Source organism: Gottfriedia acidiceleris (genome assembly GCF_036421055.1).
In the GTDB taxonomy this organism is placed as follows: domain Bacteria; phylum Bacillota; class Bacilli; order Bacillales; family Bacillaceae_G; genus Gottfriedia; species Gottfriedia acidiceleris_C.
In genome coordinates, this window is the sequence record NZ_JAZGQS010000006.1 from 57,672 (window position 1) to 173,014 (window position 115,343).

Here is a 115,343-nt window from a genome sequence, read left to right on the forward strand (position 1 = left end):
GTTAAATCCTTCTATTAAAAATATGTTGATTAAAAGAAGTTTACTAATCGACAATCAATTGCAATTCAATGAGCTTTTAACAGAACAACAAGATTTATTATTTACTCAACAATCTTTTATTTGTTCAAATAAAGTTTACGTAACTTCTGATATCGTAATAAAAGTGAGAGATTTAACAAACAGTGATGTTATTAAACAAACTAGTACTTTAGAATTTTTTGATAACCTTCTCGTTACTCAAACTGAATTAATAAACTATTATAATCTAAAAGATATCACCTCTCATTACTCGCATGTTGAGAAAAAATTATGGGATTATTATTTAACGTCTTTACTGACAAAGGCATATTACTTCCCTTCTGAACAATACAATGATCTTCTAAAGATTTCATCGGATTTTGCTAGAAACTTATCTGAAAATCTAATGGAAAATAATACTTCTAAAATTAGTAAAGTATTTTATACTATTTTTCTTAATCAAAATCTAGAAGAATTTCATTTATTGATGACTCTATTATCAGACCGTACCTTACAAAAAGGAGCAGTGATGATCGAGGGGAAATATTATCATTATTTTGCAAAGTATTTTCCGAAATATAAAGAATACCTAGAAATTAAGGAATTTAATTTACATCAAAAAATTGAAATCCTTTCGTTACGAGGTGACCGCCTGCAAGTTGGTGGCTTCGCATTTATTGAGGAAATTAATAATGTAGATTCTATTAAAGAATTACAGTTTAAAAATAAATCCAATGGGCAACTAATTTCAGTTACACTCGAAACGCTTGAGCGTTCTGATTTGTCTTATCTTTTCTCAAAAAATAGTATCAATTATAACGATGGTGGCTATAAAACAACCACATTTGAGCTAAGTAAAATATTACCTGATGGCGATTATGAAGTGTTTATTTCAGTAAAAGTTGGAGATATTTCACTAAAAAAACCGCTTCATATTTTCTATTTTTCAACGAAGGCAAATTCAAAACCAGCAACAACTAAAACACATAGTATCGTACCTTATTTTCCAAAGAAAAATTTACACATTCGAATCAAAAAAACAGGCTTACTTGGAAAATTAAAAACAAAGGTCCAAAAATCATTCCGTGATATCGTTTATGAATTTGGATTACTTGTACTAAGAAGAGAATGGAAGTCATTCCTTATTTTTTTCCTTTACCGTTTAACCCAAAGATACTATCGAAATAAGCATATTTGGTTAATCGGAGAACGAAAAGATACGGCACAAGATAATTCATACCATTTATTCAAGTACATTCAGCAAAATAAAATCAGAGATAACTGTTATTACTTGATTGATAAAAAGGCAAAGGATTACGAATATATCAAGGAATTCGGAAACATTGTACAATATGGAAGTTTAAAACACACGCTTTACTTATTAACTTGTGATAAAACAATTAATGCCTATTCAGAGCGTGCCAACATGTACACGCACGAGTACTTACAAGTTTTAAAATGTCATCCTGAGTGGCAGCAAAATCAAAAAATTCTTATTCAACACGGCGTTATTGGAGTTAGTCGTGTAAATCATGTACTGAATAAAAATCGAATGGGCTATTCATTATTTATCGTTTCATCTGATTTTGAAAAGGATCATATTGTTAATGAATTCGGTTATGCTGAAAATGAAGTCGCCGTGACTGGATTGGCTAGATGGGATGCCCTTGAAAATACAGGAAATGGCAAAACCATTTTAATCATGCCAACATGGAGAAACTGGAATAAAAGTACTCAGCAATTAATGAACTCTGAATATTTTAACCGTTATTTATCTTTACTAAGTAATCCCGAGTTACACCAAATTTTAGAAAAAAATGATTTAAATATCATTTTCTATCCGCATTACCAGACTCAAATTTATATGAAGGAAGTTCCAGATTTCCATGAAAGAATAAAAGTAATCCGTCAAGGTGAAGAAACGGTTCAATCGCTATTAAAAAGATCAGATTTATTAATCACTGATTATTCGACAGTTTCATTTGATTTTTCATATATGGAAAAACCAGTTATTTTCTATCAGTTTGACTATAAGCGATTTTATTATGAACATTACAACCAAGGACCAATTACACAAGACTTACTTTTTGGAGAAGTTGTAACGGAAGAAGAACAAGTTCTAAACGGAATAAAAAAATTCGCAAATAAAGATAAACAATTCCTAGAAAATACAGTCGAAAATCCATTTGTCATTAAAACACCTAAACAACATGCTAAACTGAACTACGAAGCAATCGCAAACCGTTAAAGAAATCTCGTCCTTAAAGTTTAAAAAAGCTAATGATTAAAGTAGTTAATAAAACTACTTAATCACTAGCTTTTTATTTTTTAGGAAGATAAAAGCTCGGATCAAATCCGCTTCTCTCCATCATTAAGTCATCTAAACTTTTAAATTGATACCCTCGTTTATGTAGGCCTGTAATAATCGCATCCATCGCTTCTGCATTATCCTTCGATACAGTATGCATTAATATAACTGCCCCAGGATGAATCATTTTCATCACATTATCATAAGCATATTTCCACCCTCTTTGTTGATCAACCTTCCAATCAACATATGCCAATGACCAGAAAATATTTTCATATCCCTGTTGATTAACTAGTTTCAATGTACGTTCGCTAAACACACCTCTTGCAGGTCTGAAATATTTCATTTCAGATTTACCAGTCAATTCCTGGTATGCCATTTTAACTTGTTCCAATTCCTCAATAATCTTTTGATCACCAATCGTCGTCATATCAGGATGACTCCATGAATGGTTTCCGACTATATGCCCCTCATTAACCATTCGTTTCACTAATTCTGGATTTTCCTTAATGTAATGCCCGGTTATAAAAAAAGTCCCATGAACACCATGCTTCTTTAAAACATCCAAAAACTTTGGTGTAAAGCCATTTTCATACCCATTGTCAAAAGTTAAATAGACATCTTTTTTTGTAGTATCCCCTAAATAAACTGACCCCGTATTTGATAATAATTTATTCAGTTGCTCACCTGCATCAGGTGGAGTCTCATTTTTCGCAGGAACAATCCCCCAGCCATGTGGCGCATTACTATAAGCAAATGTCGTACTAGGAAATACTAAGAAGAAAGTAAGAATATATACAATAATTTTTTTCAATTCATTCACCTCACTTTAAAAATAGTATCTGTAAATAAATTAGAAATATGAAAAGAATTGGTGTACTTTTGATCTAAAACTAAATTTTTCTAACAAGGATTTTTGATCAAAAGAAAGTGTGGATTCGTTATTTGATTTGATTTGAACTTTTTTGACCTTAGGAACATTAATTTACCCAAAATTAGGCTATTTTCTTCATAATTTAACTACTTATTTGCACGCTTGGAGGGGGTTATTTGCAGTTTTCATTTATTTAATTGCAGATATGCTTTTTTAAGATATAATTTTTTAATTGCAGTTTTCGTATTTTTATTTGAAGCTCTGTTCTATTTGCAGAGATACCTACTTTCAATATGCACCTCTCATTCCTCTACATTTTCTTTACCCGCCCAGCAAAAAAAAGCAATGCCAAAAAAATGACATTGCCCTCTAAACCCAATTATTAAAATACCTTCTCAGCCATTGTAGCTAATTTCTCAAGTGAACTCTTATCTACATCTTTATGCAATGAATTACCGTGAGAATCCATTGTTACGACTGCTTTGAAGTCTTCAACTTGTAAGTGCCACATCGCTTCAGGAATACCAAACTCTAAGTAGTTTACGTCTTTTACTTCTTTAATACATTGTGAGTAGTATTGTGCTGCTCCACCAATTGCATTTAAATAAACGCCGCCATGTTCTTCTAGCGCTTTTAATGTTTTTGCACCCATTCCACCTTTACCGATTACAGCGCGAATGCCGAATTTTTTCATGATATCGCCTTGGTATGGCTCCTCACGAATACTTGTTGTTGGACCAGCTGCTTTAATGTGATATTTGCCTTCTTCATCTTTTAATACTACAGGTCCACAGTGGTAAATAATTTGTCCATTTAAATCAACTGGACAATCGTGATCTTTTAAATGATGATGGATTGCGTCGCGTCCAGTGTACATCATGCCACTGATTGAAACTACGTCTCCAACTTTTAAATCACGGATTTGTTCTTCTGTAATTGGAGCTACTAATTTCACTTCGCGTGGTGCTTCAGTCGTTTCATCTGTTTCATTTGTAAAGCTAATTTCTTCGCCATCGCGGTATAGCCATTCTGAAATATCTCCAGTTTCAGGATTGATTTTCATTCCTAAACGGCGGAATGCCCAGCAGTTATAAGCTACTGATACGAAGAAACTCGCAGGTAGACGGTTCATTACACCGATTTTACAGCCAAGTAGAGTTGTTTCTCCACCGAAGCCCATTGTTCCTACACCAAGCTTATTAGCATTTTCCATAATGTAATCTTCCATTGCTTTAAGCTCTGGAATTGAATTTTCATCATCAGATAAACGGAATAATTGATCTTTCGCAAGCTCATAACCGCTAGTGCGGTCGCCACCAATCCCAACTCCGATGAAGCCTGCGCTACAGCCTTGTCCTTGTGCTTGGTATACACTGTGTAAAATACATTTACGAATACCGTCTAAATCACGACCTGCTTTTCCAAGTCCTTCAAGTTCGCATGGTAAGCTGTATTGAATGTTTTTATTTTCACATCCGCCACCTTTTAAGATTAGGCGAATATCGATATAGTCACTCTCATGTTGCTCAAATTTAACAACAGGAGTACCTGGTCCTAAGTTATTTCCGCTGTTTTTACCAAATAAAGAATCTACAGAGTTCGAACGAAGCTTACCATCTTTTGTAGCTTGTTCAATTGCAGCATAAATTGCTTCTTTTATTACAAGTTGGTTTACCCCAACTGGCGTTTTCACTTTAAAAGTTGGCATACCAGTATCTTGGCAAATAGGTGAAACATCGCCTTCAGCCATCATAATATTGTTTGTAATCGTTTCCAATGCGATGGCACTTCTTGTACCTGCAGTTTCACTTGCTTTAGCTTGTCTGATTGCTTTACGTACGTCTTTTGGTAGATTTGTTGATGTTTCTACAATTAATTGATAAATACTTTCTTGTATGTGTTGCATTCATGCTCCCCCTTAAAACCCTTTATAAAAAATACTGAATGTTCCCCTTTTCATTATAATACAATTTTTAATAAACGGAATAAAAAAAGCCATACAGAATTAGTTTCTGATTTGGGCAAATTTTTTGCTAGTTCTATTAATCACATTTAAACAATGTACACATTCTGTTCACAACAAAAAAAAGCCCATTACAATGGACTCAATCAGGGCGATTAACTTCACGACATTTACTTTCTAAGTCATCTAAAACTGATAATAATTGATCTAGCTCTTCTAAGCTCACTTCTTCAGCTTCTAATGATTCAATTGTTTCCATTACTGAATTAAAACGTTCTTTAATATAGGATAATTGTTCTGTGTTTGACATGGAATGATCGTCCTTTCTAATACAATTTCTAATCATATTATACCCTTATTCTCTTATCTATCGTAAACTTTCGACATTTTTTTAGATTTTATGAAGTTATTCCTATACAAGGTTTCACTTTCTTTCTTATAATAGTTGAGGAAAATTAAATTAGTCTAATACTTATGGGTACAGTTCCTGTGCCTAAAGGAGTCATCACATGAAAAAATTATTACAACAAATAACACCTACTTATGATCCGTGGGAAGCATATTTAGATGTTGAAGAGTATGGTAAGAACATGCTTACAAATGTAGAGTTTACAACTACAACGATTTGTAATATGCGCTGTGAGCATTGTGCTGTCGGATATACTTTACAACCTAAGGATCCAAATCCACTACCAATTGAACTAGTTTTAAAACGCTTAGAGGAGATTGAAAAGCTTCGTTGTATTAGTATTACTGGCGGAGAACCGATGCTTTCAAATAAAATGTTGAACGATTATGTTGTGCCTTTATTGAAATATGCACATGAACGTGGCGTACGTACTCAAATTAATTCAAATCTAACATTAGATTTTGAAAGATACGAAAAAATAATTCCTTATTTAGATGTGCTACATATCTCTCATAACTGGGGAACTGTTGATGAATTTGTAGAAGCAGGGTTTGCGATGATGGAACGTAAGCCGACATATGCGCAGCGTGCTAAATTATTCGAAAACATGATTGAAAACAGCCGACGCCTTGCTGATGCTGGCGTTATGGTATCTGCTGAAACAATGTTAAACAAACGTACTCTTCCATACTTAGAAAAAATCCATCGTCAAATTATAGAAGAAATGAAGTGTCAGAGGCACGAAGTTCACCCGATGTATGCCAGCGATTTCGCTAGTACATTAGAAGTCCTAACAAAATCAGAGCTTCGTGAAGCAATTTCAACTTTACTTGATATACGCGATGAAAATATTTGGATGCTATTCGGTACTCTACCATTTTATCCATGTAGCGATGATCAAAACGATTTAGACATCATTCAAAGATTATATAATAGTAAAAATGTAACATTACGAAATGACCCTGATGGTCGTTCTCGCTTAAATGTAAATGTATTTGATGGAAGCATCATCGTTACTGACTTTGGTGATGTCCCTCATCTAGGAAATATTCAAACACATACATTACAAGAAGCGTATGATACTTGGACATTATCAAAAACTGCAAATGAACTAAGCTGTCATTGTCCAGCAGTTAAATGCTTAGGACCTAATATTCTTGTCAAAAACAGCTATTATCCTGAAACTGATTTTTCAAATAGAAGTACTAAGATTCTAAAGGGAAATTAAATTTTAAAAAAACATGTCATATTTGTGGCATGTTTTTTTGTGTACTTATTAACTGACTTTATGTCCAATCGCTTAAAACACAAAAAACCACAAGGAAAATGTCTACCTTGTGGATCTCTCTATTATCTTGGGTGTGGCGATGTGAAATAACCAAAGGAAACATAATCTTGAACAGGAATCCATGCACCTACACCTTGTGATACTACATTTTTAACTTGTAGCGTTCTTTTATTACCTTTTAAGATTAAATACACTTCTCCAAATGTAACTTTTCCTTTTTCATTAACTGCAGGAGCATAAGCATATAAATAGCCAAGTTGCTTTGGTGGAACATTATATACTCTTTCATTTTTAGTTCCAGCTCCAACAACTGTTTGGAATGCTAATGGGAGAGTTGTTTTTTCTGATGCATCATGCATCATTAAATTAATTACGTCATCCGCATTTCTTACTTTAGCAGTTAAACCACCTTTCACAATCTGTTGTGAATTCTGGTAGTATTTTATTCGTCTGTACGCTTTTTCTCCTCTATTATCTAGAAAGTTTGTATTTATTTTTTTATATTGCCAATTAATTGTCGTCTCATTTGATTCATAATTTAAAGGCCAAACTCCTAAGAAAATTTTCGCATTATACCCTATTGCAAATGGTGCTTTGCTGACATAGGATTCATTAAACATACGAATGAGATTTGGATTCTCAATTTTTACATTTGATGAATTTAATAACTGCTTTGCTAATCCTCCTGGTTGAAGTTCTGGAAGGTCTTGAGTTGGATTAGGGTAAGTATTCTCTTTTGTCACATTTGCAGCCGAACGTGGAACTTTAATATCTGAATTAGCTGCAAAAGTTGTTTGTCCATTATTTAAAGAAATAATTAAAATAGCTATAGTAACAAGAACGAATGGCTTAAACCATTTAGACATATTCATGCCCCTTTCACAAATAAGGAAATTATTACTCTTAGCATGAACATTTTATGCAAATATATGTATTCCTTAAAATGAAAAATTTTGCTATGAACTAAAGCTTACTATAAAGTTTCTCAATTGGACCTCTTAACTTCTGCAAAATAGGTCCAATACTAAATGTAATTAAGACGGTTCCGATTCCAATTGGACCTTTTAAAAGAAACGCTAATACTAAAGCAAATACTTCACCAATCGTTTTTGCCACGCCTAGACTTACTCCAAACCGCTTATTTAACGAGATCATTAAATCATCTATTGGACTTAGCGGAAACTTAGATTGCAAATAAATCGCAATACCGATTGTCATACTTAAAATGGCTAGTACTAATTGAATATATCTAGTAACCATATTTAAATCAAATAAATGCTCAGACTCTACGGTTAACCAAAAATCAAGAAATCGTCCAATTAAAATAAACGTAATCGCAGCAAGCCAGTCCGGTCTTTTCTTTTGTAAAAAAGCATTTACAAACAACAGTATTGATGAATTAATAATAATCCAATTTCCAACAGATAAGCCAAAGGTTTTCGACTCACCAACGGCTAATGCATCCCATGCACTAGCTCCCAGTCCAGCTTTAATCGCTAAACTAATTCCTAAAGTTAAAAATAGTAATCCAATTAAATAAAATAGAATTCTTCTTATTATTTTCAAGTATTACCACCTTCAATTTTTGTTTTATAGTAAGTAGAAACCGATTCCCATAATAAAATAAGCAGCTAATAAGGTTAACCCTTCAAACCAGTTTGTATCTCCGTCATTCATGATCGCAATTGTTAAAAATACGGAAGTGATCATCGAAATTAATTCTGGCATTGAAAATATTAATGGCATTCTTTCCCCGATAAACAATGAACAAATAACTAGCACCGGCGCTACGAACATGGCAATTTGTAATGATGAACCAACAGCAATTTCTACGGAAACCCCTACTTTATTTTTATATGCCATTACAATTGCAGATGCATGTTCAGCAGCGTTACCAACGATTGCAACAACGATTATACCGATAAATAATTCAGTCCATCCGAACTTGTCTCCCACTGTCGTAAACGTGTGAACTAGCTTCTCTGATACATATCCAACCGCTATAGTAGCTAACGCTAATATAATCATGGCTTTCCCTGTTCTCCACTCAGCTTCTTCATGCTCTTCTACAATCTCTTGATTTTTAGCTACATAAACTCCACGATGTGTAACTAATTTGAAATATAGAGCTGCTAAGTATAAAACCATTAAGACAATTGAAACGCCTACACTAAGTGTCATCTTATCATTTGTAGTCATTTTAACTGAAAAAATTTCAGGAATGACAAAGGCTAGTACTACCGCAAAAATCAACAATCCTGAATTATGTCTTGCATCGTAAACATTAAAGCTTTGACGTTTATATTTTAATCCACCAATAAAAAAGGATAGTCCACCTACAAGTAGTAAATTTCCTATTACAGAACCTGTTAATGAAGCTAACACTACTTCCGATAAGCCATTTTGTAATGCAAAAATCGCGATAATTAACTCTACAGCATTCCCGAATGTCGCATTTAAAAGTCCCCCAATTCTCGGGCCTGCTGCAATCGCTAAACTTTCAGTAGCTCTTCCCATAATGCCAGCTAATGCAATAATCGTTAAACAGTAAATGATAAATAATAAAATCTCGCTCCAATGCATTAAGCTCCCAATTACCGATAATGGTACACCGATAAATGTAACAATAAAAAATAAACGATGAGCCATAAGAACCTCCTAAATAAATATCCTTATAAGTATCATATGCAAAAGACTTAAAAAAATAGGTTTAAATGTAAAACAATTAACAAACACTTAAAGTGTTACTAACAAAATCATCGTTCATTTGGATAAAAGGTTCGTTGTTGATTAGATTGCTCGAAGGAGTATGACCTCGAAAACTAGAAATACTTAGTTTGGAGATTCGGTTGGTAGAAAATTTTTCTACCTTCCCTTCTTCTGAACTAGGAAGGAGTTAATTAAAATGATTCAACAAAATATTATGAACGTGCTGAAAGCCAAACAATTAGGTCTATTTACAACCATTCGTGAAGACTTTCCGCATAGTTGTTATATGATATTTTTCTTTAAAGGCTTAACACCTTATATCGCTACAAATAAGAATTCACAAAAGGTAGAGGATATAAAAAAGAATCCAAACGTACATATACTACTTGGTCATGAAGGTGATCGATTGGATGATAACTTTGTTGAGATGTTTGCAAGAGCTGAAGTAATTGAAAATGCTGGTCCTGAAGAGAAAGTATGGACGGAGGAATTGTCTAGATGGCTTGAAGGTCCCGAAGATCCTAACTATGTTTTGATTCAAATGACTCCAGTTAAAATCGGATATGTAGAGAAGGCAGGTACTGAGCCTACTTTTATAAAGCTTTGAAAAACGAAATCTTATCTAATTGAATTTAGATAAGATTTTTATTTTGTTGAACAACAATATTCAGTTTTTCGTAAAAGAGTATAATGATGTTGATTATTGACCAATTTAAATTTCAGAGTGTTGAGATTTCAAACAAAAAAATCCATTCGTTTATACTCGAATGGATTTTTGAACTTTTGCTTTAAGCTTTTTACTGATTAGTAAATATAAACATGCTCCTATTAGTGCTCCGATTGAATCGATTATTACGTCTTGTACTAATGGAGTTCGGTTTGCAGTGAAGGATTGGTGAAATTCATCTGAAGCTGCATAAAGGATTGAAAATATTATGCCGATTAAAAAGGCTTTGTTGACATAAAGCTTTGCTAATCTTGTAGCAAAAAAGGCAAGTAGAAGATAGATTGAAAAATGGGATAGTTTACGAATAAAGAATTCTGTAAATCCTGCTACTCCTAGCTCTTTTATACTTACTTCATGTCCAGCGTAGTTAAAGTGGACAAATGTAAAGTGCTTCATTAGATCATATAAAAATTTAAAATGACTTATTTCTGGTCTTATATCTTGTTTTTCATACGGTGTTGCTGATGAATAAAAGATAATGCCAGCTATAAGGATAACAGGTATCCAATAACCAATAAAAATTCTAAATTTACTTTTGGATTCCATAAGATTCCTTTCCAACACAACTTTTGTATAGATAAAACTCTATTAAAATAGACACTATTATGAAAAAAAGATTTCATAAAGTGCCTATTTTCATTATTGGTTTACATGCATATTCTTTTCACGGTCTGCTGCACGTTCTGCAGGTGTTAATTTATTATATTCATTTAGGAAATTTTGATAGTTATCGCATACTTCATTAATTTCACCATACTCAACTAATTTTCCATAATGAATCCATAAGCCTTTTGTACAGAAGCTTCGAACCTGACCTAATGAGTGACTAATAAAGAAGATTGTTTTGCCTTGTTCTTTAAAATCATTCATTTTATCTAAACAACGTTTTGTAAAGGTAGGGTCACCAACAGATAATGCTTCATCGATAACCATGATGTCTGGGTCGATATTTACAGAGATAGCAAATCCTAGTCTAGATCTCATACCACTTGAATACGATTTAACTGGTTGATTAATAAATTTTCCAATTTCGGCAAATTCAATAATATCAGGAGTGATTTTTTCAATTTCCTTAATTGTAAGACCCATCATCAAACCTTTTAATCGAATATTTTCTAAACCAGTTAATCGGTTATCTAATCCAGCTTGAATGGCAATTAGTGAAGCAACTCCGTTTACTTCAACTTCGCCATCATTTGGCATTGTTACACCAGCAATTAAATTAGACATTGTACTTTTACCTGAACCATTTAAACCAATGATCCCTACAATTTCACCTTGTTCAATTTCGAATGAAATATTTTTTAAGGCATGAAAATATTCTCCGCCTCTTCCACCAAAGAATAAATCCTTCAGCTTGTCAGTCGGTTTATTATAAATTTTAAATTTCTTTGTAACATTTTTAAAGACAACTTTTTTTGTCATTCAGTTCACCTTCTATAGGAAATCAACAAACTGCTTCCTGAATTTAACATGAAAAATCGAGCCGATAATGAAAAAGGCTAGCAATACACACCAAAAGTAAATAGTTATTTTAGAAAAAATCAAATTAGAATGTCCATATAATAAAGCGCCACGATATCCTTCTATAATATAGTACAGTGGATTTAACTTCATTAATTTAGTTAAAATATTTGCACCCTTAGGAGGCTCCCATAAAATAGGTGATAAATATAAAAGCATTCTAGTTAATGATTGAATTAATAAATGAACATCTCTAACCATTGTTGATAAAGTAGATGTAAGTAATGCAAGTGCGATATTAAATAGTAAGCCCACAATCATAAAATAAATTAGTGCAAAAATATTCATATGTTCGATTCCACGATTTATAATTACACCGATTATTAAGACTACCATCATAAATAAATGCGTATTGAACCTAGATAAAACCACATAAGATGGAATTATACTTAAAGGGAAATTCATTTTCGATACGGTTCCGATTCGGTTAAAAATCGAACTTGAACCTTGCATGATTGCTGCACTAATAAAGAACCACGGAATTAAACCACAAAGCATCCAAATAAGAAACGGAATACCATTAACTGGAGTTCCATGTCTTATTCCTGACCCGAAGGTTACCCAGTAAACTGCAATTTGAAAAAGTGGGTTTAAAAATACCCAAATTACGCCAAGTTGGCTATCTGCAAATTCTTTACGTGTCTCATAAGATGATAGACGAAAAATTAATGATAAGTTTTTAGCATGTTCTTGTAAAACTGTTTTTATACTACTCATAAATCAACCACATTCTTTTTTATTTCTTTATATAAATTTCCATAATTAACAAATTTCATATCAGAATCACTTGAAGTTGGTACACAATTACGTGTATCAAATAGTACGGCTTGCTTCATTTGTTTAGCCAGTTTATTGTAATCCATTGATTTAAATTCATTGTGATCTGTTAATACAAGAATTAAGCTTGCATCTTCCACAGCTTCCTCAGCAGATAAAACATTAATTTTATCAGAAGTTACATGTGGATCATGAATTGTGACATTTAGTCCCTCTTCGTTCAATAACTCAATAATTTCCATCGCAGGACTTTCTCTCATATCATCTACATTACCTTTGTATGTCACACCAAATGCAGCAATCTTAGGATTATCTACACCTGAAACTAGTTCTTTTACTGAATCAACAACATATTTAGGCATCGATACATTTGTATCACGAGATAATTTGATCATACCAGCTAATTCAGGAGTTTTGGCTACAATAAAGTATGGGTCGACAGCAAGACAGTGACCGCCAACACCTGGACCTGGTGAATGAATGTTTACTCGTGGATGTTTGTTTGCCATTTGAATAACATCTAATACGTTAATTTCTAATGAGTTACAAATTTTTGTTAGTTCATTTGCCAACGCAATATTTACATCTCGGAATGTATTTTCCATTAGTTTAGACATTTCAGCAGTTTTTGCATCTGTTTGAATAATTTCGCCTTCTACAAATGTACGATACACTTTTGCTCCAGCTTCACTACATGCAGGTGTAATCCCGCCAACAATACGATTATTATGAATTAATTCGTGTAAAATTTGGCCTGGTAATACACGTTCTGGACAGTGAACAAGATAAATATCTTCTCCTACAGTAAATCCAGCTTGTTCTACTACTGGTTTTACAAAGTCATCCATACTTCTAGGTGCGATTGTTGATTCAACGATTAAAACATTCCCTTTCTTTAAGAAAGGAATTACTTTATGAACCGCGTCTAATACATAAGATAAATCACAAGATTTATTCTCATCATCATTATTAGGAGTTGGTACCGCAACAATAAAAGCGTCAGCCTCTTCAGGTGTTAAAGATGCTCTGAAAAATCCTTTTTCTACAACTTCTTTAACCATTTCGCCTAATCCAGGCTCTTCTATATGAATTTCTCCAGAATTTAATTTATCTACAACGCTTTTTTGTACGTCTACACCTACAACACTTGCGCCATATTTCGCAAACATCGCAGAAGTTGGTAATCCTATATACCCTAGTCCAATTGTGCAAATTTTCATTTTACTATAACCTCTTTCAGAAATTTTACTAATTTCTACTCTTTTGCTTTACTAATAGTTTACTGATATTTAGATTAGAGTAAACGTCTTATTAGTAAACTTTTTGGATAATTGGATAAAACATAATTCTCTATATCTTACCTTTTCTATTAAGGAAACTAATAAATTAGAAAAAGCACCAATCATCATTTTAAATTAGTAGAAATTATATTTCAATAAATATCTATTTATCTTATTAATTTATCTTACAATTAATTTTCACGATTCGAGTTTATTTTACATTAAATTAACTAAGATTTAACAAATTTGTATCGTAAAGAGAATAGTGAAAGAAGGTATACTACTTTTCTTAGCTTACTATTTGTCATTTTAGGGTTTGATTTTAAGGATAAATAAATTTTTAAAGCTCGTTTATCTTTTAATCGTAATGTCTCTGCAACGAACTTTGGTATAACGCTAAGCTCATCTTTAATCGATTCATTTCGAATTGTTTTCATAAATTCATTTCCAACAGATGCAAGATTCATCTTCTCATCTTCTGGTAGTTTATTAGCCTTTAGATTAATTGAGTTAAGAAAGAATTTAAGTTGTCTTCTTTCAATATGGATTAATTCTTTTGTAAAACCATTTTCTTCATAATAAGTTCGTAGCTCTTTTTGAAGCACGACTAATTGTTTAAAAAATTGGATTGTTCCAGATTTAATTAAACTATTTTCTGGATCTTCAATTCGATAACCGATTACATCTACATCACATACAACTGTGCAGTTAGATTTCAACAATGATTTCTCCGTAAAAAATAAATCTTCCCCGACTCGAAGTTCTTCATGAAATCGAATTCCCTCGCGCTCTAGTAACTCTTTTTTGAATAATTTATTACTTGCTGATGGTGTAAGATGTAGCTCTGGATTTTCAAGAATCTGTCTATTTTCAGGCAAACCTTCTTTGTAGATTTCTTTCATATAATGTAAACGCCAAGTTTTTTCGCCGTTAAAGCATAAAATATTACCAACTGCCGTATCAGCGTTATATTTTTTTGCTAAAAAATATAATTGGGCATATGCATCAGGGTAAGCAATATCATCACCGTCTAAAAATGCAATATATTCCCCACTTGCATGAGATATACCTGTATTTCTTGCAGCACTTGGCCCCTTATTTTCCTGTTTAATAAATTTTGCATTTTGATATTTTTTAGTGAATTCTTCTGCTAAAACGCTACTTTTATCAGTCGATCCATCATCGACAACAATTAGTTCAATATCTTCTAATGACTGATCCATGACAGATTGTAAACTTTCCTCAATAAATTTTTCTTTGTTATAGTTAATGACTACAACACTTAACTTATAAACGGTCATTTAGCTTACCTCTCTATGCATAGAAAGGTAAAAAGAAATATGGCCTAATCCCTAGTTCTTTTTACCTTCTCTACTAAAATATTCACATAATCAAACTTTTTTAGCTTACCATTGTTGCCTTTTCACCGTATAGAACTTTTTCGTATATTCCGATGAAAATTTTCTTCTCATTATTCCAATTGTATTTATGTCTTGCTTTTAAACAATTTTTGCTCATTTCGTCTCGAACTTCAGGGTTGTCTAATAAATAGTTCACACCATCAGCTATTGAATCAATATCGTGGGAGTCTACACATACACCAGTATATTCACCTTCAACTACCTTCTGAATTTCCGGAAAGCTACAAGCAACAACTGGTACGCCGCTCATCATGTACTCAAATAATTTATTCGAAGACGCCGAATAATGATTAAAATTAATATTATTTAACACTTGGAACCCTAAATAAGCATTTCTTGTATAATTTAGTAATTCATCTACTGGGACTTTATCAATAAATTTCACTCGATTTTGTAGTTGTAGCTCTTCTACTAAGTTTAAAAGTGTTGGCTTGATCTTTCCATCACCAATAAAAACAACAATCCCTCTTTTATATAAAGGTGCAGCTTTTACAATTAATTCTAATCCACGCCCCTTTTGTATACCACCTTGATAAAGAAGTATCGGTTCATCTTCACTAATTCCTAGTTTTTCATGAAGATTGATCGCATTACTTTCTTCCGGCTTAGATACAAATGGATAATTGTGAATTACTTCAGGATAGTCAATATCATATAAATCTTGAGTATATTTTGCCCTAGTATTATTTTCGTGAATCATTACATCAATATATTTAATTAAAAACTTCTCAATTTTACCGAAAATCGGATTCTCATAACCAGATCGACTAGATTGAACTTCATGTGAATCATAAATTAATTTACTTTTTTTGAATACTTTTGCACAAATGATTCCTTGAGGTAAAGTATTTAAATCATTCGCATGATAAATATCATAATCCCTTTTAAGCCCATGATAGATCATTTGTAAAATATTATAGCCTCTAGTTAATAGGACTTTCATATAACGATTACCAAATAGAACGATAACAGCAGCAATTATAATCGTTGCAACTGCATTTAAAAATAAACCAAGTAAAATCAATAAAATAGCAACTAGTTTCATTAATAAACTACTTTTTACTAAATGAAAGATCTTTGCACAATAATGAACAAGATGGTAGATTCCAAATGGTAAACGATTGTTTACTCGTATAACATTAAATCCTTCTTCCATCCGTTCTCTTTTCGGTAATTCTTTTGAATCATCATGTAAAGCAATTAAATCAACATCATATCCGACTTCTGCTAAGGCAGAACATTCACGCAGTACGCGTGCATCATTCGTAAAATGATTAAATACAAACGCACAAACCTTTTTATTCATGGATTTCCTCCATCACTTTTAATAACACATTAATATTCGTTTTCCAACGTAGATTTTTGTATGCATATTGATAGCCATTTTCTCCATAATTTTTTCGGAGATTTGGATCATTTGCAAGTTTATAAATATTTTCAACCAATTCTTCGGGCGTATCTTCTTTTAAGATGATTCCACAGTTTGCTTCATGAATAATCTCACTTGCATATCCTGCTACATCTCCAATGATTGGTTTCTTAACACACATATAGTCAATTATTTTCCCTGGTAAGACGGTTTTAAACACTTCTTGATTTACTAAACTTACATAAGCAATATCAGCACTTGCAACAAGTTTTAAAGTTTCGTTTCGGGATTTTGCAGTATGTAATGTTACATTTGTTAATCCATTCGCATCAATATAATTCTTAACTTCATTTGTATTTTTTCCATAGCCAATAATTGAAAAATTAATTGTTTTATTTTCCTTTAATAAGGCGGCAGTTTTCATAAACTTATGCAAATCCTGTGCTAAGCCTAAATTTCCAGTATAAATAACCGTTATATTTTCTTTTTCTAATTGGGTCTCTTTATATGCTAATTCACTTTCTGTTAATGAATTAGGTAGGAATGTAATTTTATCCTTGCTTACATTTTTATTTGTCATATATTGAATAAAACTTCGGCTATTAACGATTATTTTCGTTGCTTTTTTATATAAAATGTCTTCTACTTTATATGCCGTTTTTAAGATGATAGGATTAGAGAAAACTTGTACGCCAGTTAATGACTCTGGCCATAAATCTCTTATGTCTACTATTAGTGGAGCTTTTAGCTTCCATTTAGCAATTAAACCTGCCACACCTACAAATATTGGTGGAGATGTTACAAAAATATAATCAAATTCAGCCTTTTGTTTAAAAATAGTACCGATAAATCGAACCATAACTTCCAGATATAAATATAATCTCTTTAAAATACTACCAGAGTGTTTTTTTATGGAAGGATCAATTCGAATGATATCCTTTTCGTCGATTAGTGGCTCATTCCAAAATTGTTTATCTTCATATAATTCACGACTAGGATATCTAGGTTCTAATGTTAGGACCTTTACATCGAAACCCTTTTCCTTTAACTCTATATAAATATTTTTCATACGGTTTGCTGCACTACCTATTTCTGGATAAAAGTGTTGCGAAATAAGTAAAATCTTCTTTTTATGTAAACCCAAGAATGTCTTACCTCCTGAATAGAATTAATCATCAATTCTAACTTGACAAAATATACGATATTTTACCATAAACCAGCCTTTTTTACCATTTTTCTAATAGTCAATCATTTTATTTGAAGCTACTTGTACTATAACATCGAATAATATAGTATAATGTCGACTAATTATTTTTTATTTGATATTATAATACTTATGTAAATTCAACAATTGACGTAATGTAATTTTTTTGTATACTTTGGGTATTTTATTAAAATATCCTTACTTGACATATTAATTCCAAAATTAAAAAGCAGGTGAAATGAATGATTTATGCAGAAATATTAGCGGGTGGAAAAGGTACTCGCATGGGAAATGTTAGTATGCCAAAACAATTTCTTGCACTGAATAACCGTCCAATTATTATCCATACAATAGAAAAATTCATCTTAAATGACGACTTTAAAAAGATTTTAGTTGTAACTCCAAAAGAATGGATTCAACATACAAAAGATATTATCAAAAAATATATTGGTACAAATGACCGTATAGCTGTTGTTGAAGGTGGTAGCGACCGTAATGAATCAATTATGAGTGGTATTCGCTATCTACAACAAAACTTTGAAATTACTGATGAAGATATTATCGTAACGCATGATGCGGTTAGACCGTTCTTAACTCATCGAATTATAGAAGAAAATATTGATGCTGCTTTAAAATACGGAGCTGTTGATACTGTTATTGAGGCTGTTGATACAATCATTCAATCTACTAATCACGATACGATTACAGATATCCCAGTAAGAAATACAATGTATCAAGGACAAACTCCTCAGAGTTTTAATATTAATCTACTTACAAAACACTATTCTGAATTAGATTCAGAACAAAAAGCAATCTTAACTGATGCTTGTAAAATTTGTCTTCTTAAAGGTGTAGACGTAAAGCTAGTTAAAGGTGAAGTTTTTAATATGAAAATTACGACTCCGTATGACTTAAAAGTAGCAAATGCACTTTTAAAGGATCAGGTGACGACAAAATGATTAATCAAATCTATCGTTTAGTTTCAACAAAACAAATCGAGATCACTTATAAAGAACAATCGCTAGAAGGTGACTATATCGTTGTACGTCCAACACATTTATCAATCTGTGCTGCTGATCAACGATACTATACTGGTACTCGTGGCAAAGAAGCGATGGCAAAAAAATTACCAATGGCACTGATTCATGAAGGTGTCGGAAAAGTTGTTTATGATCCAAAAGGTGAGTTCAAAACAGGCTCTCATGTCGTGATGATTCCAAATACACCTACTCAGGTTGATGATGTAATAGCTGAAAATTATTTAAAAACGAGTAAGTTTCGTTCAAGTGGCTATGATGGTTTCATGCAAGATTATGTATTCCTTGAAAGAGACCGTGTAGTAGAATTATCAAAAGACATTAACTTACAGGTTGCTGCGTTCTCTGAATTAATCAGTGTAAGTATGCATGCAGTTGTCCGATTTGAAGAACGTGCACATCAACGTCGTGATGTTTTAGGCGTATGGGGTGATGGGAACTTAGGATTTATAACTGCTCTGATTCTTAAAAAGCGTTATCCAGAAAGTAAGGTATATGTATTTGGTAAAAACCATTCAAAATTAAGCTACTTCTCATTTGCAGATGAAACGTATCAAATTGATGAAGTTCCTGAAGATGTAACAGTCGACCATGCTTTTGAATGTGTTGGTGGTATTGGTAGTCAATACGCTGTAGAACAAATTATAAATCACATTCAACCTGAAGGCTCGATTCCATTGCTTGGCGTATCTGAATATCCTGTTGAAATTAATACGCGAATGATCCTTGAAAGAGGAATTACTTTAATAGGTAGCAGTCGAAGCGGACGCTCTGACTTCGTTGAAACTGTTAACTTCCTTCATGAAAATCCTGAAGTAGTCGAATACTTAGAGACTCTAATTGGAGATGTAAATGAAATTCGTAGTATTGATGATATTCATAATGCATTCGAACGTGATTTAACAACTAACTGGGGAAAATCAGTTATGGAATGGAAAATATAATATAAATTAGAGGGGATACTGCTCTCCTCTTTTTTATGTTAATCATATAACTCATACACTATTTTAATAATGAGGAGAAATTACCTAAAATGAATTTTGAAGTAGTAAGACCATCTAAAATAGATCAACCTAAGGTTAGTATCATTATTCCTGTATATAATGTAGAAAATTATATTAAAGAGACAATTGAATCACTTGCCAAACAAACATTAAGCCCAATTGAAATTATATTAGTTGATGATGGTTCAACTGATAATACGCCAAACATTATTAATGAACTATTAAGCTTATATCCAAATATACTTTATGCAATTCAGAAAAACGCTGGTCCTGGTGTTGCAAGAAATAATGGTTTGACTTTGGCTAAAGGTGAATACATTAGTTTTGTCGATTCAGATGATTTATTACCTGAGGATGCATTAGAAACAATGTATCAAGCAGCAAAAACGGAGGATGCTGAAGTCGTTACAGGAGCTTCTCTAAGCTTTAATAGTACTCGTTCTTGGTATATTGCTAGCCATGTTAACAATGGTGTATATACTCCAGGTACGAAATCGCTTGTTGCAAATAAAGGATTATTATATTCATTAGGTCCTTGTAACAAAATGTTTAAAGCAACTCTAATTAAAGACATGTCATTCCCAACTGATATTAGAGTAACGGAAGACCACCCATTTATCATTGAAGCTTATTTAAAAGCAAATAAAATTTTTACAGTTGATAAAGTAATCTATCATTACCGTAATCGCGAAGAAGAATCAAATCTTTCTCTTTCACAAGTAGTACGTGTTGATTCTGTTAAGGTTTTACGAGATATCTTAAAGAGTTTAAGTTATTCAAATGAATTATGGAATAATTTAATACCGAATGAACTAGAGCGTTTAGATGTGATGGGTGTTTATTACCATCGTATTGTTACAGCTGATCTATGGCCTGCTATTATGAGCGCGGTTCGTTCGAAAGATGCTTCTATTCAAGAAGAAGCATTTCAATTAATTTATGAATGGCTTAAGACAATTGACTTTAAATTATATAATAAGGTTCCTGCATTAACTAGAATCACATCATACGAGTTAGTTCCTCATTATGGTTTATTATCGCAAAAAGCAAAGGAACTGCATTTAAACTGGTTAAAAGAATGGGAAAAACTTAGTAACCCAGGTACAATGCATACATTGAAAAACTCGAATAGAAAATTTGATACACAATTGTGTTTAAAAGCATTACAAAAAAATTCGATCAAGCCAATTCAGAGTCATATTAGCAAACGAGATCGCAGAAAACGTATTAATAAACTTAAGAGCCGTTTTAAGAGTGCATTTGCACGTCGAGTAGTTTTTAAGTTTGCTAGTTTACTACCTGCAGAGAATACAATCGTTTTTGCATCAAATAAATCGAAAGGTCTTGATGATTCATATCCTTTCATTTACGAACAAATTAGAACGAAACGTCCACAATATAAAGTAGTTGATGACTTCTTTAAGAAACGTGAATTCGCTGATTTATGTAAAACATACTACCAATTTGGCCGTGCAAAATATATTATTCTTAACGACTATCACCGCCAAATTTATAAAATGAATTTTAGAAAAGAAACAGAAGTTATTCAAATGTGGCATGCTTGTGGTGCATTTAAAAAGTTTGGACATAGTGCAGTTGGTTTTGCAGACAGTAATCCAAAACAATTTGAAACAAATGCTCATAAATCTTATACAAAAGTCGTTGTTTCAACGAATGAAGTTGTACCTCATTACGCTGAGGCATTTGATATTGATCCAAAAAATGTTTTACCGTTAGGACTACCTAGAACTGACCTTTTCTTCGACGATCAAACAAAGGAATATGTTCGCAGAAAATTCCTAAATAGATTTTCAAAATTAAAAGATAAAAAAATTATTACTTATGCTCCTACATTCCGTGGGAACCCAAGAGATCGAAAAACGTTTCATTTGGAACTTGATTTAGCTGCAATGCAAGAAAAATTAGGGGAAGATTATGTACTTGTCCTAAAATTACATCCGGCAGTTACGAATAATGTTAAAATCCCGGAATCTGCTCTTGATTTTGTATTGAATTTAGGTAATGAGAATATTAATGAAGTATTATTAATGACAGATATTTTAATAAGCGACTATTCTTCTTTATTATTTGAATATACATTACTTGAAAGACCTGTTATTTTCTTTGCATATGATTATGAGAATTACATGAAAGAAAGAAGTTTCTTCTATGATTATCATGATTTTGTACCAGGTCCAATTACTTCAACTACAAATGAGATTATCGACTTAATCCAAAAAGATCAGTTTGATTTAAATAAAGTGAAAGAATTCAACCAACGTTTCAATGAAATAGCTGATGGGAAAGCTTCAGAAAGATTCGTAGAAACGCTAATTAAATAATTTGTTTAAGGCAAGTAAGCATTTAAATCCGACGATTTATCTGTTTACTTGCCTTTTCTTTGGCTAGCCTATGCATATATCCTTTAAGAAGGAATAATTTCCAATATTTTTGACAAAATTACTGTTAACTACTTAATAAACTTTTATTTAATCGTTTGAAATGAGGAAAAATTGATGAGTTTTGAATTAATAATCAACCCTGATTTAAAGGACGTTAAAGTTAGTTTAATCATCCCTGTATACAATGTAGAGGAATATATTGAAGTAACCTGTTCATCCTTGGTTAATCAATCACTTAAAAATATAGAAATTATCTTTATAGACGATGGTTCAAGTGATCAAAGTGTTGAATTAATAAAACAATATGCAAAAGACTATCCTAATATTGTATTAGGTATTCAAGATAATAGTGGACCTGGTATCGCTAGAAATAACGGAAAGAAGATTGCTAGAGGTGAATATATTGGCTTTGTCGATTCGGATGATTTATTACCACACGATGCAATCGAAGCAATGTACCAAGCAGCTCTTGATGAAAATGCAGATGTTGTTACAGGGCAATCGTTAAGCTTTAATAGTACTCAAAAATGGTTTATTGGCAGCCATGTTAGTAATGGAGTTAATATCCCTGGAGAAAAGTCATTAATCTCCACCCCTGGTCTACTCTATTCTCTTGGACCATGTAATAAACTGTTTAAAGCTACCCACGTCAAAAATATCAATTTTCCTAAAAATATTAAAGTAACAGAGGACCACCCTTTTATAATAGAAGCATACTTAAAGGCCAATCGCATTTTCACCGTTAATAAAGTTATTTATTACTATCGTTCTAGAGAAGATGAAGACAATATTTCTTTATCTCAAATCGTCAGAGTTAATTCTGTTAAGGTCTTAAATGATATTTTAAAGAGTCTTTCAATTTCCGATCCTCTTTGGGATCAATACATTGTTAACAAATTTGAGCGCATTCAGTTAAAAGCGCATTACTACCAAAGAATCGTAATGGCAGACATATGGCCTGCAGTTAACAGTGCGATTCGAAGTATGGAGACGGAAACCCAAGTTGAGAGTCTAAAACTATTTTTGGAATTTGTTAATAAAATTGATATTCATCTTTATAACAAAATCCCAGCTATCCCTCGGATTCTATCCTATGAAATCGTTAATCGCTATCACTTTATGAGTCCAGAAGCAAAACGAGTTCATTTAGACTTACTAAAAGTTTGGGAAGCACGATTAAATCCAGAAATGGCTCATCAATTAATAACTTCTAAGTTTAAACTAGAGGTTAATTCTTGTTTAGAAGCTGTCAGAAAAAATAGCTTGTCTCCTATTAATAGCTTAGTCAGAATGAAAGCGAATAAAAAAAGGAAAAACAAATTTTCAAGCCGGTTAAAAAGTGCCTTCGCTAGACGTGTCGTCTTAAATTTTGCAAAAATGCTCCCAATGAAAGATGAGATTATATTTGCTTCAAATAAATCAACTGGACTTCAAGACTCTTATTATTTTATATACGAAGAACTGATTAAAACGAAACCAGCGTACAAAATTATTGGCCATTTTATTAGAAAGCGTAATTTCTCTGAGTTATGTAAAATGTATTATGATTTTGGACGCGCTAAATATGTCATACTGAATGATTATCACAGACCACTTTATAATGTAAATTTACGAAAGGATACGAAAGTCATTCAAGTTTGGCATGCATGTGGAGCCTTCAAAAAGTTTGGACTTAGCGCGGTAGGCTATAAAGATAGTAATAGTAAGGATTTTGAAATAAAAGCACATACATCTTATTCCAATGTTATTGTTTCTTGCGATGAGATTGTTCCTTTTTATGCAGAGGCATTTAACGTTCCTGAATCGAAGGTTTTAGCTTTAGGTTTACCTAGAACCGACTTTTTTTATAATGACGAGATGTTAGAGTCAGTAAAAAATAAATATTTTAATAAGTATCCGATGTTGAAAGGCAAAAAAATTATTACTTATGCTCCTACATTTAGAGGAAGCCCTAAAGAGCGAAAGAATTTTAATTTACAATTAGATCTAATCCAAATGGCTAATAAACTCAAAGATGAGTATGTACTAGTCCTTAAACTACATCCAGCTGTGAAAAAAGGGATTGTCATTCCACAAGAAGCAAAAGATTTTGTCATTGATTTAGGCAATCATGACATGAATGAAGTACTTTACCTGACAGATATCCTAATTAGCGATTACTCATCACTTGTATTTGAGTATGCAATTTTGGAACGACCAATGATTTTTTATGCATATGACCTTGAAGAATACTTAGATGAACGAAGCTTTTTTTATGATTATGATGAGTTTGTTCCAGGACCGATTGTCAGAACAACAGATGAAATCATTAACATTATTAAAGAAGGTGACTATGACCTTCAAAAAGTAGCAGAGTTTAATCACCGATTTAACAAATATCAAGACGGTCAATCAGCTAAAAGATTAATTCAAACTTTAATTAAATAATGAAAGCTCTAGCGTACTTGTTATTTTATTTTACATGGTCTAGTTTGTATTACTATGGTAAAATTAATATCATAATTTTAGTTACTATATAATGAAATCTATGATTGCTAGTCCATTATTTAAGGAGAAGTTTTATGAAAAAGATCTTAATTACAGGCGGTACTGGTTTTATTGGTTCAAATCTTGTAAAAATGTATATAGACAAAGGTTACCAAGTTGTAGTTGTAGATGATCTTTCAAGTGGAAAAATGGCTACTCTTCCACCAAATGTTACTTTTTACGAAGAAAGTATTTGTAATGCTAAATTAATCGATATTGTACTAAAAGAAAAACCAGATATAATCAATCATCACGCTGCACAAATTGATGTGCAATTTTCAATCCAACATCCTTTAGAAGACGCAAAAATTAATATTTTAGGTACACTCAATTTATTAGAGGCTGTACGTAAACTAAAAGAAGAAAAAGAAGTAACGCTTGTCTATGCTTCTTCAGCAGCTGTTTATGGTAATCCGGTCTATTTAGGAGTGGATGAGAACCATCAAAAACACCCTATTTCTTTCTATGGCATTTCAAAATTAACACCTGAATATTACATAAACGTATACCATCAATTATATGATATCCCTTATACTATTTTAAGATATGCCAATGTATATGGTATTGGCCAAGATCCAAAAGGTGAAGGTGGAGTGATTAGTATTCTGATGGATAAAATCATATCAAATTCTACTTTTACAGTTTTCGGAGACGGCGAGCAAACTAGAGATTATATTTACGTAGAAGATGTTGCTTCAGCAAACTTCCATGCAGGAGAAAAACCAGCAAATGATGTATGTAATGTTGGTACAAACATAAAAACTTCTTTAAATACATTATTAGAGGTTACTGAACAAATTCTTAACCGAAAAATTGAAGTTCAATACCAAGATGAACGTAGTGGCGATATTCGAGATAGCTATTTAACAAATGAAAAAATCCATTCATTATTAAATTGGCAACCAGCCTACACTTTGTATGAAGGTCTTGAAAAAACATTGAACTATTACATTCAACAAGCTAACAAGGATGTTGAATGATTAGATCATATAAACCAGTTCGAAAACAAAAACGACTAAACTTTGTCTTACTGTAAATTACAGGCTAACAAAAGGTTTAGTCGTTTTGATTTGTCATGATTAAAGTTGAACTTCTACTGAAAGAATCTTTTTTAAATAGTGAATTAAATCTTCTCTTATTTCTTCATTTTTTAATGCAAATTCAATGTTTGTTTTTATAAATCCTAGTTTTTCACCTACATCATATCTTGTTCCTTCAAAATCATAAGCGAATACACGTTGAATTCGATTTAATTTTTGAATTGCATCAGTTAATTGGACTTCTCCGCCAGCACCAATATTCTGTTCATCTAAGAACATAAAAATTTCTGGTGTTAGTACATATCTACCCAAAATGGCTAAATTTGAATCAATTGTTCCAGGAGCTGGTTTTTCAACAAAATTCTTTACTTCATATCTCCTACCAGTTTGTAATAATGGGTCAACTATACCGTATCGGTGAGTCTCTTCACTGGCTACAGGTTGAACACCAATGACCGATGAATACGTTGTATTGTATTGATCAATTAATTGTTTTAATGCTGGAATTTCTCCATCAACAATATCATCACCAAGTAAAACCGCAAATGGTTCATCTCCAATAAAATTACGTGCACACCAAACTGCGTGACCTAATCCTCTTGGCTCCTTTTGACGTATATAATGAATCTCTATATTTGAAGGGACTTTTACTTCTTCTAAAAGAGCGTACTTTTCTTTCTCAAGTAAAGTTTGTTCTAACTCATATGCTCGATCAAAATGGTCTTCAATCGCACGCTTTCCTTTACCGGTCACAATGATAATATTTTCTATACCTGATTCAATTGCTTCTTCAACGATGTATTGAATAGTTGGCTTATCTACGATCGGTAACATTTCTTTCGGCATTGCTTTTGTAGCAGGTAAAAATCGCGTACCAAGGCCCGCAGCTGGAATAATCGCTTTTCTTACTTTCTTCATATTAATCACTCCTAGAGTTTAATCATTAGAACCCTTTATTAGAATGGCTAAACCATTATACTAGAATTGAAAGACTACAAATCTATTTTACTTTAAAAACGAATAAATGCCTATTGATCTAGGTGCCTAATGAATAAAGTACATTATGGAAGTTTTTGACTCTATTTTCCTATTTAATTGTTTTTTTAATATTCTTCCCTATTATAAAAAAGGATGGCATAAAGAATTTTTTCTTAATGACTTCCTTTTTCAATTGTACCAACTGTAAGATACGTATTTATTGATTTTCACCTTGACCAGGATGTTCGAAATTTGTTAAAGTCGGTGTTACATAAATTGAATTAACATTGTTTATTATGACTACATCATCTATTTTATACTTTTTAATATAGTCAATGATCGGCATTTTATTGTAATATCTCAAGTCAAGGACCCTAGTTTCTTTATAATGGTTAACAAAAAATTGTATACTTGCATTTGCATAAGAATCTTTTATAATCAATAGTTTTCGATTCTTAACTTTATCGTTATAAATCGCCGTTTCAGGATGATCCCCACCCATGTAAGTAACATATCGATTTGTATAGAGACTAGCATTTTTCAATGGTTCTTCTGCATATAAACCTCTATTACATATCGCATTGTAACAGACATTTAAATCTTGTTTTCCCTTACTATTTACTACAGTTATTGTATCTGTTTTCGTTACATTTGCTCTCGTCGTTTTACGAGCATCCGAACCGTAAAAAGGTAAGCCTTCTTCTTTCCAAATGAAATCATCCGCGTTTAATGCTTTTCCAACTTCATTTGAATTCATATAAATTGTATTAATAATTGTTTGATATGAATAAAATGCAGCCTTTGCCTTCCAATGATGATCAGTAAAAGGATATAGATTGGGTTCATTTTTATGTTTATTCATTGTAATTCTTAAATCTAAAGGATGTGCAATTGGATCAATATAACTAAAAAGATAATCTGACGCTTCATTCCCATAACTAGGAAAGTATGAAGGGAATTGGTCTTCAAATGTCACTGATTTATTTGGTGCTAGACTAAAATAAGTGGTCACTCCAAGTTTTGATGCTTGTAGTGCAAATTTATTAATTCTGTTTGCAATGACTTTTGCACTTTCTTTTGTTTGTTTAGGCACAGTAGATAATAATAAACCATTATCGGCAACATATACATCTTTTACAACATTTTGCCCTAATAAATCCTTATTGATTGTTGCATTCGCTTCAATTAACTTCAATCTACCAGGAAATTGATCATTAAAATAAAGCTCAAATTCTTTTGAATATTCTCCTGAAGTTAACTTTTTTAAACTCATTTTTGGCATTTGAGCAAGTTCTCTATTTTCAATCGTAGAATACTTCAAATCACCTTTAAGCCAAACATAAATAGCGCCCGCAAAAATGATAAATAGGAAACTTATAACTAAGAAATTATTAACCTGAAATCGATTACTTTGCATTTTAAACCTCCAACTTACTAGAAACGGAAATAGATAAATGGATTGAATGTGTTAGAAACAACACAAATTATTGAAATACCAAAAACTAATAAATAATAACCTGTTAACCCAATATTACGACCGAAAATTCTTACAGCAAAGCTCGATTCTGACTGAATCAAGATTTTATCTGCGAAAATTTTCATTAAAGGAGTTGCACCAATAATAGCTAGTCCTATTAGAACACCGTATTCAACAAAATAATATGCTGCACTTGAATCCCAAACAACTGTATGGTTTAAACCGAACATTGTTTTCATATAATCAAACGCATAACTAAATGTTTCTGAACGAAAAAACACCCATCCAATTACGACTAGGAATGTAGCGTAAATATGCTGAATTGCATTAGGCAACTTTCGTAAAATATCACCTAGGAACGCTTTTTCAAGCATGATTAGTATACCGTAATAAATACCCCATGCGATAAATGTCCAACTTGCTCCATGCCAAAAACCTGTTGCAAACCATACAATAAAAAGATTAATATACGTTCGTAAAGGAGAAATACGATTTCCGCCTAACGGGATATAGAGATAGTCCCTGAACCAAGTCCCTAAAGAAATGTGCCATCTTCTCCAAAACTCGGTTACTGATTTTGAAATATACGGATAATTGAAATTTTCTAGAAAATCAAATCCGAACATTTTTCCTAAACCAATTGCCATATCGGAATATCCGGAAAAGTCAAAGTAAATTTGTAAAGAATAAGCAATAATACCAATCCAAGCTAAACCAATGGACATGTCATGTGGATTTTGTGCAAAAATTTGATCTGCGACCCACCCGCAATTATTAGCCAAAAACATTTTCTTACCTAATCCAATAATAAATCGTTTCGTTCCATAAGCAAATTTCTCTAATGTTTCTTTACGATCTGTAATTTGATGCGAAACAGTTTGATAACGAACAATCGGACCTGCAATTAACTGTGGAAATAATGTTTTATATGTAGCCATGTTCAATGGATTTCTTTGTAATGCACCATCTTTACGATAAACATCAACTACATAACTAATTCCTTGGAAAGTAAAAAATGAAATTCCCAACGGTAAAGGTATTGGAGGAATCGTAATATTTGTGTTAAATAATAAATTTATATTATCAACAAAGAAGTTGGAGTATTTGAAGAAACATAATAACCCCAAATTGGCCACAAGCATCGCGCCCATAATCCACTTTATTTTCGTTCTCTTATTTCGATTTGCATCAACAATTAACGCAAATACATAATTGATAATAATTGAAAGGAACATAACCAATACAAACCTTGGCTCTCCCCATGCATAAAAAACTAAACTAGATACTAACAACCAAGCGTTTCGGAAAATACGCGGTAGTACAAAATAAACTAGTAACACGATAGGTAGAAATACAAACAAAAATACAGTTGAACTGAAAAGCATAATCTAGTCCTTTCTATTGATGAATTTATCACTAACAAACTTAAATTTTATCAAGAGACATAATAATCATATATTTAACTTTAGAGATTTAATTTAAATTTATTCAAACTGTAACAAAATAAAAAAATTTATAATAATAGTAATACTAATCCTAATAAAAAAATCCTATTAATAGTATCTATCTTTTTAGGATAGGTACTTAATTAAAAGGGTTTAATTTTAAATGAAAATATTAATTAAAATCGTTAAAAATCGAAAAAGACTACCTTTGAATAGTTTTCAAGGATAGTCTTTCCTTATACATGATTATTTTTTCTTATTTTTAAAATGTTTAATAATCACTTCAACAATTCTTCTAGAAGCTTCACCATCTCCATATGGGTTAGATGCTTTAGACATTTTTGCATGTGCCTCTTCATCAGATAACAGCTCATCTGCTAAAGAGAAGATCACTTCTTCATCAGTTCCAGCAAGCTTTAATGTACCAGCGTCAATTCCTTCAGGGCGTTCTGTCGTATCACGTAAAACAAGTACTGGTACGCCTAAAGAAGGTGCCTCTTCTTGTACCCCACCAGAATCAGTTAGGATTAAATGTGATCTTGCAGCAAAGTTATGGAAATCTATCACATCTAGTGGTTCGATTAAATGAATTCGCGTATCATTTCCTAGTACTTCATTTGCAATTTCGCGAACAACAGGATTCATATGAACAGGATACACAACTTGAATATCATGATGCTTTTCAACTAATCGCTTAATCGCTTTAAACATATTTCTCATTGGTTCTCCTAAATTTTCACGACGATGTGCAGTCATTAGGACTAATCTATCATTACCAATCTTGTCAAGAACAGGATGAGCATACTCTTCTTTTACGGTTGTTTTAAGTGCATCAATCGCAGTATTACCCGTAATAAAAATTGTTTCTTCCTTTTTATTTTCAGCTAATAGATTTTGTGCTGATTTCGTCGTAGGAGAAAAATGTAGATCCGCCATGACACCAGTTAATTGACGGTTCATTTCTTCTGGGTATGGTGAATACTTGTCCCAAGTACGTAAACCAGCTTCAACATGCCCAATTGCAATTTGATTATAAAAAGCTGCAAGACTAGCAATAAAAGTTGTTGTCGTATCACCATGAACTAATACAATGTCCGGCTTAACTTCTTGCATAATCTTATTTAAACCTTCCAAACCTCGAGTCGTTACATCAATTAAAGTTTGGCGATCCTTCATTATATTTAAATCATAATCAGGTGTGATTTCAAAAATTTCGAGAACTTGATCTAGCATTTGACGATGCTGAGCTGTAACCGTCACAATTGATTCTATTTGATCTGGATGTTTAGCTAGCTCAAGCACGAGTGGCGCCATCTTAATCGCTTCTGGTCTTGTTCCAAAAATTGTCATTACTTTAACAGTCAAAATTCTTTCCCCTTTCAAAACAAATCGGCTTATTGAAATATGTATCTATCTATTGTATCTTAACTAAGGAAATAAAGACATTTTTTACCCAAAAAAATACCGCTAATTCCTCTATTTTGATAACTAATTGTAGGAACTAATCGGCTTAATTCCTAATAAGTTCTTTAACTAGTAATTATTCGATTCTATACACTTAGTGTCCCACATTTTGAAATCATTCATACTCGATGTAAATAATAATAGAAGAAAAAAACACAGTTCCTTCTACTAAAAGAATTCACTGTGCTCTTTCGAAATACTTAATGAACTAATTTTACTTGTAACTCATCAATTAGACTCAAAATCTCTGAACACATTTTATCCATACAGTAATTTTCCTTCACAAATTCAACTAGTTCTTTCCTTGATCCTTTTCTACTATCTACAATGTACTGCGCTGCTTCATCGAGTGTTTCGAAAATATACTCATCAGGGAATATCGTTCGAGCCCCTTCACGATTTAAAACAATCGGCACAGCGCAAGAAGCCATCCCTTCAACAGGTGCTAAGTGAAAACTTTCATAATCACTTACTGATAAGACATAACCAATCGACTCGAGCCATTCCGCTGAATCTCCCCACTCTTCAAACTGAACTTGATTACGATAGTGGGATTTCTCAATTTTTCGAAATAAACTTGCATAATAATCCTGCTCTTGTTGATTATTCCAAACCCACGAAAACTCTTTCGGATGCTTTCCTTTTATCGAAAGAGTATATCGGTTATCTTTTTCGTATAACTTTTCAAATATCTCAAGCGCCCGATCTAATCGTTTTAACTTCGGCACATAACCAAGTAACCCAATTCGAAATTCTGCATCATACTGCTTAGGCAAATGGAATCGATCGACATCAACACCATTTTGAATGACAATCATCTTTTCTCTAGGAATTCTTGCAACACGATAGAACTCCTCAAATATATAAGAAGAAATCGCAATAATCTTATCAATTTTCGTAAAATCAAATTTTTCAGGGAAGGGCGTATTCATTTCAAAACGATGCATTCTAACGATTAATACTTGATGATCTTTTTTATGCTCCTGATACCAAATTACATTTCCAAGTCCCCACTCGCAAAAAAGAACATCCGCCCAATTAACGATTTCTAAGCTTTTGCCAACTTGATGAATTGTATGGCCTTCCCATAAATCTATTTTTATTTCAATGTCACTTCTAGCTTCAAACCTCTTAATCGCTTCGTTAATAAATTTTAAATCATGCCCTATAATCGCCAATTTCATAAATACAGCTCCTTATACTAAAATACTCTCAATTTTGTCTTGGCTAATGGCTTGTACACAGGCATCTCGATAAAAATTAAACTCATCAATTTCAAAAAATTGAACACCAGCTTTTGAGAAATGGCCAATTGTTGATTTGTTGTCTAAAAGACTGATAAATTCACTTGGACGAATAAATCTTGTCGCCTTTTTACAAATCAATGCTTCGTCAATATGGCAACCATTTACGTAGTTATAACTATTTCCATTGCCTTTTGAAATAATCGTATCATTCGTATACTTAGTTGCTAACATCAAGTCTCTTACATAATTCTCTCCATAATAATGATCTAGATTAATTGGAGCAATATAATACGAATCAACAAGATCATTCAAACTAAAATAATGATGGCAGTAATCAATAAGGTAAGTTTTTATATCCCCGTGATTGTTTTGATTAAAAATGTTTAGATAGCCATCAAACAAGTCGAGTAAGATCACTAGTTTTTTTCGTTTGATTCCTTGTCTACTGTAAATTTCCATTAACTTTTCATAGTCAGAATTACTTCGAACAATCCCTACTAATGTAGCAGTCTCTTCATTCATTTCATATGGTAGATTAATAATATTTAATAAATCTTCCACTCGATTCGTATAAGTGTGTTCCTCTAATACTTTACGTAATGTGAGTAAACGATTTTTCTTATAAAAAGTCTCATCTGAGTAATAATTAGAAAGTCGTTCCTTCATGAGTTTTTCATTGTCGGTAGCAGTTACAATGTCTCCAAACATTCTGTGAATCCCTTCTGAATGGGAACTAATGATTGGCGTATTACTTGCCAGCAATTCAAATACTCTCCGGGCAAACATTGTCGGAGATTTCGTAATACTATTTACGTTTAGTGCTACTTTATATCCTTTATACGCAATATCGATTTCATTTTGTTTTAAGTTTCCAACAATAAATGGCTTATACTCATCAGGAAACTGATTAGGACTTGTTGGATTATGATAGTTTCGGTCATAAATATCTAGTCCATATTCCTTCGAAGCATTGACTAGTTTCTCCATCGCATTCGTACGTTCAGGAAACTTTTTACCGTAATAAGCCCCAGCGAAAACGACCTTTTCTTTACGTGGAAGATATTCAATTGGATTATGGATTTTCGGTTGGGCAGCAAATGGTAAGCAATAAACATTTTCACAACCTTCTGCTACATAGTTCTGTACTGATTCAAAATCAGTCGTGAACACATAGTCAAAATGCTTAGCTGTATCAATAAAAGCTTGGTAATGGAACGGATCTTCCTTATTCCAAAAAACGGTCGGAATATAGTGTTCTTTACACCAATAAACTAATTTTAATAGTTTCGTATGATTTCTGTGATTTTTCGTACCGATTTTATCCTTCCAAGCTCCTTCGTTTCCAAGCCATGCAGACTCACAAAAGAAAAAATCAATTCGATGCTTTTGGAACTCATCTAACCAATTCTCTGGCGTGACTTTTACAAGTTGAAATTCATAATCGAAGCATCGCGTTGTAAATTCGTCTGCAATAAACCCAACTCGAAAGTCCTTAATTTCTTTCTTTTGTTTCATTAGGTGAATCTTTTCGCTTTCAGTCTTTTTATATGAACCCATTAATTTAGCATGGAATAGATGAAGCGTGGCAGCACCTGTCATGTAAATCGAAAAAGAAACCGATTGAATTTCTTTTTGACTAAATTCAGATAGATCAATTACTTCGTCTATTTGAAAACTTAATGTACTTGAGTTGTTCTCGTGATCTACTAGTCGCAATTCACAAACAACCTCACTTTTACCGCTGACAAAGCCCGTGACCCCAAATCTAGTAAATAATTTACGTCTACCTTCATTAAAAAGTAAATCCTTTAATTTTGTTTCATCTATATAATCAATGACAGCAGTCTGCCTTACTAGTTTATTATTAAATAGAACTTCCTTTTCCTTCTGGAATTTTTGAACGCCCTTATTAATTCTAAAATCATCCGCAGAAAAAGAAATTAACTCATGGTTTCTAAAATAGAAGGGTTCATCCACATTCATTAATTTTTGCAACATCATTTTTGTATCAAACTTTTCATTACGTAATCGAGTAATTTGTTTTTCTATTGATTCTTTTAACATGAATGTCCCCTCATTTTCTTTTTAAATACTTCAACAACTTCCAATACTTCCTCGCCAATTTTCCAAACTTTGAGTTCCTGAACGTTTCATAATTTAATTGCAGCTTTTGATATTCCTCCTGCAATTTTTCATATTCATACGAACCAAACGACTGCTTTACTTCGTTTACAAGAACATAATCATCAAGTCCCATCATAAACTCCTCATGCTCTACGATTAAATCCAACTGACGAAATAATTGCTCTTCCATTCTTTTTTCCAATTCCATTACCTTATCAGAAAGGAACTGGTTATGTTTCATTAATAATTCATTTTGTCGTTCAAGATTCGCATCAAAATCCTCATTCGAAACCTCTATTAAATTTGGTTTAAAATTTACAGTTGTTGAATCAACATGACTACTATTCAATAATTCACTATTCTTCATTTCAAACCTCCAGATCAGGATAAACACACTATTCTATAAAGACGACGTGTTTATTAAAAAAAGAAAATATTATGATTAATTTAAGATTAACGATTATTTGTGAATCTTAATGAGTGTCCATGTTAAAAGTATGTAAAAAAAATATAATGATATGTTTTTCAAAATTAATACTGCATCATACTATTCAAAATATAAAAACTCCCCAACTGAAACGTTCTTTTCCAATGAAAAGACAGTGCAACAACTGGGGTGTAGTTTCTTGTACTATATGATCTATCGAGAAATAATCATAACTTCTTAATAATATTCACTTAGTTAATCATTAAAAAACGGTTGTCTTGTTTAATAATTATAATCATTGTGTTAATGTTAATATCTGTTAGCGTTTCGTAAATTTTCTTACGAATTTAAAAAAATATTTTAATTTAAATGGGATGGGCTGCTTTATGCTTAAAAAAATTGAATACTTAAATGATGGAATTAGACTTTACATAGAAGATGCAAACGGGGAGTTAAATGAAGCCTCTTCGTTAGTCGTAAAACAGAGGCCAAATAAATATTTTAAAGTACGTAATGAATTATTGCGAAGCTTAATAAAAAAGATTGATAACCAATATATAGTAGATATTAACTTTACTGATTTGAGTAGTGTCACATTATATCCAATCGAGATTTTTGATCTATATTATACTAAAGATGCTGAAATATTACCCTTAGAAGTTAATCATACTCCTGAAATTCCAACTAATTATATGAACACAAAACTACTAAAAATTTATTACGTAAAGACATATTTAACAAATGATAATCGTATTGCACTCTACTTAACGCAAGATAAATTACATTTTAATCTAGTTAAAACTGATTGTTACGAAGATTTTGTTCAACTCTCTGTTTTTAATCAAAAACAATTCAATCAAATCAAAAACGAATTAGTTATTAATAATCATTCATTTCGTGCGCATATTGAAAACAATAATGCCATTTTGTATTCAACCTTTAATGTATTTGAATTATTGAATAGCTATCCTGAATCGACTGACTTAGAACTATATGCGCAACTTTCATTAAACAAAAATATTAAAGTTTTAATTAACTTATTAACTGAGGATGAATATAATCATCAAACTAAAAACTTTTCTCTTTCATTAAATAAGAACACTATTTCAATTAAAAGAAATGAAAAGAAATTAAAAGTCGCTGCATTTGGATCTTGTGTTACACGAGATAATTTTAATAGTAAATTTAACTTAAATTATAAGAACCATTTTGAGTTAATTCGCTATCAAAACCAATCGTCAATCATTAGTTTAATGAGTAATCCGATTCCATATAATAGAGAGAAAATTGATAACTTAAATGAATATGAGCAAAATGATGTTTTGGATGACTTAGAAAAGAAGTTTTTAAATGATTTAATCAGTAAGCAACCTGAAGTTCTCATTCTTGATTTCTTTGGAGATGTTTATTTTGGCTGTTTGAAGACGGATAGTTCATATATCACTAATAATCATTGGAAGATTACTAATACATCATTTTATAAAGAATTAAACAGAATCACTACATTTAATTTGAATACTAATCTTAGCGAATACTTTACACTTTGGAAGCAATCGATCGATAAATTTTTACAAATTATTAATAGAGAACTTCCGAATTGTAAAATCATACTTCATAAAGCTAGATTTACTGGAATGTACTACGATAACGAACAAAACATTAAGAAAATTAATTCTAAAACTGATATCGAACTATTAAATGCCTTTTGGGATCAATTGGATGACTACGTGATTTCAAATTACAAGGTTTCAACAATAAATGTAAAACAAAACAATATTTCTATTGCAGATCATGCTTGGGGTATTTTCCATTTGCACTTTGAACCAAATTATTATAAGAATTTTCTAGCTGAATTAATAAAATTAACGCAATAAAAAAAGAGGGTGATTTATTGAAAAAACCTTGTCAATTAATTATCAATTTTTCGTAAAAGGAGTAGAGTGATGTTGATTTCCATTACACGATGCTCGCTTTCCATGGGGCGAGACCTAAGCCTCCTCGGCAAGCCTGCGGGGTCTTAGCCTTCCCGCTAATCCCATAGGAGTCGATCATCCCTCCATTCCAATCAACTTATTCATCAAAAAATGTTTGCGGTAAACCCTAATCAAATAGCCTTTACTTAGCGTAATCTAACTCTTTAAATTAATCAGATTGTAGATCAATTAATTTCGAAAATATTATAAACTAAATCGAATTTGTTTTATAAATAAGTCAAAATATAAACTTCCAAAAATCATTTCTAGTGTTATTGAATTAATGAATTGCTCTAACATATTAACATTTAAAAACATTAAAGATGCATTCAAAAAATTATATATCATTATTAAATGTTCCATTAAAGTCTTTTTTCCCTATTGACCATTTTATATTTCAACACTTTGAAAAAGAGGGTGTTTTATTTCACCCTCTTTTTGATTTATTCAGCGTTCCTATTAATTTTGAAATTGTGATAAGATGTTTCAATTGCTTCAAATATTCTCTTTGAGTTATTTCTGTCTTTATATTTAAATATTCTTCTTGAATTTTGTTGGTATAGTTGATCTGCTGTAAAAGCTCTATTTGTAATATTAATGATTTCTTCAAGTAATTTTTCTTCATTTTTAACAATAATTCCAAGATCGCTATATTTAATTTGTTCAGTAGGTGCATGATGATTTTTATGTGGATCAAATTGATAGAATACTACTGGTTTATTCATATAAAAGAAATCACTAGAAACTGATGAGTAATCAGTTAATAATAACTTCGATTCTTTTAGTAAATCTGAAACTTTGGCATCTTTTTTTAATAAGAATTCAATGTTTGGATGTTCTACAATAAAGTTTCCTAAGAAGCGCTGCATCTGATGATGAATATAAAACTTAACCTGTATATTTTCCTTACTAATAAAATCTTGAAACTTTTTATTTGATATCAAATTTTTATACGTCTTAAAGTATTCCGAATTAGAGAATTGTTTTTTATTTATTTTAAATAAATGACGTCTCCACGTTGGCATAATTAATATTTGTCTTTTCGTAATCGCATCATGTAAATTATCAAATCTAGCTAACCCTGTTACTTCAACTTCATCGTTTGAATAGTTTAGTGTTTCCATAATAATTTCTTTTTCAAATTCAGAACTAGCTATAATTAAATTTTGTTGATACTTTTTCTTTGATAAATACGGAGAAATATTATGAATAATAACGCCATGCTGGATACATACTTGAAACTTGTTCTTTAATTGCTTTCTAAATCTTGAGGTGAAATCTTTTGAAGGATTTGGAAAACCACTTTCACTAAATGTCCAAGCACTAACATATACATCCGCTAATAGTGTATAAATTTTATGTTTAAAGGAAGAGTGATGAATAACATTTCCTAATTTAGCTACTTTATCATAATGCGGAGAATTTTTCTCGATTATATAATAGATTTTTCTGTTTGGATGTTGCTCTCTGCAGTACTTAAAAAAGAAATATCCATTATCTTCAGCTTGATCAGGTCTTTCACATACTAACCAAACTTCTTTATTTAAATATAGAAGTTTATAAAAAGAAACAATTAGCAGTAATAAATACTTAAAAATAAGTCCTTTTACTTTGCGTATTGCTGGTTTTACTAAACGTAATGGTTTGGTCAATTTCCATGTTAAGTCTTCACTAGGATCGACTGGATGTTTCTTTAAATAATTGCTATATTTGTTTGCCGTATGATATTGGTATCTCTTACTCCTGAACAACTTCATATAACTAATGGCCTCAGAATATTTTTTCATGTTTAAGATTGCAAAAAATCCTTTATAGCCATCTAGTTTTAAATTCTTTAAAGTTTCCGGTAAATTTACTTCTTTTGTTAATAACTGTAATAGTTCTAATAATTGCAGCTGAGGCTCTTCATCTAATTCATCGACAAATACTTTTTTATCTACTAAATACATTAGTTGGATAATGAACATACCATACGCAAATTTTTGAAGTTCTTTATCTGAATCTTCTCTCACTTTCACAAACAAATAGTTTATTTCTTGGACTTGATTATGGACATACTTGTCATTAACCTCAGTATTTTTAATCGATAATCCATCGTTCGTTCCAATATTTTTATTGGTAAAATATTGCTTTAATTGAAAATACTTTAATTCAAAATAATTAAACTCTTGAATCTTATTTTTTACAAGATAGTCTTTTAAGGTAACAGTCTTCAGTAAATTCATACTCATTAGATCCGAATAGGCAAAATCAATTATATTTACCGGATTCACTTCTAATTTTTTGGTATTTTTAGCAGTAAAAATGCAATCATATTTACCTGAATCCGCTATTCTTAATAATCCTTCTAATAAATGCTTATTTATATTCGTTTTACGATCATAAATGAAGACATATTTGCCGTTTATGTCATTTTGTTTCAATTTTGTATTTATTACACTTAAGTCATCAAACTGATGAGTTAATATTTTCTCAGTTTCTTCATTTAGAACTTCATTTTCTGTATTAAAAAGGATTAATTCAATTTGATTTTGATTAATACTTTGATCCTTAACTGAATTAATACAGTTAATAGCTTGATTTATCTCCTCTTTTATAAATGGAATTATGATGCTAAATTGCAACTTTCGACACCCTCTTCACAAGTCTGATAACTTTTCTTAATGGACTTGTCACTTTCCAAAAATTACTATTTCTTATTTTTAATGACTTTTTATAATCTTTCTCTAGTTCTTTGCTTACTTTAAACCACCATCTTCTAGAAATTAATAAATGATTATAATCTAAAGCTTCCTCGATATGACCAGAGCTAATTAAACTAATAATTGGTTCCTCTACTTCCATATATTCCTTAGTTATTTCTGAATCATATCCTACCGCTACATCTTTAATTAAATTAAAAAGATAATCTTTTTGGTCCTTTGTTAAATTCTTAAAGTCCGCATCTCCAATTTTCCAAAAAATAGATCTAAACACATTTATTTGAAAATATTTAAACTCTTTTTGTGTAAGTAAAGGCTTAATAATTAAAGCTGATTTTACATCGTTTTCTACAGTACTAATAATATCTCTTTGTGTTAGAGATAAATTTTTCTCATCATTTCTTGCTCGATATAAATAAATTACTTCAGGAATATAACTGAACTTTTTGGCTTTGGAGAATAATTGAATGTCATAATATTTGTCTTCACCATTTTTCATACCTTCAATAAAATTAATTTTATTTTCTAATAAAAACTCAGTTTTAACTAATTTTAAAATAATTGCTGTTTTAACTTGATAGAAAAATGGAACATTATCAATATTTACGTCGATATATATCTTTTGTAATTGGTATTGTTTAAATGTAATGTGTTCATGCCTACGTTTAGTTTTATCATCAAAACTTTGCATCTTACCCATTACAAAATCAGACTCACTATTTTCGATTACGTTAATTAATTTTTCATATGCATCTGCTGGTACAATGTCATCCGGATCTAAAAAGATTGTATACTTACCTGTGGCACTTTCGATTCCAACATTCCTTGGTTTACCTGGAGCACCAGAATTCTCTTTGAAATGAATTGCTTTAAAATTTTCATATTTTGCAGCATATTCATCAATAATGATAGGGGTACGATCTGTAGAGCAATCGTTTACCATAATTACTTCTAAATTTTCATAACCAATCGTTTGGTTTAATAATGAATTTAAACATTCATCTATATAATTTTCGACATTATAAATAGGTAAAATTACCGAGATTAATGGTTGATTCATCCCTTATCCTCCTTAAATTAAAATTAAATACCTCTTAAAATATTTTATATTTTCTTATCTGATTTTAATGATATATCTAGTAATCTACGACATTATGTTCTTCTGAAAAAACATAATTTTCTAATAAATATATTAAACATAAAAAAAATGTAAATTTCGATTAAAAAAAACTTACAATTTTGTAATGAAATTGTCATTTATTGATATAAAATGTATTATAACATAAAAAAATGTTACTTATAAATGGTAAATAATATTATAGTTAGAAAATGATTAAAAGAATCTAATTCAGGGATATTCACTATAACATTAGAAATAAATTGGAATTTACTAGATTATTAGTCCTAGTTAAAATCACTCATAAAAGATAGTTAGAAAGAAGCCAAAATTACTACTGAAATAAAAAGAGACGTTTCCATATGAAAAGAAAACGTCTACATTTCTCTTATTATTTTAACGAGTATATTTCTAATTACTTACCGTATTGTTTTTCAAAATATTGCTTATACTCACCAGAAACAATCGTTTCCCACCAGTCCTTATTCTCTACATACCATTGAATTGTTTGGACAATTCCTGTATCAAAATTATAAGTTGGTTTCCAGCCTAGCCTTTCTAGTTTGCTTGGATCAATCGCATACCGTTTATCATGACCTAAGCGATCTTGTACAAATTGAATTAAGTCTTCAGATTTTCCAAGTGTTGCTATGATTGTTTTAACAACCTCTAAATTTGTCCGCTCGTTATGGCCACCTACATTGTAAACTTCCCCATTTACTCCTTTATGCAAAACTAAATCAATTGCTGAGCAATGATCTAGAACATGTAACCAGTCACGAATATTTTCACCTGTACCATAAACCGGAACTTTTTGGTTATTTAGCACTCGTGAAATCGTTAATGGAATTAACTTCTCTGGAAAGTGATATGGTCCGTAATTATTTGAACAACGTGTGATATTCATTGGAAATCCGTACGTTTCGTGATAGGCACGAACTAATAAGTCAGATGATGCTTTACTTGCGGAGTACGGGCTATTCGGTTGTAGAGGTGTATCTTCTGTAAAAAAGGTTGTAGGGTCAAAATCTAAATCACCATACACTTCATCCGTGGATACATGTACAAATTTCTTAACGTTTATCGCTTTTGAAGCATCTAGTAATACTTGAGTTCCTAAAACATTTGTTGTCACGAATATACCCGGGTCTGTTATTGAGCGATCAACATGACTTTCTGCTGCGAAGTGGATAACATAATCGAACTTTTCTTTTTTAAATAATGTCATGATTTCTTCACGGTTTGAAATATCAATTTTGATAAAATGATAGTTTTTATTTTGTTCAATGTTTTTATGCTTTGTTAGGTCACCTGCATAGGTTAAAGCATCTAGATTATATATTAAATAGGTAGGGTATTTATTGATCATGTATTGAACAAAGTTTCCACCGATAAATCCGGCACCGCCTGTTACAGCTACTTTCATGTTTTACTGTACCTCGTCTCTTTTATTTAATTGAACTAAATATCTAGCTAATGCGTCTTGCCATGAAGGTAAGGATTGAAAGCCATTTTCGACTAGCTTTTGTTTTGATAGTCTCGAATTTTTCGGTCTAGCCGCTCTAGTAGGGTAATCTTCGGATGCAATTGATTTTACTAAAGTTTTACTTTCGGTTTGTTTGACTATTTCTTTTGCAAAATCAGCCCAACTAGTAAATCCTTCATTTGTTGCGTGATAGATTCCATATTTATCATTTTTAATTAAATCGACTATTAATCTAGCCAAATCAACTGTATACGTTGGAGAACCGATTTGATCTCCGACGATATTTAATTCATCTCTAGTTTCCGATAATTTTAACATTGTTTTAATGAAATTATTCCCATTAACACCAAATACCCACGAAATTCGAATGATAAAATAGTTTTCGATTAATGATTGAACAACTTTTTCGCCTTCATATTTTGTTAATCCATAATAACCAATTGGATCCGGTTGGTCATCTTCTTTATAAGGACTTTCACCTTTCCCATTAAATACATAGTCTGTACTAATATAAATGAACTTTGAATGATGTTTTTTCGCAGCTTCAACTAAATTTCTAGTTCCTTCTACATTCACATTCCAGCAATTTTCTTTATCATCCTCAGCTTTGTCTACCGCTGTATAGGCAGCGCAGTGAACAATTACATCTGGCATATATGAATCGATAATAGAAGAAACAGATTCTTTTTTTGTAATATCCAGTTCTTTCCGACCGACTCCTTTTACAACTAAACCATGTTGTTCGCATGCCCAAACGACATCATAGCCTAACTGCCCACCGTAACCAGTTACTAAAACCTTCATATCTATTACTCCTTATAGAAAAAATTATTTTCAGCATCCTTTAATAATGGTGCGATTTTATCCTTTACAGATAATAATGGAGAAAGATTAATTGGCCACTCAACCTGAATATCCGGGTCATTCCAAACAATGCCTCGATCACATTCAGGTGAATAGAGTTCATCAACTTTATATTGGACTTCAACATCATCTGTTAAAGTCATAAAACCGTGAGCAAATCCTTTTGGAATCAATAATTGTTTTTTATTTTCGGCACTTAACTCGATACCGATCCATTTTCTGTATGTTGGACTCCCTTTTCGAATATCGACAGCCACATCAAAAATAGAACCCCTAGTACAACGAACTAATTTTGTTTGCGCTTTTGGAGACAACTGATAATGTAACCCACGCAATGTTCCCTTCAAAGCAGAAAATGATTGATTATCTTGAACAAAATTTAAATCCATTCCATAATCCTTCATGATCGAGTCATTATATGTTTCCATAAACCAACCTCGGTGATCACCAAAAACAGTCGGTTCAATCACTACAATTCCTTTTATAAAAGTTTCTGTAATTTTCATTGATAATGACCCCTTAAGCTAATATTTGATCTCACCATTTGCAACTTTTCGTAAATAGTTGCCATAACTTGTTTTACTAAGTGATTCGCTTAAACGTACTAACTGTTCTTTATCGATCCATCCATTAATGTAAGCGACCTCTTCTGGGGCAGATATTTTAATGCCTTGATGCTCTTCAATTGTTTTGACAAAATTTGTTGCCGATACTAAGCTTTCATGCGTTCCAGTATCTAACCACGTATAACCACGTCCTAGTAACTCAACTTCTAATTCACCTAAATTTAAATAAGCTTCATTGACAGAAGTAATCTCCAACTCTCCACGAGTGGATGGTTTTACATTTTTAGCTATTTCAATGACACGATTATCGTAAAAATACAATCCTGTTACTGCATAATTTGATTTCGGAGCAACTGGCTTTTCCTCAATGCTCAAAACTTTCCCGGACTCATCAAACTCTACAACACCAAACCGCTCGGGATCCTGTACATGATAACCGAACACTGTTGCCCCTTTTTCCTTCATCGCTGCTTTTTTCAACATACTACGTAACCCGCTACCATAATAAATATTGTCACCTAATATCATCGCAACAGAGTCATTTCCAATAAACTCTTCACCAATAGTAAACGCCTGAGCCAACCCATCTGGACTAGGTTGTACTTTATATTCCAACGAAACTCCAAATTGAGCCCCATCACCTAATAAAGCCTCAAAACGAGGCAGATCCCCTGGAGTCGATATAATTAAAATCTCTCTAATACCAGCTAGCATTAAAGTTGATAACGGATAATAAATCATTGGTTTATCGTATACAGGTAATAGTTGTTTACTAGTCACCATCGTTAATGGATAAAGTCTAGTACCGCTACCACCTGCAAGTATAATCCCTTTTATCGCAAAGACCTCCTAAACATTTAGGAATATATATATTATTATGATGGTGGATAAGGGGTTGTGTAGGTTAAATTCTTAGGAAATTGTGATGAAATGGTGAATTCAGTTGAAATCTTCGTGGAGGGAAAATAGGTTCTTAGAAGTAAAAAGACATAAAAAAAGAACCACCGTTAAAAAGATAACTTTTAACGGTGGTTCTTGATTTAAATGTTATTTTGTTTCTGAAGGTAATTCTAAGTGCTGACGAAGATCATTCGATATTTTATCTTTTTCTTCTTTCGGAACGATAAAATAATAAATTTTATTAATCATCTTGCCCCCACCTTTAACTTGGGTTTTACTAATATTTTGCGCAGCCTGACGGTAATCCTTTTGAATCGAAACCATGTCACCTAAAGTAATATTCGTCACAACATTCTTTTGGATTGCTTGTAAAATCGATTGGTAGTTTGTTAAAGAAGAAATTGAAGCTCCCTTTTTAATAACCGCTTCAAGAATTTCTCTTTGTCGAAGTTCACGACCAAAGTCACCACGAGGGTCTAACTTACGCATACGAGAGAACTTTAAGGCATCATCACCATTTAAATGAATTGGTCCTTTTGTAAAATGTACACCACCATAAGTAAAGTCTAGGTCATTATTTACATCAACTCCACCAACTGCTTCAACAATATCCTTAAAGCCTTCCATATTCACTTCAAGATAATAATCAATTGGAATATTCAAGAAGTTTTCAACTGTATCAACAGACATTTGAATTCCTCCAAATGCATAGGCATGATTAATTTTATCTTCTTTACCTTTTCCAACAATTTCAGTTCTTGTATCACGTGGTATACTAACCATTTTTGTTGTATTTGTATTCGGATTAACCGTCAATACAATCATCGAATCCGAACGACCTTTATCACCGGGACGATGATCCACCCCTAATAATAAAATAGAGAAAGGTTCTTTCTTTTCAACATTTACTTCTTCTTTTCGTTTATCTGTTTTCTTGATGTCTTTATAAATTGCGTCTGTTGTTTTATTTACATTGTGGTAGATTGAATAGGCATAACCGCCTATTCCTAAACCGATGACAACTAGTGCACTTAGTACGATGATAAGTACTTTTTTTGTTGTGGACATTTTTTTAGTCGAGCTTTTTTCTGAACTGGACAAGATTTTTCTCCTTTAATTACGAACTTATTTTCCGATAAAGAATAGTCAGAATTACTTACCTTTCTATCTTACTTGATTCGATCGGTATTTGCATAATTTTTATTTAAAATTTTTTGAAAAATAAAAAAACAAAACCTCCAAAAGAGGGTCATGTTAACGTTTACCGAAAAAATTAAGAAAGGACGAACTAAAAAAGTTCGCCCCTACACTAAAGGTAATTTTAACTTACCTTAAACTTTTGACATGAAATTGATTTGGAAAGGCACGTATCAACATAGCCTAACCAACATTATCTGTTAATTTCCTTCAACACTTTCTTAATTTCATCTTGAGTCAACTGTTTCCATGGTGCTGCATCATCATTAGCAAGAGGTTTTTCAGGATTTTCATCTTTGTTCCACCATTTTGCCTCATACGGGATGCCATTAAACATTACCCGATCACCACCATTATAGACTTGTCCTTCTTCCCATTGCTGATAGGTTCCTTTCGGCAAGCTAACTTTTGGCAATGGTTTTTCTCCAGGCAATACCGGACCAACAAGTTCCCAAGGAATTGTATTTTCATCCAAGATAGGTGCATCAGGAGCATCTCCTTTTGTCCACCATTTAGCTCTATATACATTGTGTCTCCAGACAACACGAGTACCTTTTAAATAGGTTGTCGATTCATCCCATATCTCATATGGGGAAGTTTTCGGATCATCCGGTTTATTCAAATCTACGTTCGTTACATCTGATTTGGTTGTCCGTTTTGCATCACCAGAAACACTACCATTCATATCCTGTTTCAAAATCGTTGCAAACTCTTGATTGTTTTGTCTAACACCACTATAAAAGTTAGAAACACTTTGAATTCCAACACTATTCTCACTTGACTTCCTGTCACGGTTTGCTGACCACATAGACAATCGTCCTAAACCATTATCTACGGCAAATTTATTCAGCTTAGCTGCATCTTCTAAACTAAAAACTTCACCTTGGATATCATTTTGGCCAATCATTGGTGTTGCGCCGAGTTTTCTCCATAATGCTTTATCACTCAAGTTAACCCCTTGTTTTTGATAAATAATCCTTAGTTGGCGATGGGTTTTTTTCAAGGCATTAATCGAATTGTCTGCCATAGAAAGTGATGGATTACGACTTTCCCCATAATTCATGGTCATAACATTTACGCCAGCTAAATCTACTCCAGCTTTCAATAAAGCTGTTACAGCATCCGTACCATCCTCAGTCAAACCTTGTGGGGTTACTGGTAATGTTACCCAAATCGCTAAGTCTTTTTTATCCTTTTTTCGTTCTTGCTGCAATTTTGCTAAAGCTTCCCCACGAAGTTTAGCGGCTTGCTTATTTGTCAATCCTTCTTGCTCTAAATCCACATCAATCGTATTCAGATCATAACGCTTTACAACTTTAGCATATGCATTTTTCATTTTCCCAACATCTGTTGTTGTAATTCCTAATTCCGAATTGGATAAGCCACCAAATGAAACAATGACTTCCCCACCTTTTTGTCGTAGGCGAGCAATTCTTCGGTCCATATCTAAATCCTCAGATGCCTGATCCAACGAATAGGCGCTTCCCCAACTAGGAACAGCACTATTTTTATTCTCAGCTGTTATGAAACCAAGCACAACATTACCATCGACTTTTTCAAATTCATATTGAGGTGTCAGTGTAGCATCGACATAAGCGGCAAACCAAGGGCTCGATTTTACTGCTGTTTTTTCTGTTTTTTTTGTTTTTTCTATTTTACTAACTACGACTATATTATCTCGATAAAAATAACTAGCACCTACAGCTACCACAACTAAACCTACCAACATTAAACGCGGTATAGACAATTTCTTTTTATTTTGCATAATCTTTTTTCATCCTATTTTTTTATTGCTGAAATTAAGTTTATCTTCAACTTCAGTTGTCTCTGTATTTTCCATTTTGCCAAGTGAAATACTTAATGGGACTTCTGTTCGCCCTTTATCATCACCATAGTATAAAACCGATTGCCAATTGATTTCTGATTGATTTTGTTCAGCTTTTTTTGTTTGCTTCGGTTTTACTTCTACGAATATCCATTCTTTAAAGTTATGAACTAAATCGACAAGCATATTGACAGGTCCGATAAATGATAATGCAGCCCACCCACAAGTAAAGGCGTTAAAAAAGGAAAATAAAGCATTCGGCCAATTACCAAGCATGAAAGAGCGCCAGCAAATAAAAGCAGAATAAGCAATAATGATGATTGGCGCTAAGATATAAAGTGTTGGCGTGCCAGTCCGGTCATTAACCTTAGGTGTTCGTGCAAAAGGAATTTTTTCACTTGTTAATAACTGTTGGATTGACTTTAGTACTCCGGCCAAATTAACAGCCAACAAAATTAGATTGAGACCATAAATTCGGAAGATGTCCATTCGTTTATAACGATTATATTTTAAATCACTCGCCATTGCAGTAAAGTAAGGGATAGCTGCACCAACAATAAAAATACTCAATAAACGATCGTCAAATGGATAGGCTAATAGGAAGATTAATCCAAAACTAGCCCAAGCAATAGATGCCATGTAATTCACTCGCAACAAGATTTCCATTAACTTAATTGGATTACCTTCTTGACGGCGTTGGCGAATAGTAGCAAATAGTTTCGACATAATGATTAATCCACCATTAGCCCAACGACGACGTTGAATAACTAAAGAACCGAAATCTGGTGGAGTTGCTGAGTAACTCAAGCGCTCCGGATAATTTGCCAAGGTCCAACCATTTTTTTCTAAATCAATACTAGACTCCGTATCCTCAATTACTGTACGGTCTTGAATAAAACGGCGAATTTTAAATCCATTTACATATTCTGTTTCAGCAATTTCCTCGATCGCACGTTTTCGAATAACCGCGTTCGCCCCTACCCAAAAAGTCGCACCATAATACGTTGTTCCTTGGTGTAAAGTGTGTTGAATATCTGTTGTAGCCCCAGCAATTCGTTCGATTCGAGTTGGACATCCACGGAAAGAAGAATAAGGAGTTTGTGTTACAGCCACATTTTCATTTCCTTCTTGATTCAATAGATAGACTAGACGTAAACAATACTCTCTTAGCAGAATAGAATCGGCATCGAGCGTTAGTAAAAATTCAGTATCTGGAATAACTAAATCTGCTTCTGCCTCGGAAGATACTTTCTGCAATACTTTACCAGCTGGTGTTTGGCGAATCTTGTAGCTCCCTCCCATTAAATCAATATAAGAGTTAAGATTCATCGCTTTATTAGCTTCATCAGATAAAGAAACATACTGTTTTCGTTGGAAATACCCTACTTTTCCGGTAAAAATCCATACTAATCGAGAATAAAATTGATAGATCCGTTCATAGCTCATGTAATAATTTTCTTTTGTAGATTTCTCTAATGCTACTGCTGTTACTTCTAATTCCTCAGCTAAAGCTCTTAAAACATGATTATTAAAGAAATCATCTACATGAGTCTCCGAAGGTTCTTCATCAGCAAATTTATTAATCCATTTTGCAGCATATTTATATTGCTTTATTAAATCATTTATAGTAGAAGAAGTGATTTCCCCTGTATTGTTATATGTATTTTCAAAATCGTCACGAGCTTTTGCTAGTTTTGTATAAGGGCCTTCTAAAAGCTCTGTAATTTCTTTTGCAAGATTCATAGTTGCTTGCAATTTTTCCCTTTTTTGCGGATCAGTTGGATTCGGCTTATCATCAATCAAAAGTTGTACATTGATTTCCGGATATTCTTGTAAAACAGCTGATAGTAATGTTTTTCGAATAACGTCAATCTCTTCATCATACGATGGAACCAAAACAGTAATTCCTGGTTGGTTCTCAGAAAAATAAGCAGATAAGGTTTCCCGTGGGACCCGAGTATGCTCTTTAAATCGAATCAATGCCCCTTGTCTAGAGTAAAGATACATTAATGCGGAAAAACATAGTGTCGTAACAATTAAAATATATAATGCCGCTTCAACGACTGCTTTAAAAGTACCATTTCCATTATGCAGTTGATCAAAAATTGTAGACGCTACATAAAGCAGCCAAAATCCAATCGTAAACAAAATATAGATTCGATTCAATGTCAATTTTGCAGTGGAAGGTTTTTCATGCACTCTTGGTAATGGTTCCAAATTGCTTTCAGTGTTAAATTGTCTTTTCATTTCGTTCATTCCCCTTGTTGTCAACTCCCTAAAAAATACATTGTTTCAACTATTTATAGGTGGGTAGATTAAATTGTCACGTCAACAATCTCCCATCCTTTCTATCTATCTCAAAACTATCAATCTTTAAATCTAAAAATTATCTTGTTGTGAGTTTCCATTTACTCGTCACAATTTTATTTAATATCTACTGTTAACTTATCATGTAAATATTTCAATAAATCTTCTCTTATTTCTTCATTCTTTAATGCAAAATCAATTGTTGTTTTGATAAACCCTAATTTCTCACCTACATCATGACGCTTTCCTTCAAAATCATATGCAAAGACACGTTGAATTGAATTTAATTTTTGAATAGCATCTGTTAATTGAATTTCGCCACCTGCACCGATATTTTGTTCTTCTAAGTACATAAAAATCTCAGGTGTAAATACGTAACGACCCATGATTGCTAAATTAGAAGGAGCAGTACCAGGTGCTGGTTTTTCAACAAAGTTTTTTACTTCGTATCTTCTACCCTCTTGCATAATCGGTTCAACAATGCCATATCGATGTGTTTCTTCTTCTGGTACTGTTTGTACACCAATTACAGATGAATAGGTATTGTCATATTGGTCCATTAGCTGCTTTAATCCTGGTGTTTTTGCTTCTACAATGTCATCACCAAGTAATACTGCAAATGGTTCGTTGCCGATAAAATTACGAGCACACCATACAGCATGACCTAATCCTTTAGGCTCTTTTTGTCTTATGTAATGAATGTCGATATTAGATGGCGCTTTAACCTGTTCTAATAACGCATATTTTTCTTTTTCTAATAAATTTTGTTCTAGCTCATATGAATAATCAAAATGATCTTCAATTGCGCGTTTTCCTTTACCTGTTACGATAATGATGTCTTCAATTCCTGATTCAATTGCTTCTTCAACAATGTACTGAATTGTTGGTTTGTCTACAATTGGAAGCATTTCTTTTGGCATTGCTTTTGTAGCAGGTAGAAAACGTGTTCCTAACCCTGCAGCTGGAATAATTGCCTTTCTTACTTTTTTCATTTCAAAAGTCCCCACTTTGTTTTCAGTCTTTATAACATCTAGGTAAAAAAAATATTATTTCTTTTTTCTAATAACTTTTTATTTTTTGAAAAATAATTTAGGGATTCTATCTATACGATTAACGAGTAACCTTTTCTACTAAGTTTCTCTGTTAAATCTTTCCTTTATTATTTTATCGAAATAACATTATTTATTTACCAAAATTAATTATAACAATTTATTGACATATCGGTAAGTATTTTTTAATATTTATTTATTTTGACGTTTACACAAAATAAAAGGTATATCTAAACTATAACTTTTGTATACGTTTACACATTATTAAACCTATTCATATTACAATCATTAAGTAAATTCGTAAAAATAGTTATTATATTAATATAATAACTATTTTTTTACACTTTAAGATTAACAAAAATTGTAATATTAGATATTATACTAAAATAATTCACACTTCACTTTCTAAATAATGATTCATCAAACAGTTTAAATATTTTTTACTCTTTTTATGAAAAATAGCTAGCACATTTTAGTTTTTCTGTTATATAATAATTAATAAATAAATATACTGTATTAAAACAGTTTGGAGACAAATTAATTGACCAACTAAATTAAAGGAGTGTTGTTAATGATGAGTAGAGAAGAACGTAAAAACATGGTTCAGTTTTTGGAATTAACAAAAGGATTTTCAACTGAGGACTTAGTTTTCATGACAGATGCTGATTTAGAGCACCTTTACGACACAGCTTATACGTATATGTTACATCACGCTGAGTAAGATCTTACAACTTTGGTTTAGTGCACTTATAAAATTAAAAGCTAGGTGAACCCTATTTTTGGATTCACCTAGCTTTTCCATTTACAAACGTTTCGTTGGTAAATCGTATTTCTAATTACTTACAATTCCTCATTTTTCTGTTTTTACAAAAGACGCCAAAAGCCCTACTTCTGCGACTATATTCCTCAATTTAAGACAAGAACATTTTAAATGAGTATTTCCTATGCATCTTTTTGTTATATCGAAATTTTAATATTGCCAATATATGGTAAATAAACAGATTATCCATTTTTGTTGTTTAAGTCATAAAAACGTTTAAAATTTGTTCTTTTTTTCCTTATTTATTTGTCTATTTTGGTTTGTTATTTTTATTTAATTTTAGTAAAAATAATTTATCTCTTGCTTAAGTGAAATCAACTTCTTAAATAAAAACAATAAAATTTTGACCTCTCCCTAAAAAAAAAAAGCTAAATGGCATCCTTAAAAAGAATCCATCTAGCTTTTTAATTACACTCACGATCAATAAGCAAGCGTTTCAAAGCGATAACCTTTCCCCTTAATCGTTTTAATATATTTAGGATAATTCGGAAGTTCCTCAATTTTATGTCGTAAACTATGAATATAAATATCAATTAATCTTCTATTTTTATAAGCAGAAATGACATCCATTAATTCTTCTCTTGTTACAATAAAACCAGCTTTTTTGATTAAAAAAAGTAAAATTGCGTATTCTCTTCCATTTAAATCGATCCTCGTTTTGTTTTTATATACCTCTTCTCGATTTAAATAGAAGGAAATTTCTCCAAAATTTAAAACTTTTTCTCGGCCTTCTTCAATTTTTTCGCTGCCTGCCCTCCTCATAACTGCTTTTATTCTTGCGGACAAGTCTCTAGGATGAATTGGATATTTAACATATTGATCCGCTCCCGCTTCAATACAAATCGCTGCTTCGTATGAATCGTAAGTTTCAACTAATAAGATGATTGGTATTTCAGATATCCTTCTTATTCTCATAATTAAAGGAATAAATTCGTCCAAAACTTGGCTTTTCATTAATACTATGCAACCTTTTAAGAATCCTAGATGCGTTTCTTCATTAAACTCTCCATATCGATATGTGCTGATTTTAATTAATCCGAATTGTTTACTTTGTTGAAGCACATGTTCAATCTCGTTTTGATCTTGGATGATGACAATTTGCTCCACCGTATATCTCTCCCATTTTTTACTGTTTATACGGTCATTTTAATTGGTTATTAACAAAAAAGGGGGACTTTCACTATACCTTTACAAATTCTTTACGTAGCGTTAAAAGCAAGTTAATCTTTCTGGGATATTGTAAGAAATGTAGCAAAAACAACGAGGGGGGAACAGTAGATGCATCTGAAAAAAGTACTTTTAATAGTCGTCGTAATCACAATTATGTTATCTTTAGCTGCTTGTGGAATGGCCTATCATCCTAAATCAAGTACAGCAGCTGAAAAACAATTAACTGGTACTGTACTAATTGACGGTTCATCTACCGTTTTCCCGATTATGCAATCCATAACGAAACAATATCGATCTGCACAACCTGAAGTAACGATTTCATTAGGTAATAGTGGGACAAATGATGGTTTTAAAAAATTCACAAATGGTATAACCGATATTAACGACGCATCTCGTCCAATATCAAATGAAGAAAAGACAATCGCTAAACAAAATAACGTCGATTATATTCAATTAAAATTAGCCTACGACGGTCTATCAGTCGTCGTAAATAAAGACAATGATTTTGTTAATCAATTAACAGTTGAACAATTAAAAAAGTTGTGGTCCGTAAAAAGCAAAATAAAAACTTGGAACGAACTAAACTCGGCTTGGCCAAAGGAAGAAATTAAATTTTTCAGCCCAGGTACTGAGTCAGCAACTTACGAATACTTTAATAAAACAATCTTGAATCAAGCTGGCGAACGGAAAGATGTTCAAACTTCAGAAGATGATAAAAATCTTGCAGCTGATGTTGCTAGTGAAAAAAGTGCAATTGGCTATTTTGGTCATGCTTACTATGAAGAAAATAAAGATCATTTAAAAATCGTACCAATCGTTAATCCAAAAACAGGTAAAGCAGTTTTACCAACGAAAGAGACAATCAAAAATGGGACTTATCCACTTTCACGTGAACTCTACACATATGTAAATATAAACTCACTGAAACATCCTGTTGTTTTGGACTATTTAAAATTCGCTAATGAAAATGCTCCAATTTTAGCTGAGCAAGTTGGCTATATACCGTTAGAAGATGATCAATACGAAATCAATATTAATAAAATTGAAGAAGCTAAACACAAATAACCTAACTCACCCCCCAATTTAAATATAAAAGCTACGATTCGTGTTTGAATCGTAGCTTTTTGTTTAATGTTAAAGATTAATAATCGTTTTTTTATTTACGATTCGATCTTTCAACTCTTCACAAAGTTCAATCACTCTTTGCGTTTTCTCTTCATATTTCATATTCAATACATGGTAAAGCGTAATATCACGACATTTTAAAAATGAAGGAATTCGGCTATACCATTCTTCATCTAATTTATATTCGGTTTCATAACCTTTTCGAAAGATTTCTAACTGTCTTTTTGCGAAATTAGATTTTTCTTCGAATGATGCCTTACTACCCCAAGCAGTATAGTACAGGACAATTGCGATATCTGAAATGAAATAATTATATTGCAGATCATCGAAATCAAAAGCCGTTATTTCACCTTTATCATTTACGAAGAAATTGTGGAGATGCAAGTCGCTATGGATTAAACCGTATGAATCTTTTTTTCTTTCATAGCCTTGGATATCTTCTATTAATTCCTTTGTAAAAATACCAAGCTCTTCATCAGCTAACATTTCATTTAAATAAGCTTCTTCATCCCAATGTTCACGATGATTTGTAACAGGGTAATCAACTGTTAACGCATGAAGCTTTCCGATTGTTTTTCCCCATGTGTACATTAGATCATCATTCCAAACAGTTGGGTTTGTCCGATCAACTAATTGACCATCTGCCCATTCAAACATTGATGCGTAAAAACTTGTACCATCACTTGCATGTTGGACTTCTACTAAATTACCGTTTAAAGAAGGTAACGAACCTGCTGCATTCGCACCATTTTCTCTAACATATTTTAAAAACTGAAGCTCGGCCTCAATTTCTTCCTTTGAGCGATGTGATGAATGGGTTAATCGTAAAATGCGATCCGTTCCATCTGCTAACTTACCTTTAAATAGATAGTTTTCGAACTCTCCGACTGGTTTTTCGTCTACTGTTATACCAAATTGTGATGCTGCATTGTTTAAAATCTCTTTCGTAAAAACTCTTTCAACTGCCTGTTCCATTTTTTTTAATCCCCCGAAACGTAAGAATAAATATCTAATTACTTATTCCTCGGTTTCCAATGATTTCCTGCAACTTTTTTACTAAAAAATTACTAACCATTCATATTTCGGTATTCATTTGGCGTCATGCCAACGATTTTCTTAAATACTTTTCGGAAGTATTTGTCATCTTGATAGCCGATTTTCCCAGCAATTTCGTAAATTTTTAAATTTGGAAACTTCAATAATTCCTTCGCTTTTTCGATTCGAATTGAAACAATATAATCTGAAATATTCACACCGTAAATTTGTTTAAACTTACGGGAGATATATTCACGGCTTAAGTAAAATTTCTCTGAAAACTCTTGGAGTGAAATTTCTTCGGCATAGTTCAGTTGAATATAATTTGCAATTGCTTCAATGCTATTTAGTTCTTGGTTCGTTTGATTTTTTTCTTGAATAATCGACTGTACTCTTTCCCTTTGAGTCGCTACATAATCACCAATTTCAAAATGTCCTCTCGCATTCCAGAATAATTCTAGATTCACTTCCTGTATGGTTTGAAGTGATAGTTTATTAATCCAGTGATTAAGAAAGATTAGAAACTCCTGATGCAATGAAAGTAACTGTGCATAAGGAAGATAATTCTTCTGTGCAATTCGTTTACTAAAAAGTTGAATGACTTCATCGTAAATATAAATATCTTGTTTCTCAACCATTTGTTCAAATAAGTTGATGATTTCAACTAGATTAATCGGATTATACTCTTTTATATCTTCATACGAATAAACTGGTACATCTCGCTTTTCTAAAATATTGACATGCTGTAGCACATTTACAACTTCTTCATACCCAAATTGAATTGATTCACTTGTTAGCTTTCTACTAATTGCAAAATGAAACGGGAAAGGTACAACTGTAGATAAAATTTTAGCGATATGCTGGATACTGTCAGTTACTTGCTCGCCCCAATATAGTAAACAAATCTCTTTAGTTCCTTGTAAATTACGAAACGCAATTCCACCATTTTTATCTTGAAGAACTTCATTCACAATATTCAATAAGGCAAAAAAGCATAAATCCTCTGGCCAAATATCTTTGAAGGTCTCTAGATTTCGTAATTTTAGTAAAGAAACATGTAAAGTTTGCCCTTCTTCATATCCTAATTGGTTTAACATGTTCTGATTAAATTCTTTACCGTAAATTGCATTTGTTAATTGTTTATCCCTGTAAACTGGTAATACTTCCTGCAGCAATCGGAAATCGTTTAATGCATCAATTCGCTCTTTTTCTTTTTCATTCCAATCTGATACTACTTTTACTAAAGTTTCATTCAATATATCCGGATCAATTGGTTTTAATAAATAATCAGACGCACCGAACTGAATGGCTTCTCTCATATAATGATAGTCATCATATCCCGTTACAACGATTACTTTACAATTAATATTTTCTGAATGGAGCCACTTTAATAACCCTCTACCATCTAGCTCTGGCATCATTAAATCAGTAAAGATGATTGTCGGTCTTTCCTTTCTTATGATGTCTTGAGCGATCGCTCCATTTTCTGCTTCTAATATTTCAGTAACACCAATTGCATCCCAATCTGCAAGAAGTTTTACACCTTCTCGTACATGCTTTTCGTCATCTATTAGTAGAACCTTCATGATTAACTTCTCCTCTTGTCATTTCAATCGGTAAGATTATCGTTACAACAAAGTTTTCATGCTTCACACTTTCTATTTTTACTTCTGCTTTTTTACCATAATAGAATTGAATGCGATCAGAAATATTTTTTAAACCGATACTCTCGTTCGTATTTAATCCACCTTCTGATAGCGATGAATTGATGATCTCTAATTCCTCTTCTGTTGCACCTTCACCATTATCAGCAATGACTATTTTTAAGCGATGATCTTGTTGTCTATGAATCGAAATATTTAATTCACCAAGCTTTTGTTGCTTTTCAAAGCCATGTTTAAAGAAATTTTCGACGATTGGCTGTAAAATCATTTTTGGCATTTTTACTTTGTTTAACCCTTCATCCACTTCCAGGTTATAAACGAATTTGCCGTCATAGCGTTCGTTTTGGAGCGATAAATAATCTTTTATATGGTTTAATTCATCTTTAAGCGTTACAAAATCTTCATTATTCTTCATGCTATATCTCATGATTTTTGAAAGTGACATAATTAATCGATAGACTTTAATTCCGTCATTTTTTAATGAAAGAGTTCCAATTGACTGCAAGGCATTATATAAAAAATGCGGATTTATTTGAGACTGAAGTACTTTTAATTGATTTGTTTTATTCTCTATTTGAAGCTTGTACTCCTTTATATATAAATCGTTTAACGTATCGACCATTGAAGTAAAATGTTTACCTAGTTGCCCAAACTCATCATTTCCTAACGTATCAAAGGAAACAGCAAGTTCTCCCTGCTCAATTCGCTGCATATCTCGAATTAAGATTCGTATTGGTCGTGTAAATCTAAAGGATACGATAATGGTTAAAATGATGACTAATAAGACTGAAATCGCTCCTAATGTAACTGTAATTTTTAACAATTGATTTGAATTATGATAGAGATTTTTATAAGGAATGCTTTTAATGACCGTCCATTGTTGATGATTACTTTTTATCTTGTCATACACATAAACCCCACTAAAGTCCTTGCCCTTCCAATCAAAACTTGCTTCACCCGACCGATCTGAGGATATTTTTTTATACCATTTTGTTTCTAGCTTTTTACCAATCAGTCCTTTTTCAGAAGAATACAAAACAACATTCCCATCACCAACAACGAAAAGATGTTCCTCCCCTTTTTTATAAATACGATCGAAAATCTCTTTAATTCTACTTAATTCAATATCAATCGATAAGAAACCTAACCATTGGTCTGAAGTAACATTATTTAAAAAATAATGAAATGATACAACCTGTTTAACTGGCTCAATTCGAAAATCAGATAAATTATTATAGTTTTGAATCGGGTGAGTCGGTTGAATATAATACGAATCCCTCGAAAAACTTAAATTTCGATAGGTGGGAATTTGGTTGAAATTATACAATTTCCCTCGACTACTCACCTTTGCATTGTAGACGGTGTAATCATCCTTACCCTTCGTTAAATACAAATGCAACTGCTCGATCTCTCTTCTAGAAAAATAAAGTCCTAATAAACTACGTTGAATTTCAGCAGAATTTTGTTCGATGTATGCAGTAGCGCCATTTTCTAAAACGGACAAAAACGGTCTATTACTATAAATGGACAATGGAATACCATAAATCTCATTATAATAATTCAATAAATCATTCCCACTACGCTTCAATAAATCATGGTTTGTATTTACAAATTCCTTTGTTACAGTGTTCTTTGTATAAAAATAATTCGCGATAATCGATAATCCAAATGGAATAATCGTGGCGATTAATAATAAGATAATGAGCTTACTTCTAATACTATTTTTCATGATAACATCCTTTGCGGAAACGTTTGCACTTTCTATTATCTAGTTTATCAAAGTTATGGAACGAATAACACCCTTATAAGGATAAAACAATACGTAAAAAAAGATTAGATTGTCCATAAAGCAGCCGTCAAAAATAGTTTCTTTTACTAATAAAAAAACCCACAAGGAAATTATTCCTTGTGGGTTGCCTTAATCTATAGGGTATATCAGGGAAGCCTAAAATTAAAAACTTATTTTTTTAATTTCATCCAAGTATCTTCAAGAGATTTTAACATTTCGTCAGCAGATTTTTGCTTTCCAACGTAAGCTTGCATTGATGCACCAAACTCATTTGTAGCACCATCTGGGTATTTGAACCAGTTCCAAGATAATGTTTTACCTTCAGCAGAGTATTTTTGTAAGTCGTCTGCGATTGGTCCTAAGTTTTTACCTTGAATTGTTTTTAAAGCAGGGATGAACTTGAATTTATCAACAATATATTTTTTACCTGTATCAGAAGTAACCATCCACGCTAGGAATTTTTTAGCTTCTTCTTTGTTTTTAGAGTTTTTGTTAACTACCCAGTTATTTGGTACTCCCATTGGTAATTTGTCCATTGCTGCTTTGTCATCGTTGATTGGAATTGGTAACACGCCTAAGTTCATGTTTGGAGTAATTCCATCAACCATACCTTGAATCCAGTTACCTTGTTGGATCATAGCAGTTTTACCTTGAGCAAAGTTTGTAACTTGAGTGTTGTAATCAGTTGTTAAAGGATTTTTATTTCCGTATTTGATTGTTAGATCAAATAGTTTCATAAATTGTTTGAATTTCTCGTTGTCTTGAATTTTCACTTTACCAGAAGAAACGTCAGCCATGAATTGGTCTGGATCTTGTTGTTGAGCGAAAGGAATATTTAATAAGTGAATTCCTAGAATCCACCACTCACCGTATCCAACTGAGAATGGAGTGATTCCTGCTTTTTGAAGCTTTTCAGCTGCAGCAGTTAATTCGCTTAACGTTTTAGGTGGTTCAGTAATACCAGCTTTTGCGAATAAATCTTTATTGTAAATAAAGCCATAACCTTCAGTATTCATTGGCATACCGTAAAGTTTGCCGTTAATTGTCATTGGTTTTTCAGTTCCTGGATATAAATCTTTTACCCAAGATTGATCAGAAAGATCTTCTAATTTATCTTTCCAAGTTACTGCTTCTTGGAATCCACCGTTGTTAAAGATATCAGGCTCGTTACCTGAAGCAAATTGAGCTTTTAATGCCGCACCATAGTCAGCACCGCCACCAACAGTTTGAATTTTAACTGTTACGTTTGGATTTTCCTTATGGTAATCCTTCGCCATTTGTTCTAAATCTTTCGCAATCTCAGCTTTAAACTGGAATACGTTTAGTGTTACTTTTTTATCCTTTGAATCATTTGAACCTTTGTCTGAAGATCCCCCAGAACAAGCAGAGAATAACATCACTGAAGTTGTTAATGCTGCTGCTACCTTTAGCATCTTTTTCATCCTAAAAACCCCCGTCTCAATATTCTATATTTTGAATACGCTTTCATTATACATTTAAAAATAACCAATTATAGATAGCCTATATTGACATGATGGGTGGAATATATTGATAGCTTCCACCCAATCACATTATTTAATTGAACCGCTCGTAATCCCTTTAATAATATGTTTCTGTGCTGCAAAGTAGAAAAGTAATAGTGGCGTTATACCTAAAACAAGTCCAGATAACGCTAAGTTCCACTGTTTTGTATATGCTCCAAAGAAGTAGAATGTAGCAAGTGGAATCGTTCTTAACTCCATATCTCTTAATACAAGTGATGGTAATAAGAAGTCATTCCAAATCCATAACGTATTTAAGATAACAATTGTAACCGTAATTGGTTTTAATAGTGGAAAAACAACTTTCCAGAAAACCATCGTCGGTGAACAGCCATCAATAATTGCTGCTTCCTCTAACTCAATTGGAATTGTTTTAATAAATCCATGATATAGGAAGATTGATAATGCTGACCCGAAACCTAAATACATTATGACTAATCCCCAATGGCTATTCATTAAATGAAGTGTACTTCCAACTTTCACTAATGGGATCATAATTGATTGGAACGGGATAACCATTGTTGCTACAAAGATAAAGAAAATGATATTTGAAATTTTACTTTTTGAACGAACTAGTTTATAAGCAGCCATCGAACAGAAAAAGACGATGACAACATTACTAGCAATTGTCACGATTAACGAGTTCATTAACGCTTTCCAGAAATTCATGACTTCTATTGCTTGTTGATAGTTTGTAAAATCTAAGCTTTTTGGAAGCGAAGATGTATTTTGTAAAATATCCGCAAATGATTTAAATGAGTTTCCTAACACATAATAAAAAGGAACCAAGAAGATGAGAGCAAGTACAATTGCCGCAATTTCTAATATAAAAGTAAAGCCAGTATATCGTTCTTTTAGCATTATGCCTCAACCTCCTTCTTCTTCGTAATGTAAACTTGAATAACTGAAATTAACGCAACGACTACGAAGAATACTATCGCTTTTGCTTCACCTAATCCATAACGGTTATTAACAAAAGCTTCAGTATAAATATTTAAAGCTAACATCTCAGTAGACTTAAATGGTCCACCATTTGTTAATGAAAGGTTTGTATCAAACACTTTAAATGACCATGAAATTGTTAAGAATAAACAAACTGTTACAGCTGGTGCTACCATTGGAATAACGATTTTACGTAATACTTGGAATTTATTTGCACCATCAATTTGAGCTGCTTCAATTAATTCCTGTGGCACACCTTGCAGAGCCGCTACATAAATAACCATTATATAACCTGCACCTTGCCAAACTGCTACGATGACAATTGCCCAGAATGCACCTTTTTCTTCACCTAAAAGTGCTCTTTGTAAAAAGTCTGAATGCAATAATTGTCCAATTGAAATTAAACCTTTATTAAAGATGAACTGCCAAATGAAACCTAATAGTAATCCACCGATTAAATTTGGAAGGAAAAAGACAGTTCTTAAAATATTTCTAGTTTTCAAGCTTTGCGTTACGATTAAAGCTAATCCAAAACCGATCACGTTAGTTAGGATTACAGCGAAAAATGTATATTTACCTGTTAAAATAAACGAATGGATAAAATCCTTATCCTTCGTAAAAATGTATTTATAATTTTCAAGTCCAACCCACTTAGCAGAATCAGCTACACCATCCCACTGAGTAAATGAATAGAAAAAGCCGATTAAAAATGGCGTTAACACGATCGCTGCAAAAACAATAGTTGCTGGTCCTACAAACGTAAGATAATTTAAAAAATCTCTTAATTTTTTAGATGACTTCTTTGTCTTGGCATCTGTTATATTTGTATCAATCACTTTTTTCGTTTCAATCATCTGTAACACCTCCACTATCATCATAAAATACCTCCGGGGTTGTGAAAACGTATTCATTTGAACAGTAGGGTGGAATATATTGACTAGATTAATTTAGATAATGATTTTTGATGGCTTTATTTTATTGATTAAATTCAAAATGGTTGCTTTGATTTTTACGAAACTAGCTATTTTTTATAAAAGGATCTGTTTACTTAAAATGTTGATCTTTGCGTACTAAAAAAGACTGTTTTCACCAAAACAGTCTCTTTAATGCTTATTCGACTAAAATATTGCTTTAAATAGACATCATTTTTTACTAACAAGATTTGGAAAAACATCTCTGAAATACTTGCCAATTTTCTCAACCTCAGACGTTATTCGATTGATACCAATTTCAGATAAATACCAATTTTCTTTTGTTATTCCATACCTATCAATAACTGGAGATACAATAATCTCAGTTTCTTTTGGAAACTCGGATTGATAACTTAAAAGCGCACGACGTGAGTGACCTGCTTTACAGACAATTATAACTGTATTAGGCTGTATTCCATTATCCTGTAAAACCTCAAATGAAAAACGTGCATTTTCCAAAGTATGTTGCGCTTTATCTTCTTTTAATATGGCATTTGTTGGTATTCCATTTTTAATACCAATTTTACTTAAATACTCCCATTCAGTTGTCCCTATTCTATCTTTATATCCTCCAGAAGGTAGTATATATGGAGCAAATCCTTGTTTATACAATGAACTCGCTTTTTCCATTAGATGAGGATGATCAGAACCTGGAACAAGAATCACATCTGCTTTTTTAGTCTCGTTTTCTACAAAAATAAAGTCTGTAAAACAATCAAAAGGATTATTCATTTGATTTTTACCATCCTTCTATACATTCTCTTAACAATATCATAAACATTTATAATTCAAATAAAAACGAGCGTAAAAAACAAAAAGATCTACTAAAAAATAGATCTCAGACTGCCCACCAAACGCTCGCTTTCTTCGTTACTTCGCCTGTTGAGCGGTGCTCATTACCGTCTAGGGTAACTCCGCTCCTCACCAGGCTGTTCAGAAAACGAGCCCTTAAAAAAACAGTCTGAATTTATTTGACAATCGACACCTCTATCAATACTTTCAAGAACCTTTATTCTGTTACAACTTGAGAAATCCATTGAGCAGTTAGCTCAGGGGATTCAACAGGAAACTGATGACCGTACTGAATATGTGTAATGTCCAAGTCTTCAAACTGCTTTGGGACATGATGATCTTTGTCCAAAGCTCCCCATAGTACCTTAATTTTCCTCTTATCCCATGTCTCGGGATTTAGTTGAAAGGATTTTGATAAAGTTAGGCTAGACATGATGGTAGCGTTAGTTTTGCGTATGCGGGGGGATTTTAAATCACGAGCCACAGAATGAGCGTAATTACTCAATAACTGACTGGATGTTGTGAAGCTACTGGCTTGAAGTAGCTCTTTTTCCAAACGGACGGGCTCCATATATTTTAGAACGAAACTTGTAAAACGTCGAAATCTAAATTTAAGTTGGATAGGATGCAGTACTGGCTGCAATAAAATAAGTTGTTTGATCAGTGAGGGCAGTCGCTCCATCACATGAGCTGCAATCAATCCTCCAAATGAATGTCCCACTAATATAACGGGTCTGTTCAACTCAGCGATCATAGTAGAAACGCTCTCTACATAGCCTTCTAGCACAGAAGGATTATGGTGATAAGGGGTACGCCCAAATCCAGGTAAATCTACGAACCAAGTATTTAAACTGCTTAAAAACTGAGAGAGAGGCAAAAGGGCATCCGCATTGCTGAACGTCCCATGAAGAAAAATAATCGGCGTTTCATTCCTATCTTTCTCTAGCGAAACTAAGTTAGCCCTTCTTCGTTGACTAAAATCTTTCTGCTCATTTTGATTCAGGTTTAAATGATTTAATCGATAATCCAAATCGCTAATGATAAATGGCAGCGTGGATGGCACTACGAATGAATTTCTTCCGTTCCTTCGTTCTATTTCTAATTTACTGTAAACAGGAAATTCCGACTTAACAAGAAAACTCATAGATTCTTTAGGAATACCAAGCATTTTACCGGCACCCATTTTAAGCACAGTTTTCAATAACGGAAGTGGTATAGTTCCTAACGGCTGTGTTACCTGCAATTCGTATGCCATGAGTTTGATGAAAGTTCGGATCGACGGACTCTCTTGCTTAGAATCTAAAAGATAGTAGGTATTGCTTGATACCCTTTCTGTATTAACAAGTTTTGAAATAAACGAAGCCACATGATCAATATGGACCATTGGCAACCAATAATCGTCGCCACCTGGCACAAGCGGAATAAGATTTCGCCTTACAGCATCGACTAAGATACTAAGGCCTCCAATCTGTTCTGTTTTCCCTGAGAAGGAGTCTCCGACGATTACACTAGGATTAACAGTAGATAAGGGAATGCTCATGTTATGAAGAGTTTTTCGTATATAAGAATCGGCTAAAAACTTCATTTTTTCATAAGGAGGTTGATTGTCCAGTAAATGATCTAGATCCAACAATGCATTTTGTTCATCATAGGGACTCATAAATCCTACGACATGGATAAAATGCTTTAATTCTTTTGCAGCGTGGATATCCTGTGCTAGCCGAGCAAGGGATTTTGCAGGATAGAGGAAAGACTGCTCAGCTTCACTGAGGTTCATCTCAATATTCATTGGACCACCTGCATGAATAATCAGATCAGTTGCAAGTAATTGCTTATAGCTGGCATCACTTAAACCTAGTCGAGGCTGTGTTAGATCACCGATAACGGGAACAATGTTGTTCTGTTGATCGGGTGCCAGATGATTGATGATAGTAAGAAGACGATTTTTTTGGCGTACAAGTACATAAATCTTGTGCTGAGAAGCTAACTTAGCAATTAGATGACGTCCAATATAACCAGTTCCGCCTGTCATAAAGATATTCATAATATAAACACTCCTTCATTATTTTTTAGTACTAACCAGTACTAAAATAACTAAAAATATTACTTTAGCATGAAAGCTAAAGTAGGAAATAAATTTTTTATCATATCTTGGTTATTAGAAGCTTGAGCCAAGAAGAGAGCACCCTCAATTGAGGAGACAATCAACGTAGCTGTTTGTTTAACGGGCAACTCTGCCTTTAGTTCTTGCCGTGCAATCCCTTGGGCTAAAATCAGTTCAACACCATGTAGCTGTTTTTCAAAAAAACTCTTGATTCTATCTCTAATTTCAACGGCGTCAATAGGCGTCTGGGTATACAGAGTCAGGAAAGGACAACCGCCAAGGTAGTTATTTTGTTCAATATTATCGCTTAAAATGTGGAGAACCGCTTCTAATTTATCCTGAACGGTGAGCTCACTTTGAGACACAATATAATTAATTCGCTCCTCGTAATGTTCTATCAACAGATTAACAATAGAGAGCAATAACTCCTCCTTGCTCTTAAAATAATAATAAATGTTCGTTTTCGAAACTTTACTATGTGCGACTATGTCGTCCATGCTTGTTGCCAGAAAACCTTTAGTAAGAAACAATGTAAAAGCGGATTGTAGAGCAATATCTTTATTGCTAAGAGTATTTTTCTTCATATTAGTACTATACAGTACTACAAATAGAGAGTCAAGGGAATGATTGATAAAACGATTACACGTATGTTGAAATACGTATAATCATTACCTTTTTATAATTTCTTTCGCCTATTAACAAAATAAGCAGTACAAATACACTATTCTCCTAATTAAAACCATAAAAAAAAACAAGCTATTTTATGCTTGTCCTTCCTTAAATACTTCTATACGTTTATTAAATTGCAGCAGTCTATATTAATTTATTCTTTAACTTATCTAATCTACACAATTCAATAGTAACCTATTCTTTTTTGTTTACCATCACTTGTGGTACGACTCACCCAAAAAAGTCGTAATTACGATTTTCCGCACCGGGCTCTTCAGAAATTGCTTCACAGTTTTGCGTACATCTTCAATTCCGAGAATGAAATTAAAAATCAAAAATAAAGGAAATATCTTTTTGACAGTCGAATATTTGCTTAGAACCATAATTAACTATTTCGATGAGGAGGATTTTTGTGCGTCCACGACCATTATTTATTGAAAATCCAGAGCATTACAAGTATGTTAGTCTTGTGCCAGATGGAGATATTATAGAGATACTTAGTAAGCAAAGAACTAATACCATTACTCTATTAAGCAGCGTATCAGAGGAGTCAGCAAGAAAGGCGTACGCACCAGGGAAATGGACTTTAAAAGAAGTGATTGGGCATATGACCGACTCGGAACGTGTGATGTCGTATCGAATGCTTGCCATTGCACGAAATGAAAGTGCACCACTCCCAGCAATGGATCAAGATCAATACGTTTCTGCGGCAAACTTCAACAAATTATCCTGGAATCAGCTACTAGCTGGTTTTGACACGGTACGCTCCAACACGTTAAGCCTTATTTCAACCATTGATGATGCAGCGTGGGATCGAAATGGAACTGTGATGAACAGGCCAGTTTCATTAGGTACCATTGCATATGGCATTGCCGGGCACGAGTTACACCATATGAAAGTGATTAGTGATAAATACTTATAAGTCTTTATCAATTAATGAAAAAACCTAATTTCTCATAGATGAAGAAGCAGCAAAAAAAAGAATCTTCTTGGAAGGTCCTTTTTTTATTGCCGATAAGCGTATTTATGTAGACTCGATTTGTATGGATTATTCATCATAGTAAACAGATTATCTTAGTCCTATAAATACGATAACTTACGATCACTTTTTCTGACTTCTTCTGATATTTCAGCACAAGAAAAATATGAAACTACTCTTGTTGATGAATTAAAAGACACAAAACCTAACGAATACGATGAATTTATAGAAGAATATACATCCGGGCACGATAGTAAAATAGTAGATAAGTTAGAAGCTAAGGGAATTCAAGATAATGATAATTTGAATGTACTAATAAATAATAAAGAATTTGAATCTAAATATAAAATTGATAATAATACTTCTCTAGAATTTAATAGTAATGGTATAATTTTAGATACTTTAGAAGAAAGTCCTGAAAAAGAAGTTACTGATCCAATTGATGAGGAAGAAACTACAGCTTTCACTAAAGTTAAAAACATAGTGGTAAATACTTTATTTGGTGAAAATGTATCTGCTGCATCATCAACGAAAACAAAATCAGCTTCTAATTCACGCATTGCTTTTAGTACATATGGTACTAAACTTTTTGAAGCTAAAATAGGAGCAGACTTTACTTATGATGGCACAAAAGTTACTGCACAAAGAACTGTAAATTATATAAAAAGATATTTCGATGGTGGATTGTGGTCAGTTTATGATAAAGAGTCAGCTGTTCAAAAACCTAGCGATAGCAAACGTTTTGCATACCAATCAGGTACAGCAAGTTGGGGATTATCAGTTTATGGTGTTGGAATAGTAATACAGGAACGATATATTAGAGTTAATGTTGCTTGTGATGAGGATGGTAATATAACAAAATCGTCAATTCTTGAATAGGAGAATACATAAAATGTTAGGAATGATTGTAGTTTTACCTGTTACAATTTTAGTGTTAGCTGGAATTATTTACGGCGTAATCAAATTAATTAAAATAACTCGCTCATAATTAATTAATACAGGATAAAGAATAATTAATGAGCCACCAAAAAGATAAAATTTGGAAAAGAGAGCAATCGTATTCGGATTGCTTTTTTTTAGGATAAAAGGACAAAGTTTCGATATCTGTCAACGGTAACGGTTTCAATGCCAGCTGTGGGAGTTATACTCTAAAATAATAGATGTAGTTTATTTTACTTGGTTAATAAATTCTGTAAAAGATCCATCAAAAGGAGATTAACGATATATAAAAAAAGAATTTAATGAACAATCATAAAAAGCTTTGGTTCAAAGTAACCAAAGCTTTTTCATTACTATCAATAACGGTTTTATGTTAACTAGCTTTATATGAGATATTTATAGTTTTTAATTCGGCATTTTAGATGAACAAACATAAAATTATAAGAATAATATACCAATAGGACAAGTTAAGAAAAGGGAGACCTATAAAAATAAAAGAGGTCAAAGAATTACAACAAGAAATCGGACAAATAAAGAAACGTTTAGCAGTAGCAGAAAGCGCAATTCAGAGAGTTGAACAAAAAATAGAATAAATAGAAAATAATACAATTTGGACTATCCATTTAATTCTTGGAGCCATCATTCTTAGTGCTCTTAAATTATTATTAAATCCTTATCTAGTTGATTTCTTCAAATAAATTTTTATTACTGAAAAAGGAACTTCTAAATTGAAGCTCCTTTTTTTAATTACCGATAAGCGTATTTATGTAGACTCGATTTCAACTATTCTGCCAGTTAATTCAACAACATAAGGTGCATATTAATAGCTTGTGTTGTATGTAATTGTCATAAACTTTAACAACCTCAATGATGTATTTATCTTTTAATTATTTTTTCGATTACTTTCATAGGGGTAGTTAACCTATTTTTTACGGGTTTATTTGTAGAAGAATAAACTCTATATCCAACTATTAAAATCATAATTTCATTATCTATTACTCCCTATTTTATTTGTATGAGAAAATTTTTACTAAACACTCTCATCATCTATTTCTATAACGCTATCTAATATACCTGTTTACTTATTCAACTACCCTGCCATTTTGTTAATTAAAAAAAGCGATCTTCTATTGAAAAATCGCGCCCGTTAGCCATCCATGAATCCCAAAACCAACGATTCACAACTGTGAATGGGAATTTAATTGCTACTCCCATAGTAGTTGAAGAACTATAGCTTCTTCTGCATAGAAACAACTTGAATATTTATACCATTCGGTTTATGTACTACTTCCTCATCATAGATGCTATATCCTATCGAACTATAAAGTTGTATATTTTTAGGCACAGTCATTCGTACCTTACAAAGAATAGTAGGAATTTCTTTTTTATGTGCATATTCTTCTAATGATGCCAATAAATTCTTTGCAATTCCTTGACCTTGTTTTTCTGGAATAACTGAAAGTCTATAAAAATAAAGTCCTTCATTTTTCAATTGAAAACGGACCATTCCCACTGGTGCATTATCAACAAAAGCAATTAAGCTTTTTCACCTTCTATTAAAGCAGATGATACTGATTGAACCGTCTCCTCTAAGGCACTTGATGGTGGAACTTCATCTTTATATTCCATAAATGCCTTTAACATTAAATCGTGAATTATTGATGCGTCCGATACTTGTGCGAATTTAATCTCCATATTCAATCACCCCCCTTGTAAATAATTATACAATCAACTAAATATTTATTCAATTTTGTTACATAACTGAATATCCTTCTTCTTGCAGTAAACTGCCATTTTGTCCAATAAAAAAAGACCGCGAAGCAGTCGATCGTTGTACAACCAATGCATGTTTTAGTTGCATAAGGAATTTTAATTATTTAAAAATAAATTCAGATATAAAATTAGGAAATTCTTCATGTTCCTCATTGTATTCAAAAAGGCATTCTTTCAATATTTTTGATTCTTCCAGTAAATTCATTTCTAATTCTGACCATCCAAGAAATATTATTTTTTTAGGTAATGGTGCAACAAAACCTGTAATCGCATCCCAAAACGCATCCCAATTCTCACCATAAAAATCTGGAAATCTTAATTTTTCTTTTAATAGTAGATGTAAATCCTTGTTAGTTTTAACATAACTTACATCAATAGTTAATATTTCATTTGGCAATTTTAACACCTCTATAATCATTACTACATTGATATTAACATTTATTTCCTTATTGAACTATATTGCCATTTAGCTCAATAAAAAAAATACACTATTAAGCCGATTGTCTTGTTCAACTAAATCTCTCGTTAGTTGGATAAAAAATCTATATTAACCTATAAATTATTAATTCCATAAGCAGTAAGGATCCCTGACTCTATTGCCCCTTGCATCCATCCTGGATTTGAAGAGGAATGTGCACCACCAAAATATATTCTCCCTTCAGGTGAGTTTATGTAAGGTCCCAATTCTTTTTGTTGATAAGGTTTCAATATTACAAATGCTCCACTAGAAAATGGATATTCATACCATCTTTGAGTGTATCCGCAAATAAACTCGTTATAGACTTGTTTTCCAAATAAAACTGATAGATAATAAAGGGCCATTTTAATTTGATTTTCCTCGTTCTTACTTCCCCAAATTGCTGAATCGTCCCCCCATGTATAACTAGCTAATACAACTCCGGTACTATTTGAACCTAAATCATGACTAGGGAAATATGTGAACTTAATAGGCAAATCAGTTGTAATTTTCCCACCAAAATAACCTAATTTTTCCCAAAACCTTGTTTTAAATTGTAGGCCAATTTTAGTTGAATCTACAAAATGCAACTCTCTAATTACTTTCCACTTATTGTATGAAATGGATTCATATGGCAAGATATTAACAAAGTTTAATAATGAGTATGGGATAGTAGAGATAACATTGTCACATTTTAACTCAAAATAAGTATGACTATTTAAGTCCTCTGTATAGATTTTTACTTGGAAATCTTCCTGAACAATAGAAACAACCTTTTGATTAAGAAGAATATTGTCTTTAAGCTGTGGTAAAAATGAATTGGGTAATTTATAAGTACCACCAGTAATTTCATAAAGTTTAAGATTTTCAGTTAAAAGTATGACTATTTCTTTTAATATTGCCGTAAATGCAAGTTCAGGTAACCCTTCAATTCCAATAATTCCCTTTATCATATCAACTGCTCCTGGTGATAAGGAAACTCCTATAGGATTATTTTTTAAAAACATCTCCATAGAATATTGATCAAATTTATTTATAACAATGTCCCAATTTTTATCCGGGTCAAGATTAATAAAATCTATGATTGGACCAATTGCTAATAATAACAATTCAGTTGCTGTTTTACCTTTTTCACTGGGATTTACTGGATAATTTAATATATCTGGATTTTTTTCATAATTTTTTACATTTGTTAAAACATTATTTAAATAGATAATATCATTAGGAGTACTATTAATAAATTCATTAGTCGGTAGGTTAAATTTCTTTACATACTCTAGAGTTAGTTTGTGAACAGAAGGTATACGCATAGGTCCCATATCTAAGTATTGATTGTTCACAAATGGCGAGCCAACGGTGAGTATACGACCACCTATTCTATTACTGGCTTCTACGATTGTTATTTTATGGCCAGCTTCTTTTAGTAAAGAAGCTGCTACTAAACCAGATAAGCCTGCGCCAATAATTACAATACTTTTTTGTGTAGTTGGTTTACGTAATCCACTTTGTATAATAGATATCATTTGAGACTCAGAAAGATTTAAATTTGATACCATTTAATCAATCCCTTTCAATAAGTCACAGTATGTCTCCACATTTATCTCATACTTTAATTTATGAACCTTTAAACTAATTAATCACTCTACAATTCCTTGTTCGATTAATCTGCCATTTTGTTCAATAAGAAAATCAACAATCCTTTTTAACAGAGCCTAAAAAAAAAAAAAAGAATCTCCAATTGAAGAAGATTCGCAGTCACAAATTTGTTATTTAAATCCTTACTATAAAATCAAGCAGATGACCATACTCAACCGGAAATTCTACTTTCAAAGCAAAAGTTTTATTATCTAGTACTAATATTTTATAACTATCTTCATTACTAGATAGTACATATATTTCTTCGTTTTCAATATCCTGATAAATAAACTTGTAATTGTTCTTAGCATTTACATAGCTCTTTTTTAATGGTTTGAAAGTTGGTACAGGTTCAAATGTAAGAACTCCAAGCGTGTTTCCAAATTCATAACTATTCAGATTATATAATGCAGTTTTTTCGTCAATCATTAATGGAGGAAATTCCTGATCATAGTAGGAATCCTTTTTTTTCAGTTTCTTAAATGGTTCAAAGACTTCATATTTAAGCTCACTATTATACGCATACAATTTTCCTGTATCACTTACTATATAGGCATGTTCTTTAGAAGAATAAAGAGGAAACAAGTCAACATCGTTTGATTCTGGTGATTCGTAATGAATTAATTGATTTTCCAAGTCTATAATACCAATCCCAGGATAAACTTTTATATCCTTTTCATTAACTTCTCCACTCGTTCCATAAAATATCTTATTTTTAAAACTTAGTAAGGGTGTCCATTTTGGAACAAATCCATATTCAGTTTCCATGCTTTTTTTAGTTGAATAATTAGAAATAGACATCTTAAACTCTTTTGTCTTTTGATCAATATTTTGATCACCTGTTTTATGTGAGACAATTGTTTGAAACAAAATGTCTTCCCCATAATGTTGAATATGGTCTACTCCGACAGGATATTTAAAATACTCAAGATTCACTTTATCGAACTTTCTTTTCGCAATATCATAAGTAAAAAAGTAGTTGTCTATTGAAGCGTCTCCAAAAAATGATATAAATAATTTATTTAAGTTATTCGGCTTTTGTTGAACTAACATTCTGCCAAAATCACTATCCTTAATTGCATATTCTCGAACAATTTTACCCTTTTTAGTCACTTCTTTTACAATGGTAGATTCTTGTGAAACTCTAGGATCAGCTGGATAAAATAATAAAAAATGGTCATTTTTATCGGAATCATTTGGTTTAAAATTTTCAATTCCATTGATTATAGTACGGTTTTCATACTCTGAATTTCTAAAAATTGATATTGCAGAAATACTTAATATTGCAATCAACACCGCTATCCATAAAAATGTATATTTTCTTTTCATAGTATCACCTTATTTATTATAATTTTCCAGGTAATGCTTTTCCCCAATTTTTAATAAGGCGAACATTGGCGTCTGCGATGATATCTCTAGGGAGTACCGCTATAACTCCGTCAATAGTATAAGCATTTGATGATTGTAAATTATAGCCTACATGATTCCACATTGCATTTGATAGCTTAGAGCAATACCATGCATTAGTGGACCATATTGATGTTTTCAGAGCATATGGCTCCCCTATTTGTTCTATACCGAATTTAACAGCATTATTTCTTTCAGTAGCTGTCGCATCTTTCCCTAGTTTACTTGTAACTTTATATTGTTTAATACCGCTAGCACCTTTCCATAATTTATCCCTGTTCCAATGAAAAACTTTCGCTCCATTACTTTTTGTTCTAGCTGCCTCAATAACAAAAAAGTCTATATTTGATAATACTGCAGTATGTCCGGTTAATGATTTTTCTCCAGCGGCATTATTATTACCGATCCCGTAATAAAGAATATCACCATATCGCCAGCTTTTTGATGCTCGCAGCAGATTTTTATTACTGTATTGCTCTACTTTTAAATCCAATTCTCCAAGTTTATCAATCAACTCGATATGAACTTGTGTATTATAAAAGCTATCTGATTCTAATGATTTTAAAAAGTCTTCAATTTCAATGTGTATTTGATTGAGCTCATTAATAAAATTTTCTCTACTTAAGGAATCATTACTAACATTTTTTTCTAATAAAGAATCTAGTATAGAAACTTTTTCTTCTAGCAAATCGTCAAGACTCACCAAAGCAGTAGTACTTTTTTCTTGTGCATTTGCTCTAATTGGTACCAATGCAAAAGAAGCACATAATAAAAAAATTAAAATTTTTTTGAAATACATTTAATTTCCTCCTCTAAATTTGAATTAGAATCTTCATTAGAAAATTCTAACAAACTTAGATTAGCAAATTTATCCATCATAACCCGTCTTACATTTGACGAAATTAAGTACAATTATCAACAATCTGATGAACGTAAAAAACCGCCCTCATAAAAGGCGGTTTACATCTTATCTCTTATATTAATCTTTACAATTTAATACTTAGGATTCGCTCCAAATCGATTATCTCCCTCTTCACTATCCAAACAGAAGAAAACGATAAGAATAATTGTACCAATAAACGGTATGATTCCAATTAACAGCCACCAGCCACTTCTACCAGAATCATGTAATCTTCGAGCGCCTACTGCTAGAGATGGCAATATCAACAACAGACCGTAAATTCCAGTTAAAATATTATCGATATCCGCAATGCTTTGTAAAATTGAAAGTATAATAGTGATAATGGCATTAAACAGGAAAAACATCCAATACTCTGTTCTTCTAGCTCTTCCGCTGAATACTGCGTAATTCTTTAAGACTTTTAAATACCATTCCACGATGAATCCCTCCTAAGAAGTAAATACGGTACATTTAAGTCTATTCTTAATACCTAGGTAACATTATTAATTTTTAATAATAGGACAATCAATTTTGAATTAACACAAATAACCGCCTAAAATCAGGCGGGTACTTTGAATAGATCGGTGTTTGGTCAAATAAGTTTTTTGAGGAAATACAAAATTATTAATGTATAATAACTTATTATTAATAGAAACATTTTTTCTGGGAGATTTATTTTGAAGCCAAATTACATAAAATTTTTACTGTTAATTTTTTCACTCGTGTTTATTTTTAGGTTTACATTTTTTCCAGTCGCTTCTTTAGGCATAGGTGTTTCTGAGGGAGGATTAAATTTAATTCCACTAATCAAACTGTTTAATGAGTTTAGCAACATTAAACAATTTATCATTAATATCTTTGGAAATATCATTCTTTTTGTGCCATTTGGGTATTTATTAACATCCATTAAGAAATCAAAAAAAGTAATTCTAATTGGCTTATTTTTATCAGTCAGCATTGAAGTAATCCAATATACGATGTCTTTTAGAACCTCAGATATAGATGATGTTATTTTAAATACGATTGGGACATACATTGGGTATAAGATTTCAAAGTTCAAATGCTAAGAAGTAATATAGTACCTTTTAGTTTTCCTTATACCCAATGAACATTTTTAATTTTAATCTTATCTTGGAACTGGTCCAAAACGATTCTCATGATTTTCACTTTTAAAACAAGCAAATATTAATAAAATAATTGATCCTAAAAACGGGATTAAACTAATTAAATACCACCAACCACTTTTACCAATATCATGTAATCTGCGAACACCGACTGCAATTAGTGGCAGCAAGGTAAGCAAACCATAAATTCCTGAAATCATGTTATCTGTATTAGCAAAGTTATCTAATAAATTAAGTAAAAAAGTAATAATTGCATTAATCAAGAAGAACATCCAATATTCAGTTCGACTCGCTCTACCATGAAATCCTACATAATTTTTTAATACTTTAAAATACCATTGCACAACTGATCTCTCCTACGAAATTATTTTATCCAAAAGATAGTGTATACTTCTTTTTTATTATTCCCATAAGAAAATTAAATCCCATATTTCTTATAAAAAAATGTAAGATAATCAATGAACAAATAAAAAAGGAAGTCCAAAATCTCGGACTCCCTCATCAAAAAAATTACTTATTAACATGTGTTAACGTCGCACCATACGGAGTTACATCAAAGAAGTCTCCATAACCAACAACAGTTCCGCTGCCGTTCGCAATTACTGATTTTCTAGATTTCCATGTTTCTCTCCATTGTTGATTTACATCTGCAGCGCGTCGATTAACGATTATATTCATTTTTTTCGTTTCGATTTGTTCTTTTGTCATGTTTTTTGTATCAATTTTTTTAAAGTCAGCTAATATTAGGTTTTTCGTTTTATCTGAAATCGCACCACTTTGAACAAATATATCAAACATTAGTGCATATCCTCTTTTTGTCCATAATCCGAATGTTTTGTAATACTTTTCTGTTTGATCGAAGTACCATTTTGAAGCATTAATTTGTTCATCAATACATTCTTTACTCGTACCTAGATTTTTAAAGTAAGTCTTCCAAGGTTCTACAACTTGGTATTTATTATTAGGGTCACTGATTGAATCTCCCCAAGCTACCTGTTCTTTTGTCGTTTTGTTCATAATGACATCTTTAAATGTATTATAAGAATCCGTATCTCCCTTAAAAGCTTTAAGGACAACATCATTATGTTTTGCGAACATATTTTTCATAATTGGTTGTAACGTTTCTGTTCCAAAGTTTTCTTGAAGCGCGCCAAAAGATAGTCCGGCACCATCGAAATTACCACTTGTTGAACCAAATGCATCAGTCTCAGATGAAGATGTTTCATACCATGAAGTGATTTCTAGTGCCATCTTTTTAACTGATTCACTTGCAGGAAGCTTTACTGGAGCAATCGTTTGTGTTGCTGGCTTCTTTGTCGCAACTTTCGACTTAACAGGAATCGATAATTTTTGCCCAATTCGAATTGTATTTGATTTTAATCTATTCTGCTTTTTAAGCTGTGTAACAGATGTTTTATATGTTTTAGAAATTTTATAAAGCGTGTCCCCTTTTTTAACTTTATAAACAACAGTAGCAGCATTCGCTGGTCCAACTACTGTTCCTAAAGAAAAGACAATCGCAGTTGATAAAATAACATGTTTAATCGATTTTTTCATATTTGATTACTCTCCCTTACTATTAATCTATTGATCTAGGTTAACTCAGGAATTTCATTTCGATTCAGCAACTCCAATTACTATATCACGATAATTAATTCTGTTCATCACATAAAATCTTCCATTAGAAAAATCATTGACAAATCAAACCTTAAAAATTACACAATAAAAGACAAACCTCATTCGAAATTATTTCGAAATAAGGTTTGTCTTAAATTTCTACTTATTCTATTATTTCTTTAACTTATCCCAAGTATCTTGAAGCGATTGGAGTAATTGTTGTGGATATTTTTGCCCTCCAACATATGCTTGCATTGACGCACCAAATTCATTTGTTGCACCGTTTGGATACTTAAACCAGTTCCATGAAAGTACCTTACCTTCAGCTGAGTATTTTTGAATATCATCGGCAATTGGGCCTAAGCCTTTTCCTTCAATTGTTTTAACTGCTGGGATGAATTTAAACTTTTCGACGATATATTTTTTACCTATATCAGAAGAAACCATCCAATTCAAAAACTTCTTCGCTTCTTCTTTGTTTTTTGAATTTTTGTTAACTACCCAGTTATTTGGTACACCGACAGGGATTTTGTCCATTGCATTTTTGTCATCGTTAATCGGAATTGGTAATAGACCGAGTTTCATATTTGGTGTAATGCCATCAATCATACCTTGTGTCCAGTTTCCTTGTTGCATCATAGCTGTTTTTCCAGATGCAAAGTTTGTAACTTGTGTATTGTAATCTGTTGTTAATGGGTTTTTATTTCCGTATTTAATTGTTAAATCAAATAATTTTATAAACTCCTTAAATTTATCATTATCAGGGATTTTTGCTTTGCCTGTATTTAAATCGGCGATAAATTTATCAGGGTCTGGTTGTTGTGCGAATGGAATATTTAACAAATGAATACCTAAAATCCACCACTCACCATATCCAACTGAAAACGGCGTAATGCCAGCGTCATTTAATTTTTTTGCTGTTGCCTCTAATTCAGTTAATGTTTTTGGTAATTGTGTAATACCAGCTTTATCAAATAAATCTTTATTGTAAATGAATCCATAGCCTTCCGTGTTCATAGGCATTCCGAGTAATTTCCCACCAACTGTCATCGGTTTTTCGGTTTCTGGATATAAATCCTTCACCCAATCTTGATCTGACAGGTCCTCGAGTTTATCCTTCCAAGTAACGGCCTCTTGGTATCCACCATTATTGAAAATATCCGGTTCATTTCCTGATGCAAATTGAGCTTTCAATGCTGCTCCATAATCTGCACCTCCGCCTACTGTTTGAACCTTTACCGTTACATTTTTATTTTCCTTTTCATATTCCTTTGCTAAAGCCTCTAGATCTTTTGCAATTTCAGCTTTAAATTGAAAAATATTTAATGTAATTTTTTCATTAGCAACTGGCTTTTTTGTTTCTTCTTTCTTATTATTACATCCAGTAAACAACAACATACTAGTTGATAAAACGGCTATCGACTTAAATAATTTTTTATTCATATGATCCTCCTTAACTTACTTTATTGAGCCACTTGTAATACCTCGGATAATTTGCTTTTGGGCAGCGAAGAAAAAGATTACTAATGGTGTAATTCCCAATACTAATCCGGCAAGTGCTAAATTCCATTGTTTTGTATACGCGCCAAAAAAATAAAAAGTAGCTAGTGGTATAGTACGTAGCTCTTCATCACGCAAAACTAGAGATGGTAACAAGAAATCATTCCAAATCCATAAAGTATTCAATATAACAATTGTTACGGTAATCGGTTTTAATAAAGGAAACACCACTTTCCAAAACACCATATATGGCGAACATCCATCAATAATTGCTGCTTCTTCAAGCTCAATTGGAATACCTTTTATAAAACCGTGATAGAGAAAAATTGAAAGTGCTGAGCCAAACGCTAAATACATCACAACAAGTCCATAATGACTATTCATCAGATGAAGTGTACTTCCAACTTTAACAAGTGGAATCATAATGGATTGAAAAGGTATTACCATTGTTGCAACAAAAATAAAGAAAATAATCGTTGAAACTTTATGCCTTGTGCGAACGAGTTTATAAGCTGCCATTGAGCAAAATAAAACGATAATCACATTACTGCCTACTGTTACAATCAAAGAATTCAATAAAGCTCTCCAGAAATCCATGACAGCAATCGCTTGGGAGTAATTTGTAAAATCTAAGGATTTTGGTAGCGATGATGTATTTTGCAAAATATCTGCAAAGGATTTAAACGAGTTTCCTAAAACATAGTAGAAGGGAACGAGGAAAAATATCGCTAAAATGATCCCAACTAGCTCAAGTAAAAAAATCAGTCCAGTATAGCGTTCATTTTCCACTATGCTTCAACCTCCCTTTTCTTTGTTAGGTAAACTTGGAGAATTGAAATAGCTGCGACAACGACGAAAAAGACAATTGCTTTTGCTTCCCCTAATCCGTAACGATTGTTTACAAATGCTTCTGTATAAATGTTTAACGCAAGCATTTCCGTCGATTTAAATGGCCCACCACCAGTAAGCGATAAATTTTGATCAAATACTTTAAACGACCATGAGATTGTTAAAAATAAACAGACAGTTACAGCTGGTGCTACCATTGGAATGATGATTTTCCTTAAAGTTGTAAAACGATCTGCGCCGTCAACTTGAGCTGCTTCAATCAATTCCTGAGGTACTCCTTGCAGTGCAGCTACATAAATAATCATGATATAACCTGCACCTTGCCAGATGGCTACAATAATGATTGCCCAAAAAGCTCCATTTGCAGTACCTAACAATGACTGCATCAAAGAATCAATCCCTAGCGCAGCTCCTAATGAAGTGAGACCCTTATTAAAAATGAATTGCCAAATAAAACCGAGTAATAACCCACCTATTAAGTTAGGTAAAAAGAAAATCGTTCGAAGGATATTTCTTGATTTAAGCCCCTTAGTAACTAAAAGGGCTAAACCAAAGCCAATCAAATTCGTTAAGATTACAGCGAAAAACGTATACTTTGTCGTAATAATAAAAGACTGTTTAAAGTCTGCATCTTGCGTAAATATGTACTTATAATTATCAAAACCGACATACTGGATGTTTCCAACTACCCCATTCCAGTTTGTAAAGGAATAGTACACACCCATTAAAAACGGAATCAGAACTAAAGTTGCAAATACTAGAAAGGCTGGACCAACAAATACGATAAAACTTCCACTATTTCTACGTTTCTTTCGATAGGAGACCTTATAGTCAGTAGCATCATCTACAACTTTTTCAACTTCTTCATTCATTGCTTTATCAAACTTTTGCAACTATGTACCTTCCTTCCATATCGGTCTACAAAAAAAAGCAACTCCACCTTATTATTAAAAAGGAGAGTTGCTTTTATTCGGGATGCATTCTATTTTAAATCAAGACGCACTCTTCATATGAGTGCTACGTTGATCCTTTTGATAATTCACAATAATAATACCTGACGTAACCATCATTAAACCAATAAAGACAAGATAAGATAACACTTCATTTAGCATGATTGATGATAAAATTACACCAAAAACAGGAACTAAGAATAAGTACATTGATACTTTTCCAACTTGGTTATATTTCATGACATTGTTCCAAAGTATGAAACCTACAGATGAAAGTATCGATAAATAAACTAGCATGCCAAACGTTTTTAAATCAAAGTGGAACGGTAAAAATCCTGCTGTTAAACCGCCAATTAATAATAATCCAATCGAACCAATCATCATTTGATAAGCCGTTAAATAGGCAACATCCACTTTCTTTGCAGCTTCCTTAGCAAGTACATTACCATAGCCACCAAACGCCATTGCAAATAATAATAAAATCTCGCCAATACCTAAATGTAAGGAAAGGGTGCCCTTTGTGATATTCACGATAATTACACCCGCAAACCCTACTGTTACACCTATAATCTTACGCAAGTTTAACCGATCATTTTTATACATAAAATGGGCTGCTAAAAGTTGGAAAAACGAAGTAGTTCCAGCAATAATCGAGCCTTGAACGCCTGTTGAAAAACTCAATCCGATATAAAACAACACATATTGTAAAAACGTTTGAAACAAACCTACTTTACCTACTACAAAAAAAGTATCACGCTTAAAAGTTAACTTTCTACCAATTATCGTAAAAAATAGTAAAATCAATAATGATGCCAAAAAGAAACGATAACCCGCAAAAATCATTTGTTTCCAAATCTCATTCTTCCCAATTTGCAAATGCTCATAACTTAGCTTAATAAACGGAAATGCGCTTCCCCATAAAAAAGTTGTAATAACCGCTGATGCAATCACTCCCAAAGGATGTGTAAAAAATCTCTTTGCAGACATTGTTTCCCTCCATAAGCCTTTTTCTCTCTATAGAATACAGTTTATTCTATCATCTATAGGGCATTCCTTCTATCTGTTTGATTCCTAAGAAAGGCCTGAAGCTAAAGACAATTGTTGGAAATCTCTTTATGAAGATTTTAAATTATGATTTTATTCGCTTATACCCTAAAAAATGACTTTTCCAATATGAGTCATTTAGATTAGAAATCGTAACGCCGGTACTACTACCTGCTTGAATAAATTCATTTTCATTTAACATAATTCCCATATGTGATGGTCCATACGTGTATGTATTTTGAAAAAATATTAAATCACCAGGCTGAGAAGATGTTACTTTTTGGAATAAAGTATTGTTATGCCAATAACCTGATACATTTGTTCGTCCAAATGGCTTACCATTTTCTTTAAGGACATAATAAATAAAGCCACTGCAATCAAAACCTGAAGGAGTTACCCCTGCCCATTTGTAAGGAACTCCTATAAATTGTTTTGCAAAAGAAAGCATATTTTGCTCATCACTAGTCGTTACGTTTGTATGTTCAATTTCTTTTTCCGTATACTTTGCACTAATATAACCAATTTTCCCTTGATAGTTTATCTTGTGCCAACCATTTGAAGTTGAAATAACATCTACCTTCTGATTTTTTGTCGCACTACCTATTAGATTGTAATTCGTTCCCGGACCTGAGCGAATATTTACTCTTGCTCCAGTTACACTATATTTAATCGCATTGTATACTGGTTTTTCATCTTCAATTAACTTTTGTTTCTGAACATAATTGCCGCTAATGTAACCAATTCTTCCTTGATAAACAATCTTGTACCAACCATTTGAGGAAGATTTAACATCTAATTTAGCATTCTTATTTACACTTCCTAAAATACGATAATTCGTTCCTGCGCCTGAACGAATACGTACTCCGTCCGCTGTTGAGATAAAATTGAAGGTATTGCTTTCTATTTTTTCATTTTCAACATTACTACTTTGTTTTTTAACATAAGTACTTATGATATATCCAATTGTTCCATGATAGTTAATCTTATACCAACCATTTGAGGAAGATATGACATCTAATTTAGCGTTCTTATTAACACTTCCTAAAATACGATAATTCGTTCCTGCGCCTGAACGAATACGCACTCCGTCCCCTGTTGAAATATAATGATCCACATATGAAATCATTACTTCAGGTTGCTTTGTATTTGTACTTTCTGCATCTGCTTCTAATAGATCCATCGAATTAATACATGAAACAGATCCTATGATTGCAATCGATTGTATAAGTTTTTTTTTCAAAATCTCCACTCACTTTTTATTTTTATTTTTATTTATATTTGCTATACTTTTTTAATTTTGAAATAGTTGAATTCTTTATTAATAAGTCTTTAATGTAATAACAAATATGTATTTAATTTGCTCACTGTATAAATATCGGTTTGTTGCTTAAAATTCTTTAATAAATTCCATTTAATTTTAATGAATATCTCTATTAATAAATTTTCAAAGTTAAAATGCTTGATTTCTATTTAGACACTCACTGTTTTTAATTTTAAACAAGATAATGAATTTATTTGGACAACAAAAAAAGAGCCCTATAGTTAGATCGGGCTCTTTTACAAGCTTTACCACGTTATATTTTTAAGGAGCGTCGACTAAGGTCCAATCGATTTTTCCAGTATAATTCCCGGCATGTACAGAAGGATTTATTTTTAATAACAAACCTTGATCTGATTGCCAATTTACCGAAATGTTTTTTTGACTTTTTGTCTCCATCTCAAAGACGCTCATCGGTACTCCTAGCTTCATTGTCGTCTCTATTCCTTTGTCATCAATAAAAATTAACGCGTCGTTTAAGAGCTGACCCTTATCATTTAAAAATTCTTCTACTAAGGTTGCAGTCATCCGCCACCTAGAATCAGAACCACGAGAATCCTTTACATTTATTATCCAATCATCATTCCGTTTTGAAATAGTGGTTTTATTTGAGACCTTAACCGTTTCGAAACTAACATTATTTGATACTGTTTCAAACCTCAAATCACATGAAACATTTAAAGTTAACTTCATTTGATTTGATTGACGAGTTGAATCATCTATACTATAGACGGCAATCTCATGTGTACCAATCGAAAGTTGTTCACTAGGAACAGTATATTGAAAATCAACATATTCACCTTTATTAGATGAGTTTGATACGTTAGAAGCAAATTTCACAGGAGCCTCATTATCTATTACATAGAATAAATCTACTTGTTCACTATCTTGATCACTCCAGCTTCCATTTAGCGTAAAATGATCGCCAAAATCCAATGGAATTTCATTATTAGCTTCATTTAAATAAATAGTTGGCGGACTTTCTACAACGATATTTAATTCTTCCTGTGTAGAAATAACACCTTCATCATCTTTTGAATAAACTTGGAAAGTATTTTCACCTAATTTTAAATTATCTGCTGATACTAAATAACTCCATTCTTGAGAGGTAGGAGAGCCGCCATTGTCTACGCTCTCAACATTCATTAAGTTTCCATTTATTATAAAATACAGAGAATTTGTTTTACTATCTTCGTCTGACCATGTTCCTTTTACATCATAATCTTCTCCTATTAGTAAATGAATCGGTTCTTGATCATTAATTTTCACTATAGGAGCTTGATTTTTTTTAATGATAAATTGGCTTAATTCAGTATGCGTAATATAATTATCACCTTCGAAGATGGATTCTTCAGAAACCAGCGTGTCTTCTGTTACACTATTAACTTTTACTTTAAATTTGAGAGTTGCAACATGATTGTTTGTATTTAAATTCGGTATGTTAACGGTTAATGATTTATCATTCCAGATTGCATCATCTAGTTTAATATTATTACTACCATCACCAATTTCTAAAGTATTAGGAATATAGGTAACATAATTATTCAACAAGGTTTTCAATTTAATATTATGCCAATCCTGTTTACCAGAAAGATATTTTGCATTGATTGTATAAGTTAATTCTTCTCCTTTGGAAGCGTAAGATTGATCTTCTACGATTGATCCATCAGACCTTGTAATTGTTTCACCTACTTCTGCATCGACAAGTCCTGGTACACTATCAAAAGTAACTCGGTTTAATTCATATCGACTACCTGTAGAACCGGTAAATCCCCAATATACACTCGTTGATCCGAATACATCTTGAACATTTATTGGTACTACTACAGGATTTAGCCCTTCCAATTGATAAGTAAGACTAGAATTTGATGCATCCCATTTGATAGTGAATTTTCTCCATTTATCGTTCGATAAACCTCCCGGAACAAATTGAACACCTACGTTTCCATCTACATTGTTATGTTTCATTGTCCGTCTATAATCTAATAATACATTGTAATCTATATAAGTTTCACTTTTACCTGGATAACTCCAAGCGACGTGATTTCCTGCTTTTACATTTGTGTCAAAATAACCATCTGTGCCTAGATTATTAATAAATGTATCAAACTCAATGGCAAAACTTTTTTGTATTCCATTCGTTTTTGAGGATCCATTGGTTTGTCCAGCATAAACTCCAAGTCCAGAGCCTGTATTAGGTGAAAGGGCATTCGTACCATTTGGATCATTATGCATTACAAAAGCCATACCATCTCCAGCATTGGATCCTTGGTTTCCAAAATACATATACATACTAGAGCTAAAATCTTTTGTTAAATCCATTTTATTGTTTTCAGTTGACCAAATTCCCCCTTTTTGATAGGTGGTATTTGGTGTAATTTGAACAATACTCTCTCCAACAACAGCACTATTCGAAATTGAAGGAGTCGTGAATATATTCTTTAGATTAATTTTTGAAGGAGGGTTATTTTCATTTGCAGCCTCAACTCGTTTTGTATTTAGCCACATAGCGCTTGGTATATTCATACAAAAAGTAACTATACATAATAAACTAATAACAAAAAATTTTTTAACCAATTTTTTCATGGTAGATCGTCTTCTTTTTTCTTTTTTCTATACCAAAATATAAGAACGAAAACAATTAGAAACAGTAAGCCAATTCCTAAATAGATAAGATAATTATTTTTTTCTAGCTCTACTGCTTGCTTATTTAATTCAGTATCTTTATCTTTGATTTCAAACATTTTATCAAATTTCCAAACATGGTTTTTATCTTTTGCAGTAATATACAAATGATATTTTCCAGGCTTTAATTCTTTTTGATCCCAACTAATAGGAAAATCGAAATTAGAATTTGGTGCCATTGATAAATTTTCTTTTTTACTTTTGTGTAGACTCTTTTTTTGTCCCTCTTTTGTAACGCTAGCTTCCATGTTTAAGTTATTAATAATCGTAGCCTCAGTATTTTGTATATTTGCTGTCACTACAGTTCGATAATTTAGTAAATCTGCTTTTACTTTATTTAATTTTAATTTAGGTTGTACGATCGCTTCTGTTTCAGAAAGCTTTACACCAATTACATATGAAAATTCATTTTTTACTTGGACATTACTCTGCTTCTTTATTTCTTGTTCATTGTTTATTTTACTAATATAAAAGCCACCTAAAATAATTCCATCAAATGACTTTTTAGGCATTTGAATTGTAAAAAAGACTCTCTTTGTTTCTTTAGCTTTTAGTACAACTTTTTGTTTTTTTGTAATAATATCCGAAAATGCATACTTTAGAGACGAATCTTTTTTATAGTTATGTCGATTATAATCGATTACCCCGTTTTGATTAGTAATAGCTGTATTCGGCTCGATCATTATTTCAATCGGATTATTTTCTTCATTTCGAACTGTTAATGAAATTATTTGGCTCTTAGCTGGGCTCATTTTTAGATCAAAATATGATACTTTATCATTCATTTGATTTTCAGGAATGTCAGCTTTAACCGAATAATTCATGGAACTAGCATAGGCCGAATTTAGATTAATAAAACTGATTCCAATAAATACAGCCATTAAAATAGAAAACCATTTTTTCATTCAATTCTAACCTCCTGTATACTCAAAGATGTTCATAAACAAAATTAAACTTAGACAATTATTCCATTATCCAAGTTTAATCTTTACTAATAGTCGGTCTTTTTCATCACATCATTTTTTATTGCGGAGCATCTAATAATGTCCAATTCAAAGTTGAAACATAATCTCCCTCTAAGTTTCCAGAAGGTATCTTTAATTTAATTTGAGTTGGATCTAATTTATCTACCCAAGTACCCATACCTTGATTTGCTTGGGCTGTCATTAAAATATCAGATGCAGATTGATCTGTATTCAGGGTGATCGCTCGCATTGTAGGTGCTTCGCTTACATTACCAGCCGTACTCAACGCCTCACCTGCAGGGAAACTTAATGTCGCACCGATTAATTTTTTTGTATTGTCATTTTGTTCTACAAATGGTGATGCCGTAACTTGTAGTGTCCATCCGGCACCTGTTGCACGAACATCTGTTACCTGAACGTTTGGATTTTGGGAAGTTGTATTTACAACGATTGAACTACCTTCTGTTTGATGTGTTCCAAATTCTAAAGGTGTTACATAGTCAATTGTTAATGAACCAGTATTTCCAGTTTCTCCACCTGGTTCACTAGGTAAAACTGGATCAACCGGTCCGGTAGTTCCATCCCCTGGTATAATTTTTACGTGTCCATAAGTCGTTGCACCTTTTCCATCTGGACTTGATATAACATCAGTTGGATTTATTGCAGCGAATGTGTGGTTTGTAGCAAATAATACTACTGTTGCAGTTGTTAAGAGCCCTCCACCAATTACCTTTTTAAACTTAAATCCATTTTTTTCTTCCATTTCTTTTCTCTCTCCTTTTGTTTAGTAAACGTTCTAATTACATATTACAAAAAAAAAGAAGAGCTAAAATTTCTTATACGAAATGATTTATTCCATAAAAGAAATTCAAATATATGAATGGGTCCCATAAAAAGGTAATTAGAAATTTTATACTTTAATAAAAAAAACTAAAAGGATGTTATTTGTCCCAAAAATGAATTTTTTTATTTCACTTTAAAAACGTTGTATTTTTTAAACATGGAAATGTAGATGACACGGTTTACTTCGGAGAAAAAAGGGATAAAATTTCATTATTCTCTAAAAATTATCCGAATCGAGGAATCTTATGAGGTATTGAAAAATGGTAGAGTGTATAAACAACCATTAAGTCAGAAAAGAAAGAAATTATACATGAGCTTAATTCTTTAAGTAATCAGGACTTGGAATTTAAATCCATTTAAAAAGAATCCTACTTTCACCCTTGAATAAGGGAAAAGAAGATTCTTTTTTATAAAGAAATAAGTATTTTCATTTACAAACTTATTAAGGTTCAATCATTATTGTTTAATATCAGTAAACGGATAGATGATTGATGCATCTATACCGTATAGTTCTGCAAACTTTTCATCAATAAACGCTCGTATTTTATTTAATTCAGAAAGTAATGGTATTGCTGAAATTGTTATACTTGGAACGTGATTAAACTCTAGCACCTTTGAATCTGTAGTAATAATCAAGTCATATTCGTCGTACTTTTGTCTATAGTCGTTTGTAAATGCATCTGTTTTAGTTATACTTAAAGCATGACAAAAGTGATATTTTAGTACTGATTCAACATAATTTTTTTCTATATTCGATCTACAAATTAATGCCGTATTTATAGAAAAACGATCTTTTTTCCTTAATAAAGAAGTTTGAACAAGAAGAAAGAAATCCAAAATATCATGTTCATTTGGTTTTAAATCATTTTCAATACAAATTCTAGTCACAATCTCCTCAACAGTTTTATAAAACGGATTTGATTCGAAGTAAGGAGCATATTGTAGTAAATATCCTCTTCCCATACCAATTCCAAATTCAGTTTCTATTAACATTCTTTTTATTTTCTGAAACCAATAATAAACGATTAGTTCATCCTCTGAAAGATTAAACCCTATATGTTCTTCGAGAATCTTAAATGTTTCAAGAACAGGCAATCCTCTTTTGGTTCTTAAAATACTTCTAGCATATTTAATATATTCCGAACGATTTGGCGGTTTTTCTTCACTTATTAAGTAAATTACATATGAATACATTTCTTGTAATTGAAGCTCTCTATTCGGGCACTTAACCATAAATTGGACTAATTCTTTAGCAAAATCCATAAACCTTGATTCGATACTATTTATCGTGATAGTTAGTGGAAATTTCACATAATATTCCATTGAAACCCGTAAATTCGAAATAAATAAATATAAAGATAGTCTATCTACTGCTCCGGTTCTAAATGAAACAGAATATTTACTACCTAACTCTAATAATTTGGATTGAAAATTTTTAGCATCCATATTCTGATCTGATTCCAATTCAGGATCAAAATCCATAAACTGTAGAAAACCTAAGATAAAATGGCGTATTACCTTCTCATCCCCTTCCAACTTAAAAGGACTGACGGATAAGGAAATCCCCGATTCATTAATCAATTGTTTTATTTTTTCAAGATGTCTATAAGCGGTTGACCGACTTATATGAACACTTTCAGTTATTTGAGTTATATCTACTCCATTATTTAAAATAATTAATTTCAGTATTTGAAGGTATTCGTTTTGATCTCTTATTTGTCCAAGTAAATTTTCCAAAGTACCATTTTCTGGCTTTTTCAAAAAAATTCCTCGCGTATCGTCTTTCTCAAATTGCCAACCTTTTGGCAGGACAGTCTCCAAAAATTCTAAATCCCTCCATATTGTACTTTTAGAGAAACCCGTTTTTAATGATAAATCTGTTAAGTTGTGCCAATGATCTCCGTTAAAAAAATGAATAATTAAGTCTCCGTAACGCCCCATAAACCTGTGCACTAATATTCCCCCAGATATTTATATTTCATAAAAAAATATTAATTTAATCATAGATTTCTAAAGAAAGTTTCAGTGGTTAGATTAAGCTCTACAAACACATCTTATTATTATTATCACCTAAACCAAATTTTTCGAAACAGTTATTAAACTATTGTAATTTATCTATCGTATCATAATAAAAAAATAGGAGTATTCCATAAACAAAACGTCTGATTTTAATTATGAAATAAAAAACGACAATTTTTTTATCTCATGATCCCCTTCTTCTCATCTATTTATAAAATTGATCGAGATTTGGTACTCAATTATTTTACATTTTAAACTTCTCTAATTCTTTGCTGAAGATTTTATTATTCGGAATTTGCAGCTTGTTTATTTCTTTATCTAGTAGCTGGCTTAACTGTACAACCTCGGGGTCCTTTAGGTAGTTAATTTATATAATCTTGCTCTATGCTCTTCAATATTTGTTTTATAACTAGCAGATTTTCTAATCATATATTTTCCCACCAATAGATTAATTTGTATTAACTGTTTGCTTGTTATTTCGAGTAATGCTTTTATTCTAAGGTATTTATTGACTATTCAAATCTCATGTTCAATTTTTATTATTTCATTTTTGGAGTTTTAGATAAATCATCCATTTTTGAAGTTTGTCTCCATTAACCTTCATTTCCCATATTTATTATAAAATTTTTAATTTAAAAGCAAATTTTTATTTCACATTTAAAGTAATGTGGTAATATATATTTAATAAGAATTATTTTAAATAAGAAATCTGTGACTACACATCTAAGAGATTAAATAAATAGTAAGGTCTTATAAAATGTACGCTGCTGTCCTAGGACGGCAGCTTTCGTCGTTTAATAAGGATAATGAATTTGATTATTTTTCTCAATTGAAAATAAGAAAGGGGTATTTATTATGGAAGCAAGTTCAAAAGTTAATACGATTCATAGTACATATGAAGCCGACCATGTGGAATCTACATCATTTCTTTCAAAACATGGAGAATTAATTGCCGCTTTAATTTCTGGTGTATTAATTCTAATTGCTTCATTTGTTAAAAACGATAATTCAATCCTATCAATCATTTTATATGTTTTAGCATTTTGTATTGGAGGATATGCAAAGGCAAAGGAAGGTATTGAAGATACAATTGCTGAAAAGGAACTAAATGTTGAAATGCTAATGATCATTGCGGCAGTTGGTTCAGCTGCAATTGGCTATTGGACTGAAGGTGCCGTACTGATTTTCATATTTGCATTAAGTGGCGCACTTGAAACCTATACGTTAAATAAAACAAATAAAGAGATTTCTTCACTATTATCTCTTCAGCCACAAACAGCAATTCGATTAGTCGATGATGTTGAAGAAGTCGTCGGTATTAAAAGTTTAAACATTGGTGATTATATTTTAATTAAGGCTGGAGAACGTATTCCTGCTGATGGTCAGATCGTTAAAGGAGAAACATTAGTAGATGAAGCTGCTCTTACAGGGGAATCAGTTCCAGTTGTTAAAAACTTAAATGATGAAGTGTTTGCAGGAACAATCAATATTAAAGGCACGTTAGTCGTAGAAATTACGAAACATAGTGATGAGACTCTTTTCCAAAAAATCATTAATCTTGTTCAAACAGCTCAAAGTGAACAAACTCCTTCTCAACAATTCATTGAAAAATTTGAAGGTGTTTATGTAAAAGGAGTATTAATTACCGTTTTATTCATGATGTTTTTACCGCATTTTGCTTTAGATTGGTCATGGACAACAACATTTTATCGAGCAATGATTTTACTAGTTGTTGCGTCACCTTGTGCATTAGTAGCATCAATTACACCAGCTGTTTTATCTGCAATCTCGAATGGAGCAAAGTCGGGAATTCTTGTTAAAGGTGGTATTCATTTAGAGCGATTAGGTGTGTTAAAAGCAATCGCTTTCGATAAAACTGGTACTTTAACAATTGGTAAGCCAGAGGTAACTGGTTTTGAGAAAATAGAAGATTTTGATCGTACAGAGTTATTATCAATCGTTGCTTCAATTGAAAGATACTCAACACATCCGCTAGCTTCAGCAATTGTTGAATACGCTACGAAACAAGGTATCACAGTATCTTCGTCGTTTGAACAAATTGATGACCATCCTGGTTTCGGTGTTTCAGCGATTTTAAATGGTTCTGAGTACAGAGTAGGTAAAAAAGAATTCGTAACAATGAAACAAAATCCTCTCATTCACTTTGAACAACAATGGGAACAAGAAGGAAATACAATTGTTTATGTAGGAAACCAAGATAAAGTTGTTGCTATTTTCTCATTAAAAGATTTAGTTCGTAACGAATCAAAGCAAGCCTTATCTACTTTAAATAAATTAGGTGTTCAAACTGTCATGATTACAGGTGACTCAGAACAAACGGCGAAAGCAATTGCTGCCGAAAGTGAAATCAATGAATACTTTGCATCATGCTTACCTGATGAGAAAGTTTCGATTGTTAAAAAGCTAAAAGACAACTACGGCCAAGTTGCAATGGTTGGTGATGGTATAAACGATGCCCCTGCTCTAGCAACTGCAAATGTAGGAATTGCAATGGGTGGTGGCACTGGAGTTGCTTTAGAAACTGCAGATGTCGTTTTGATGAAAAACGATTTAACAAAAATATCAAAAGCAATCACTTTATCTAAACGCATGAACAAGATCGTAAAACAAAATATTATCTTTTCACTAAGCGTAATCGCATTCCTTATCTGCTCAAATTTCCTACAAATCATTGATTTACCTTATGGAGTAATCGGACATGAAGGAAGTACAATTTTAGTTATTCTTAACTCATTAAGATTATTAAGAGACTAACAAAAAGCATCGTACAAAATTGTACGATGCTTTTTTCTTCTAAACTGAATTAGTAATAAGCTTTCTAGCAGGAAAAGCGACTATTCAATTCAGTTTAAAAATTAATGGTAATCATTATGTCCGTTTGCAGAACCGCTAGTTTTGCCCTTTGGATGAGAGCTACTTTTTTGTTTCTTATTCGATTTATCATTATGATTTTTCTTATTATTGCTCATTTTAAAGTTCCTCCTTTAATGAAGTCTTTTTTAGTTTACCTCTCTAAAGTAAGACTACTCATGGAAGAAAACTCCATTTGATTATAGAAGAAATTATTTTGGATTTGGATTATTTGGGTCAATTAATTTTGGTTTAGCTTTGTGCTTACCATATTGTCTTTGCTTTATTAATGCATTAAGCTCTCCACCAATAATTACAACCATTGCCGAAATAAAAAACCAAATCATCAAGACAATAATTCCACCTAAACTACCATAATGACTTGTGTAATTACCAAAGTTATCAACGTAAAAAGCAAATCCAAATGAAGAAATAATCCATCCAAATGTTGCAAATAGTGAACCAAAAAATACCTTTTTAATGTGAACTACTTTACTCGGCCCAATGGAATATAGGACAGTAAATACAATCATTAGGATCACAAAGCTTAGTGACCAACGAATAAAGCTCCAAGTAAATAAGAAATCCTGAGATATATCTAAAAATTGAAATACAGACTTAGCAATTACTTTCCCGAACACTGGAATTAATAATGCAAAGACAATGACAAAAATCATAATGATTGTTAAAAGAATTGAAACTCCTCTTGTAACAAAGTAATTTCGTTTATCCTCTACATCATACGCATCATTAAGTGCTCGGATGATTGCATTAATCCCATTCGACGCAGCCCAAATAGTTGCAATTAACCCTACTGATAATACTCCACCATGTGATTGCCCGATTATTAACTGCAAATTACTTCGAATAATAGCCATAGCATCTGGCGGAGCATATTGACTCAAGAATGACAATATTTGATCAGTAGAAAGTGGTAAATAAGTTACTACTTGAGTGAGAACAAGTAGAAATGGAAAAAGAGATAGCATTAAGTAATATGCTAACTCTGCTGAACGAGATACTATTTCGTCTTCCATACACTTTTTCACTAAATCCCAAACAAATGCTACAATAGAATTTTTTTTCTTAATCAAATTGACACCTTCAATTGTTATTCTTTAGATGTATTACCTGCCAATAAAATTGATTCTACCTTCTCTTGCACTTCATCTGCATTTTCATCTGTTAAATCTTCAATACCTTCAAGAGTAGCTTCTAACTGCTCGTCAGTTTCAGAAGATTCATTTTCATGATTTACTTCTAGTGAAGTCGCAGAAATTTGCGATTTACCTTCTTCTAGATCGATTGAATCTTCAATTTTCTCTTCTACAGCTTCAACTGCTTTTTCTGACACTTTAGAAGAGCCTTTATCGAACTTATTTAATGTTGAATCTTTAATTTCTATCCATTTATCTTTTACAATCTGCACATTGCCTTCTAATTTCTCAACTGAGTTTTGTACTACTCTCAACTGATTTCGAACAGCACCTTTTACGATTTCTGGATCATCTTTGATTTGATTTAATTTATTTGTTACGCTTCTTCCTTTTCGTGAGATTTTCTCACGATTTTCCTTGTTCAGTAGAGTAACCCCTGCACCAATTGCGACTCCGACTAGAATATTGCGTAAAGCTTTGTTACGTTTTGACATTCTACATCCTCCTCTAAACTGTTAATTGGTGTTGCTTTAAAATATGCTGAAGTAAATGAGTGCATCCTTCTGTAATGATGTCATATACTTCATTAAAATTACCCGTATAATATGGATCAGGCACTTCCTTCCACATTGATGCTGGAACATAATCTGAAAGTAGTGAAATCTCTCCTATACAATTATTTCTTGCTAAATTCATTAAATCCTCTTTATTCTGTGCATCCATAGCAACAATATAACTAAAATATTTAAAGTCATTTTCTGTCACTTTTCGAGCTTTCATACCTTCGCAATTTATACCTTTTTCACTTAATAAGCCTTGTGTTCCCTTATGTGGAGGGTGACCTAAATGCCAATCTCCAGTACCAGCTGAGTCTATCATAAATTGTTTATCTAACCCTTTTTCTGTCACTAAATGACGAAAAATAGCCTCAGCCATTGGCGATCTACAAATGTTACCTAAACAGACAAATAATACTTGAATCATCTAAAATGTCTCCTTCAAATTATTTACACTTTATGCCAAAATTTAGCTATTTCTTTCGTATTCATTCTACACGGTAAATTTTAAATTGAAAAGCAAGCCATTGTGAATAATTTATGACCAGTATAAATAAGATAAAAGTTATAATGCTTATTTTTTACATAATATCGATGATTACACTCATTTTTTTAAAATAATTTTAATGATTATCTAAAAAGTTAACCCTGTTAATGTTTTTCGAGATTCTTATGCAGATTCCATTAACAATGGCCAAATTTTTTTAATTTTTACAGATAAATTAATTGTATTTTTAAATCACCTTGACTATATTTAGTAAAGACAACTAAATGTAAGCTAAAACCACAAGGGGAGCCATTGGGCTGAGAGTGAATAGATTAGCTATTCTTACCCTCTGAACCTGTTAGTTAGTACTAACGTAGGGATGTGGCACGATGAAAAGCAACGCCGGGATCATCATGCTACCCAGTATTGCTTTTTTTATTTATTCCTACTGATATCTCCCTACTACGAAATGTGGAAGCTGCTCGCTTTAGCCCCAACACCACAAAGGGCAAGGCGCTGAAACTAGACATTATAAAAAGTGACTAATTGCCCAGACATCATTACTTACAAAGTGTTTCACTACATAAGTTGTCCACGAGATAAAGGGGGAAATATATATGAAAACATCAAAAATTCAATTAATGACAGAAATAGCGATGTGTGCAGCATTAGCAATTATTTTTGATTTCTTACCATTGTTTACTGCACCTCAAGGTGGCTCTGTATCATTATCAATGATTCCAGTTTTTCTAATTGCTTTTCGTTGGGGATTAAAACAAGGGTTAATTACCGGTCTATTATTAGCAGCACTACAAATCGTTACTAAGCTATATTTTGTTCATCCAATCCAAGTATTTTTAGACTATATTGTAGCATTTACAAGTCTAGGATTAGCTGGTCTTGTATACAAAAAAATAAAAAATAGTTTAGCAAATGGCAATAAAAAAAGTACTGCAGCTTATATCGTATTAGGAACTTTTATTGGCTCGTTAGCTCGGTTCATCTGCCATTTTATTGCTGGTATTGTGTTCTACGGTTCTTACGCTCCAAAAGGAACTCCAGTTTCACTTTATTCATTAGTATATAATGCTTGGTATATGGTTCCTTCCTTTATTATAAGTGCAGTTCTATTAATCATTTTACTTTCTTCTGCACCAGTTCTTGTTCATGTTAAGAAAAATCATAATCATACAGCTTAAAACAATTTATATATAGGAAGAAAAGCGACAAGTTTAGCAGCTTGTCGCTTTCCTAATTGGTTTTAAAAATCAAACCAGCTTTCAACGGGTTTATGCCATATAACAATGAAAATCACTAATAGATCAACGAACACGACGTAACTTTATCTATCATGTTACGTTGTGTTCGTTTTTTCGAGATTATTCACGTTGGATTTCAACACACAGATTCACTCCTCTCTCTCGTTAATCCCCTACAACAACCATTTCAAAAATATTCATCTGAATTTTGAACACTTTGTGAATTTTGGTTATCTGTCCTTACCTTCAATCATATATATGAATACAGAAAATTTTCGAAGGGGGTATACACATTGGCGTATGATGTACTCATCTTTTTCTTTTACTTTATCATTCTATTAGGTATGACTGGTTCATTTTTCTTAGTATTAAAAAATGCGTTAAATGAGGATGATGCAGTTAGAATCGATCCAAAGCTTTCCCTTCCTGAAGAAAAGGCTCATTCATAGATTTCAAACCCCATCAAATTAGATGGGGTTTTCTATTTCAAATTCATGCTATTGAAATGTACGAAGATTAACTGATTTCCGATGAATAATTGTATAATCACTATTAATCTATTTTGTATCTTATTTATAGACATGTCATTTTTGTTATTTAAATATGTTTTATAACTTACAAAAAAAATTCAACATAATTTATGCAATTATAATTACAAAATCACTTTCAATTTGATATTAATGCAATACATTCGTTCAATTGATTTCAAATTTATGTTATTTACAATTTAACGTTAATTTTACTAATTGTTGTCTTAGCTATCAAATATTACCATGACTATTTTTACTCAATATCAGTTAAGATGGTTTATATGGTTTTTTAATCTTTTACATCTTTTAGAGGAGGGATTTTAATGGATACATCATCCATCTCAAAAACGACTGTTGATGTGCTAAATAAGCAAATAGCCGACTGGAATATTCTATTTGTAAAGTTACATAACTATCATTGGTATGTAAAAGGTCCAAATTTTTTCACTCTACACACTAAATTTGAGGAATTTTACAATGAGGCAAGTTTACATATTGATGAACTAGCTGAGCGAGTGTTAATAATTGGTGGAAAACCACTAGCAACAATGAGAGAGTATCTTGATACTTCAAGCCTTAAAGAAGCAAATAAGAATATTACTTCTGATGAAATGGTCCAGGACATTACAAAGGACTATAAATATTTAATTGAAGAATTAAAAGATGGTATGGAAATTGCAGGGGCTGAAAATGATTCAGTTACTCATGATTTACTATTAGCCATTCGAGAACAGCTTGCAAAGCATGTTTGGATGTTAACAGCCTACTTAAATTGAATTAAAACTTAAGATTGAATTAAGAAAAGCAGTGTAAAGTAAAATGGATGATTCATCCTTTTATCTTTATACTGCTTTTTTCATTTCTTATTTAAGCTTTTAGAAGTGACTTCTATTTTTTAATCTATTTCTTATTTTCCCGCGTAAAAACAGGTATTTTGAACTAGGAATTTAAAACTACAAATTGTACATTGAAAATATATTTTCCGCTAAATTAATTCAATTTCCGACAAAAACTTCTTTATTTCTCCTTTATTTTCAAACACATCTTTTTATCTACTCTATCAACAATTTTGTAAACGTTTTCATTTTGTATTTCCCTTACTCTCCCTTATTTTATTTAATCTATCAACCTTTCTATCGAATCATTGTGACATTTTTTCCCTATTAATTTACTAGTTAATCCGAATTTTGATTGATTTTTAGTCGAAAAGGACTATATATTACAGAAAATGTTTTCATATTGAAACATTCGCGTAATAATATTATACTTATGAAAATTCAAAATATAACAATAATTTCGCTCATGAATTCTCGAAAGGAGACACGAAATGTCAAAACCTCTTTTGGAAATCGAACATTTAACGACATCGTTTCGTATAAACAACCAATACTATCCTGCTGTGGATGATGTATCACTGACTGTCCATGAAAATGAAGTTCTTGCAATTGTTGGTGAATCAGGCTGCGGTAAAAGTGCTTTAGCCCTATCAATCCTAGGACTACATTCAAATAATCGTACAAAAATGAATGGATCGATCTCTTACAAGGGTACAAATTTACTAACGCTAAATGATAGTAAGTTGAATAAAATTCGAGGCAAGGAAATCGGAATGATTTTCCAAGAACCTCTTACTGCTCTAAATCCGTTAATGACAATCGGTAAACAAATTGAAGAAAATTTAGATTTTCATACGGATCTTTCACGCTCACAAAAAAAGGAGCGTGCAATAGAGTTACTAAACCAAGTTGGAATTCCAAAGCCAGAGGTTACTTATAAACAGTATCCGCATGAATTATCTGGTGGTATGAGACAACGTGCTATGATTTCAATTGCCATTGCATGTAACCCTTCGTTCATTATTGCAGATGAGCCAACTACTGCTTTAGATGTAACGATACAAGCTCAAATATTAGATTTATTAAAAGAAATACAAAAGAAAACAAAGCTGGGCATCATTCTAATTACGCATGACTTAAGTGTTGTTGCAGAAGTAGCAGACCGTGTTGCAGTTATGTATGCTGGACAAATTATTGAGACTGGTTCAGTAGAAGAAATACTAAATAATCCATTGCACCCATATACGCGCTCACTATTAAACTCTATTCCTACTACTCATTCAAAAAATCAAAGACTTCATATTATTGAAGGTACAGTTCCACCATTAGACAAACTACCTAGAACAGGCTGCCGTTTCAGCCACCGTATTCCTTGGATTCAAAATTATGCTCATGAAAATCAACCTATCTTGCACGAAGTTACACCAAATCATTATGTACGTTGTTCTTGTTATAAGCATTTCCATTTCAAGAATGAGAAAGGAGCACCGATCGTAAATGTCTCTACTAAAGGTTGATAACTTAAAAGTACATTACCCTATTCGTGGTGGTATTTTTCGAACAGTTGTAGATTATGTTCGAGCTGTTGATGGAATTTCATTTGAACTAAACGAAGGCGAAACATATGGCCTTATTGGGGAATCAGGTAGTGGAAAATCTACTGCAGGTAAGGCAATTCTTCAATTAACACAGGCTACTAATGGAAGTATTAAGTTTTTAGACAATGACTTAATCACTCTAAATAAAAAGCAAATGCGCGCATTCCGTCAAGAGATTCAAATGATATTTCAAGACCCATACTCTTCTTTAAATCCTAAAAAGAGAATTATTGATTTAGTAGCAGAACCGTTAAGAAACTTTGAAACGTTAACTGCTGATGAAGAACGTGAAAGGGTACTTTACTACCTTCATAAAGTTGGATTATCTCCAGAATCACTATATAAGTATCCACATGAATTTTCTGGTGGTCAACGTCAACGAATTGGGATTGCTAGAGCTTTAACTTTACAACCTAAGTTAATCGTTGCAGATGAGCCGGTTTCTGCTTTGGATGTTTCAGTACAAGCACAAGTACTTAATTTCTTACAAGATCTCCAAGAAGAATTCAAACTAACCTATTTATTTATCGGCCATGACTTAGGCGTTATTCGCCATTTATGTGATCGAATTGGTGTTATGTATAGAGGGAGACTTGTTGAAGAAGGTACTACTGAAGATATCTTAAACAATCCACAACATATATACACTAAACGCTTAATTGCAGCAATACCAGATATTCGTCCAGAAGTTCGAGAAGAAAAAATTAAAGAAAGACAAGAAGTTAGAAAAGAATATCAACAAAATGCTTCTTCTTACTTTGATGAAAATGGTCGACCATTTGATTTAAAACCAATCTCAGATACTCATCGAGTAGCATTACCTTAGAAAGGAGTAACGAATATGTTAAAATTTGTCATTCGCCGTATACTCATCATGATTCCTCAGCTGCTTATCTTGAGTATACTAATCTTTGCACTAGCTAAAGCAATGCCAGGTGATGCACTAACTGGACGTTCGATTAACCCAAAAGCTAATCCACAAGAAATTGAAAAAATTCGTGAAGAAATGGGTTTAAATGATCCTGCTTATGTTCAGTATTATCATTGGATTAAAAATGTTGCAAAAGGTGATTTTGGTGTTTCCTATACACACAAAATCAATGTAGTTGATGTAATAGGTGATCGTATTGGAAATACAGTATTACTTGCTCTATGCGTGTTTATTGTAACTTATTTATTGGCAATTCCACTTGGAATTATTAGTGGACGCTATAACGACACGTGGGCGGATAAGCTGATAACCGGATACAACTATATAGGTTTTGCTACCCCTTTATTTATTTTTGGAATTGTTATGCTGTTTGTTTTTGGATTTTATTTTGATCTTTTCCCTACGGGCGGTAGCGTAGACCCTCAGATTGCTGACGGAACTTTTGCTTATTATGTAAGCAAGTTAGATCACCTTGTTTTACCAACTTTATCAGGTGCACTTATTTCAACTGTTGGAATTTCTCAATATTTACGCAGTGAAATTATTGATACAAAAGTAAAAGATTTTGTAAGAACAGCTAGATCAAAAGGTGTTCCTGAATCTAAGGTTTATTCTCGACATATTTTACGAAATTCATTTTTACCAATCGCTGCATTTTTAGGTTATGAGATTACTGGCTTAATAGCTGGTTCTGTATTTTTAGAATCAATTTTTGGCTATCCAGGAATTGGGCAACTGTTCGTCAAATCTGTTATGTTACGTGATTTTACCGTTGTAAATGCGCTTGTTTTAATGACATGTCTTGCAACACTTTTCGGGACATTAATCTCAGATATTATTCTAAGCATCGTAGATCCACGTATACGGATTGAATAGGGTAGGTGAAATGTATGGAATTAAAAATTGAAAATCAAACTCATATTACAGAGCAACGAAAAAGTCCATCCGGTTTTAGCGTTATTTGGGCAGAATTTAGACGAGATAAGTTAGCTTTAGGTTCTCTTATCGTGCTTGGCCTAATAATAATAAGTGTGTATGGTACTTCGCTTATTCTAGATCAAGATCAAATTGTTAAAGTCGACTTTCTATCAATCTATCAACCCCCTTCCTCTACTCATTGGTTAGGTACTGATTACGGGGGACGAGATATATTTGGACAACTAATAATTGGGACAAGAAATTCCTTTACTATTGGATTTTTTATCACAATTATTACAAATCTACTTGGCCTAGCATTGGGTTTAATAGCAGGCTATTTCGGTGGTTGGGTAGACAGTGTCGTAATGCGTATTATTGACTTTTTCTTATCCTTACCCACTTTAATGTTAATTATTGTATTCGTAACAGTTGTACCTAAATTCTCAATCATAAATTTTGTCCTTATTATGAGTCTTTTCTTATGGACAGGTAAAGCAAGGTTAATTCGTTCAAAAGTATTATCAGAGAGCGAATTAGATTATGTGGCAGCAGCTAAAGCAATTGGCACACCGAATTGGAAAATCATTATCTCACACGTTTTACCAAATGTCAGCTCACTAATTATCGTTGCATTCACTTTAAACCTAGCAGGAAATATTGGAATCGAATCTGGTCTAACCTTCCTTGGATTTGGTTTACCAGAAAGTACGCCAAGTTTAGGAACACTTGTTAGTTATGCAACAAATCCTGATGTTTTACAAAATAAGCTGTGGATATGGTTACCTGCATCGTGCATGATTTTAGTGCTCATGCTGAGTATAAATTTCATCGGTGAAGCGCTAAAGCGTGCAGCTGATGCTAGACAAAGAAGAGGATAATTAAAAACTAAGGAGAGTGGAAATATGAAAAATGCAAAAAGCTTTACTAAAGTATTAAGCGCAATGGCAGTATCTATGATGATTCTTTCAGCATGTAAAGGCGGCGACACAAAGACTTCGACTACAACTAAGCAAGTCGACCAAGCTGCTTTTCCAATTAAAGTATCAAATAACAAAAAGTCAATATCAGGTGGCATTTTAAAATATGGTTTAGTTTCAGATACGCCATTTGAAGGTATCTTAAATACAGTTTTCTATGAAGGCGATCCAGATTCTCAAGTTATTCAATTCTTTGATGAACCTCTCCTTTCAACAGATGAAAACTATATTTATGACCAAGATGGTGCTGCTACATATAAATTAAGCGATGACAAAAAGACGATTACTTTAACAATTCGCGATAATGTAAAATGGCATAATGGTGACCCTGTTACAGCATCAGATTTAGAGTATTCATACCTTGTAATTGGAAGTCCGAAATACACTGGTGTACGCTATGATTCACAAATGTCTATGATTGAAGGAATGGAAGATTACCATAACGGTAAGGCGAAGAATATTTCTGGTGTAAAAGTAATTGATGATCACAACATTTCAATTACGTTTAAAGAAGCAAATCCATCAGTACTTACGGGATTATGGACCAACCCACTCCCTAAAAAATATTTAGGCAATATTCCAGTCGATAAATTAGCATCATCTGACCAAATTCGTAAAGCTCCTATCGGCTTTGGACCATTTAAAATTAAAAAGATCACTCCAGGTGAAGCTGTAGAGTTTGAAGCGAATAAAGATTACTGGAACGGTGCTCCAAAACTTGATGGTGTACTTTTAAAAGTTGTTAATCCAACTATTGCTACATCTTCTCTAGCAAACGGAGATATCGATATCGCTTCTGTATCAGCTGATCAATATGATCAAGCTAAAAAATTAAAAAATATCTCATTAATCGGTAAAACAGAGTTAGCTTACTCCTACATCGGATTTAAATTGGGACATTACGATGCGAAAAATGGTGTAAACGTAATGGATAATCCAAAATTCCAAGATAAACGTGTACGTCAGGCAATGGCTTATGCCCTTGATAATAAAGCAGTTGGGGAAAAATTATATAAAGGATTACGAGTGCCTGCAACTTCTGTAATTCCACCATCATTCCCTAAATACTTTGATAAAGCATTAAAAGGATATACTCATGATCCTGAAAAAGCTAAAAAATTACTAGACGAAGCTGGTTACAAAGATGTAACTGGAGATGGCTTACGTGAGGATCCAAACGGAAAACCATTTAAAATTAACTTCGCTTCTATGAGTGGTGGCGATATCGCTGAACCATTAGCTCAATTCTATTTACAATCTTGGAAAGAAGTTGGCTTAGATGTTCAATTATTAGATGGACGTTTACATGAGTTCAACTCATTCTACGATATGGTAGAAAAAGATAATCCAAAAATTGATATTTTCGCAGCAGCTTGGGGAACAGGTTCTGACCCAGACCCATCTGGAATTTGGGCAAAAAATGCACCATTCAACTACGTTCGTTGGGTAAATAGCGACAATGATAAACTATTAAAAGAAGGTATTTCAGCAAAAGCGTTTGATGAAAAATACCGTCAAGAAGTATACGATAAATGGCAAGAGCTTGTAAATGACGAAGTGCCAGTTATCCCTACTCTATTCCGCTTCGGTTTAGATGGCGTTAATAAACGCGTTAAAGGCTACGACTTAACAGCTGGTCAAGGCTTCCAAGGTCACTTACAAGACATCACTGTAACAAGTAAAGAGTCTGAAAAAAATAAATAAGCTGCAAAAAAAGCAACTGTCCCTTAAGTCAATGTACTTTTGGGACAGTTCTTTTTTGTGTATAACTCAGAAAGAAGACATAATCATAACAGTAAAAATGTGGATAAGTAACTACCTTCTACCTTTCTATATCGAATTACTGAAAGTTATTAACAAGTACATTAGAACTTTTGTTGATATATAATGCAAGATTTAGTTGATAACCGTAATATGATTATCAAATCAGTGGATAAGTTTCCGCTTTCTTCTTCAAAATCAAAAAATATTAACGAAAATATGCACACTGTTGATAAAATTGTGAAATTTGTTAATAAAGTAGTCATTATTCAATACGCTAAACTAACCAACTACAATTCAAAAAACAAAAAACTCGCTAGTAGTAACTTACTAGCGAGTTTCTTCAACTTTTGAGACAATCTCAAAACGATTATTAACTTACTTTTTTATTCTCTTGTTGCTCGTGTTTTTCAATCTTATGCTTAGCAGAGAAATGATAATAGATTAAACATGCAATCATAAATGGAACACCACAGTACAATGCAATGCGTTGGTCTGGGATAAATGCAAGACTAATAATTACAGCCACATTTAAAACGAAAGCAACGATTGGTACGATTGGATAAAGAGGCGTTTTATATTTTAAATCCTCTAATTTTCCACCTTCTTGAATGTATTTCTTTCTACCTAAAAGATTTGATAATGCAATGCTTGCCCAAACGAATAAGCAACCAAATCCTGCAATTGATAGTAACCATAGATAAACCGTGTCTTCTGCGTAAATTCCGCTTAATAGTGATAAACATCCAAAGAACATACTAAAAGTTAAAGCGTTTAAAGGTACACCTTTTTTAGTTAATTTACCTAATTTAGCGCTAACCATTCCTTTTTGAGCCATTGAATACATCATACGTGATGTTGCGTATAAACCCGAGTTTGCAACTGATAGAACTGCTGTAATAATAACAAAGTTCATTATATCAGCTGCATATGGAATACCGATGTTATCAAATACTACTACGAATGGACTATCTACTAAACCAGCTTTCTCCCAAGGGAATAGGCCTGCTAAAACAAATATTGATAAAATAAAGAATACTAGAATTCGCCATACAGTATTATTAATCGCTTTAGGTACAGCTTTTGCTGGATCTTCACTTTCACCAGCTGCTATTCCAACTAATTCACTTCCCTGGAATGAGAAGTTAACTGCAACCATTGTGATCATAATTGCTAGAAAACCATTCGGGAAAAGTCCACCATGGTCCGTGAAGTTAGAAAGCATTGGAGCCTTTGTCCCTTCCATTGGTACAATTCCAAACATTACTGCTCCACCTAAAATAATAAACAGAACAATTGTTACTACTTTAATACTTGCAAACCAGAACTCTACTTCAGCAAAGGATTTCGTTGAAAGTGCATTTACTGAGAATAAGATTACGCCAAATACTACACACCAGATCCAAGTTGGTACATCTGGAAACCATCTCTTCATTAACATACTAACTGTAATTAATTCTAAACCAATTGTTACCGACCAGTTTAACCATGCCATCCATCCAACTACATAACCTGACGCTGGTGAGATATATTTAGTTGCATATGTTTGATAAGAACCAGCATCTGGTAAATTAACTGCTAATTCTCCTAAACATAGCATTGTTAAATACATTACGAATCCACCTACTAAGTAGGCTAATATTGCTCCACCTGGGCCAGCTTCACTAATTGTATAGCCTGATCCCATAAACAAACCAGTTCCAATTACTCCCCCAAGAGCAATCATAAACAAGTGTCTGCTTTTAAGCTCTTTCTTTAACCCCTGTTCTTGTTGTTTCATGAAAGTCCCTCCTCTAGTTGTAAGTTGTGTGTATAAGTTAAAATATTCTGATATAACAGAAAATAAATTGCCTTATTTTCTTCATAAACACTAAATCGTTCTAAATCAGCATATCTTAAGTCTTAATTTTCAGATAATAACTGTAAGCGTATACAAATTTATTGTATCGCAATAATATCTTAATTATAAAAATAGAGTTTATTATCTGTCAATACAATATAAGTGCTCCAGATGGAATTTCCACCTGGAGCAAACCTATTTAGTCTATTAAACCCATCCACGGAAACGAGATGCTTCCGCCATTTTGCGAATACCAACCATGTATGCAGCTAATCTCATATTTACTTTACGATTAACCGATGTTTGGTAAACACTATCAAATGAACGCACCATTTTTTCACGAAGTTTTTGAGCAACTTCTTCTTCAGACCAGTAGTAGCCTTGGTTATTTTGAACCCACTCAAAATAAGAAACAGAAACTCCACCAGCACTTGCTAGTACGTCTGGAACTAGTAAAATTCCACGCTCTGTTAATACTTTAGTAGCTTCTAGAGTAGTAGGACCATTTGCAGCTTCAACTACGATTGATGCTTTAATATTGTGAGCATTTTCAATTGTAATTTGATTTGAAATTGCAGCTGGAACTAAAATATCACAAGGTTTTTCAAGTAATTCTTTATTCGAAATTACATCTGTAAATAAATTAGTTACTGTTCCGAAGCTATCTCTTTTTTCTAGTAAGCTATGAATATCTAAACCGTCTGGATCGTATAATGCGCCAAGAGCATCAGAAATACCGACTACCTTTGCACCTGCTTCAATCATGAACTTCGCTAAGAAGCTACCCGCATTTCCAAATCCTTGAACAATGACACTAGCACCCTTTAAATCGATTCCCTTACGTTTAGCAGCCTCTTCGATACAAATTGTAACACCTTGAGCTGTAGCTGTTTCACGTCCTTCTGATCCACCTAATACAAGTGGTTTACCAGTAATAAATCCAGGAGAATCAAACTCTTGAATTCTACTATATTCATCCATCATCCAAGCCATAATTTGTGGGTTAGTGTATACGTCTGGAGCAGGAATATCCTTTGTTGGTCCAACAATTTGGCTAATTGCACGAACATATCCTCTACTTAAACGCTCTAACTCAAAAATTGACATCTTTCTTGGATCACAAATGATACCGCCTTTTCCCCCACCGTATGGTAAATCAACGATACCGCATTTTAAGCTCATCCACATTGATAAAGCTTTTACTTCGTCCTCATTAACCTCAGGATGGAAACGAATTCCACCCTTTGTAGGACCTACAGAATCATTATGTTGTGAACGATAGCCAGTGAAAATTTTCACTGAGCCATCATCCATTCTTACCGGAATTTGAACTGTTAAAAATCGTAATGGTTCTTTTAATAACTCATAAAGTTCTTTTGAATAACCAAGTTTATGAAGTGCTTCTGAGATTACTTCTTGAGTAGACTCAATTAATTCTCTGCCTTCTTCTTTAATTTTGTTTTGTACTTGATTTTGTGGGATTGTAGTTGTCATTTTTATCGCTCCATTTATACAGTTGCTTTATATTGGCTAAATACTTCGTTAATTTGTTGAATTGACCAGTCTAAATCTTCTTTTGAAATAATTAATGGTGGTGCAAAACGAATTACTGTATCATGTGTTTCTTTACATAATAAACCTTGTTTCTTTAATGCTTCACAATAAACACGTGCTGGTACATGAAGTTCAACACCAATAAATAATCCACGTCCTCTAACTTCTTTAATGTGAGGATGATCGATTTCTTTTAATTTTTCCATAAAGTAGTTTCCAAGCTCATTTGAACGCTCAGCTAACTTCTCTTCTTCAAGAACTTCTAAAGCAGCTACAGAAACTGCACAAGCTAATGGATTTCCACCAAATGTAGATCCGTGAGAACCTGGCTCAAATACGCCTAAGATTGAACGATTTGCAGCAACACATGAAATTGGGAATACTCCGCCACCAAGTGCTTTACCTAAAATGTACATGTCAGGAGTTACTCCATCCCAATCACATGCAAAAGTTTTACCAGTTCTACATAAACCTGTTTGAATTTCATCTGCAATAAATAATACGTTTTCTTTTTTACAAACTTCAGCTACTTCAGGTAAGAATCCTTCTCTTGGGATATTAATTCCAGCTTCACCTTGAATTGGTTCGATTAAGAATGCAGCAGTATTAGGTGTAATTGCAGCTTTTAAAGCTTCAATATCGCCATATGGAATTAACTTAATTCCTGGTAAGAATGGACCAAAACCACGTTGATAATCTTTTTCTGATGATAATGAAACTGCAGCCATCGTACGTCCATGGAAGTTTCCAACGCAAGCAATAATTTCTGCTTGATTTTCTTCTACACCCTTAACATCATAAGCCCATCTTCTAGCAGCTTTAATAGCTGTCTCAACAGCTTCAGCACCAGTGTTCATAGGTAAAATCATATCTTTGTTCGTAACTTTTGATACCTTTTCATACCACTCACCCATGTTTTCACTATAGAATGCACGAGAAGTTAAAGTAACTTTGTCAGCTTGATCTTTTAAAGCTTGGATAATTTTCGGATGACGATGCCCTTGGTTTACAGAAGAATATGCACTTAACATATCTAAATATCTGTTACCCTCTGGGTCTGTAACCCAAATACCTTCAGCTTTAGAGATAACTACTGGAAGTGGATGATAGTTATTTGCGCCATATTGATTTGTTTGGTCGATGATTTTTTGAGAATTAGTTGTCATTTGAGTTCCCCCAATATTATTGATTAATTTTTAGTTTCTTACTAAAAGAATAAGCAATTTCCGTGCCAAACATGTTAAATACATTAAAATTCAAAAAATGTACTTATTCTAAGCTTTATTCATCCCTAATCATGATACCGTTTTCAATTTACTGCAAATTTTTTTTGCATTAAAGCGCAAAATTAATTAAAATATGCATAGAATATTTGCAGCAAAAAAATTGATTAACAAAGAAAATAGCACAATTCGGAAAAAAACTGCCTTTTTATCTTACCAAAAATAGTTAGAAGTGCAAATTTTTTCTATTGTTATAATGAAAAGAGAGAATTATATGAAAAATGATAAGCAAAACTTTTTAGCTGTTGATGAATTATTACAATTAATATTAGAAGAAATAGATATCGGTATACATGTAGTTGATCAAGATGCAAATACAATGGTGTATAACCGCAAAATGATGGAAATCGAAATGATGAATGAAGAGGATGTATTACATAAAAATCTTTTAGATGTCTTCACGTTTCAAAATAACCAATCTAGCACTTTACTTGAAGCCCTGCAAAAAGGTAAAGTACGAAAAAATATCAAACAATCTTATTTTAATAATAAAGGAAAAGAAGTTACGACAATTAATGATACTTACCCAATAATGAAAGAAAATAAAATTATTGGAGCAATTGAAATGGTTCGCGACGTGACGGAATTAAAGCAATCTGTGCAGGAAGGTATTCTTCAAAATCGAAGCACACGTTATACATTTGAACAATTAATCGGAACATCCAGTTCATTTAAGAGCATAATTGAAGATGCAAAAAGATCTGCCAAAACTTCATCATCAGTTTTAATTGTAGGTGAAACCGGAACAGGTAAAGAACTATTCGCCCAAAGCATTCATAACGCTAGCAAAAGAGCAACAAAGCCATTCATTTCACAAAATTGCGCCGCACTTCCTGAATCTTTAATTGAGAGTATTCTTTTTGGGACAAAAAAAGGAGCATTTACTGGGGCAATAGATAAACCTGGTTTATTCGAAGAGGCAAATGGTGGAACATTATTATTAGATGAAATTAATTCACTTAGCCCTAACTTACAGGCTAAACTTTTAAGGGTTATTCAAGAACGTAAAGTTAGACGAATTGGTGATATTAACGAAAAAGAATTAGATGTTCGAATTATTGCTACAATAAATGAAGATCCTATTGAAGCAATCGCAAATAATCATTTACGGAAAGACTTATATTACCGTCTAAGTGTCGTTTCATTATTTCTACCGCCACTACGTGAACGTTTCGAAGATATATTATTGTTAGCAAACTTCTTTATTCAAAAATATAATCGTCTTTTCGGTCATCGAGTAACTAATTTAGATGAAACTGTATCAAATTTCTTCTTGAATCATAACTGGCCAGGTAATATACGCGAACTTGAACATATGATTGAAGGTGCTATGAATTTAGTAGAAAATGAAACAACTATATCTGCAACTCATTTACCTTCTAGGTTCTTTAATGAAAAAAGAAATACAAATACTACTCCAATTGTTCAACAACATAGAGAAGTCGATACATTACATCAGAAAGAATCAATAGAGGACAAATCAAATTTAAAAAATACTTTATTGAACAAAGAAAAACAACATATTATAAATGTTTTAAATGAACATAACGGCAATATTACACAGGCTGCAAAACAATTAGGCATCAGTAGACAAAACTTACAATATCGTATCCGTAAGTTTAATTTATTGAATGATTAAGTTTTCATAAAAAGAAATGTTTTTATTAAATGATTTTAATTTTTTAGTTCAGTATAAAATACATTTTGCCCAAACCTTCCACTTTTGTCCTGCATATTTTGAATATGTAAGATTCATTAGTAAAGGAGGTTTTTTATATGTCGAATGAACATGAGTATCGTCCACATGGGTTTGGTGGCGGCTTTGGACACGGTGGATTCGGAGGCTTCCATGGTGGATTTGGTGGATTTGGTCGACCTGGATTTGGATTTGGTAGACCTGGGTTTGGATTTGGATTTGGTCGTCCATTTTTCCGTCCATTTTTCCGTCCATTTTTTCCATTTTTCCCATTTTGGGGTTATGGTTATGGTTATGGCTATCCTTACACTTATTGCCCACCAGGTTACTATTGTCCACCCCCTTATTACTACTATTAATGTAAAATTAAAAAATATAAAAGAGAAGGCTCTTAAACCTTCTCTTTTCTTATAATGAAATGGTTGAGTAACTTCCTAAAATTTCTACACTAAAGCCCAAAGCCTCTAATTCTTGCTTTACTCCAGGTAATAATACATCATCATAGCCCATTTCAACATCAACAATGAAAAAGTAATTTCCTAATCCAGTTTTTGTCGGACGGGACTCAATTTTTGAAAGGTCAATCTGTCTCCATGCAAATGCTGACAGTACTTGGTGAAGCGCACCAGCACGATTCTCTGGCATGTTAATAACTAGAGTTGCCTTAGTATGTTTAGGTTCAAAATAATTCGTTTCCAGTTTAGCATCATGTACTTGTAAAACAATAAATCTTGTGTGATTATATGAATTTGAGTGAATATCTGAAGCAACAATTTCTAACCCATATTTCTTTGCAGCAAATTCGTTAGCGATCGCAGCTATACACTCATTCGATTGCTCACTAACCATTTTAGCTGCAGCACTCGTAGAAGTAACTGGTTCTAACTTTGTATATTTATATTGACTATGCAAAAATGTGTGACACTGAGCTAACGCATGAGAATGAGAATAAATCACCTCTATATCTTTTACTCGATGTGCTTGTCCTTTTGCCATCAATAAATGCTGTCTTATCGGTATAATAATTTCACCAACCATTTTTAATGGCTGTTCATGTACAAGATAATCAATTGTTGTAGTCACAGATCCTTCAACCGAATTCTCTATTGGAACGACAACTACATCAACTTCCCCTTCAGCCACATTATCCATACAAACAGGAATACTAGAATAAGCAATATGTTCATCATTCTTAAAAACAGACCGAACAGCAACATGTGTAAAAGTCGCCTCAGGACCTAAATAACCAACCTTCACGTTCCCACTCCTTTTAATTTTTAATTATACTAAAAAGAGTTAAGATTAAAAGTAAAATGTTTAATTTTTAGCAATTATCTTACAAATTTCGCAAATGTTTGCTTTAAAGGCTACTTTGACGAATTTTTAACGTTGTTGGAACAATCACTTTTTTGGCTACTTTCCTACCTAACAGTCTTTCCATTAATAAATCAACTGCTGATTCACCCATCGATTCAGTGTAAACCTTCAAGCTACTTAAGCTAGGAAAAAGATATTTTGAAAACACAAAATCATTCATTCCGATTAAATTTACACGTTCTGGCACTGATATTTTTGCTTCATGAAGTGCTCTTAGGCATCCGACAGCCATCGTATCACAACCAATTATAAATGCTGTTGGCATATCTCCACCTTGTTCTCGAATTGCTTTGTTCATCAAATTAAACCCTGCATCAGCTGTAAATTCACTTAAGTATAGATTCTCTTTTCGAAAGAGTCCCTTTTCCTCTAAATAATTTTTATATGTTTTCACTCGAGAATTTATTTTTTGAACTTGCTTCTTATCATACTCACGTCCACCTATATATCCGATTTTTTGATGTCCATGTGAAATAAAATGATCTAAAATTTTTATAATAGCATTCTCATAATCTGTTACAACAGAATCATACTTCTCTTCATCTGGTGAAAAATCAATAAATACGATATTTTTCGATACTTTTTTCAATGAACTAATTTGGTGATCATCAAATTTACCTAATGCAATCACACCAAGTATTTGCTCATCTAACATCCCTTTTTCATTTCCACGAAAAAAAGTAGAAATATGCAGGGAATGTTGTTCGCACTTATTTTCAATTCCAAAACGAATTAGCATATAAAAAAGATCACTTAACTCTTCATTTCCATTATCACCTTTAACGAGTGCGATTTTAGCAATATTCTTTTTTACTTTTGATTTTTTCTTATATGAAAGCTTTTCTGCTGTTTCAAAAATTCTTTGTTTTGTATCGTCACTTACTGATAGTGCAGGGTCATAATTAAGCACTCTTGATACAGTAGCAATCGATACCCCTGCTTTTTCGGCAATTTCTTTAATTGTTGTCATTACAACTCTCCTCGTAGCCTTCCAATCTGAATTGTTTTCGAAACTATTACTTTAATTTTAACAGTTGAAGGTTGTCCGATTATTCATTAAATATGGAGAATTTTTTACATATTTTATTTTCTTTAAATCAAGATTGTATAATTATGTTTTATTTAAGCAAATTTGAAATATTATTATTTACAGGAGGAGAATTTAATTTTTTTGGAGTAATCTTAGTTGTTTTTTAATTGTTTAAAATTTAATGTGGTTTCTCGTTTTTATTCGTATAAATTTTTTAACATAATATCTGTTAAAGCTTCAACTGATTTGGTTGAGGATAGCCCTACTTCATTTGGAAGATTACTGTAAATCAGTATGTCCATCCCCCTATTAATACGATACCCTGCTTGTTTTAAATAACTTATCACTTTCTTTAAATAGCTAGTCCAGTCATGCTTTATTTCGTCATCTAAATCATTTAAAGAAATTTCAATGATTCCTAAGTCTTCAAAGTTTAAGGATACTAATTTAATTAATTGCGTCTCTGTTCTAGACAAAAGCACATAAATGCCAAATGATTGTGAAGCATGGTGACCGTTTCCATCAAAGTCTGTAATTTCTTCAATTTCGTCAGTATGGCCAGATACAAAAAAAACGCGTAAATTAGAATGACTATAATACTGATTGTAAACTGATATTAAGTCTTTAACATTCATTTCCTTATCACTCCTATATCTAATTTTCCATGATACCTACCCGCTTTTTGATCAGATAGAAATAGATTAAACCAACCATTTAATGAGCTAACCCTGTATCTCCTCGCTAGCCTTATTTCATGAGCAGATAACATTCTTACAAGTAACTGATCAATAGCACGTAATAAAGAGAAAAAGAGTTCTATTAAAAGTATCCTACTCCCCTGAATATTATCGGTCAATAATTAATTGGATTAAAATTTACTAAAATGATAGGATTTTTTACTTAGTTTTTTATTCTGTCACAATTAATGTTCTAATAAGGAAAAATAACAAGATTTCCACTTAATTTAAAGCTTCCTGGATAGTAGTTCTATTAGATTATTAATAGTAATTATTTTACATTTTTTACTATTCTAGTTGATTTTAGCGTTATATCTATATAATAAAAGAAATAAAATTCACTAAAATAATTTAACGTTTACATTACAGCTGAAAGAAATAAGTTTATTACTTTCAGAAAATTTAATAAACTATAGATAGAGAGTCCTATTTGTCTTAAAAGGATTAAGAAGTGGAATTTATTAAAAGGGGGTCTTAATAATGTCAGGGTTTGATGCAGGTTTTGATATTTTTAAAATTATTGCTTTCGTATTTCCAATCATTTTCGTCTTCGTTTTTGCAGGTATATTTTTTGCACTAATAAAAGGATTAAAGCAATGGAATTATAATAATAAACAACCCAAATTAATTGTCCCAGCAAAAATCGTTACTAAAAGAATAGATTACGTACAGCGTGCCAATACAAACCAGTTTGCTCATTCCTCTACACATTATTATGTTACACTTGAGGTCGAATCTGGAGATCGAATTGAATTTCAAATTGATGGGTTTATTTATGGTCAATTAGTAGAAAATGATACAGGAAAACTAACTTTCCAAGGAACGAGATTCATAAACTTTGAGCGACAATAATATCTTTTCGGGGTGGAATAATGAAAGTTTTCATAAGTGGTGCCACTGGTTTTTTAGGAAAACATACGACTAAAAAATTAAGTGAAATGGGCTATTCTGTTATAGCCTTTGGAAGAAATGAGGAAGCAGCTAAATATTTCAATAATATGGAGAATGTCACCTTTGTCAAAGGAGAGTTGAATGACTCGATCTTATTAGAAGAAAATATAAAGAATGTAGATTATGTAATCCATTGTGCTGCACTTGCAGCACCTTTTGGACGTTTTTCTGACTTTGAAAAAACAAATGTTGAAGGGACAAAAAATATTGTTAAAGCTTCACTTTTAACAAATTTAAAAAAGTTTATTAATATTTCGACCCCGAGTGTGTACTTTACTAGTGAGAGTCGTAAAGATGTTAAAGAAAGTGATCCGCTACCATCAAAACACTCTAATTACTACGCTAAAACAAAGCATATGGCAGATTTAATTGTTGAAGATGCAATTGAAAAAGGATTACCTGCAATCTCACTAAGACCTAGACAAATTTTCGGTCCTTTCGATCATACGATTTTCGGAAGATTTATACAGATAAATGATAATAGAGGAATTCCATTAGTTCATAAAGGACAAGTTCTAATGGATTTTACTTATATCGATAATGTTGTTGATATGATTATCGCTTGTATGAATGCAGATCATGCCTTTAACGGTGAATACTACAATATTACAAATGGTCAACCTATTTATTTAATTGATGTACTTAATCAGCTTTTCTTTGCTTTAAATAAAGAGTTGAATGCAAAGAACATCTCACCAAAACTCCTGTCATTTATCGCCTTAAATTCTGAAATAATTGCGAGGTTTACTAACAAACCACCAGCAGTTTCCAAGCATATTGCCAATTTCTTAAGTTACGACTATACATTAAACATTGAAAAAATCAAAAGTGATTTAAACTATGAACCTAAAGTATCAATTAGTGAAGGTATTAAGCGTTATGCTGACTGGTACTTAACTACAAACGATCGAAAGTAAGACAAGCTAAAGTCACCTAAATTAATTATTTTTAAGTGATTTTAGCTTGTTTTTGATTGGACTTAATTAATTCTAGTAAAATTATGTTAATTCTGGCCATTGATTAAGATGGTCTAGTCAGTTTATTTGCAGTTTTAGGATTTTTAATTGCACTTTTACAAATTTTAATTGCAGTTTCGGTTTTTATTTGTACTTTTTACCACTTTTATTTGCAGTCAGTTACAGCTGTTTGCTACGCCCCCCAGCTAAAGCAATGTTAATAGCAATCTCAAACTATATTATCTTTATAAAAAACTCACTAGGAATCTATTTAACAGTTGTTTGTATTTCTTTAATATTTAAAGACCATAAACCACTATTTAGAATAGTATCTGCATCTACTATATTTAATCGTTCTTTGAATAGTGGGCCATCAATTACAAACGTATGATATTCTCCGCTTTCGCCCATTAAACAGATTTCTTTGTTAATGAATAGTTGTTTTAAATCTTTATTTAGGCTCTTACCTACGATTGTAGAATCAAAAATATTCTCTTTTGCCCTACAAATAATTGCATCGTATCCAGTCTTAAGCCATTGATCTAGTAAGTTAGTCGTTTCACTTTTCTCAATCCACACTGGGAATATCGGTTCAAGTCCCACGTTGGTTGCAACTTGTTCATTCCATTGCCGATCTTCCTCGACATATAATGTACCAAATGCAATCGCAGAAAGGTCAAATTGCTCTTTTATTGTTTTTAGCCCATTTATCATTGACTCCTCGTATTTTCCTGCTGAGTCAATCATGACAAGAGGAATTCCTATTGCGTCAGCTTGCATTTGTAAGAAATTAAGTGGCGTCCCGTGTGCATGATTCCTTTCATCCTTTTTCGATACCATTGATACTAGACATGCCACTTCGTATTTATTTTTAATTAGTAAGTCTAATGCCAAACAACAATCCTTTCCGCCACTCCAAGAAACTGCTACTTTACGATTGTTCACTTATCTCATTCTCCCTTAACATTAAAGCGATGGAAATGATTAAACTTCCATCCATAGTTTATAACAAACAAATTTTTAATGATTAATTTTTTAGTAAACTTTTAACGTATGTCATACCTTTTATTGCATAATCAAACCACTGTTGATCCCCATATGGAATTTCAACCCATTCTCTCATAGGTTTCCCACCCATTGGGTCAAAGTTTTTTGCTCCGCTTAATTTTAAAGCTGTTGCAACATCTTGTGGCTTTAACTTTACTACAATATTCGGCTCATTATAGAATACAAAAACTTTACCTTGTATTTTTAAACCTTTATGTCCAAAGATACTTCCTTTTGATGCTTCATAGTGATTGATTAGTTCAGTTCTTAAGCTTTCAAATCTTTCTATTGTACCGTCCATTTTCACCATTCCTTTTTATCTAACCCTGTTCTTC

Annotated in this window: 93 protein-coding genes, 2 pseudogenes and 1 riboswitch (1 of these 96 only partly in view); of the genes and pseudogenes, 27 read left to right on the forward strand and 68 right to left on the reverse strand. The window is 32.3% G+C overall.

The features are described from left to right. Nucleotides 1–2,266, forward strand: the 3' portion of a protein-coding gene (locus tag RAH41_RS10905) for a CDP-glycerol:glycerophosphate glycerophosphotransferase (protein ID WP_331222511.1). 464 nt of this gene lie to the left of the window's left edge; 2,266 of the gene's 2,730 nt are visible here — the last part of the coding sequence; the start codon falls outside the window, past its left edge; the stop codon is at nucleotides 2,264–2,266. 73 nt (nucleotides 2,267–2,339) lie between these two features. Here the strand turns inward: RAH41_RS10905 and pdaA are convergent, their stop codons facing one another. The 3 genes from pdaA to RAH41_RS10920 all read right to left on the reverse strand — a co-directional run bounded on the left by pdaA (nucleotide 2,340) and on the right by RAH41_RS10920 (nucleotide 5,473). Continuing rightward, nucleotides 2,340–3,140 (reverse strand): delta-lactam-biosynthetic de-N-acetylase, encoded by an 801-nt coding sequence (gene pdaA, locus RAH41_RS10910; RefSeq protein WP_331222512.1) that lies wholly within the window; start codon nucleotides 3,138–3,140, stop codon nucleotides 2,340–2,342. Between the two features lie 442 nt (nucleotides 3,141–3,582). Further along, a complete protein-coding gene (locus tag RAH41_RS10915; RefSeq protein ID WP_331222513.1) occupies nucleotides 3,583–5,106 on the reverse strand; it encodes a fumarate hydratase in 1,524 nt (507 codons plus the stop codon). A gap of 199 nt (nucleotides 5,107–5,305) precedes the next feature. Next, nucleotides 5,306–5,473, reverse strand: a complete 168-nt coding sequence (locus RAH41_RS10920) for an SE1561 family protein (protein WP_098230791.1) — start codon at nucleotides 5,471–5,473, stop codon at nucleotides 5,306–5,308. Between the two features lie 199 nt (nucleotides 5,474–5,672). On the opposite strand from RAH41_RS10920, the gene yfkAB reads away from it, so the two are divergent. Next, a complete protein-coding gene (gene yfkAB / locus RAH41_RS10925) occupies nucleotides 5,673–6,800 on the forward strand; it encodes a radical SAM/CxCxxxxC motif protein YfkAB (RefSeq protein ID WP_331222514.1) in 1,128 nt (375 codons plus the stop codon). Nucleotides 6,801–6,922: 122 nt separating this feature from the next. On the opposite strand, the gene RAH41_RS10930 is transcribed toward yfkAB, so the two are convergent. The 3 genes from RAH41_RS10930 to cax form a co-directional block, all read right to left on the reverse strand. After that, entirely contained in the window at nucleotides 6,923–7,726 is an 804-nt protein-coding gene (locus RAH41_RS10930) for a YfkD family protein (RefSeq protein ID WP_331222515.1), read from the reverse strand. 97 nt (nucleotides 7,727–7,823) lie between these two features. Further along, the gene (locus RAH41_RS10935) at nucleotides 7,824–8,426 is read right to left on the reverse strand and encodes a YczE/YyaS/YitT family protein (RefSeq protein ID WP_331222516.1); all 603 of its coding nucleotides are present in this window, start codon (nucleotides 8,424–8,426) and stop codon (nucleotides 7,824–7,826) included. A 24-nt stretch (nucleotides 8,427–8,450) separates the two neighbouring features. Continuing rightward, on the reverse strand, nucleotides 8,451–9,509 hold the full coding sequence (cax, locus tag RAH41_RS10940) for a calcium/proton exchanger (protein WP_331222517.1): 1,059 nt from the start codon (nucleotides 9,507–9,509) through the stop codon (nucleotides 8,451–8,453). 256 nt (nucleotides 9,510–9,765) lie between these two features. On the opposite strand from cax, the gene RAH41_RS10945 reads away from it, so the two are divergent. Beyond that, nucleotides 9,766–10,176, forward strand: a complete 411-nt coding sequence (locus RAH41_RS10945) for a pyridoxamine 5'-phosphate oxidase family protein (RefSeq protein WP_331222518.1) — start codon at nucleotides 9,766–9,768, stop codon at nucleotides 10,174–10,176. A 150-nt stretch (nucleotides 10,177–10,326) separates the two neighbouring features. On the opposite strand, the gene RAH41_RS10950 is transcribed toward RAH41_RS10945, so the two are convergent. The 7 genes and pseudogenes from RAH41_RS10950 to RAH41_RS10980 form a co-directional block, all read right to left on the reverse strand. Continuing rightward, a complete protein-coding gene (locus tag RAH41_RS10950) occupies nucleotides 10,327–10,842 on the reverse strand; it encodes a VanZ family protein (RefSeq protein WP_331222519.1) in 516 nt (171 codons plus the stop codon). Nucleotides 10,843–10,950: 108 nt separating this feature from the next. Continuing rightward, a pseudogene (gene tagH / locus RAH41_RS10955) lies at nucleotides 10,951–11,721 on the reverse strand (teichoic acids export ABC transporter ATP-binding subunit TagH); the annotation flags it as partial. Between the two features lie 12 nt (nucleotides 11,722–11,733). Then, complete coding sequence (locus RAH41_RS10960; RefSeq protein ID WP_331222520.1) at nucleotides 11,734–12,537, reverse strand: ABC transporter permease; 804 nt, start codon at nucleotides 12,535–12,537, stop codon at nucleotides 11,734–11,736. Continuing rightward, the gene (locus RAH41_RS10965; RefSeq protein WP_331222521.1) at nucleotides 12,534–13,817 is read right to left on the reverse strand and encodes a nucleotide sugar dehydrogenase; all 1,284 of its coding nucleotides are present in this window, start codon (nucleotides 13,815–13,817) and stop codon (nucleotides 12,534–12,536) included. Before RAH41_RS10965 ends, RAH41_RS10960 begins: the two co-directional genes overlap by 4 nt. Before the next feature lie 290 nt (nucleotides 13,818–14,107). After that, entirely contained in the window at nucleotides 14,108–15,178 is a 1,071-nt protein-coding gene (locus RAH41_RS10970; protein WP_331222522.1) for a glycosyltransferase family 2 protein, read from the reverse strand. 100 nt (nucleotides 15,179–15,278) lie between these two features. Next, on the reverse strand, nucleotides 15,279–16,604 hold the full coding sequence (locus RAH41_RS10975; protein ID WP_331222523.1) for a glycosyltransferase: 1,326 nt from the start codon (nucleotides 16,602–16,604) through the stop codon (nucleotides 15,279–15,281). Further along, nucleotides 16,597–17,811 (reverse strand): glycosyltransferase family 4 protein, encoded by a 1,215-nt coding sequence (locus RAH41_RS10980; RefSeq protein ID WP_331222524.1) that lies wholly within the window; start codon nucleotides 17,809–17,811, stop codon nucleotides 16,597–16,599. Before RAH41_RS10980 ends, RAH41_RS10975 begins: the two co-directional genes overlap by 8 nt. Before the next feature lie 302 nt (nucleotides 17,812–18,113). Here RAH41_RS10980 and RAH41_RS10985 point away from each other — a divergent pair, with 302 nt between their 5' ends. From RAH41_RS10985 to RAH41_RS11005, 5 genes are all read left to right on the forward strand, one after another. After that, nucleotides 18,114–18,830 carry a 2-C-methyl-D-erythritol 4-phosphate cytidylyltransferase gene (locus tag RAH41_RS10985; RefSeq protein ID WP_331222525.1) on the forward strand — a complete coding sequence of 239 codons (717 nt, stop codon included), beginning with the start codon at nucleotides 18,114–18,116 and terminating at the stop codon, nucleotides 18,828–18,830. Next, a complete protein-coding gene (locus tag RAH41_RS10990) occupies nucleotides 18,827–19,852 on the forward strand; it encodes a ribitol-5-phosphate dehydrogenase (protein ID WP_331222526.1) in 1,026 nt (341 codons plus the stop codon). The genes RAH41_RS10985 and RAH41_RS10990 overlap by 4 nt, the downstream gene beginning before the upstream one ends. A gap of 89 nt (nucleotides 19,853–19,941) precedes the next feature. Beyond that, nucleotides 19,942–22,254 (forward strand): bifunctional glycosyltransferase/CDP-glycerol:glycerophosphate glycerophosphotransferase, encoded by a 2,313-nt coding sequence (locus tag RAH41_RS10995; protein WP_331222527.1) that lies wholly within the window; start codon nucleotides 19,942–19,944, stop codon nucleotides 22,252–22,254. A gap of 174 nt (nucleotides 22,255–22,428) precedes the next feature. Then, entirely contained in the window at nucleotides 22,429–24,741 is a 2,313-nt protein-coding gene (locus RAH41_RS11000; protein ID WP_331222528.1) for a bifunctional glycosyltransferase/CDP-glycerol:glycerophosphate glycerophosphotransferase, read from the forward strand. A 134-nt stretch (nucleotides 24,742–24,875) separates the two neighbouring features. Next, nucleotides 24,876–25,820 (forward strand): NAD-dependent epimerase/dehydratase family protein, encoded by a 945-nt coding sequence (locus RAH41_RS11005; protein WP_331222529.1) that lies wholly within the window; start codon nucleotides 24,876–24,878, stop codon nucleotides 25,818–25,820. Between the two features lie 99 nt (nucleotides 25,821–25,919). Here the strand turns inward: RAH41_RS11005 and galU (RAH41_RS11010) are convergent, their stop codons facing one another. The 7 genes from galU (RAH41_RS11010) to RAH41_RS11040 all read right to left on the reverse strand — a co-directional run bounded on the left by galU (RAH41_RS11010) (nucleotide 25,920) and on the right by RAH41_RS11040 (nucleotide 34,982). Further along, entirely contained in the window at nucleotides 25,920–26,798 is an 879-nt protein-coding gene (gene galU / locus RAH41_RS11010) for a UTP--glucose-1-phosphate uridylyltransferase GalU (protein ID WP_331222530.1), read from the reverse strand. Between the two features lie 277 nt (nucleotides 26,799–27,075). Beyond that, nucleotides 27,076–28,275 (reverse strand): DHHW family protein, encoded by a 1,200-nt coding sequence (locus RAH41_RS11015; RefSeq protein ID WP_331222531.1) that lies wholly within the window; start codon nucleotides 28,273–28,275, stop codon nucleotides 27,076–27,078. A gap of 17 nt (nucleotides 28,276–28,292) precedes the next feature. Next, the gene (locus RAH41_RS11020; protein WP_331222532.1) at nucleotides 28,293–29,720 is read right to left on the reverse strand and encodes an MBOAT family protein; all 1,428 of its coding nucleotides are present in this window, start codon (nucleotides 29,718–29,720) and stop codon (nucleotides 28,293–28,295) included. A 306-nt stretch (nucleotides 29,721–30,026) separates the two neighbouring features. Next, nucleotides 30,027–31,130, reverse strand: a complete 1,104-nt coding sequence (gene wecB / locus RAH41_RS11025; RefSeq protein WP_419471596.1) for a non-hydrolyzing UDP-N-acetylglucosamine 2-epimerase — start codon at nucleotides 31,128–31,130, stop codon at nucleotides 30,027–30,029. 314 nt (nucleotides 31,131–31,444) lie between these two features. Further along, a complete protein-coding gene (locus RAH41_RS11030) occupies nucleotides 31,445–32,428 on the reverse strand; it encodes a glycosyltransferase (RefSeq protein WP_331222534.1) in 984 nt (327 codons plus the stop codon). Nucleotides 32,429–32,440: 12 nt separating this feature from the next. Continuing rightward, on the reverse strand, nucleotides 32,441–34,555 hold the full coding sequence (locus RAH41_RS11035; RefSeq protein ID WP_331222535.1) for a CgeB family protein: 2,115 nt from the start codon (nucleotides 34,553–34,555) through the stop codon (nucleotides 32,441–32,443). A 10-nt stretch (nucleotides 34,556–34,565) separates the two neighbouring features. Next, nucleotides 34,566–34,982, reverse strand: coding sequence for a hypothetical protein (locus RAH41_RS11040; RefSeq protein WP_331222536.1), 417 nt, complete (start codon nucleotides 34,980–34,982; stop codon nucleotides 34,566–34,568). A gap of 446 nt (nucleotides 34,983–35,428) precedes the next feature. Between RAH41_RS11040 and RAH41_RS11045 the strand changes: the two genes are divergently transcribed. Continuing rightward, complete coding sequence (locus RAH41_RS11045; RefSeq protein ID WP_331222537.1) at nucleotides 35,429–36,916, forward strand: DUF6270 domain-containing protein; 1,488 nt, start codon at nucleotides 35,429–35,431, stop codon at nucleotides 36,914–36,916. Nucleotides 36,917–37,458: 542 nt separating this feature from the next. Here RAH41_RS11045 and RAH41_RS11050 read toward each other — a convergent pair. From RAH41_RS11050 to galU (RAH41_RS11095), 10 genes are all read right to left on the reverse strand, one after another. After that, nucleotides 37,459–39,639 carry a CDP-glycerol glycerophosphotransferase family protein gene (locus RAH41_RS11050; RefSeq protein WP_331222538.1) on the reverse strand — a complete coding sequence of 727 codons (2,181 nt, stop codon included), beginning with the start codon at nucleotides 39,637–39,639 and terminating at the stop codon, nucleotides 37,459–37,461. Beyond that, nucleotides 39,629–40,777: a glycosyltransferase family 2 protein gene (locus RAH41_RS11055; protein ID WP_331222539.1), complete on the reverse strand. Its 1,149-nt coding sequence runs from the start codon at nucleotides 40,775–40,777 to the stop codon at nucleotides 39,629–39,631. Before RAH41_RS11055 ends, RAH41_RS11050 begins: the two co-directional genes overlap by 11 nt. A gap of 472 nt (nucleotides 40,778–41,249) precedes the next feature. Then, nucleotides 41,250–42,260 carry a dTDP-glucose 4,6-dehydratase gene (gene rfbB / locus RAH41_RS11060; RefSeq protein ID WP_331222540.1) on the reverse strand — a complete coding sequence of 337 codons (1,011 nt, stop codon included), beginning with the start codon at nucleotides 42,258–42,260 and terminating at the stop codon, nucleotides 41,250–41,252. A 3-nt stretch (nucleotides 42,261–42,263) separates the two neighbouring features. Then, nucleotides 42,264–43,124 carry a dTDP-4-dehydrorhamnose reductase gene (gene rfbD / locus RAH41_RS11065; RefSeq protein WP_331222541.1) on the reverse strand — a complete coding sequence of 287 codons (861 nt, stop codon included), beginning with the start codon at nucleotides 43,122–43,124 and terminating at the stop codon, nucleotides 42,264–42,266. 5 nt (nucleotides 43,125–43,129) lie between these two features. After that, nucleotides 43,130–43,690, reverse strand: coding sequence for a dTDP-4-dehydrorhamnose 3,5-epimerase (gene rfbC / locus RAH41_RS11070; RefSeq protein WP_331222542.1), 561 nt, complete (start codon nucleotides 43,688–43,690; stop codon nucleotides 43,130–43,132). Between the two features lie 18 nt (nucleotides 43,691–43,708). Next, nucleotides 43,709–44,587 carry a glucose-1-phosphate thymidylyltransferase RfbA gene (gene rfbA / locus RAH41_RS11075; RefSeq protein WP_331222695.1) on the reverse strand — a complete coding sequence of 293 codons (879 nt, stop codon included), beginning with the start codon at nucleotides 44,585–44,587 and terminating at the stop codon, nucleotides 43,709–43,711. A 210-nt stretch (nucleotides 44,588–44,797) separates the two neighbouring features. Then, nucleotides 44,798–45,751 (reverse strand): LytR family transcriptional regulator, encoded by a 954-nt coding sequence (locus RAH41_RS11080; RefSeq protein WP_419471592.1) that lies wholly within the window; start codon nucleotides 45,749–45,751, stop codon nucleotides 44,798–44,800. 289 nt (nucleotides 45,752–46,040) lie between these two features. Then, complete coding sequence (locus RAH41_RS11085; protein ID WP_331222543.1) at nucleotides 46,041–47,612, reverse strand: chitinase; 1,572 nt, start codon at nucleotides 47,610–47,612, stop codon at nucleotides 46,041–46,043. A gap of 9 nt (nucleotides 47,613–47,621) precedes the next feature. After that, the gene (locus RAH41_RS11090) at nucleotides 47,622–49,919 is read right to left on the reverse strand and encodes a glycosyltransferase family 2 protein (protein WP_331222544.1); all 2,298 of its coding nucleotides are present in this window, start codon (nucleotides 49,917–49,919) and stop codon (nucleotides 47,622–47,624) included. Nucleotides 49,920–50,095: 176 nt separating this feature from the next. Further along, nucleotides 50,096–50,971, reverse strand: coding sequence for a UTP--glucose-1-phosphate uridylyltransferase GalU (galU, locus tag RAH41_RS11095; RefSeq protein ID WP_331222545.1), 876 nt, complete (start codon nucleotides 50,969–50,971; stop codon nucleotides 50,096–50,098). A gap of 628 nt (nucleotides 50,972–51,599) precedes the next feature. On the opposite strand from galU (RAH41_RS11095), the gene RAH41_RS11100 reads away from it, so the two are divergent. After that, nucleotides 51,600–51,749, forward strand: a complete 150-nt coding sequence (locus tag RAH41_RS11100; protein ID WP_175403455.1) for a BH0509 family protein — start codon at nucleotides 51,600–51,602, stop codon at nucleotides 51,747–51,749. Between the two features lie 519 nt (nucleotides 51,750–52,268). On the opposite strand, the gene RAH41_RS11105 is transcribed toward RAH41_RS11100, so the two are convergent. Continuing rightward, nucleotides 52,269–52,955: a response regulator transcription factor gene (locus RAH41_RS11105; protein WP_331222546.1), complete on the reverse strand. Its 687-nt coding sequence runs from the start codon at nucleotides 52,953–52,955 to the stop codon at nucleotides 52,269–52,271. A gap of 171 nt (nucleotides 52,956–53,126) precedes the next feature. On the opposite strand from RAH41_RS11105, the gene RAH41_RS11110 reads away from it, so the two are divergent. Continuing rightward, nucleotides 53,127–54,083 carry a PstS family phosphate ABC transporter substrate-binding protein gene (locus RAH41_RS11110; protein WP_331222547.1) on the forward strand — a complete coding sequence of 319 codons (957 nt, stop codon included), beginning with the start codon at nucleotides 53,127–53,129 and terminating at the stop codon, nucleotides 54,081–54,083. A 69-nt stretch (nucleotides 54,084–54,152) separates the two neighbouring features. Here RAH41_RS11110 and RAH41_RS11115 read toward each other — a convergent pair whose 3' ends face one another. The 9 genes from RAH41_RS11115 to RAH41_RS11155 all read right to left on the reverse strand — a co-directional run bounded on the left by RAH41_RS11115 (nucleotide 54,153) and on the right by RAH41_RS11155 (nucleotide 65,565). Next, nucleotides 54,153–55,118: a phosphotransferase enzyme family protein gene (locus RAH41_RS11115; RefSeq protein WP_331222548.1), complete on the reverse strand. Its 966-nt coding sequence runs from the start codon at nucleotides 55,116–55,118 to the stop codon at nucleotides 54,153–54,155. Between the two features lie 92 nt (nucleotides 55,119–55,210). Next, on the reverse strand, nucleotides 55,211–56,764 hold the full coding sequence (locus RAH41_RS11120; RefSeq protein ID WP_331222549.1) for a response regulator transcription factor: 1,554 nt from the start codon (nucleotides 56,762–56,764) through the stop codon (nucleotides 55,211–55,213). Next, nucleotides 56,742–58,571, reverse strand: a complete 1,830-nt coding sequence (locus RAH41_RS11125) for a sensor histidine kinase (RefSeq protein ID WP_331222550.1) — start codon at nucleotides 58,569–58,571, stop codon at nucleotides 56,742–56,744. Before RAH41_RS11125 ends, RAH41_RS11120 begins: the two co-directional genes overlap by 23 nt. Nucleotides 58,572–58,801: 230 nt before the next feature. Next, nucleotides 58,802–60,073 carry an ABC transporter substrate-binding protein gene (locus RAH41_RS11130; RefSeq protein ID WP_331222551.1) on the reverse strand — a complete coding sequence of 424 codons (1,272 nt, stop codon included), beginning with the start codon at nucleotides 60,071–60,073 and terminating at the stop codon, nucleotides 58,802–58,804. Between the two features lie 129 nt (nucleotides 60,074–60,202). Next, nucleotides 60,203–61,033, reverse strand: coding sequence for a carbohydrate ABC transporter permease (locus tag RAH41_RS11135; RefSeq protein ID WP_331222552.1), 831 nt, complete (start codon nucleotides 61,031–61,033; stop codon nucleotides 60,203–60,205). Further along, on the reverse strand, nucleotides 61,033–61,968 hold the full coding sequence (locus RAH41_RS11140) for a sugar ABC transporter permease (RefSeq protein WP_331222553.1): 936 nt from the start codon (nucleotides 61,966–61,968) through the stop codon (nucleotides 61,033–61,035). The genes RAH41_RS11135 and RAH41_RS11140 overlap by 1 nt, the downstream gene beginning before the upstream one ends. A 288-nt stretch (nucleotides 61,969–62,256) precedes the next feature. Continuing rightward, on the reverse strand, nucleotides 62,257–62,817 hold the full coding sequence (locus tag RAH41_RS11145; RefSeq protein ID WP_331222554.1) for a YdcF family protein: 561 nt from the start codon (nucleotides 62,815–62,817) through the stop codon (nucleotides 62,257–62,259). Nucleotides 62,818–63,094: 277 nt separating this feature from the next. Beyond that, complete coding sequence (locus tag RAH41_RS11150) at nucleotides 63,095–64,921, reverse strand: alpha/beta fold hydrolase (RefSeq protein WP_331222555.1); 1,827 nt, start codon at nucleotides 64,919–64,921, stop codon at nucleotides 63,095–63,097. Nucleotides 64,922–64,980: 59 nt separating this feature from the next. Then, nucleotides 64,981–65,565 (reverse strand): TetR/AcrR family transcriptional regulator, encoded by a 585-nt coding sequence (locus RAH41_RS11155; protein ID WP_331222556.1) that lies wholly within the window; start codon nucleotides 65,563–65,565, stop codon nucleotides 64,981–64,983. A gap of 497 nt (nucleotides 65,566–66,062) precedes the next feature. On the opposite strand from RAH41_RS11155, the gene RAH41_RS11160 reads away from it, so the two are divergent. Together RAH41_RS11160 and RAH41_RS11165 are read left to right on the forward strand one after the other, a co-directional pair. Continuing rightward, complete coding sequence (locus tag RAH41_RS11160) at nucleotides 66,063–66,572, forward strand: DinB family protein (protein ID WP_331222557.1); 510 nt, start codon at nucleotides 66,063–66,065, stop codon at nucleotides 66,570–66,572. A gap of 360 nt (nucleotides 66,573–66,932) precedes the next feature. Continuing rightward, nucleotides 66,933–67,508: a hypothetical protein gene (locus RAH41_RS11165; RefSeq protein WP_331222558.1), complete on the forward strand. Its 576-nt coding sequence runs from the start codon at nucleotides 66,933–66,935 to the stop codon at nucleotides 67,506–67,508. 1,288 nt (nucleotides 67,509–68,796) lie between these two features. Here RAH41_RS11165 and RAH41_RS11170 read toward each other — a convergent pair. The 6 genes and pseudogenes from RAH41_RS11170 to RAH41_RS11195 all read right to left on the reverse strand — a co-directional run bounded on the left by RAH41_RS11170 (nucleotide 68,797) and on the right by RAH41_RS11195 (nucleotide 74,178). Then, nucleotides 68,797–69,263 (reverse strand): annotated as a pseudogene (locus tag RAH41_RS11170) (GNAT family N-acetyltransferase). Nucleotides 69,264–69,441: 178 nt separating this feature from the next. After that, complete coding sequence (locus RAH41_RS11175; protein WP_419471593.1) at nucleotides 69,442–69,738, reverse strand: barstar family protein; 297 nt, start codon at nucleotides 69,736–69,738, stop codon at nucleotides 69,442–69,444. A gap of 155 nt (nucleotides 69,739–69,893) precedes the next feature. Beyond that, complete coding sequence (locus tag RAH41_RS11180; RefSeq protein ID WP_331222560.1) at nucleotides 69,894–71,354, reverse strand: flavin monoamine oxidase family protein; 1,461 nt, start codon at nucleotides 71,352–71,354, stop codon at nucleotides 69,894–69,896. A gap of 214 nt (nucleotides 71,355–71,568) precedes the next feature. Continuing rightward, nucleotides 71,569–72,762, reverse strand: a complete 1,194-nt coding sequence (locus RAH41_RS11185) for a hypothetical protein (protein ID WP_331222561.1) — start codon at nucleotides 72,760–72,762, stop codon at nucleotides 71,569–71,571. 16 nt (nucleotides 72,763–72,778) lie between these two features. Beyond that, nucleotides 72,779–73,639, reverse strand: a complete 861-nt coding sequence (locus tag RAH41_RS11190; RefSeq protein WP_331222562.1) for a hypothetical protein — start codon at nucleotides 73,637–73,639, stop codon at nucleotides 72,779–72,781. 194 nt (nucleotides 73,640–73,833) lie between these two features. Further along, nucleotides 73,834–74,178, reverse strand: coding sequence for a DUF805 domain-containing protein (locus RAH41_RS11195; protein WP_331222563.1), 345 nt, complete (start codon nucleotides 74,176–74,178; stop codon nucleotides 73,834–73,836). 285 nt (nucleotides 74,179–74,463) lie between these two features. On the opposite strand from RAH41_RS11195, the gene RAH41_RS22620 reads away from it, so the two are divergent. Continuing rightward, on the forward strand, nucleotides 74,464–74,808 hold the full coding sequence (locus RAH41_RS22620; RefSeq protein ID WP_419471597.1) for a VanZ family protein: 345 nt from the start codon (nucleotides 74,464–74,466) through the stop codon (nucleotides 74,806–74,808). A gap of 59 nt (nucleotides 74,809–74,867) precedes the next feature. Here RAH41_RS22620 and RAH41_RS11205 read toward each other — a convergent pair whose 3' ends face one another. From RAH41_RS11205 to RAH41_RS11255, 11 genes are all read right to left on the reverse strand, one after another. Beyond that, on the reverse strand, nucleotides 74,868–75,209 hold the full coding sequence (locus tag RAH41_RS11205) for a DUF805 domain-containing protein (protein ID WP_331222565.1): 342 nt from the start codon (nucleotides 75,207–75,209) through the stop codon (nucleotides 74,868–74,870). Between the two features lie 166 nt (nucleotides 75,210–75,375). Beyond that, entirely contained in the window at nucleotides 75,376–76,422 is a 1,047-nt protein-coding gene (locus tag RAH41_RS11210) for a LysM peptidoglycan-binding domain-containing protein (RefSeq protein ID WP_331222566.1), read from the reverse strand. Between the two features lie 231 nt (nucleotides 76,423–76,653). After that, nucleotides 76,654–77,925, reverse strand: coding sequence for an ABC transporter substrate-binding protein (locus RAH41_RS11215; RefSeq protein ID WP_331222567.1), 1,272 nt, complete (start codon nucleotides 77,923–77,925; stop codon nucleotides 76,654–76,656). 15 nt (nucleotides 77,926–77,940) lie between these two features. Next, nucleotides 77,941–78,771, reverse strand: coding sequence for a carbohydrate ABC transporter permease (locus RAH41_RS11220; RefSeq protein ID WP_331222568.1), 831 nt, complete (start codon nucleotides 78,769–78,771; stop codon nucleotides 77,941–77,943). After that, a complete protein-coding gene (locus RAH41_RS11225; protein WP_331222697.1) occupies nucleotides 78,771–79,703 on the reverse strand; it encodes a sugar ABC transporter permease in 933 nt (310 codons plus the stop codon). The genes RAH41_RS11220 and RAH41_RS11225 overlap by 1 nt, the downstream gene beginning before the upstream one ends. Before the next feature lie 120 nt (nucleotides 79,704–79,823). Then, the gene (locus tag RAH41_RS11230) at nucleotides 79,824–80,768 is read right to left on the reverse strand and encodes a DMT family transporter (protein WP_331222569.1); all 945 of its coding nucleotides are present in this window, start codon (nucleotides 80,766–80,768) and stop codon (nucleotides 79,824–79,826) included. A 142-nt stretch (nucleotides 80,769–80,910) separates the two neighbouring features. Further along, nucleotides 80,911–82,065 carry an SH3 domain-containing protein gene (locus tag RAH41_RS11235; protein WP_331222570.1) on the reverse strand — a complete coding sequence of 385 codons (1,155 nt, stop codon included), beginning with the start codon at nucleotides 82,063–82,065 and terminating at the stop codon, nucleotides 80,911–80,913. 342 nt (nucleotides 82,066–82,407) lie between these two features. Next, nucleotides 82,408–84,729 (reverse strand): L-type lectin-domain containing protein, encoded by a 2,322-nt coding sequence (locus RAH41_RS11240; protein ID WP_331222571.1) that lies wholly within the window; start codon nucleotides 84,727–84,729, stop codon nucleotides 82,408–82,410. After that, the gene (locus RAH41_RS11245) at nucleotides 84,726–85,733 is read right to left on the reverse strand and encodes a DUF916 and DUF3324 domain-containing protein (protein ID WP_331222572.1); all 1,008 of its coding nucleotides are present in this window, start codon (nucleotides 85,731–85,733) and stop codon (nucleotides 84,726–84,728) included. The genes RAH41_RS11240 and RAH41_RS11245 overlap by 4 nt, the downstream gene beginning before the upstream one ends. 118 nt (nucleotides 85,734–85,851) lie before the next feature. Further along, a complete protein-coding gene (locus RAH41_RS11250; RefSeq protein WP_331222573.1) occupies nucleotides 85,852–86,556 on the reverse strand; it encodes a WxL domain-containing protein in 705 nt (234 codons plus the stop codon). Nucleotides 86,557–87,092: 536 nt separating this feature from the next. After that, nucleotides 87,093–88,589 (reverse strand): helix-turn-helix domain-containing protein, encoded by a 1,497-nt coding sequence (locus RAH41_RS11255; protein WP_331222574.1) that lies wholly within the window; start codon nucleotides 88,587–88,589, stop codon nucleotides 87,093–87,095. Between the two features lie 921 nt (nucleotides 88,590–89,510). Here RAH41_RS11255 and RAH41_RS11260 point away from each other — a divergent pair. Further along, nucleotides 89,511–91,430: a heavy metal translocating P-type ATPase gene (locus RAH41_RS11260; RefSeq protein ID WP_419471594.1), complete on the forward strand. Its 1,920-nt coding sequence runs from the start codon at nucleotides 89,511–89,513 to the stop codon at nucleotides 91,428–91,430. Nucleotides 91,431–91,738: 308 nt separating this feature from the next. Here RAH41_RS11260 and RAH41_RS11265 read toward each other — a convergent pair whose 3' ends face one another. Genes RAH41_RS11265 through RAH41_RS11275 form a run of 3 tightly spaced genes read right to left on the reverse strand, consistent with a single transcriptional unit; the run spans nucleotide 91,739 to nucleotide 93,667 of the window. Further along, entirely contained in the window at nucleotides 91,739–92,620 is an 882-nt protein-coding gene (locus RAH41_RS11265; protein WP_331222575.1) for a YihY/virulence factor BrkB family protein, read from the reverse strand. A 17-nt stretch (nucleotides 92,621–92,637) separates the two neighbouring features. After that, nucleotides 92,638–93,177: a hypothetical protein gene (locus tag RAH41_RS11270; RefSeq protein WP_331222576.1), complete on the reverse strand. Its 540-nt coding sequence runs from the start codon at nucleotides 93,175–93,177 to the stop codon at nucleotides 92,638–92,640. Between the two features lie 13 nt (nucleotides 93,178–93,190). Beyond that, entirely contained in the window at nucleotides 93,191–93,667 is a 477-nt protein-coding gene (locus RAH41_RS11275; RefSeq protein WP_331222577.1) for a low molecular weight protein-tyrosine-phosphatase, read from the reverse strand. A gap of 352 nt (nucleotides 93,668–94,019) precedes the next feature. Further along, nucleotides 94,020–94,124: riboswitch (TPP riboswitch) on the forward strand. A 220-nt stretch (nucleotides 94,125–94,344) separates the two neighbouring features. Here RAH41_RS11275 and thiT point away from each other — a divergent pair. The 8 genes from thiT to opp4A all read left to right on the forward strand — a co-directional run bounded on the left by thiT (nucleotide 94,345) and on the right by opp4A (nucleotide 102,480). Beyond that, a complete protein-coding gene (gene thiT, locus RAH41_RS11280) occupies nucleotides 94,345–94,926 on the forward strand; it encodes an energy-coupled thiamine transporter ThiT (protein ID WP_331222578.1) in 582 nt (193 codons plus the stop codon). Nucleotides 94,927–95,279: 353 nt separating this feature from the next. Further along, nucleotides 95,280–95,435: a hypothetical protein gene (locus RAH41_RS11285; protein WP_331222579.1), complete on the forward strand. Its 156-nt coding sequence runs from the start codon at nucleotides 95,280–95,282 to the stop codon at nucleotides 95,433–95,435. A 404-nt stretch (nucleotides 95,436–95,839) separates the two neighbouring features. Next, nucleotides 95,840–96,292: a Dps family protein gene (locus RAH41_RS11290; RefSeq protein ID WP_331222580.1), complete on the forward strand. Its 453-nt coding sequence runs from the start codon at nucleotides 95,840–95,842 to the stop codon at nucleotides 96,290–96,292. A 551-nt stretch (nucleotides 96,293–96,843) separates the two neighbouring features. After that, nucleotides 96,844–97,869: an ABC transporter ATP-binding protein gene (locus tag RAH41_RS11295; protein WP_331222581.1), complete on the forward strand. Its 1,026-nt coding sequence runs from the start codon at nucleotides 96,844–96,846 to the stop codon at nucleotides 97,867–97,869. Further along, nucleotides 97,850–98,776: an ABC transporter ATP-binding protein gene (locus RAH41_RS11300; RefSeq protein ID WP_331222582.1), complete on the forward strand. Its 927-nt coding sequence runs from the start codon at nucleotides 97,850–97,852 to the stop codon at nucleotides 98,774–98,776. The genes RAH41_RS11295 and RAH41_RS11300 overlap by 20 nt, the downstream gene beginning before the upstream one ends. A gap of 15 nt (nucleotides 98,777–98,791) precedes the next feature. Beyond that, the gene (opp4B, locus tag RAH41_RS11305; protein WP_331222583.1) at nucleotides 98,792–99,757 is read left to right on the forward strand and encodes an oligopeptide ABC transporter permease; all 966 of its coding nucleotides are present in this window, start codon (nucleotides 98,792–98,794) and stop codon (nucleotides 99,755–99,757) included. 14 nt (nucleotides 99,758–99,771) lie between these two features. After that, nucleotides 99,772–100,677: an ABC transporter permease gene (locus RAH41_RS11310; protein ID WP_069032748.1), complete on the forward strand. Its 906-nt coding sequence runs from the start codon at nucleotides 99,772–99,774 to the stop codon at nucleotides 100,675–100,677. Between the two features lie 24 nt (nucleotides 100,678–100,701). Continuing rightward, nucleotides 100,702–102,480, forward strand: coding sequence for an oligopeptide ABC transporter substrate-binding protein (gene opp4A, locus RAH41_RS11315; protein ID WP_331222584.1), 1,779 nt, complete (start codon nucleotides 100,702–100,704; stop codon nucleotides 102,478–102,480). 430 nt (nucleotides 102,481–102,910) lie between these two features. On the opposite strand, the gene RAH41_RS11320 is transcribed toward opp4A, so the two are convergent. The 3 genes from RAH41_RS11320 to RAH41_RS11330 form a co-directional block, all read right to left on the reverse strand. After that, nucleotides 102,911–104,317, reverse strand: a complete 1,407-nt coding sequence (locus tag RAH41_RS11320) for an amino acid permease (protein ID WP_331222585.1) — start codon at nucleotides 104,315–104,317, stop codon at nucleotides 102,911–102,913. Between the two features lie 267 nt (nucleotides 104,318–104,584). Continuing rightward, on the reverse strand, nucleotides 104,585–105,871 hold the full coding sequence (locus tag RAH41_RS11325) for a Glu/Leu/Phe/Val dehydrogenase (protein WP_331222586.1): 1,287 nt from the start codon (nucleotides 105,869–105,871) through the stop codon (nucleotides 104,585–104,587). Between the two features lie 14 nt (nucleotides 105,872–105,885). Next, complete coding sequence (locus RAH41_RS11330) at nucleotides 105,886–107,097, reverse strand: ornithine--oxo-acid transaminase (protein ID WP_331222587.1); 1,212 nt, start codon at nucleotides 107,095–107,097, stop codon at nucleotides 105,886–105,888. Nucleotides 107,098–107,428: 331 nt separating this feature from the next. Between RAH41_RS11330 and RAH41_RS11335 the strand changes: the two genes are divergently transcribed. After that, nucleotides 107,429–108,853, forward strand: a complete 1,425-nt coding sequence (locus RAH41_RS11335; protein ID WP_331222588.1) for a sigma-54 interaction domain-containing protein — start codon at nucleotides 107,429–107,431, stop codon at nucleotides 108,851–108,853. A 137-nt stretch (nucleotides 108,854–108,990) separates the two neighbouring features. Next, on the forward strand, nucleotides 108,991–109,269 hold the full coding sequence (locus RAH41_RS11340; RefSeq protein WP_331222589.1) for a hypothetical protein: 279 nt from the start codon (nucleotides 108,991–108,993) through the stop codon (nucleotides 109,267–109,269). A gap of 49 nt (nucleotides 109,270–109,318) precedes the next feature. Here the strand turns inward: RAH41_RS11340 and pheA are convergent, their stop codons facing one another. The 3 genes from pheA to RAH41_RS11355 all read right to left on the reverse strand — a co-directional run bounded on the left by pheA (nucleotide 109,319) and on the right by RAH41_RS11355 (nucleotide 111,952). Further along, nucleotides 109,319–110,167 (reverse strand): prephenate dehydratase, encoded by an 849-nt coding sequence (gene pheA / locus RAH41_RS11345; protein WP_331222590.1) that lies wholly within the window; start codon nucleotides 110,165–110,167, stop codon nucleotides 109,319–109,321. Nucleotides 110,168–110,270: 103 nt separating this feature from the next. Beyond that, a complete protein-coding gene (locus tag RAH41_RS11350) occupies nucleotides 110,271–111,257 on the reverse strand; it encodes a LacI family DNA-binding transcriptional regulator (protein ID WP_331222591.1) in 987 nt (328 codons plus the stop codon). A gap of 257 nt (nucleotides 111,258–111,514) precedes the next feature. Then, nucleotides 111,515–111,952: a hypothetical protein gene (locus RAH41_RS11355; protein WP_331222592.1), complete on the reverse strand. Its 438-nt coding sequence runs from the start codon at nucleotides 111,950–111,952 to the stop codon at nucleotides 111,515–111,517. A 582-nt stretch (nucleotides 111,953–112,534) separates the two neighbouring features. On the opposite strand from RAH41_RS11355, the gene RAH41_RS11360 reads away from it, so the two are divergent. Beyond that, nucleotides 112,535–112,906, forward strand: a complete 372-nt coding sequence (locus RAH41_RS11360) for a DUF2500 domain-containing protein (protein ID WP_025569142.1) — start codon at nucleotides 112,535–112,537, stop codon at nucleotides 112,904–112,906. Nucleotides 112,907–112,926: 20 nt separating this feature from the next. After that, nucleotides 112,927–113,922: an NAD(P)-dependent oxidoreductase gene (locus RAH41_RS11365; protein ID WP_331222593.1), complete on the forward strand. Its 996-nt coding sequence runs from the start codon at nucleotides 112,927–112,929 to the stop codon at nucleotides 113,920–113,922. 306 nt (nucleotides 113,923–114,228) lie between these two features. Here the strand turns inward: RAH41_RS11365 and RAH41_RS11370 are convergent, their stop codons facing one another. Then, on the reverse strand, nucleotides 114,229–114,906 hold the full coding sequence (locus tag RAH41_RS11370) for a diphthine--ammonia ligase (RefSeq protein WP_331222594.1): 678 nt from the start codon (nucleotides 114,904–114,906) through the stop codon (nucleotides 114,229–114,231). Nucleotides 114,907–114,988: 82 nt separating this feature from the next. Further along, a complete protein-coding gene (locus tag RAH41_RS11375; RefSeq protein ID WP_331222595.1) occupies nucleotides 114,989–115,309 on the reverse strand; it encodes a hypothetical protein in 321 nt (106 codons plus the stop codon). Between the last annotated feature and the right edge of the window lie 34 nt (nucleotides 115,310–115,343).

Bases quoted from the DNA above. Each gene is read 5' to 3' on its own strand.
- RAH41_RS11180 (WP_331222560.1), bottom strand. From the start codon at position 71,354: ATGGTATCAAATTTAAATCTTTCTGAGTCTCAAATGATATCTATTATA.
- RAH41_RS11085 (WP_331222543.1), bottom strand. From the start codon at position 47,612: ATGCAAAATAAAAAGAAATTGTCTATACCGCGTTTAATGTTGGTAGGT.
- RAH41_RS11365 (WP_331222593.1), top strand. From the start codon at position 112,927: ATGAAAGTTTTCATAAGTGGTGCCACTGGTTTTTTAGGAAAACATACG.
- RAH41_RS10960 (WP_331222520.1), bottom strand. From the start codon at position 12,537: ATGAGTAGTATAAAAACAGTTTTACAAGAACATGCTAAAAACTTATCA.
- thiT (WP_331222578.1), top strand. From the start codon at position 94,345: ATGAAAACATCAAAAATTCAATTAATGACAGAAATAGCGATGTGTGCA.
- RAH41_RS10950 (WP_331222519.1), bottom strand. From the start codon at position 10,842: ATGGAATCCAAAAGTAAATTTAGAATTTTTATTGGTTATTGGATACCT.
- opp4A (WP_331222584.1), top strand. From the start codon at position 100,702: ATGAAAAATGCAAAAAGCTTTACTAAAGTATTAAGCGCAATGGCAGTA.
- RAH41_RS11225 (WP_331222697.1), bottom strand. From the start codon at position 79,703: ATGAATGAAGAAGTTGAAAAAGTTGTAGATGATGCTACTGACTATAAG.
- RAH41_RS11000 (WP_331222528.1), top strand. From the start codon at position 22,429: ATGAGTTTTGAATTAATAATCAACCCTGATTTAAAGGACGTTAAAGTT.
- RAH41_RS11055 (WP_331222539.1), bottom strand. From the start codon at position 40,777: ATGAATCAACCATTAATCTCGGTAATTTTACCTATTTATAATGTCGAA.
- RAH41_RS11270 (WP_331222576.1), bottom strand. From the start codon at position 93,177: ATGTCAAAACGTAACAAAGCTTTACGCAATATTCTAGTCGGAGTCGCA.
- RAH41_RS11300 (WP_331222582.1), top strand. From the start codon at position 97,850: ATGTCTCTACTAAAGGTTGATAACTTAAAAGTACATTACCCTATTCGT.
- RAH41_RS11350 (WP_331222591.1), bottom strand. From the start codon at position 111,257: ATGACAACAATTAAAGAAATTGCCGAAAAAGCAGGGGTATCGATTGCT.
- RAH41_RS10915 (WP_331222513.1), bottom strand. From the start codon at position 5,106: ATGCAACACATACAAGAAAGTATTTATCAATTAATTGTAGAAACATCA.
- RAH41_RS11145 (WP_331222554.1), bottom strand. From the start codon at position 62,817: ATGAATAATCCTTTTGATTGTTTTACAGACTTTATTTTTGTAGAAAAC.
- RAH41_RS11295 (WP_331222581.1), top strand. From the start codon at position 96,844: ATGTCAAAACCTCTTTTGGAAATCGAACATTTAACGACATCGTTTCGT.
- RAH41_RS11035 (WP_331222535.1), bottom strand. From the start codon at position 34,555: ATGTTAAAAGAATCAATAGAAAAACAAATTACTCGATTACGTAATGAA.
- RAH41_RS11240 (WP_331222571.1), bottom strand. From the start codon at position 84,729: ATGAAAAAATTGGTTAAAAAATTTTTTGTTATTAGTTTATTATGTATA.
- RAH41_RS11320 (WP_331222585.1), bottom strand. From the start codon at position 104,317: ATGAAACAACAAGAACAGGGGTTAAAGAAAGAGCTTAAAAGCAGACAC.
- RAH41_RS11045 (WP_331222537.1), top strand. From the start codon at position 35,429: ATGCTTAAAAAAATTGAATACTTAAATGATGGAATTAGACTTTACATA.
- RAH41_RS10995 (WP_331222527.1), top strand. From the start codon at position 19,942: ATGAATTTTGAAGTAGTAAGACCATCTAAAATAGATCAACCTAAGGTT.
- galU (WP_331222530.1), bottom strand. From the start codon at position 26,798: ATGAAGAAAGTAAGAAAAGCGATTATTCCAGCTGCGGGCCTTGGTACG.
- RAH41_RS11155 (WP_331222556.1), bottom strand. From the start codon at position 65,565: ATGAAGAAAAATACTCTTAGCAATAAAGATATTGCTCTACAATCCGCT.
- RAH41_RS11260 (WP_419471594.1), top strand. From the start codon at position 89,511: ATGGAAGCAAGTTCAAAAGTTAATACGATTCATAGTACATATGAAGCC.
- RAH41_RS11120 (WP_331222549.1), bottom strand. From the start codon at position 56,764: ATGAAGGTTCTACTAATAGATGACGAAAAGCATGTACGAGAAGGTGTA.
- RAH41_RS10945 (WP_331222518.1), top strand. From the start codon at position 9,766: ATGATTCAACAAAATATTATGAACGTGCTGAAAGCCAAACAATTAGGT.
- RAH41_RS11375 (WP_331222595.1), bottom strand. From the start codon at position 115,309: ATGGACGGTACAATAGAAAGATTTGAAAGCTTAAGAACTGAACTAATC.
- wecB (WP_419471596.1), bottom strand. From the start codon at position 31,130: ATGACAATTTTTGGAACAAGACCAGAAGCGATTAAGATGGCGCCACTC.
- RAH41_RS11115 (WP_331222548.1), bottom strand. From the start codon at position 55,118: ATGGAACAGGCAGTTGAAAGAGTTTTTACGAAAGAGATTTTAAACAAT.
- RAH41_RS11360 (WP_025569142.1), top strand. From the start codon at position 112,535: ATGTCAGGGTTTGATGCAGGTTTTGATATTTTTAAAATTATTGCTTTC.
- rfbD (WP_331222541.1), bottom strand. From the start codon at position 43,124: ATGAAGGTTTTAGTAACTGGTTACGGTGGGCAGTTAGGCTATGATGTC.
- RAH41_RS11125 (WP_331222550.1), bottom strand. From the start codon at position 58,571: ATGAAAAATAGTATTAGAAGTAAGCTCATTATCTTATTATTAATCGCC.
- RAH41_RS11325 (WP_331222586.1), bottom strand. From the start codon at position 105,871: ATGACAACTACAATCCCACAAAATCAAGTACAAAACAAAATTAAAGAA.
- RAH41_RS10965 (WP_331222521.1), bottom strand. From the start codon at position 13,817: ATGAAAATTTGCACAATTGGACTAGGGTATATAGGATTACCAACTTCT.
- RAH41_RS11040 (WP_331222536.1), bottom strand. From the start codon at position 34,982: ATGAAGAATAGTGAATTATTGAATAGTAGTCATGTTGATTCAACAACT.
- RAH41_RS11190 (WP_331222562.1), bottom strand. From the start codon at position 73,639: ATGTATTTCAAAAAAATTTTAATTTTTTTATTATGTGCTTCTTTTGCA.
- RAH41_RS11030 (WP_331222534.1), bottom strand. From the start codon at position 32,428: ATGAAATTGGCGATTATAGGGCATGATTTAAAATTTATTAACGAAGCG.
- RAH41_RS11130 (WP_331222551.1), bottom strand. From the start codon at position 60,073: ATGAAAAAGATGCTAAAGGTAGCAGCAGCATTAACAACTTCAGTGATG.
- RAH41_RS10930 (WP_331222515.1), bottom strand. From the start codon at position 7,726: ATGTCTAAATGGTTTAAGCCATTCGTTCTTGTTACTATAGCTATTTTA.
- yfkAB (WP_331222514.1), top strand. From the start codon at position 5,673: ATGAAAAAATTATTACAACAAATAACACCTACTTATGATCCGTGGGAA.
- RAH41_RS11015 (WP_331222531.1), bottom strand. From the start codon at position 28,275: ATGCAAAGTAATCGATTTCAGGTTAATAATTTCTTAGTTATAAGTTTC.
- rfbC (WP_331222542.1), bottom strand. From the start codon at position 43,690: ATGAAAATTACAGAAACTTTTATAAAAGGAATTGTAGTGATTGAACCG.
- RAH41_RS11020 (WP_331222532.1), bottom strand. From the start codon at position 29,720: ATGCTTTTCAGTTCAACTGTATTTTTGTTTGTATTTCTACCTATCGTG.
- RAH41_RS11185 (WP_331222561.1), bottom strand. From the start codon at position 72,762: ATGAAAAGAAAATATACATTTTTATGGATAGCGGTGTTGATTGCAATA.
- rfbB (WP_331222540.1), bottom strand. From the start codon at position 42,260: ATGAAAGTAGCTGTAACAGGCGGTGCCGGATTTATCGGTGGAAACTTT.
- RAH41_RS11110 (WP_331222547.1), top strand. From the start codon at position 53,127: ATGCATCTGAAAAAAGTACTTTTAATAGTCGTCGTAATCACAATTATG.
- RAH41_RS11290 (WP_331222580.1), top strand. From the start codon at position 95,840: ATGGATACATCATCCATCTCAAAAACGACTGTTGATGTGCTAAATAAG.
- RAH41_RS11140 (WP_331222553.1), bottom strand. From the start codon at position 61,968: ATGATTGAAACGAAAAAAGTGATTGATACAAATATAACAGATGCCAAG.
- RAH41_RS10990 (WP_331222526.1), top strand. From the start codon at position 18,827: ATGATTAATCAAATCTATCGTTTAGTTTCAACAAAACAAATCGAGATC.
- RAH41_RS11210 (WP_331222566.1), bottom strand. From the start codon at position 76,422: ATGAAAAAATCGATTAAACATGTTATTTTATCAACTGCGATTGTCTTT.
- cax (WP_331222517.1), bottom strand. From the start codon at position 9,509: ATGGCTCATCGTTTATTTTTTATTGTTACATTTATCGGTGTACCATTA.
- RAH41_RS11150 (WP_331222555.1), bottom strand. From the start codon at position 64,921: ATGAATATCTTTATGACAGGCGGAACTGGTTATATTGGACGTCATCTA.
- RAH41_RS11330 (WP_331222587.1), bottom strand. From the start codon at position 107,097: ATGACAACTAATTCTCAAAAAATCATCGACCAAACAAATCAATATGGC.
- RAH41_RS10985 (WP_331222525.1), top strand. From the start codon at position 18,114: ATGATTTATGCAGAAATATTAGCGGGTGGAAAAGGTACTCGCATGGGA.
- RAH41_RS11335 (WP_331222588.1), top strand. From the start codon at position 107,429: ATGAAAAATGATAAGCAAAACTTTTTAGCTGTTGATGAATTATTACAA.
- RAH41_RS11005 (WP_331222529.1), top strand. From the start codon at position 24,876: ATGAAAAAGATCTTAATTACAGGCGGTACTGGTTTTATTGGTTCAAAT.
- galU (WP_331222545.1), bottom strand. From the start codon at position 50,971: ATGAAAAAAGTAAGAAAGGCAATTATTCCAGCTGCAGGGTTAGGAACA.
- RAH41_RS11135 (WP_331222552.1), bottom strand. From the start codon at position 61,033: ATGCTAAAAGAACGATATACTGGCTTTACTTTTATATTAGAAATTGCG.
- RAH41_RS11090 (WP_331222544.1), bottom strand. From the start codon at position 49,919: ATGAAAAGACAATTTAACACTGAAAGCAATTTGGAACCATTACCAAGA.
- RAH41_RS11340 (WP_331222589.1), top strand. From the start codon at position 108,991: ATGTCGAATGAACATGAGTATCGTCCACATGGGTTTGGTGGCGGCTTT.
- RAH41_RS11355 (WP_331222592.1), bottom strand. From the start codon at position 111,952: ATGAATGTTAAAGACTTAATATCAGTTTACAATCAGTATTATAGTCAT.
- RAH41_RS11215 (WP_331222567.1), bottom strand. From the start codon at position 77,925: ATGAATAAAAAATTATTTAAGTCGATAGCCGTTTTATCAACTAGTATG.
- RAH41_RS11310 (WP_069032748.1), top strand. From the start codon at position 99,772: ATGGAATTAAAAATTGAAAATCAAACTCATATTACAGAGCAACGAAAA.
- RAH41_RS10920 (WP_098230791.1), bottom strand. From the start codon at position 5,473: ATGTCAAACACAGAACAATTATCCTATATTAAAGAACGTTTTAATTCA.
- opp4B (WP_331222583.1), top strand. From the start codon at position 98,792: ATGTTAAAATTTGTCATTCGCCGTATACTCATCATGATTCCTCAGCTG.
- RAH41_RS10970 (WP_331222522.1), bottom strand. From the start codon at position 15,178: ATGACCGTTTATAAGTTAAGTGTTGTAGTCATTAACTATAACAAAGAA.
- RAH41_RS11230 (WP_331222569.1), bottom strand. From the start codon at position 80,768: ATGTCTGCAAAGAGATTTTTTACACATCCTTTGGGAGTGATTGCATCA.
- RAH41_RS11100 (WP_175403455.1), top strand. From the start codon at position 51,600: ATGATGAGTAGAGAAGAACGTAAAAACATGGTTCAGTTTTTGGAATTA.
- RAH41_RS11250 (WP_331222573.1), bottom strand. From the start codon at position 86,556: ATGGAAGAAAAAAATGGATTTAAGTTTAAAAAGGTAATTGGTGGAGGG.
- RAH41_RS11275 (WP_331222577.1), bottom strand. From the start codon at position 93,667: ATGATTCAAGTATTATTTGTCTGTTTAGGTAACATTTGTAGATCGCCA.
- RAH41_RS11245 (WP_331222572.1), bottom strand. From the start codon at position 85,733: ATGAAAAAATGGTTTTCTATTTTAATGGCTGTATTTATTGGAATCAGT.
- RAH41_RS10975 (WP_331222523.1), bottom strand. From the start codon at position 16,604: ATGAATAAAAAGGTTTGTGCGTTTGTATTTAATCATTTTACGAATGAT.